This window comes from Streptomyces venetus (genome assembly GCF_039540295.1).
GTDB classification, from domain to species: Bacteria; Actinomycetota; Actinomycetes; order Streptomycetales; family Streptomycetaceae; genus Streptomyces; species Streptomyces venetus.
Map to the genome: position 1 here is coordinate 676872 of NZ_BAABET010000002.1, position 111475 is coordinate 788346.

Consider the following 111475-nt stretch of genomic DNA (forward strand, 5'->3'; position numbering starts at 1 on the left):
CTTCGCGCTGAACGACTTCGGCGGGAAGCGCTTGGGGTCGAGGTCCAGATCGCGGCAGACCAGGGCCATCAGGCGCTTGGAGTCGGCGGCGTCGTAGATCGAGAAGGAGGAGGTGAAGCCGAGCTTCTTGCTCTCCCGCCGCAGGATGCGCACGCACGCGCTGTGGAAGGTCATCACCCACATGGCGTTCGCGCGCGGGCCGACGAGCTGCTCGACGCGTTCCTTCATCTCGCCCGCGGCCTTGTTGGTGAAGGTGATCGCGAGGATCTGGCCCGGGTGGACGTCCCGCTCGGCGAGCAGGTGGGCGATGCGGTGCGTGAGCACGCGGGTCTTGCCGGAGCCGGCACCGGCCACGATGAGCAGCGGGGAGCCGGAGTGGACGACGGCGGCGCGCTGGTTGTCGTTCAGCCCCTCCAAGAGGGCGGCGGTGTCCACCACCGGGCGCGGGGCGCCGTCCCGGTAGTGGGTGTCCCGGTCCGGCGGCACGTCGAACTTCCCGCCGAACAGATCGTCCGGAACCTGCTCCGGTACGTGATCGTCCTCGGGCGGCGGCGGGGGCTCGTCCGCGGGGCCCCGCTGGGCCTGGAGGTCCGCCAGGAAGCTGTCGTCAAAGAGGCTGCTCATCGCTCTACGAGTCTAGGGCGCCCCACTGACAGCCCGCCGCCGCCCTGAGAACATCGCCGAAACGACCCCCTCGTCACCCTTCAGGGCCGGTCGATCACGGCCCGCGACGATCGACATAATTCCTGACGATTCACGATCAATCCCCACCAGTCGATCACTTTCAGCAACGCTCCGGGATAAGGTCACGAAAATGTATCGGGCATATCACCCATCAACCTTCACAAGGGCCACACGAGTTGGCTACCGTGCGGGCAGGCCGCACGACCCCCACCGGCGAACGTCGCCGGGCCGCGCGGCCTCCGCCGAGTCCGGTGTGCCGTAGCGGCAGCCGGAGCCGGGGACCCACCGAGACCTTGGGGTGAATCGGCCCGACTCCCTTCCCGGAGATGGCCGTAGGGCAACCCTTCCGAACCACCCGCCCGAACCCGACAGCTAACCCGGTAGGCGGAGCATGGAAGGAGTCGCCTCCCTTGGCGTCGCACCGCAAGTCGCGTCCCTCCGGTACGCGCGTAGCAGGCATACGGACCCCCGCCCTAGCGACGGCGGCCCTCACCTCCGTGGCCCTGCTGTCCCAGTCGGCCAACGCCGCCCCCACGGCCGACGACAAGCCCAGCCTGGAAGAAGTCGAGAAGAAGGTCGACGACCTGTACCGCCAGGCCGAGTCGGCGACCGACAAGTACAACGCGGCCAAGGAGAAGACCGCGAAGCAGCGCAAGCGCGTCGACAACCTCCTCGACGACGTCGCCCAGCGCACCCAGAAGCTCAACGAGGCCCGTGAGGAGCTGGGTTCCTTCGCCGCCGCCCAGTACCGCACCGGCGCCTCCGCCCCGGACACGGCGACGTTCCTGCTGGCGGACACGCCGCAGGACTACTTCGACCAGACCCAGCTGATGGACCGGATGACCGGCCGCCAGAAGGTGGCGGTCGACGACTTCGTCACCCAGCAGTCCGAGACGATGAAGAAGCGCCGGGAGGCCACCGAGAGCCTCGAGACGCTCACCGAGTCGCAGGGCGACCTGAAGACGGCCAAGTCCACCGTCCAGCGGAAGCTGGCCGACGCCCGCGAGCTGCTGTCGAAGCTGACGGCCGAGGAGAAGGCGCGGCTCGCGGCGATCGAGAAGAAGAAACAGGAAGAGGCCGCCCGCAAGGCCGAAGAACTGGCCCGGCAGCAGGCGGCGCAGCAGAAGGCGCGGGAGGAGGCCGCTGCCCAGCAGCAGGAGAGCGGTTCCTCGTCGTCCTCGGGCTCGTCCTCCTCCTCGGCCCCGGTGGACTCCTCGTACAGCTCCAAGGCCGACAAGGCGCTCGCCTTCGCCCGGGCCCAGATCGGCAAGCCGTACGTGTGGGGCGCCATCGGCCCCGACTCCTACGACTGCTCCGGCCTCACCCAGGCCGCCTGGAAGGCCGCGGGCGTCACCCTGCCGCGCACGACCTACGACCAGGTCAACGCCGGCACCACGGTCTCCCTCTCCCAGGCGCAACCCGGTGACCTGGTCTTCTTCTACGACGACGTCACCCACGTCGGCATCTACATCGGCAACGGCATGATGATCCACGCCCCGAAGCCCGGCGCCTACGTGCGCGAGGAGTCGATCTACTACGACGGCGAGTCGGCGATCCACAGCGTGGTGCGACCGGCCTGAGAGGCCCCCGCCCGAGGTCCTGGTCCGAGAGGTCTCCTACGTTTTTGAGGGGCACGCGCGCGTGCCCCTCTCATAACACGCGCGGCGCTCTCTAGCATCGGCGCTATGTCCGGCCCCTCCCCCTTCGCCACCTTGTGGGCGATGTATGCGCTGGCGACCGGCACGTTGTCGGTCGGTCTCGACTCGGCGGGGTACGAGGTCCTCTCCCGTATCACCCTTCTCCTGGCCTGCGGGGCCTGGCTGGTGTCGGTCGCGGATGTCCTCCGGCGGACGACCTGGCGGACGGAGACGCCCGCCGCGGTCACCACCCTGGCGGCGACCGCCGTCCTCGGCACCGGCTTCTCCGCGGCCGGCCGGCAGGCGCTCGCCGAAGCGCTGCTGGCGGTCAGCGCGCTCCTCTGGGCCACACTGCTCGTGGTGGAGGACAAGGAGCGGGGCGGGCCCGCGTTCCTGCGCTGTGTGGTCACCCAGGGGCTCGCCGTGCTCGCCGCCACGCTCGCCGCGGCCGTGTCGGCGGCCTGGCTCGCACAGGCGGCCCTGGTGGTCTTCTGGCTGGGGCTGCTGCTGTGCGGCCTCGCCCTGCCCCGTTCCGACCCCCGGCAGGTGGCCAGGGGGGCCGGGGACCATTGGCTGGCCTGCGGCGCGCTCGCCGTCTCGGCCCTCGCCGGGGCGAAACTCCTCAGCGCTGACAGCGCACGCCTGTATCTGTGGAACGACGAGAACCGGAGCGTCCTGCGCACGACGGCCGTCACGCTGCTCGTGCTCACACTGACCTGCTGCGTCGCCCTGCTCGTCGCCGAACTCGTGTGGCCCCGGCACCGCTACGACGTGCGGCGCTGGGCGACCGTGTTCGGCGCGGCCGCGTCGGCGACGGCCACCCTCGCCGTCGCCGCCGCCCTCGACGTCCCGTGGCTGGACGGCCTCGGGGAGGCACTGCTGTGGATCGCGGTGGCGGCGTGGCTCGGGTGCGCCGCCTGGACGGTCGCCTCGGCCCGGGCCGGCGAGGAGCCCGGCGGGGTCAGGTCCAGAGCACGGCGATGAAGACGTTCGCCGCCGTCAGAGCCCCGACCAGGCCGAACAGGCCCTTGTCCACCTTCTCGTCGTCCCGTTTCACGTAGACCAGACCGAGGATCACGATCAGCAGGGCCAGCTTCACGCCGATCTTCACATTGTTCACGGACTGGTCGTCGGCCTGGTTGAGGCCGACCAGGATCACCCCGGTGACCAGCATCGTCAGCGCGCCGTGCAGCATCGCGGGGGTGTAGCGGGCGGTGCCCTCGCCCATCGCCTTCATCTGGGTGAGGAAACCGCCCAGGAGCGACGCGATGCCGATGATGTGGAGGCCGACGACGAGGTGGATGAGTATGTCCATGAGGCCGGAGCCTAATGAGGGGCCCCGGAGCCGCCCGACACCGGCCCGTCTCCTGCATATATGCGCCCTATAGCACCCGGCCGCCGTCCTCCGCCCGCGTTTTCGGCGCATCGGTCATCACGCTGAGTTAATTCGACGGTGCCAGGGCGAGATCACGACCACATACGGTCACCGCCGGTCCTCTCGGGACACTTCCGCGCACCCGCCACCGGCCCGCAGCGGTGAGGTTTAGCGTCCTCCTCCAGGTGACCGGCTCCCCACCGCCGCCCGGGCCAGGGGCGGCAGTCGGGCACCACCGCCGAGAAGGTCCGGCGGCGGTCCGCTTCCCCTGTGCGGGCCGTCGCCGGACGCGCAGGCCGCCCGTCCGCTCCCCCAGGCGGCCGCACGCACCCACCGGCGGTCGAGGAAAGGACGTGGCCTCCAGGTGGCAGCGCACCGCAAGCCCCGCCAGCGCTCCGCGAGCGGCAACACGGCCCGTACGGCCGCCACGATCGCCCTCGCCGGCGCGGCGACCGCGACGGCCTTCGACGGCACCGGACACGCCGAACCGGAGCTCACCCCCGGTCAGGTCAAGTCCCGGGTGGACGGGCTGTACCGGGAGGCGGAGGTCGCCACCGAGAAGTACAACGGCGCGAAGGAGAGGGCCGAGGCGGCCGGGCAGCGGCTGCGGGACCTCCAGGACCGGGCGGCCCGCAAGGAGGACCGGCTCAACACGGCCCGCGAGGCCCTGGGTTCCGTCGCCGCCGCGCAGTACCGCGAAGGCGGCCTCGACCCCGCGCTGCGGCTCGCCCTGTCCGACGATCCCGACCGGTATCTCGAGAACGCCGAGTTCGTCGAGCGGACCGGCAACCGGCAGAAGGCCGCCGTCTCGCGCGTACGCCGGCAGCTCCGCGAGATCGAGCAGTTGCGCGGGGCCGCCCATATCGAGCTGACCTCGCTGAAGTCGCGGCAGCAGGAGCTGAAACGGCACAAGAAGACGATCAGCGCCAAGCTGGGCTCCGCACGGCAGCTGCTGTCCCGGCTCAGCGCGCAGGAACGTTCCAGGATCGGTGAGGCGCCGGGCACGGGCCGTGCCTCACGTGCGTCGACGGACCTCCGCGACATCCTCGCGGCCCCTGGCTCAGCCGCGTCCCAGGCGCCCAACTCCCGTGCTGCCGCCGCCGTGTCCTACGCCTACCAGAAGCTCGGCAGCCCCTACGTCTGGGGAGCGACCGGCCCGAACGCCTTCGACTGCTCAGGCCTCGTCCAGGCCGCCTACCGCTCCGCGGGCGTCTCGCTGCCCCGCACCACGTACTCCCAGATCGACGCCGGCCGCCGCGTCTCCCGCTCCGAACTGCTCCCCGGTGACCTGGTCTTCTACTACGCCGGCATCAGCCACGTCGGCATCTACGTGGGCAACGGCCGGATGATCCACGCCCCGAACCCCTCCGCCCCGGTACGGGTCGCGCCGCTCGACGAGATGCCGTTCGTGGGCGCCACCCGGGTGGTGTGACCGGGTCAGGTCACACCAGCCGTCGCGCCGTCGCCCACCTCGTCAGCTCGTGCCGGTTGGAGAGCTGAAGCTTGCGCAGGACCGCCGAGACATGCGACTCGACCGTCTTCACCGAGATGAACAGCTGCTTGGCGATCTCCTTGTACGCGTAGCCCCGGGCGATGAGCCGCAGCACCTCCCGCTCGCGCTGGGTGAGGCGGTCCAGGTCCTCGTCGACCGGCGGCGCGTCCGTGGAGGCGAAGGCGTCGAGGACGAACCCGGCCAGCCGCGGGGAGAAGACCGCGTCGCCCTCCTGCACCCGGAAGACGGAGTCGACGAGATCCGTCCCGGTGATCGTCTTGGTGACGTATCCGCGGGCCCCGCCGCGGATCACGCCGATCACGTCCTCCGCCGCGTCCGACACGGACAGGGCGAGAAAACGGACCGGCTGCTCGGTGTCGGCCATCAACGGGGCACAGCGGCGCAGCACTTCGACCCCGCCGCCACCGGGCAGGTGCACGTCGAGGAGGACCACCTCGGGCCGGGTCGCCGTGATGACCGTGACCGCCTGGTCGACGTCCGCGGCTTCGCCGACGACCTCGACTCCCGTCTGCTCGGTCTGCCCGATCTCGGCCTGGACGCCCGTACGGAACATCCGGTGGTCGTCCACGAGGACCACGCGCACGCGACGCCCGCCCGTGCCGCCGCCCGCGTCCGCGGGCCCGGCCGCCTCCGCCGGTCCCGCCGTACCGTTCGCCTCGGTCGGGTCGCTCATGACGTCTTCTCCGCCCTCTCCATCTCCAGCTCGACCTCCGTGCCGCCGTCCGGTACCGCGCGAAGCCGCGCCGTACCGCCGTTGCGCTCCATGCGGCCGATGATCGATTCTCTGACACCCATCCGGTCGGCGGGTATCGAGTCGAGGTCGAAGCCGGGGCCGCGATCCCGTACGGACACGAAGACCGTCCTCCCCTCGACCTCGGCGTAGACCTGTACGGCGCCGCCCTCGCCACCGTACTTGGCGGCGTTCACCATCGCTTCCCGCGCGGCCTGCATCTGTGCGCCGATCCCCTCGTCGAGCGGGCAGTCGCCCACGACCACGACCTCGATGGGCACGCCGTGCTTGTCCTCCACCTCGGCCGCGTTGCGCCGCACGGCGTCGGCGAGGGTGGTGGGCTCGTCGGCCTCGTCCTTGCCGGTGCCCTCGGGTTTGTAGAGCCAGGTGCGCAGATCGCGTTCCTGGGCGCGGGCGAGGCGGCGCACCTCGTTCGCGTTCTCCGCGTTGCGCTGGATCAGCGTGAGGGTGTGCAGCACGGAGTCGTGCACATGGGCGGCGACCTCCGCCCGCTCCTGGGCGCGGATACGCATCAGGCGCTCCTCGGAGAGGTCCTGCGTCATGCGCACCAGATACGGCCCGGCGAGGAGCGTTATCCCCACGAGGACCGCGAGCGCCGCCTGGAGGACGGAGCCGAGGTGCGCGGCGGAGCCCTGCAGGACGAAGATGCCGGAGACACCGGCCGTCACCAGCAGCACCCCGCCCACGGCGCGCAGCAGCGTGACCGTGCGACGGCGGCGGCCGACCTCGACCCAGCGGGCCCGGCGGGCGTTGTCCGCCTGCCGCCAGACCAGGGCGACGCCCGCGCCGACGAGCACGGCCGGCCAGAGGTAGGCCCGGGCCCCGCCGCTGAGATTGACGTTGCCCACGAAGACCATGGCCACGACGACCATGAGGAGCAGGGCCACCATCTGGCCCTTGTCCGGTCTGCGGGCGACGAGTCTGCGGCGGCCGTCCGGCGAGGTCTCCGTGGAGACCAGCGACGGCGGCTTCTGCGTCTCGACTCCGCCGACGCCGAGCGGGACGAAGAACCAGAAGGCGGCGTACAGCAGCGCACCGAGGCCGTCGGCCATGAAGAGGCCGACGAAGACGAGCCGAACCCAGATCACGGGCAGCCCGAGGTGCCCGGCGAGCCCCCGCGCCACACCACCGAGCCAGCGTCCGTCACTGCTGCGGTAGAGCTTGCGCGGCGGCCGCGGTTCGGCGAGTGGCGCTGCTGCGGCTTCCGACATGCCATTGATGGTCACACGGCCTGAAGACGGGAGCATCAGGGTCGGCCCCGGAGACTCCCCTGATCTCCGGAAACCGGCCCGTCGCACGCTTCCCGGTCCTTTCCTCAGGGCCGATATCAGGGTCCGGCCAGGGTCGTTCCGACTCCCGCCGCGCCACCGCGCCCGTCACCATGGACCCATGACCGATCACGAGCACGCCGCGACGGGTCCGGGACCCGGCTCCGGCCCGCGCCCCGCACCGGGCGCCGGGCCGCAGGATGCCGCGCCCGCCGCGGGCGCCGCGCCCACGGGCTCCCCCGCGCCCCCACGCGCACACGGGCGCGCGGACGCGGGAGAAGAGAGGGCAGCGCCCGGCGCGGCAGGCCCGGCCTGGGACGTCACCGCGTCCGGGCTGCCCCGGAACTTCCGGCGCGATCGCCGCCACAAGACCCTGGCCGGTGTCTGCGCCGGGCTCGGGCGGCAGTGCGACATGGACCCGGTGATCTTCCGGATCACCCTCGCGGTGCTCTCCGCCACCGGCGGCATAGGTCTCCTCTTCTACGGCTTCGCCTGGCTCTTCGTCCCGTACGGCGACGAGGAGGAGAACGAGGTGCGCAAGCTGCTGACGGGCCGCGTCGACGGCCAGGCCCTGACGGCCGTGCTCTTCGCGCTGGTCGGCTGCGGGGTGTTCCTGACCCTGCTGAACAACGGCGGGGTGCTGACCTTCGCCGTCGTCCTCTCCCTCCTCCTCGCCGGCGCGGGTTACTGGTCCCGTCGGCGCGACGCCCCCGGTCCTGACCCGCTGGCCGCCCAGGCGGCCGCCGACGCGCCCCCGGAGCCCAAGGCGCCGCCGGTGCCCGCCGCCTTCCCCTCCTGGTGGCGCGATCCCATCGTCAAGGACGGCAGGCACTTCGGCGGCACGGGCTACCTGTGGGGCCCCCGCGACTACCGCGACATCGACGTCGCCGCAGCCATCAACATCAGCCTCGGCCTCGTGCCCGGCACCCGCGAGGACATACCCGCCCCGCACACCCGGCCGCCCGAGCCTCGTGGCCCCCGCTGGATCGGCGGCTGGCTCTTCCTGCTGGCCCTGTTCGCGGGATCCATGGGCACGAGCCTCACCTGGGACGAGCACCCGCTCGGCACCAGCCTGCAGACCGGTCTGGCCTGCGCGCTCGCCGTCTTCGGCCTGGGTATCGCGGTCAGTGCCGTCCTGGGGCGGACAGGCGCGGGCTCGATACTCCTGGCGATCATCACGGCGGGTCTGCTCGCCGGTTCGGCGGCACTGCCCGAGGACATCGGCACCCAGTGGAACCGCACGACCTGGCAGCCCGCCACGGTGGCGGACGTACGGGACCGGTACGACCTGGGCACCGGCGTCGGCACCCTGGACCTGACCCGGCTGGACCTGACCGGACAACAGACCGTGACGACGGGGGCGGACGTGGGCGTGGGCCGGGTGAAGGTGCTCGTGCCCGAGGACGTGACCGTGCGGCTGAACGTCGACGTGGGGGTCGGAGACCTCCAGCTGCCGGGCGACGACCCGAAGGACGTGGACGTGAAACCGGGCCGGCACCAGGAGATGACCCTCTCCCCCGCGGAGAACGTCAAGAGAACCGGCACGATCGACCTGGACCTCCAGGTCGGCATGGGACAGGCGGAGGTGACCCGTGCTGCGTCATGAACTCCAGCCCGGAAAGCTGGTCGCCGGTGTGGTCCTCACCGTGGCGGGCGTCCTCTACGCCGGTGACGCGGGCGGCGCCTGGGAGATCCCCTGGTTCGCGGCGATCCCCCTCGTCACGGGCGGGCTGTTCCTGGCCGGCGCGGTGGCGTTCCTGACGGGCCGCATACGCCGGCGGCGCACGGCGGGCCGTACCGCCGGCGGGGAGTCGGGACCGGACGTCGCCACCTGACTCCACCTGACTCCACCTGACACCTCTTGACACCACCTGACGGCGAGCCACGTCCGACGGCTGCCGCCGGACCCTGTCAGTAGCCCGCCCTCTGCCGTCGTCGCGACCGTAGTGCGGCATCGAGGGAGAGCACGGGGGCGCCCGCCAGGACGAGGGGGATCCAGGCCATGAGGTAGGCGAGGTCGTTGCCGTAGTAGTACGGGTCGGAGGCCCAGCTCACGGTGAGCCACAGGCTGAGGGAGATCAGTGCGCCGCCGAGTGCGGCCAGTCGGGCGAGCAGTCCGAGCAGGGTGCCGATGCCGACGGCCAGTTCTCCGAAGGCGATGGCGTAGCCGAAACCGACAGGGTTCTTCAGGGAGAGGTCGACCAGGGCGGGGATGGCGGAGGAGTCGCGAACGGCCCGCATCATGTCGCCGATCGAACCGGCACCGGCGTCCTTCATGAAGGCGCTGTCGGTGAGTTTGTCCAGACCGGCGTAGATGAAGGTGACGCCGAGGAAGATGCGCAGAGGGAGGAGGGCGTAGCGGGCGGCGCCGGCACGCCAGCCCCCGTCGCCGGGATAGTAGGGGGAGTGCGTGTCCGTCCGCATACTGTGAGTCATCGCCGCTAGCCGCCTCTCGCCCGCCGATGCCGAGACCCCTCAGAGAACCATACGTATGACGAACCGGCCCCGCTCAATCCTGTTGCTGCGGCTTTTTCTGACTTGTCACTCCGTCACATCGACCGCGTAGCGATTGGTCTCGGCCCCGGCCGCCGTGACCACCTGCACCTCCACCCGCCCGGGCTCCACGTCCGCCGGCACCGGCACCGTCAGCAGCGTGTCCGTCGGATTGCTGAAACCGCCGGGGACGGGCACCAACGGCACGTGGACGTGGACCGTGCCGACCCGGACGACCATCCGGGCCAGCCGGTCGGCACCCTGCGCACCCGGCGGCACGAAGCCGGCGCCGCGGATCTCGATGTCGTCACCCGTGCGGATCGGCCCGTCCAGGTCGCCCGCCTCGCGTGACCGTACGACGGAGAGGATGACGGGCCTGCCGCCCTCCGCGTACTTGCCGGCCAGGTACGTCATGGCCGACACCAGGACCACCACCGCCAGTCCCCACGGCAGGTCCGGCAACTGGTCCGGCCGTCTGGCCAGCCGTACCGCCGCGAAGAGCAGGGCGACACCGCTGATGACGACGTACTGGATGTCGGCGAAGGTGCCGCGCCCCGCGTCGTCGGTCAGCAGGTCGGCCGCTCGCGGGCGGTCGGCGCGTACCTTCTGCAGCCGTTGTCCCAGCACCCGGAGTCCGACCACCCGCCGTACGAGGACGGCGATCCCGCACACCACGGCCAGCACGGTCACCAACCCGGCCCCGCGGACGAGTTCCAGCCCGGCGACGAGCGCGTCCCGTTCCTCGTGCCGGGAGGCGGCGGTCAGCCGTACCGCCAGGACGAGCACCGAGTAGGCCACGAGGAGCACCCATGCCGCGGCGACCGTACGGGAGGTGGACAGCCGGTGGTCGTCACCGATCACGGGTGCGAGCGCGCCGCCCTTCGCCCGGTGGAACCACGACGCCGCCGTCAGCACACCGGCGACGGCCAGCGCGGCGGCCAGCCCGGCCGTGCGGGCCGCCGTCCAGCCCGCGCCGACCGCGGTGAGGGACTGCCCCAGCAGCAACAGCACGACGGCCGCCCAGACCGCGGCCGTGGTGCGGCGCCACAGGCCCGCCAGCCAGGCCCGGCCCTCGGCGCGTCCGCGCTCGGCGACGAGTCCCGCGGACTCGGCCAGCTCCTCCGAGACCCACTGGCGGGAGGCCGAGGCGGAGTGGGCGACCGCGGCCGGCAGGCCCTGCCCGGCGGCGAACTCGTCGCGTCTGCGCAGGAACGCGGCGACGGCACGCCGATGTCCCTCACGCGCCCCGTGCGGGCAGTCACCGCAGGCGCACCCGCCGCCGTGCGCTCCGCCGGGGGCCCCGCCGGGCACATCGCCGTGCCCTCCCGGGTATCCGCTCACAGCGCCACCGGAGTACCCAACCCCGGACCCACCGGCGTACCCGCCCCCGGACCCACCGGCGTACCCACCGCCAGGGCCACCGGAGTAGCCACCGCCGGGGCCGCCGGCGTACCGGCCCGCATACGCGCCGACACCCGCCCCCGCGTCCGCGTACGCACCCGCATCTTCACCCGCATCCGCGCCGCCCTGTCCCGCCTCGCGCACCGCCACGCCCGACGCCCGCCTTCCCGCGACCCAACCACCGTCGGCCTTCCGGACCCCGGAAACACCGCTCTGCAACTCCCGTGCGACGAAAGCGAATTGTGCCCTATACCACCCGGTCCACGTCCGTCCCGAGTGGTCAACACGGGTGAACTTCGGCGCGCCGTGTTGACCTGGCTGCGGGAATTCCCCCGGAGCCGAGATCATCCAGCGAGACCACGACGTACGTCAGCGCCGCTGGCTCAGCAGGTCCGGCCTGGCTCAGCAGGCCCGGCCTGGCTCAGCAGGTCCGGCCTGGCTCAGCAGGCCCGGCCTAGCTCAGCAGGTCCGGTTCGCTTCGGCTGACCTCCTGCCACATCGGCTGGTAGTTGATCCACGCCACCAGGTCGCCGCCCAGTTGCTCCCGCGTCGCCACCGCCATCCGGTGGTCGATCCGGACCGGCCGCCCGGCGGCCCGGGCCGTCAGCTGCACCTGGCAGGAGCGTTCCATCGACACGAACCACCAGGCCGCCGCGTCCACCGAGTCGCCGACGGTCAGCAGCCCGTGGTTGCGCAGCACGAGCGCCTTGCGGGAGCCCAGTGCGGCCGCGATGCGCCGCCCTTCCTCGGCGTCGACGGTGACGCCGGTGTACGAGTCGTACAGGGTGTGGTCCTCGTAGAAGGCACAGCTCTCCTGTGTGATCGGTTCCAGGAGCTCGCCGAGGGTGGACAGCGCCCGGCCGTGCACCGAGTGGCAGTGGGCGACCGCGACGACGTCGGGACGGGCGGCGTGCACCTGGGCGTGCACGGTGAACGCCGCCTGGTTGACGTGGTAGGCGCCTTCGACGACCTGGCCGTCCTGGTTGGCGAGCACCAGGTCGCTCACGGTGACGTGCCGGAAGGGCATCCCGAAGGGGTTGACCCAGAAGCAGTCGGTGAACTCCGGGTCGCGGGCGGTGATGTGCCCGGACACACCGTCCTCGTAGCCGAGCCGCCCGAAGATCCTCAGGGCGCCCGCGAGCCGTTCCTTGCGGTGCCGGCGTTCGTCCTCGACCGACTCGTGCATCGGCGGCATCGCGAACCGCAGCCGGTCGGTGGGCAGGGGCAGGGGCGGGGTCGGCCCGTGCATAGGTCCTCCAGCGTCGTTCCGCGTACGGGGCGGAAATTACCGTCGGTGAGGCCGGGAAGAACAGAACCGTTGCGTAAAGATGGCCCCGAGCGCCTCCCTGTGCACCTCACGCATACTCGTGTGCCCCCGGGCTCCCGGACCCCACGAACAGCCGACAGAAGATGTCGGGTTTCGGCGCCAGACTCTCCCCATGACACCGAACTGGGCGACCTTCGTCACCGCCGAACCCGAGCTGGCCGGCATCGTCGAGAAGCGCTTCGGCGCCTACACGCACCACGTCCTCGCCACGCTCCGCAGGGACGGCTCGCCCCGCACCACCGGTCTGGAGGTGCGGTTCCTCGACGGCGAACTGTGGTTCGGCATGATGCCGGACTCGCTCAAGGCCGTCGACCTGCGCCGCGACCCGCGCTTCGCGCTCCAGGCGAACCCGGGCGAGGGCACCGGCATGGGCGGGGGCGACGTCCGCATCGGCGGCCGGGCGATCGAGGTCGACGACGCGCGGACGATGGCCCGATACGCCGAAGAGGTGGAACCGCCGGAGCCGTTCCACCTCTTCCGCACCGAGCTGACGGAGGTCGTCCGCACCTACGTCGAGGACGACACGTATCTGGTCGTCCAGGTCTGGAAGCCCGGCGCGCCCCTGCGCACGATCAAGCGCACCTAGGGGCCCTGGGGCCTACTCCCACTCGATCGTCCCCGGCGGCTTCGAGGTCACGTCGAGGACGACGCGGTTGACGTCACGCACCTCGTTGGTGATCCGGGTCGAGATCTTCGCGAGGACGTCGTAGGGCAGGCGCGACCAGTCGGCCGTCATGGCGTCCTCGGACGATACCGGGCGCAGGACGATCGGGTGGCCGTAGGTGCGGCCGTCGCCCTGGACGCCGACGCTGCGGACGTCGGCGAGCAGGACCACGGGGCACTGCCAGATGTCCCGGTCGAGACCGGCCGCGGTCAGCTCCTCGCGGGCGATGGCGTCCGCCTCGCGCAGCAGGTCCAGGCGCTCCTTGGTGACCTCGCCGACGATGCGGATGCCGAGGCCGGGGCCGGGGAACGGCTGGCGCTGGACGATCTCGTCCGGCAGGCCGAGCTCCTGGCCGACCATGCGGACCTCGTCCTTGAAGAGCTTGCGCAGCGGCTCGATCAGCTTGAACTCGAGGTCCTCGGGCAGCCCGCCCACGTTGTGGTGGGACTTGATGTTGGCGGTGCCGGTGCCGCCGCCGGACTCGACCACGTCCGGGTAGAGGGTGCCCTGGACGAGGAACTCCACCGCCGGGCCCTGGTCCGCGATGATCTCGGCCTGGGCCTGTTCGAAGACCCGGATGAACTCACGGCCGATGATCTTCCGCTTCTCCTCGGGGTCGGAGACCCCGGCGAGCGCCTTGAGGAACCGCTCCTCGGCGTCCACGACCTTCAGCTGCACGCCGGTCGCGGCCACGAAGTCCTTCTCGACCTGCTCGGTCTCGCCCTTGCGCATCAGGCCGTGGTCGACGTACACGCAGGTCAGCTGGGAGCCGATGGCCTTCTGGACGAGGGCCGCGGCGACGGCGGAGTCCACGCCGCCGGACAGGCCGCAGATGGCGCGCCGGTCGCCGACCTGCTCGCGGATCGCGGCGACCTGCTCCTCGATGACGCTGCCGGTCGTCCAGTTCGGCGTGAGACCCGCGCCCCGGTACAGGAAGTGCTCCAGCACCTGCTGTCCGTGCGTGGAGTGCATCACCTCGGGGTGGTACTGGACGCCGTAGAGCTTCTTCTCGTCGTTCTCGAAGGCGGCCACGGGCACGACGTCCGTGGAGGCCGTGACGGAGAAGCCCTCGGGGGCGGCGGAGCAGGCGTCGCCGTGCGACATCCAGACGGGCTGCTCGGCGGGGGTGCCCTCGAAGAGCGTGGAGGACACCTTGGAGACGTGCAGGTCGGTGCGGCCGTACTCGCGGGCGCCGGTGTTGTCGACGGTGCCGCCGAGGGCGCTCGCCATCAGCTGGAAGCCGTAGCACATGCCGAAGACGGGGACGCCGGCCTCGAAGATCTCGCGGTCCAGGCTGGGTGCGCCCTCCGCGTAGACCGACGAGGGGCCGCCGGAGAGGATGATCGCCGCGGGGTTCTTGGCGAGCATCTCCCGGACCGGCATGGTGCTCGGCACGATCTCGCTGTAGACCCGCGCCTCGCGGACGCGACGGGCGATGAGCTGGGCGTACTGCGCGCCGAAGTCGACGACCAGAACGGTGTCGGCGGCGCTGGCAGCGGGAGTCGCTGATGACACGGGGTGCCTTCCGGCGGTGGGGCGGGGGTCTTGTGCCACCCGATTCTACCGGGGTGCCACCGGGCGTTTTCCGGGCGTCGGGGAACGGGGCCGTCTCAGGATGCGAACCGTGTTGGACACTTCCGGGACGCGGGGCATACTTGCCCCATGCTCACGCACCAGACGTTCGTCTTTACCTATGGCACCCGGCCCGCCGGCTGCCATGGTCGTGCTGCTTGAGCATCTGACAAGCGACTTCCCAGGCGCCCCGGGCCGACAAGGCCCGGGGCGTCTGTCGTCGTCCGGGCCTTGCCGCTCCGGGGCACCCCCGACGACCAGGAGCCCCAATGAACGCCACCGACGTGACCCGCGCCCGCACACCCGAGGCCACCGACGTGACCGGCGCCCGCACACCCGAGGCCGCCGACGTGATCACCGGCGCGCGGGAGCGCATCGACGCGCTCGACGACCGGATCATCGGCCTGATCCAGGAACGGGCGGCGGTCTCCGCCGTCATCCAGGACGCCCGGATCTCCTCCGGCGGCCGACGCGTGAACCTCTCCCGCGAGATGGAGGTCCTCGGCCGCTACCGGGAGGCGCTGGGCAAGCCGGGCACGGCCCTCGCGATGACCATGCTGGAGCTGTGCCGGGGCAGGATCTGACGTCCGGGCGGGCCGACCGGCCGGGACGGAATCCGCGTTCCCGGGACAGACGTACGCACCCCTCTCACCCGTACGGCGCGTGACCGCCCCCGTGCCGCCTCGTTGGTTCGGGTGTCCGCGCCAGCCAGGCGCGGGGCCGAGAGAACCACGCGTGGCTCGCTGGAGTGATGAGACGTACGGATCGCTCCGTGCGTCGTGGGACCTCGCTCCAGGGAAGTGACCGGACGGCAGGGGACAGCAGCCCGGTCACCCGAGAGAACGGCCGGCTCCGGGGACGCCCGGGGCCGGCCGGCGGACCTTGCACGAACGCACCAGGCCGGGTCGGACTGCCAGAGATCGAGACCAGCGGCGCAACCCCCCGGCGCCGCTTCCCGGCACCGGCGCTGCCCTGACGTCGGTGCTGATCAGAAGAAGGGCCCCGCGGCTCCGTCCCGCGGGGCCCTTCGCTCTGCGCCGGCCGTCTCAGGTGTGCGACACCGCCCCGCAGGCGTCGCCGTCAGGTGCGCGACACCGTCCCGCAGGAGTTCCCGGTGTCAGGTGCGCGACACCGCCCCGCAGGCGTCGTCGTTGTCCAGGCTCCTGCTGCGGTCGTACGGGTCGGTCGTGGGGCCGGTGGGAGGGGCCCCCTCGTCCCGGCTCGACGGGAACGCCGGGTGCAGGTAGCCGTCGTGGACGTCGCAGGAGGAGTTGCCGATCTCCTCGTCGTACTTCAGCAGGATGAGCCGGCCCGCCGTGACGCGGTACCGCGCGGGATCGGGGAGCTCGACGTCGACGGCCCGGCGGACGATGGTGCGGGCGACCTCGGTGGAACCGTCCGCGCGCATCACCGGGTAGACGAAGGTGTAGTCGGCGTGCACGGCGACACCCCCGTGCGAGCCCTTCCCGAACGTCATGCGCCCCCGCGTCTTGATCACGTCGCCGACCAGCCGCACCTGGTCGGGGTCGAAGCGGCTGAACAGGGTCAGCGGGTCGTGCTCCTCGCTCGGTGAACGCAGGGCGGTTTCGAGGTCGTCGACTGTCCCGGGCTGCTGCGGTTCGAGTACCGAGAGCGCGGCCTCGGGGCGTGCCCCACGCACCGTCCCCGGGTCGAGATTGGCGCCCACCAGCAGCTTCTTCGTGAGCTTCAGGGCCTGTTCCACACGCCCCTCGGAGACCGCGCCGACGGCCTTCGCCTCGGGCAGGACGATGCCGGCCTCACCGTCGGCCCAGCGCAGGGCCGGGGAGCCGGCGAACGGCTCGTCCAGGGTGGGGGTTTCGGAGTCCGACGCTCCGGGCGCGGCGGTGGGCGCCGAGGTCTCGGCGGGCAGGGGCGAGATGTCGGCGGCCTGGGGCTCCCCCGTACCGAAGGGATCGCCGGGCAGCAGCGACGGCTTCAACGCCACCAACGCCAAGGCGATCGCGACGGGCACGCCGACGACGGCCCACACCTTGCGGCGCCGTGCGGTCCTGACGTTTCTCTCCTGCCGGGCAGAATCGGTTCGCCACCCCGGCGGCGTCTCGCCCCGGGCGTCCTGCTGCCGCAGCCGCTCCGTCACCATCCGGGCCCTGGCGGACGGCTCCTTCGGGGCGGAGGCACGGATGTCCCGCTCGGTGTCACGGGTGAACTGCTCCCAGACGTCGTCGGGGATCTCCGAGGCCGATGGTTGATCATCAGACGGCTTGTCAGACACGAAGCAAAGATCTAAGCGTGCGGTGAACGCCTGCACAAGAAGGTCATGTATGTGACTCAGCCCACATAAGAATCCTGTGAATGCCAGCACAACCATTCACAGGTTTCACGGATCAAACCTGCCGAACCAAGGGCCACTCCCGCGCCCCACACGCGGAGGCCTCCCCCAACGTTCGTACCGCAGCCCGTGGTACGCCCGGACTCTCCGAGGTCTTCATGAAGCTTCGCCGCGCCATGGCAGCAGCGGCCGCCACGGCGGTCATAGCCCCGGTGGCACTGCTCGCGGCACCGGCCGCGTACGCGACCGACGAAACGACGCCCACGCCGAGCGCGTCCGTGAGCGAGTCCGCTCCCGAGACGTCGCCCTCGCCGTCGGTGACCGAGTCCGCGCCGGCCGAGACGACGCCGGCTCCGACCGTGTCCGTGAGCGAGTCCGCTCCCCAGACGTCCAGCTCGCCGAGCACGTCCGCGAGCCCGTCCACCCCGGCGCCGAGCACCTCCGAGCCGGAGGAGTCGGAGTCCCCGGACCCCGAGCCGTCCGTGTGCAAGGACACCAAGGTCGACGTCAGCATCGGCGGCCTGCCCGGCAAGATCGCGGCGGGCAGCGGCTGGCACAAGTTCTCGCTGACGGTGCTCAACAACTCCGACTCCACGCTCAACGACCTCAACTTCTTCGCCGGGGCCTCCCCCGACAAGGACGGCGAAGAGCTGTTCTCCAGCAAGCAGGTCCAGCTCCAGGCCTGGGACCCCCAGGACAAGATCTGGGTGGACCTCAACGAGGGCGGCGAAGCGGTCGGTTACGTCGGCTACACCGACGAGCTGAAGCCCGACTACGAGGTCGACATCCCGCTGCGCCTCAACGTCACGAAGTCCGCCCCGGTCGGCGCCGGCTTCTCGCTCGGCGCGACGATCTACGGCGACAACGACGCCGAGTGCACCGGCTTCGGTCAGAACTCCTACAAGTTCCAGATCGTCTCCGCCGGTACGGACACCGACGGCACCAAGCCGCAGGAAGGCGGCAAGGCGCCCGTCACCGACAAGAAGCCGAGCGGCAACACGCCGGAGGTCACCGGCAGCCTCGCCGAGACCGGCTCCAGCTCCGCCCTGCCGATGATCAGCCTCGTCGGCGGTGCCGCGGTCGTCGCCGGTGCCGGCGCGATCTTCGTGGTGCGTCGCCGCAAGGCCGGTGTGGAGGCGTAAGCCATAGCGGCCGGTAGGCCGTAGCACCAAACGGGAGAGGGACCTGCGCTCGGAGGGGGGCGCAGGTCCCTCTTCTGTGTGCCGGGCCGGGTTACTTCTTCGTTTTCGTTCCGGGCCGGGTTACTTCTTCGGCGTTCCAGGCCGGGTTACTTCTTCGGCGGTACCGCCGGCATGCCCAGGAACGGCAGCCGCAGCGCGCCGAACGCGTCCGCCGGGACCGCCGGGGACTTCGGCTCGACCGGCTGGAGACGCTCGTAGGCCGTGCCCTGCCTCGGGCGCGGGTCGGGCTCGCCCTTGTTGGGCCAGTACGACATCGCCCGCTCGGCCTGGGCGGTGATGGTGAGGGACGGGTTCACGCCCAGGTTCGCGGAGACCGCGGCGCCGTCGACGACCGAGATGCCGGGGTGGCCGTACAGGCGGTGGTACGGGTCGATCACGCCGGTCTCGCGGGAGGCGCCGATCGGGCAGCCGCCCAGGAAGTGGGCGGTCAGCGGGGTGCCCATCAACTCGCCCACGTTGGAGCCCGCGAAGCCGTTGATCTCGGCGGCGAGTGCCGACGCGCTCTGCGTGGCGGCCTTGATCTGCTTGGGGTTGGGGGCGCCGTGCCCCTGGCGGGCGGTGAGCAGGCCCCGGCCGGCTCCCGACGGTTTCAGGTACGTCGTCAGGGAGTTGTCCAGCGACTGCATCACCAGGCCGATGATGGTCCGTTCCGACCAGCGGCGGTTGGACAGGGAGCGCAGTACCAGCAAGGGGTGTTTCGCCGCGTGGGCGAGGAAGCCCAGGACCCGTGAGGCGCCCGAGCCGCCGCCGGCGTAGGGGACCTGGAGGATGGACAGGCCGCCCATCGAGTTGGAGCCCTTGCCGTAGCGGACCGGCTCGATGTGGGTGTTCTCGTCGGGGTGGATCGAGGACGTGATGGCCACACCGCGGGTGAAGTCGGCCTTCGGAGCGCCGTGTGCCTTGCGGTAGCGCCGGTCGTCGGTCTGGGCGCCGACCAGGGCCTCGGAGTTGGTGCGGGTCAGCTCGCCCAGCTTGTCCGAGACGTACCGCAGCTGGCCGCCGGTCTTCATCCGGTGCAGCAGGGTCTGGGTGCCGTACGTGCCGGCGGCGAGGACGACCTGGCGGGCGGTGTAGGTCCGGCCCTTCGCCTTGCGGCGGTCGTCGGTGGGGAGGGTGGCGACCGCGTATCCGCCGCGCGAGTCGTCGGTGACCGAGACGACCGTCGTCAGCGGGTGGACGGCCGCGCCGGCCTTCTCGGCGAGGTACAGGTAGTTCTCGTTGAGGGTGTTCTTCGCGCCGTGGCGGCAGCCGGTCATGCACTCACCGCACTCCGCGCATGCCCTGCGGGAGGGCCCCGCCCCACCGAAGTACGGGTCGGGCACCTCCTGTCCGGGCTTCGCCTTCGCCGCCCCGTCGGCGTCCTCGCCGTCGCCGAAGAAGACACCGACGGGGGCGAGGTGGAAGGAGTCGCCGCAGCCCATCCGCTCCGCGGCGGCCTTCAGATGGACGTCGGACGGGGTCATGGTCGGGTTCAGCCGTACGCCCAGCATGCGCCGGGCCTGGTCGTAGTACGGCTTCAGCTCGTCCTGCCAGTCGGTGATGTCCCGCCACTGCGGGTCCTCGAAGAACGGCTTCGGCGGGACGTAGAGGGTGTTGGCGTAGTTGAGGGAGCCGCCGCCGACGCCGGCTCCCGCCAGGACCATGACGTTGCCCAGGAGGTGGATGCGCTGGATGCCGAACATGCCGAGCTTCGGGGCCCACAGGTAGTTCTTGAGGTCCCAGGAGTTCTTCGGGAGGGACTCGCGGGTGAAGCGGCGGCCTGCTTCCAGGACGCCGACCTTGTAGCCCTTCTCCGTGAGGCGCAGAGCGGTCACCGAGCCGCCGAAGCCGGAGCCGACGACGATGACGTCGTAGTCGTAAGCGTCCTGAGGCACGTGTTCTCCTTGTTGAGTTTCGCGTGCGGGCCGTCTGTGGCTGGTCGCGCCCACGCGGCGGAGCCGCACATCGATACAGCCCCGCGCCCCCTAGGGCATCACCGGAACCGGAATGCCTTCATGAGGCGGAGACTGCGGCTCATGAACTGGGCGTACTTCTCGTCGTCCATGCCCAGGGAGGGGGCCATCGGGAGGACGCGCTGGTGGGCGACCGTCTGGGCCTCGGTGTACTTGAGGATGCCCTCGGAGCCGTGGCGGCGGCCGAGGCCCGAGTCCTTCATGCCGCCCATGGGCGACTGGACGCTGCCGTAGGCGGGTGCGTAGCCGTCGTTGATGTTGACCGTCCCGGTGCGCAGGCGGGCGGCGACCTCCTGGCCGCGGCGGCCGTTCCTGGTCCACACCGAGGAGTTCAGTCCGTACGCCGTGGCGTTGGCGCGCTCGACGACCTCGTCCTCGTCCTTGAAGCGGTAGATCGAGACGACCGGGCCGAAGGTCTCCTCGGCGCAGACGGACATGTCCGTGCCGACCCCGTCGAGGATCGTGGGCTCGAAGAAGTACGGGCCGATGTCCGGGCGGGCCACGCCGCCCGCGACGACCTTCGCGCCCTTCGCCACCGCCTCCTCCACGTGCCGGGTGACGGTCTCCAGCTGGCGTTCGCCGACGAGGGAGCCCATCTCGGCGCCGTACGCAAGGGACTTGCCGAGGCGCATCGCCCGGGTGCGGGCGGCGAAGCGCTCCAGGAAGGCGTCCGCGATCGACTCGTGGACGTAGAGGCGCTCTATGGAGATGCAGAGCTGGCCGGCGGAGGAGAAGCAGGCGCGGACGGCCCCGGCGGCGGCCTTCTCGATGTCGGCGTCCTCCAGCACCAGCATGGCGTTCTTGCCGCCGAGTTCGAGGGAGACGCCGACCAGCCGGGCGGCGGCGCCCTGGGCGACCTCGCGGCCGGTGCGGGTGGAGCCGGTGAAGGAGACGTAGTCGGCGTGCCGGACGACCTCCGGGCCGACGACCGGGCCGTCGCCGAGGACGACCTGGAAGACGTCGGCGGGCAGGCCGGCCTCGATCAGCAGGTCACGCGCCCACAGGGCGGTGAGGCAGGTCTCCGTGTCCGGCTTCATGACGACCGCGTTGCCCGCGACGAAGGCGGGGAGCGCGTCGCCCACCGACAGCTCGAGGGGGTAGTTCCAGGGGGCGATCTGGCCGACGACCCCGCGCGGGTGGCGCAGTTCGGTGACCTTGGTGAGGGTCGGCATGGCACCGGCGTGCCGCTTGGGCTTGAGGTAGGCGGTGGCCCTGCGGCCGTAGTGCCGGGCGGCGACCGCGACGGCCTGGACCTCCTCGTGGGCGTGCAGGCGGGCCTTGCCGGTCTCCAGCTGGATCAGGTCGAGCACCTCGGCCTGGCGCTCCAGCACCAGGTCGTGGAAGCGGAGCAGGACGGCGGCGCGCTGCCGTACGGGGGTCTGCGCCCAGACGGCCTGGGCCGCACGGGCCAGCTCGAAGGCCCTCGCCACGTCCTCGGGAGTCGACTCGGGGAGGTCGGCCAGCTTCTCGCCCGTGAACGGCGAGTGGTTGGCGGTACGACCGGAGCCGGCCACGCCCTTGGTGAGCTGGGCGACCAGCTCGGGGGTCACCACGTCGGCGGCGGTGCGGGCTCCCTCCGGGGCGGGGGCGAGGGGGTTCGTGCCGGTCTGTGCCGTGCCGGTCTTCTCCGGGGCGTGCGCGTCCGTCATGAGGCGCAGGGTATGCCTCGGCGGAGCCTTTGGGTACCCGTCGGTAATACGGCTTCACCGAGTGCACACACGACGCCAGTGGCTGCTGGCAACGAACGCCCTGATCAGGGCGTTGTGCGGTGCGGGCCGGTGTGATCCGGCCTTTTACGATCCAGGACCGATGGCGAGCCGGTCGCGGGCGCCCTCGAAGACCGAGACGCCTTCCTTCTCCTCCGGCGTGCCCCTCGGCATGTCGACGCGCAGTTCGTACACGCGGTCGTCGTCGGTGCGGATCAGCGCCCGCACGACCCGCCTGGGGGTGTCCTTCAGGTGGTAGGTGGTGTCGGTGGTCCCGGTTGGGTCCTTCGGGGAGCCCGGCGCCTTGTCCCACTGGAGGAGGCGGACCTGGATCGTGCCGCCGCGTGTGTCGCCGTAGAGCGCCGTGCGGGGCTGGTCTCTCGCGCTGCCGGTCCGGTCGAGCAGGCGGTAGTGGGATGGGAGGCGGAGTACGGCCGCCATGTCCGGCTGGGGATGCGGGATCCAGGTGTCCGTCGTCCCGGCGGCCTGTTCGACGCTCTCCGCGCTGCTGGTGTCGGCGAGGTGGGTGGCGGTGCCTATGCCGCCGGCGAGCAGTGCGCTGAGGAGGGCCAGGGGGGCGGGACGGAGGAGACTGTGGCGCTTGGGTGTTGCCGGGTCGTCCCGTGTCGCCGGGGCGTGCCGTGCCGCCGAATCGGCCTCCGGCGGGTGCGTCTTCGCCGGGTCGGTCTCCGGCAGGGCGGTCTCCAGCAGGTCGGTCTCCGGCGCGGAGGCGGCCTCGTCGGGGTGCTCTGGACCGGTGTCCTGTGTGAACTCCCGTATCCGCTCGGCGCCCTGGTGGTCCTCGGCCGCCGACGGCCCCGCCACCGCTTGCAGTTCCTTCGCGACCTCCTCGGCGTCCGGCCGCCGCTCCGGGTCCCGCACCAGCAGCCGTGCGATCAGCGGCCCGAGTGGTCCGGCCTGCTTCGGATCGGGCGGCTCGGCGGCGAGGACGGCGGCGAGGGTCGCCTCCGGCGTGGACCGGCGGAAGGGGGACGAGCCCTCGACGGCGGCGTAGAGCAGGACGCCCAGGGACCACAGGTCGGAGGCGGGTCCGGCGATACGGCCGGACATCCGCTCGGGGGCGACGAACTCCAGCGAGTCGCCGAACCCCCCGCCGGAAACCGGGGTTTCCTCTCCAGGCGCATGGGCCATGCCGAAGTCGGTGAGGACGACGCGGCGGTGCGGGCCGAGCAGTACGTTGGCCGGTTTCACGTCCCGGTGCACGATGCCGACGCAGTGCGCGGCACGCAGCGCACCCACGACGGCGAGGCCGATCCGGGCGGCCTCGCGCGCCTCGACCGGCCCGCGCGCGAGCACCTCGTGCAGGGACTCGCCCGGCACCGACTCCATGACGATCCAGGGAAGCCGGTCGAGCGTGTCGACCGCTTCCAGGCCGTCGCGTGCGTCCGGCTGCTCCGCCTCGACGACCACGTCGTGGATGGTGACGGCGGCGGGGTGGTCGACACGGGCGGCGGCGCGGGCCTCGCGGTAGAGCAGGTGGGCGGCCCTCCGGTAGCTCTCGTCGTCCGGGTCGCCCGGCAACCGGGGTTGCCTGACGGCTACTTCGCGCTCCGCGCGCTCGTCGTGGGCCCGCCAGACGGTGCCCGTCCCGCCGGAGCCGATGCGCTCGATCAGCCGGTACCGCCCACCGACCAGCCGGCCCCGGGCGTCGCCCGCCCCGCCCCCGTCGTTGCTCATGCCCCATCAGTACCCCGTGGGGCGGCTCCTTGTCGACGCGGGCCGTTTTCGCCCGGGGGCCGGGTCGCGTCAGGTCCCTTCGATGGCCGGGTGCGCGATCGCCGCCTCCCCGAACTCGCCGTCGTCGTCGCCAAACGACTCACGCGCCCACTACGGCGGCTTCTCGGTGGCGAACCCGTGACGCGCGGCGGGGCTCGTCCCGGCGGAGCTGGTCCCGGCGGCGCTCGGAGTGCCGGCTCCGGTCGAGGTCGTGGGGCTCGGGGAGGGTGTGCCGGTGCGAGGTGTCTCCGGCGCCGAAGTCGTCGGCGCGGGCCCGCCGTCCCCGTCCCGGTTCATGAGCAGCGCCGCCGCGGACACCCCGGCTCCGGCCATCGCGGCGACCAGCAGCGCGGCCACGAGCATGCCCCGCGAGGACTGCCGGGCGGGTACCTCCGAGGCGGGCGGAGACGGAGGCTGCCGCGGTTGCCAGCCGGGGGCGGCCTGCCCGGCCGTCGACTGCCGGCCCACCGCGCCCCGTTGTTCCGCCGACGGGTACTCGGGCGGCGGCGACTGCGGCGTACGGCCCGTGTCGAGGAACGCCCGCAGCATCCGTTCCGCACGGTCCGCGTCCAGCCGCCGGTCGGGATCGCGTTCCAGCAGGCCCTGTACGACGGGCAGCAGCGGCCCGGCCTGTGCGGGTGGCTGGATGTCGCCGACGACGACCGCGTGCAGGATGCCGCCCAGCGAGTCGCGGTGGAACGGCGACTCGCCGCTGAGGGCCGCGCACATCAGCGCGCCCAGCGACCACAGGTCGGACTCGGGCCCGGTCCTGGCCCCGGACATCCGCTCCGGCGCGGTGTACTCGGGCGAGCCGACGAAGGAGCCGTTCTCGGTGAGCGTGGGGGCGCCGGCGACCTGGGCGATGCCGAAGTCGGTGAGGACGACCCGGTCGGTACCGGCCTCCAGCAGCACGTTCTCCGGCTTGAGGTCGCGGTGCAGGACCCCGGCCGCGTGCGCGGCGCGCAGTGCGCCGAGCAGGTCGATGGCGATGCGCGCGGCCTCGGCGGCGTCGACCGGGCCCTGGCCGGCGATACGGTCGGCGAGCGAGCCGCCCTCGATCAACTCCATGACGATGTAGGGGCGTTCATCGTCCTCGACGACGTCATGGACGACGATGATGTGCGGATGGCTCAGCTGGGCGACCGCCCGGGCCTCGCGCAGCGTACGGTCCCGCTGCCGGCGGGCGTCCGCCGCGGAGAGTGTCTCGTCGTACGGGAGTTCCTTGACCGCCACGCCCCGGCGGAGCAACTGGTCGGTCGCCCGCCAGACCACGCCCATGCCACCGCGCCCGAGCCGCGCCTCGAGCCGGTAACGGCCCGCGATGACACGCATGTTGTGCCCCTCGGTCACCATGCGGCAATCATGCCCCACCGGACGGATCGGCTCCGGGTCGGCGCTCGCCCGTGGCCGAAACAGACGGCCCGTGTCAGCAGGGCAGGGCGTCAGGAGGCGCCTGCGTCAGGAGGTCTTCTCCTGCCAGCCCTGGAGCAGCAGGGTGAACTGCTTGCGCGCCTTCGCCCAGTCCTTGGCGGGCGACGACATGTAGAGCGCGTACTCGGTGCCGTCGCGGGCTATGTACGTCTCCTCGATGGCCCGGCGCGGGCCGGGGAACTTGGTGTCCTTCGCCCGCGCGATCCAGGTGTACTCCCACAGGGCGCCGCCCCGGTCACGGTAGACGTTGCGCTCCAGGGCGACCCGCTTGTAGGCGGCGAGATCCTTCAGCTGCTGCTCCAGGTCGAGCTGGTGCGCGTACGGGTCGCCGAAGTCCGGGGAGATGTCGACGGCGATGCGCACGAAGTGCCGGCCGCCGTCGGGCGTGTAGTCGATCTGCTTGAGTTCGCCCTGCGGGCCGAAGGGCTTGCGCTTCCAGCCCTTGGGCAGGGAGAGGCTGAAACCCGCGGGGTCGTCGTGGCGGACCCAGTTCTCGGATCCCGAACCCCCGGGCTGTGCGCTCGTGGAATTCGGGGAGCCGGAGGCGCCGCCCGACGTCTGCCGGCCCTCGTTCCACTGCTGGAGCACCACGGCGGTGGTCCCGCCGATGATGGCCGCGAGCGCGACCACGAGGGCGACGGTACGCAGCCGACGGCGCCGGCCCGGCCGGGCCTGCTGCGGCCCGGACGGCTGCGGGCCCGTAGCCACCGGGCCGACCGTGGTGGGGCCGGTCGCCGGAGTGCCGGTGACGGGTGTCCCGCTGACGGGTGTCCCGGTGGCCGGGGTGCCGGCGAGCGGCGGGAGCGGCGTCCGGGTGTGCGATCCCGAGCCGGTGCCGACCGTGGCCGTAGCGCTGTGGACGTCCCGGTACGTGCCTCCGTACTGCGTCGGCACATACGCCTGCGCCCCGTTCGGGCGTCGACCCTCCGCCGCCTCGGCGAGCAGGTGCTCGGCTTCGGACGCGTCGGGCCGGGTGGCCGGATCCTTGCGCAGCAGGGCGCTGATGACGGGAGCGAGCGGACCGGCGTGCCGCGGCTCGGCGGCCTCCTCCTCGACCACGGCCTGCATGGTGGTCAGCGGTGTGGTGCGGCGGAACGGCGAGCGGCCCTCGACCGCCGTGTAGAGCGTCGCGCCGAGGGCCCACAGGTCCGAGGACGGGCCCGGGTCGTGGCCGCGCACCCGCTCGGGAGCCAGGTAGTCGACCGAGCCGACGACCTCTCCGGTGCGGGTGATGGTCGTGTCGCCCTCGATCTGGGCGATGCCGAAGTCGGTGAGCAGGACCCGTCCGTCCCGGCCGAGCAGGACGTTGCCCGGCTTGATGTCGCGGTGCAGGACCCCGGCGGTGTGCGCGGCGCGCAGGGCCCGCAGCACCCACAGGCCGATGCGTGCCGCCTCGCGCGGCTCGACACGCCCCTCCTCCTTGACCGCGTCCGCCAGGGAGCGTCCCTCGACCAGTTCCATGACGATCCACGGGCGGCCGTCGTGCTCCAGCACGTCGTGCACGGTGACGACCGCGGAGTGGTTGATCCGCGCGGCGGCCCGCGCCTCAGCCCGGGTGCGGGCCAGCAGGATCGCCTGCTCGCTCTCGGAGACGTAGAGGGCTGCCGTCAACTCCTTGATGGCGACGGACCGGTGCAGCACCTCGTCATGGGCGCGCCACACCCGGCCCATGCCGCCGCTGCCGATCGAGTCGGCGAGCCGGTAGCGGCCCGCGACGAGCTGGCCCTGCATCTGATTCACGTTGCCCCGCAATGGTCTTGACAGGGTCAGCGTAAGGACCCGCCCTTCCCCAGGGAACAAGCGGGGTACCACGGTGACCGCACTGTGACGGTTGTCGCCTGCCGGGACGGGAGGCAACCAGAGGCTGAACTACGCGTACAGTCGGCGCGCCGCGCCGGGTCTCAGCCCGTCGCCTTGTAGGTCGCCGCCGCCTGCTCGTACAGCCGCGTCACCTCGTCCCGTTCGGCCTCCGGACCGCGCACCTGCACCACGTGGTACCGCCCGCCGATGAGCATCGCGAGGTTGCGCACGTACAGCTCGCCCCCGTCCCCGCCGGTCCAGGTGAACTGCCCCTCGGCCATGGTCCGTCCGCCCACCTCTATGGTCTTCAGCCCGGTGGAGGTGGCCCAGCTGGAGTCGCGGTACGGCTGTAGCTCGCGCTCCTTCTCCCGCTGGTAGGCCATCGGGTCGCTGCCGTACCGCGACGCGCTGTCCCGGCCCGGTACGACGATGAGCTCGAAGTCGCCCTTCGCGTAGACGACCTGGCCGTTGCCGTTGCGCGGGGTGCGGTCCCAGCCCTTGGCGACGGCGACCTGGAAGCCCGCCGAGTCCTTGCGGAGGGTGAAGCCGCCGGCGACCTCGGGGCCGGTGGTCTGCGTCTCGGTGGAACCGGCCGACGAGGAGGGGCTCCGCTCCGGCTCGGGCGACGTCTGGTCCGGCCGTGGCTCGCTGCTGGCGTCGGGCTCGGGCGCCTGGCTGACCTCGCCGGCGACCCCGGTGCGGTCCGTGCCGTTCGCCCCGTCGGTCCCCGACTTGGGCATGAAGAGCATGGCGTAGGCGATCGCCGCGGCCATGGCGAGCAGGACGAACAGCAGCAGGGTGCGGCCGAGGCGGTGCGGCGACCGGGATTCCTTGGCGCGTTTGTGCCGCCCGTGGTGCGCGGGCAGCCCGGCCCGCCGCCTGCGCACGAGCTCGCCGCGGCGGCGTACGACGGGCAGCCGACTGGCGTCGGCGGGCGGTGCCGCGACCACGTGCACACCGGCCTCCGGCTCCGGCGCCGACCGTACGAGCGAGCGCAGCCAGCCGCGCAGTTCCTCGAAGTCGAGGCGCTCGGTGGGGTCCTGACGCAGCAGCGACTCCACGACCGGCCGGAGCGGCCCGCACTCCTCGGCGTACGCGGGCGGTTCGGCGCACACCATCTGCACCAGCTCGGCCGTCGACTCCTCCGGGTAGGGCGCGTGTCCCTGGACGGCCCGGAAGAGCAGCGCGCCGAGGGCCCACAGGTCGGTGGCGGGACCGATCGGCGCGGCCAGCTGCCAGTTCTCGTGCACGGGTCCGGCCTGCTCCGGCGCCCAGCGCTCCGTCACGGGCCCCACCACGGCCATGCGTGCCTGCCGGGCCCGCTCGGCGGCGAGTGCCGTGGCCGGGCCGCGCCGGGGGGCGGGGGTGTGGGCGACGAGGTCGTCCCACCGGGTGGGAGCACTCGGGTCGGCGGTGTCCGCGGGCGGCGGGAGGGCCGCCTGCTCCTGGCTCGGCGGTGTGGGTGCGCCGGGGCCGCTTCGGGGGGTGGCGCCGTGCCAGCCGGTCGTCCGGGGGGCGCCGCGCACGCCGTAGGGGTCGGCTATCTGCCCCGGCGGGACCGCGCCGGACCCCGTGCTCTGCCCGGGGACGTACGGCGACTGCGCCGAGCCGTTGCTGTGGGGCGCGGGCCCGCTGTCCGGGGCGGGCCGGGCACCGGGCAGCGCCGCCCGGCCGTTCTGCTGCGCCTCCTGCACCCGGGCGGCGGCCCGGGCGCCCGCCCGGTAGGCCGCGATGGCCCCGGCGCGCGCGGCGCGCGGGTCCGCGCCGTCCTCCGGACTCCTGCGGGCGGGCACGACCGAGCTCCCGCCCGTCGTACCGCCCCCGGACGCCGGCAGCCCCCTGGACTCCCGGGCCTCTATGGCGGCACGCCGCGCGGCCTCGGGGTCGCCCGCACCACCGGTGCCGCCCGAGGCGCCGACGCCGTGGGGCGGCCCGGAGGGGCCGGTCTCCTGCCCCGGGCCGGGGCCGGGCTCGTCGAAGGCGGGAGCCGGAACGGGGTCGTACCCGCACAGCGCTTCCTCCGCCGCGCCCACCGCCAGCCCGGTCAGCATGATCCGGCCGTCGTCGCAGACGAGGACCGTCCGCGGGGTGATGTTGCGGTGCACCCAGCCGTGGGCGTGCAGCACCCGCAGCGCCATGAGGACGTCGGAGGCCACCTCGGCCGCCCGGTAGGGCGTCAGGGGCTTCTCGGCGAGCAGCGCCGCCAGCGGACGGGCCGCCACCAACTCGCTGACGATCCACAGCGAACCGCCCTCGGCGAAGACGTCGAAGACCTGGTCGAGTCGGGGATGGTCGGGGATGGCCGCGGCGGCCTGGGCGGCCTCCACAGCGCGCCGTACCACCGGGTCGGTGGGCCGCCGGGGGCCCGGACGCCCGCCGGGCCGCCGGGCGCCGGCGTCACGCGCCGTGAAGCCGTCGGGCAGCCCCTCCGCGTCGAGGACCTCCGCCTCGACCACCTCGGGCAACGGCACCTGCCGGACCAGGACTTCCTGCCCGCTGTAGGTGTCGAAGGCCCGGCTCTCGGTGAGTTCGTACTCGTCGGACGGCGGCAGCGGCAGGCGGTAGCGGTCGGCGAGTACCCGTCCCGCATGGTCGTCCACGATGCCTCCCCCGCCAGCCTGGTCCGTCACATCCGTGCGCTCCACGGCCCGTTCCGGCTGCGCACGGTCCGCAAATATTTACGATACGTGCCGCGGGCAACCCGCATCGTGAGGATGCCAGATCTGCCTCCCCAAACCCGGTACCTCTCAAGCTCAGGACTTGGGTTCGAAGGTCTTCGTCAGCGTCCGCCACGTCTCCTTGCGCAGCTCACCGCTCCAGTCGGCCGCCTTCGCCGTGTACATCAGCGCGTAGCCCTGCCGGTCGTCGACGACGAATCCCCGGTCGATGGTCCGGTACCGGGTGCCGCCGTCGGCGTAGGTGAACTCCCAGTCGGCCGTGTTCCAGCCGCGGTAGTCCACCTTCTCTATACGGATCTTCCGGTACTGCGCGCGCTGCATGTAGCGCTCCTGGTTCTTCCAGTCCGCCACCGGGTCGCCCTTGGGCGTGGACGTCCAGGCGATGAGCAGCTTCTGCCCGTCGGGCCCGGTGAACCGGTCGCCGGCGGCACTTGCGGACTGGTACTTCCATCCCTTGGGCAGGCCGATCGAGTACCCCTGGTCGCCCTGGTGCGTCGACTCGGCCGCGGTGCCCTTCCGGGCGGACCCGCCCTCGGCCTCGCCCGAAGTCCCGCCCGTCGGCGTGCTGTCCGAGGAGGGGCCCGAGGCCGCGGGCGGCGACGCCGCGTTGTCGGTGCGCGTGCCGTCGCTCTCGTCGGCCTTGGTGTCGGCCCCGCTCGACGCGGTGGCGACGGTCTTGCCGCCGCTCTTCTCGCCGGCGGCACCCTTCGAGCCCGTGTCGTCCCCGCTGAGGGCGATGGCGAGCACGGTGCCGACCACGGCGAGCGCCACGACCACCGCGATGATCAACAGGGTGCGCCGCGGCACCACGTCGGTGAGCGGCGCCCTCGGCACGGGCCTCGGCGGCAGGTCCGGCGGCGGCACCACGGGCCAGCCGGAACTGCGGCCTCCGGAGGCCGTCTTCGCCTCCTGCGCACTCCGCTCACCGGCACCCGCACCGGCTGCCGAACCCGGCCCCGGCTTCGCCGCGGACGTGCCCGCGGTCCCGGCCCGGCCCGTCCCGCCGTCCGGCCCGGACGACGCCGTACCGCTCTCGGTCTCGGTACGGGCGGCGGCCGACGCCCCGGCCGTTCCCGCCGCGGCCTTGCGCACGGAACGCAACGCCCCGCGCAACCGCTCCCCGGCCTCTTCGCCCCGCTTGCTCCCGGCGCCCGCCGAACTCCCCTTGCGCGAGGAGCGGGCCGGCTGTGCCGGCAGCGGCACGACCTTCGTCGCGTCCAGCGGCTCCGGCTCGGCCCGCTCGGGCGCGTGCAGGACCGAGTTCAGCATCGCGCGGGCGCCCGCGTCGTCGAGCCGCTCTGCGGGGTCCTTGGTGAGCAGGCCGCGGATGACGTCCGCCAGCGGGCCCGCGTTCTTGGGCTCCTCCAGCGGCTCGGTCATCACGGCCGTCAGAGTCGCTATGGCCGACCCCTTGTCGTACGGCGGCGCGCCCTCCACCGCCGCGTACAGCAGCCCGCCGAGCGACCACAGGTCGGCCGCCGGGCCCGGCTTGTGCCCGCGCGCCCGCTCCGGGGAGATGTAGGAGGGCGCTCCGACGAGCATGCCGGTCGAGGTGATGGACGGGTCGCCCTCGACCTGGGCGATCCCGAAGTCGGTCAGCACGACCCGGCCGTCCTCGGCGATGAGCACGTTCGACGGCTTCACGTCGCGGTGCAGGATGCCCTCGCGATGCGCGGACCGCAGCACGTCCAGGACGGCCAGCCCGACCTCGGCGGCGCGCTTGGGCTCCAGGAGGCCGTCCTCCCGGATGACCTCGGCGAGCGACTTGCCCTCGACGAGTTCCATCACGATCCAGGGCCGGTCGTCCTCCTGGACGACGTCGAAGACCGTCACGGCGCTGTTGTTGCGGATCCGCGCGATCGCCTTGGCCTCGCGCAGCGTCCGCGTGATCAGCCGCCGCTTCTCCTCCTCGTCGATGTTCGACGGGAACCGCAGCTCCTTGACGGCGACCGTCCGCCCCAGGGTCTCGTCCTGGGCCCGCCACACGGTGCCCATGCCTCCCCGGCCGAGCACCTCGCCGAGCCGGTATCGCTCCGCGAGGAGACGATCCCTGTTGTCCTGACGAGTGTCCTGACGGGATGTGCCCGCCCGCTCCGCCTCCGACATGCGTCCCCTCATACAACCCGCCCTGACAGAGCCTCCATTGTCTCTCACCCGACAAGTGCCCAGCGCCCTGGGGCCCGCCCACCGGGATCCCGGGTGCGGCACGCCGGGCGCCGCCTTGCATGATGGGCCCGGACCAGGGAGGAGGCCGCATGCCGCCGTTTCGGACATTGCTGGCGCTGCCTGTGTCCCTCGCCCTCCTCGGCCTGCCCCGGGCCGACTCCTCGGCCCTCCCGGCCCGGCCCGCGGACGCGGTGCTCCCGCTGCTGGTGAGCCGGGGCGGAGCTCCCGCCGCGGCCCTGCTGGCCCGCGAGGGGAGCACCACCCGCTATGCCCACGCCGGGCGGGGAATCGCCCGGTCGGACCACTTCCGCGCCGGCAGCGTCACGAAGACGTTCATCGCGACGGTGGTGCTGCAACTGGCCGCCGAGCACCGGCTGTCGCTGTCCGACACCGTGGCGGAGCACCTGCCGGGCCTGGTGCGGGGAGCGGGCAACGACGGCCGCGCAGTGACCCTGCGTGCCCTGCTCACCCACACCAGCGGCCTGTACGACTTCACCGCGGACACCCGCGGAAGAGCACCCGTCACTCCCCGCGAGGCCGTACGGATCGCGGTCGCCCACCCACCGGGCCCGCCCGGCCGCTTCTCCTACTCGAACACCAACTACGTCCTGCTGGGCCTGGTCGTCCAGCAGGTCACCGGCCACTCGTACGCCACGGAGGCCGAGCGCCGCATCCTCACTCCGCTGCGTCTGACGGGCACCTCGTTCCCCGGCTCCCGCTCCTCACTGCCCTCCCCGCACGGCCGCGCCTACGACTCCGACGGAGACGACGTCACCGCGCTCGATCCGCGCGTGGCCGGGGCGGCGGGCGAGTTGGTGACCACGTTCGCCGATCTGGACCGCTTCTACGCGGCCCTGCTCGGCGGTCGGCTGCTGCCCCCGCACTGGCTGCGCGAGATGCGCGACACCCGTGCCGCACACGGCGCGTACGGCATGGGCCTGTTCCCCGAGAGACTGCCGTGCGGCACCGCGGTGTGGGGGCACAACGGCTACATATCCGGCAGTTATGTGCGCGTCGCGGGCACCGTCGACGGCCGCCGTGTCCTCGCCTTCCGCGTGAACACGGACGCGATCGCGGACCCCGAACTCGAATCCGAGTTGCTCGCGGCCGAGTTCTGTCCTCTCACTTCGTGACCGGGCAGGGTGCCTACAGCGGCACGATGTCCGGTGCTCCCAGCCGCGCCGCGTCCGCCGTGAGGTCGTCCGGCTGGCGCTGCGACTCCCGTTCGGCCTCCACCCGCTTCTCGTAGTGCTGGACCTCGCGCTCGATCTGGTCCTTGTCCCAGCCGAGGACCGGCGCCATCAGCTCGGCGGCGAGGCGGGCGCTGCGGGTGCCCCGGTCGAAGGTCTCGATCGAGATGCGGGTCCGCCGGGTCAGCACGTCGTCCAGATGCCGCGCCCCCTCGTGCGAGGCCGCGTACACGATCTCGGCGCGCAGGTAGTCGTCGGCCGCCGGCAGGGGCTCGCCCAGCGTCGGGTCGTCGGTGACCAGCTCGAGGAGCTCCTCGGCCATCGCCCCGTACCGGTTCAGCAGGTGTTCCACCCGCACCACGTGGATCCCGGTCCGGGCGGCGATCCTGGCCCGCGCGTTCCACAGCGCCGGATAGCCCTCGGCGCCCAGCAGCGGCACCTCCTCGGTGACGCACTCGGCGACCCGCATGTCGAGCCCGTGCACCGCCGCGTCCACCGCGTCCTTGGCCATGACCCGGTACGTCGTGTACTTGCCGCCCGCCACGACGACCAGCCCGGGCACCGGGTGCGCCACGGTGTGCTCGCGCGACAGCTTGCTGGTGGCATCCGACTCGCCCGCGAGCAGGGGGCGCAGCCCCGCGTAGACGCCCTGGACGTCGTCCCTGGTCAGGGGTACCGCGAGTACCGAGTTCACGTGTTCCAGCAGGTAGTCGATGTCCGCGCTGGACGCGGCCGGGTGCGCCTTGTCGAGGTCCCAGTCGGTGTCGGTCGTCCCGACGATCCAGTGCCGGCCCCAGGGGATGACGAACAGCACGGACTTCTCCGTGCGCAGGATGAGCCCGGTCGTGGAGTGGATACGGTCGCGCGGCACGACCAGGTGTATGCCCTTGGACGCCCGTACGTGGAACTGGCCGCGCTCCCCGACCATGGCCTGGGTGTCGTCCGTCCACACGCCGGTCGCGTTGACGACCTGCTTGGCGCGGACCTCGTACTCCCCGCCTCCCTCGACGTCCTGCACCCGCGCGCCGACGACCCGCTCGCCCTCGCGCAGGAAGCCGGTCACGCGCGCACGGTTGGCCGCCTGCGCGCCGTACGCCACCGCCGTGCGCACCAGGGTCGCCACATAGCGGGCGTCGTCCATCTGGGCGTCGTAGTACTGCAGTGCCCCGATGAGCGCGTCCTTCTTCAAGCAGGGCGCCACGCGCAGGGCGTGAGAGCGGGTCAGGTGGCGGTGCATCGGCAGGCCCCGGCCATGGCCGCGCGCCATGGACATGGCGTCGTACATCGCGACGCCCGCGCCGGCGTACAGGCGCTCCCAGCCCTTGTGCTGCAACGGGTACAGGAAGGGCACCGGCTTCACCAGGTGCGGGGCGAGCCGCTCCAGCAGCAGGCCGCGTTCCTTCAGAGCTTCTCGTACGAGCGCGAAGTCGAGCATCTCCAGGTAGCGCAGGCCGCCGTGGATCAGCTTGCTGGACCGGCTGGAGGTGCCCGAGGCCCAGTCACGCGCCTCGACCAGACCCGTGGAGAGGCCCCGGGTCGCGGCGTCGAGGGCGGTACCGGCACCGACCACGCCTGCGCCCACCACCAGCACGTCCAGTTCGCGCTCGGCCATAGATGCGAGTGACTCGGCGCGCTGCGCCGGCCCGAGTGTCGCTGTCCTCACCGCTGCCTCCCGCTCATCGGTCGCGCCGGCCGCACCCGTCGGGTGAGACCCCGTCCGTACCCCCCATGCCCAAATTCTGACCGGGTTGCCCGACTTCAGCCACCACGGGCCGTAAGCCTGTGGACAACGCGCACGGAACACTCACCGAAACTCGGCCGGGCAATCCCACATAACGGTCATATTTACTCCTAGTCTGACATTGCACTCGCCCGTCCTGTCCACAGGGCTTGCGCACCTGTCCCACTTCGGCTATCGGGAAGGACGGCCACGCCATGCCCGCAGATCTCGCCGTCATCGGACTCGGACCGTACGGCCTGCCCCTGGCCCAGGCCGCCGTGGCCGCCGGCATCCCCACCATCGGCTACCGGACCGGCCCGGAGAAGGGCTCCCTCAGCCCCGCCGAACAGCGCCGGATGCTCTCGGGGGGCTTCCGGCCCACGACGAACGCCGCCGAGCTCGGCCGGGTGCGCACCGCGGTCATCTGCGCACCGACCCCGCGAGCCGCGGACGGCGGGCTCGACCTCGCGCAGGTGGAGGCCGCCGCGCACACCCTGTCCGCTCACCTGCGCCCCCACACGACTGTGATCCTGGAGTCTCCTGTGTACCCGGGGACGACCGAGGGATTCCTGCGCACCCTCCTGGAAGAGGGATCGGGTCTGCTGGCCGGCCGCGACTTCCACCTCGCCTACTCCCCCAGCCGCGTCGACCCCGGCAACCGCGACTTCACCCCCGCCAACACACCCAAGGTCATCGGCGGCCTCACCCCGGCCTGCACCGAGTCGGCCGCCGCCTTCTACGGACGGCTGACCGACAAGGTGGTACGCGCGCGTGGACCCCGGGAAGCGGAGACCGTGCAGGTGCTGGAGGCCAACTACCGGCATGTGAACATCGCCCTCGTCAACGAGATGGCCGTCCTCTGCCACGACCTGGGCGTCGACCTGTGGGACGTCGTCCGCTGCGCGGAGACCAAGCCGTTCGGGTTCGAGGCCTTCCGTCCCGGCCCCGGCGTCGGCGGCCACACCGCCCCGCAGGACCTGACCGCGCACGGCGGCCGCACCCTGCGCATGGTGGAACTCGCCCAGCAGGTCAACAGCCGCATGCCCCGCTACGTCGTCCAGCGCGCCGCCGCGCTCCTCAACGAGCACGGCAAGTCGGCCCGGGGCGCGCGCGTGCTGCTCCTGGGCGTCACCTACAAGCCCGACCTCGCCGACCTGCACGACACGCCCGCCGAGGAGGTCGCGCTGCGCCTGATGGAACTGGGCGCCTCGGTCAGCTACCACGACCCGTACGTCCCCGAGTGGAGCGTCCTCGACCGCCCCGTCCCCCGCGCGGACTCCCTCTACGAGGCGGCCGCCGACGCGGACCTGACCATCCTGCTCCAGCAGCACCGCACCTACGACCTCCAGGGCCTGTCGGTGAAGGCGCAGCTCCTCCTGGACACGCGGGGGGCGACGCCTACGGGGGCGGCGCATCGCTTGTGAAGGGGGCGCGCGTCGGGTGAGTGAACCTCTGAGGGAGGTGGCATGCGGCGCGCGGCGCGGGTACCTTACGGAAACAGGTGGAGCCCACCGCAGTGGCCACTGCAGCGGGCTCCGGGCGATTCACGGAGTGTCCACCCCTAGTTCACGTAGGGGTGGCCGCTCATCGCCCGTAGATCCACAAGACACACCTCCTCCGGAACTTCACCAGCCGCAGCCAGTAGTGAGCCGGCCGAAGCCGAATGCGGTCCCAGCGGGTGGGCTTGCGGTGACGCCCCATGGACGCGCCCCCTTCCACGACGCCACCCATTGGCCCGGTAGGCGGCACGTCGGAATTCGGGCCGGGCCCCGAGGGCCGGGGTCCGGAACCGTGTCCTTGGAAGGGGGCGCCCAGAGAACCGGGTCGCCGATCACGGACGCTACCGCCCCACTACGCCCGTTCGGCCCACATTCGCCCCGAACGCAACCGCGCGCCCCTGACTCGCAACGCGCCCCGCCCAACGCACCCCCGGGCACGCAAAAGGGCCGGTCACCCCACCCGCAGGGGAGTGACCGGCCCTTTCCCGGACCTTGAGGCCTATCGCCGGTGCTGCGAGTCCGCCACCGTGACCTCGACCCGCTGGAACTCCTTGAGCTCGCTGTAGCCGGTCGTGGCCATCGCCCGGCGCAGGGCGCCGAAGAGGTTCATCGAGCCGTCGGGCGTGTGGGACGGGCCCGTGAGGATCTCCTCGAGGGTGCCGACCGTGCCGAGGGCGACCTTCTTGCCACGGGGCAGCTCCTCGTTCACGGCCTCCATGCCCCAGTGGTGGCCCTTGCCCGGGCCGTCGGTCGCGCGGGCGAGCGGGGAGCCCATCATGACCGAGTCGGCGCCGCAGGCGATCGCCTTCGGCAGGTCGCCGGACCAGCCGACGCCGCCGTCCGCGATCACGTGCACGTACCGGCCGCCGGACTCGTCCATGTAGTCACGGCGGGCCGCGGCCACGTCGGCGACCGCCGTCGCCATGGGGACCTGGATGCCCAGCACGTTGCGCGTGGTGTGCGCCGCGCCGCCGCCGAAGCCGACCAGCACACCGGCCGCGCCCGTGCGCATGAGGTGCAGGGCCGCCGTGTACGTGGCGCAGCCGCCGACGATCACCGGGACGTCCAGCTCGTAGATGAACTGCTTCAGGTTCAGCGGCTCGTGCGAACCGGAGACGTGCTCCGCGGAGACCGTCGTACCGCGGATGACGAAGATGTCCACGCCCGCGTCGACGACGGCCTTGGAGAACTGGGCGGTGCGCTGCGGGGAGAGCGCGGCGGCGGTGACGACGCCGGAGTCGCGCACCTCCTTGATGCGCTGCCCGATCAGCTCCTCCTTGATGGGGGCCGCGTAGATCTCCTGGAGGCGGCGGGTCGCGGTGTCCTCGTCCAGCCCGGTGATCTCGTCGAGCAGCGGCTGCGGGTCCTCGTGCCGCGTCCACAGGCCCTCGAGGTTCAGCACGCCGAGGCCGCCGAGCTCGCCGATGCGGATCGCGGTGGCCGGGGAGACGACCGAGTCCATGGGGGCGGCCAGGAAGGGCAGCTCGAAGCGGTAGGCGTCGATCTGCCAGGCGATCGAGACCTCCTTCGGGTCCCGCGTACGGCGGCTGGGGACGACCGCGATGTCGTCGAAGGCGTACGCCCGGCGGCCGCGCTTGCCGCGCCCGATCTCGATCTCAGTCACGTCTGTGGCCTTTCCCTGATGCGTTGCAGCGTCTTCCAGTATCGCCGACGGGCACGACGAGGGCGGCCCCGGATGCTCCGGGGCCGCCCCATGCGTCCCTGTGCCTACTGACGGCTGTAGTTCGGTGCCTCGACCGTCATCTGGATGTCGTGCGGGTGGCTCTCCTTCAGGCCCGCCGAGGTGATGCGGACGAAGCGGCCCTTGGACTCCATCTCCTCGATGGTGGCCGCGCCCACGTAGCCCATCGTCTGGCGCAGCCCGCCGACGAGCTGGTGCAGCACGTTGGCCAGGGGGCCGCGGTAGGGCACCTGGCCCTCGACGCCCTCGGGCACGAGCTTGTCGTCGGAGGCCACCTCGGCCTGGAAGTAGCGGTCCTTGGAGTACGACTTCGCCTGGCCGCGGGACTGCATGGCGCCGAGCGAGCCCATGCCGCGGTAGGACTTGAACTGCTTGCCGTTGATGAAGAGCAGCTCGCCGGGCGACTCCTCGCAGCCCGCGAGCAGGCTGCCCAGCATGACCGTGTCCGCACCGGCGGCGAGCGCCTTGCCGATGTCGCCCGAGTACTGCAGACCGCCGTCGCCGATCAGCGGGATGCCCGCGGGACGGGCGGCGAGGGAGGCCTCGTAGATGGCCGTGACCTGCGGGACGCCGATGCCGGCGACCACGCGCGTGGTGCAGATCGAGCCGGGGCCCACGCCCACCTTGATGCCGTCGACACCGGCGTCGATCAGGGCCTGCGCACCGTCGCGGGTGGCGACGTTGCCGCCGATCACGTCGACGGACACGCTCGACTTGATCTTCGACATCCAGCTGAGGGCGTTGCTGTTGTGGCCGTGCGAGGTGTCGACGACCAGGAAGTCCACCCCGGCCGCGGCGAGCGCCTGGGCGCGCTCCAGGGCCTCGGGGCTGGCGCCCACCGCGGCGCCGACGAGCAGCCGGCCCTCGGCGTCCTTGGCGGCGTTCGGGTACTTCTCGGCCTTGACGAAGTCCTTGACCGTGATCAGGCCCTTGAGGACGCCCGCGTCGTCGACGAGCGGCAGCTTCTCGATCTTGTGGCGGCGCAGCAGTTCCATCGCGTCCACGCCGGAGATGCCGACCTTGCCGGTGACCAGCGGCATCGGCGTCATGACGTCGCGCACCTGGCGGCTGCGGTCGGTCTCGAAGGCCATGTCGCGGTTGGTGACGATGCCGAGCAGCTTGCCGGCCGGGTCGGTGACGGGGACGCCGCTGATGCGGAACTTGGCGCACAGCGCGTCCGCCTCGGCGAGGGTCGCCTCCGGGTGCACCGTGATGGGGTCGGTCACCATGCCGGACTCGGACCGCTTCACCAGGTCGACCTGGTTGACCTGGTCCTCGACCGACAGGTTGCGGTGCAGGACGCCGACGCCGCCGAGGCGGGCCATCGCGATCGCCAGGCGGGACTCGGTCACCTTGTCCATCGCCGCCGACAGCAGCGGGATGTTGACCCGTACGTTGCGCGAGATCCGGGACGAGGTGTCGACCGCGCCCGGCAGCACCTCGGATGCGCCCGGCAGCAGCAGCACGTCGTCGTAGGTCAGCCCGAGTGTCGCGAATTTTCCGGGCACTCCGTCGACGTTTGCAGTCATGACACCTTCCCCAAATGGCCTTGATCGGTGCGGATGTCCATGCTAACGGGAAGCGTGGCTGTCTCATTCCACGGTTCCGGTCGACTCCCGGCTTCGTATGTTCGTACGGAAGCGGCGCACCGCCTGTTCAACCAAGGGCTGCGGCAGGCCTGCTGCTCGCGCTACTGCTCGGCCAGTGCCCGCAGCCTGCTCAGCGCCCTGTGCTGCGCCACCCGGACGGCACCGGGTGACATTCCCAACATCTGGCCCGTCTCCTCGGCCGTGAGGCCCACCGCGATCCGCAGCAGCAACAGCTCCCGCTGGTTCTCGGGGAGGTTGGCCAGGAGCTTCTTGGCCCACTCCGCGTCGCTGCTCAGCAGGGCGCGCTCCTCCGGACCCAGGGAGTCGTCGGGCCGTTCCGGCATCTCGTCGGAGGGCACGGCCGTCGAACCGGGGTGGCGCATCGCCGCGCGCTGCAGGTCGGCGACCTTGTGGGCGGCGATGGCGAAGACGAACGCCTCGAAGGGGCGGCCGGTGTCCCGGTAGCGGGGCAGTGCGAGGAGCACCGCGACGCAGACCTCCTGAGCCAGGTCCTCCACGAAGTGGCGGGCGTCGCCCGGGAGGCGGGACAGACGGGTGCGGCAGTAGCGCAGCGCCAAGGGGTGGACGCGGGCGAGCAGGTCGTGCGTGGCCTGCTCGTCTCCGTCGACGGCGCGGTGGACGAGCGCACCGATCGCCCCTTGGGCATGGACCGCCTCGTCGTCGCGCATCGGTCCATGGTGCCTTGCGGCCGTCGGGCCCGTGCCACCACGCCCGTTGTTGTGCACCGAAGCGTTATGAGCAAGTGCGCCGGAACTCATCTCCTGCGCCCTCCCCTTCCGCTCGACCGACTCGTCCCCGAGGAACTCCACACCCTCAAGGATGCGGCATCCGCCGCGAAACGAGCAGCGGGCACCGGGCGGACCCCCGGCCCACCCCCGCCCACCTGGCTTTCCGTGTCTCCGCCGCGATCCCCGCGACACAGGCGGTCGCCGCTGGAGCCTGCCGTTCGGATCGTCCCGGGAAGGCGGGCCCCCGCGTGCGCCGCCCCGGGCTCTCGACGTCGCCCGGACAGGGCGACACCACCTCCGGCGGCCGGCCCGCGCACAGATCTGCTCCGCTCACACGGGGGCATCCACATGCCCCCGCTCGACGATCCCGGCCCGACCCGAACGACAGGCCCTAGCGCACCAGACCCCACCGGAAGCCGAGCGCCACGGCGTGAGCGCGGTCCGAGGCGCCGAGCTTCTTGAACAGGCGCCGGGCGTGCGTCTTGACGGTGTCCTCGGAGAGGAACAACTCGCGGCCGATCTCCGCGTTGGAGCGGCCGTGACTCATCCCTTCGAGGACCTGGATCTCACGCGCCGTGAGCGTCGGCGCGGCGCCCATCTCGGCCGAGCGCAGCCGGCGCGGGGCGAGCCGCCAGGTCGGGTCGGCGAGGGCCTGCGTCACCGTCGCGCGGAGCTCCGCGCGGGAGGCGTCCTTGTGCAGATAGCCGCGGGCACCGGCGGCGACCGCGAGCGCGACGCCGTCCAGGTCCTCGGCGACGGTGAGCATGATGATGCGCGCACCGGGGTCGGCGGACAGCAGCCGCCGGACCGTCTCGACGCCGCCCAGGCCGGGCATGCGTACGTCCATCAGAATCAGGTCCGAGCGGTCGGCCCCCCAGCGGCGGAGGACTTCCTCGCCGTTGGCCGCCGTCGTCACGCGCTCTACGCCGGGCACGGTCGCCACCGCACGACGGAGCGCCTCTCGGGCAAGCGGGGAGTCGTCGCAGACGAGGACGGAAGTCATGGCCGCCCTCCGCAGCTGATGCGCGTCACCTTGAGCCTCCAGGCTGGTACGAAATCGTCACCTGTGCGGTCGACCGTCTCGGACGCCGGCCCGAGCACTTGTTCCTTCAACCGCCTCGCACTCTCAACGACGGTCACTCGAAAGAGTTACGGGGCCGTCCGCCATCTTCGGCACTCTACGTGAGGGGACGGACACGGTGCAGATATGCACAGCAGACCCTCGAACTTTCATCACAACCTATGCCCCATTCAGACCCTTTTCTTCCGCTTTGCCAGTGTCTGGAGCTAGATTCGCAATGAGTCATATTTTCATCTCCTTAGATCGTAGTTGTACGGTCGTGGACACCGGATCCGCCCAGAACGGCTACAAGGGGTCACGTAATGGCAGATTTCTCCCGCCTTCCCGGACCGAACGCGGACCTGTGGGACTGGCAGCTGCTGGCTGCCTGTCGCGGGGTGGACAGCTCGCTCTTCTTCCATCCGGAGGGCGAACGCGGTGCGGCTCGGAGTGCTCGCGAGAACTCGGCCAAAGAGGTCTGCATGAGGTGCCCGGTACGCGCCGAGTGCGCTGCCCACGCGCTGGCGGTGCGTGAGCCGTACGGCGTGTGGGGCGGGCTGACCGAGGACGAGCGCGAAGAGCTCATGGGGCGGGCGCGCAACCGGCTGGTGTCGGCGTCGACATCCAGCGGGCACGCCTCCTCGAACAACTGAAGGAACGTTTCTGCGCAGGGGGCAGGGAGGCACGCGTGTCCTCTGGTTCCCGGCAGCGGGTCCGCCGCCGTCAGCGGCTCGCTGCCCGTGCCAGCTGGTCGAGCGTCGCCGCCACCGCCGGGACCTGCGCGAGGTCGGGCAGGGTCAGCGCCACGATCTCCCGCCGCACCGCCGGCTCCAGCGTCACGGTCCGCACACCCCGCGGCCGTACGGACTCGACGGCCAGCTGGGGGAGGACGGCCACGCCCAGACCCGCTCCGACCAGGCCGGCGACCGCCGGGTAGTCGTCGGTCGCGAAGTCGATGCGCGGAGTGAAGCCGGCCGCCGCGCACACCTCGACCAGCTGACCGCGGCAGCGCGGGCAGCCGGCGATCCACGGCTCCCGCGCGAGTTCGCCGATGGCGACGGACCGCGCCTCCGCCAGCCGGTGCCGTTCCGGCACGAGGGCGACGAGCCGGTCCGCCAGCAGCGGCCGTACGACGAGGTCGTCCCACTCCTCGGCGCCCGCCGCCCCCTCGTAGCGGAAGGCCAGCGCCACGTCGCAGTCACCCTCGCGCAGCATCCCGACCGAGGCGGGCGGCTCGGCTTCCTCCAGGAAGACGCGGGTGCCGGGGTGGGCGTCGCGCAGGGCGGCGAGGGCCGTCGGTACGAGGGTGGAGCTGCCGCTGGGGAAGGAGACGAGCCGGACCCGTCCCGCGCGCAGCCCGGCGATGGCGGCGACCTCCTCCTCCGCGGCCGTGAGCCCGGCGAGGATCCCGGCGGCGTGCCGCACCAGGGCCTCACCGGCCTGGGTCAGGCGCATCTCGCGTCCCGTGCGGATCAGCAGAGGGGTGCCGACCGAGGCCTCCAGGGCCTTCATCTGCTGGCTGACGGCGGGCTGGGTGCAGCCCAGTTCACGCCCGGCGGCGGAGAAGGAGCCGGTGGCGGCGACGGCGCGCAGGACACGGAGATGACGAGCTTCGATCACCCTTCGAGGATAAGCGACCCTTTGACCCCTCTCCGGATAATGCGTCGACGCTTTGGGGGTCGCTCCCTTACCGTGCGGCCATGAGGCTTCTGTCAGTGAATCTGGGCCGTGCCAAGGCCGTGCCGTACACGGACAACCCGGCGGGCGTGACCGGGATCGACAAGCAGCCGGTGGACGGGCCGGTGCGGGTGGCGCCGCCCGGGCCCAAGGGCGTCGGGGGAAGCGGGCTGGCCGGGGACGCGGTGTGCAAGCTGGAGCACCACGGCGGCGACGACCAGGCGGTGTACGCGATGGCGCGCGAGGACCTGGACGAGTGGGAGCACGAGCTGGGCCGGTCGCTGGCGCACGGGGCGTTCGGCGAGAACCTCACGACCGAGGGCCTCGACGTGTCCGGCGCGCGGATCGGCGAGCGCTGGCGCGTCGGGCCGACGGTGCTGCTGGAGGTCACCAGCGGCCGGATCCCGTGCCGCACGTTCCAGGGCCACCTGGACGAGAAGGGCTGGGTGAAGCGGTTCACGCGGCGGGGCGCGCCGGGGGCGTATCTGCGGGTGATCGAGCCCGGGGAGATCCGGGCGGGCGACTTGGTCGAGATCGCCCACCGGCCGGACCACGACGTGACGGTGGCTCTCCAGTTCCGGGCGGTGACCGTCGAGCGGACGCTGCTGCCGCGCCTGCTGCCCGCGGGCGGCGCACTGCACCCGGAGGTGCTGCGGCAGGCACGGGAGTACGTGGCGAAGCACGGGGCCTGACAGCGGCTCACCGCGCCCGTCTCCACGGACCCTTCACCGTGGAAGCCCCTGATCGGAAGCGGACGCACCCGGTCCAGGTCACTAATCTTGCGCCATGACAACGGCTCTGATTACGGGATCGACGGCAGGCATCGGGGCCGCGTTCGCGCGGCGACTGGCGGCCGACGGGCACAACCTCGTCCTGGTGGCCCGCGACACCAAGCGGCTGCGGGAACAGGCGACCGAACTGCACGACCGGCACGGCATCGAGGCGGAGGTGCTGACGGCCGACCTGGCCGAGGACAAGGGCATCGAGGCGGTGGCCGACCGGCTCGGCGACCGCAGGAACCCCGTCGACCTCCTGGTCAACAACGCCGGCTTCGGCAACAAGGGCCGCTATCTCGACGTGTCCATGGCCGACGAGTTGCGGATGCTGAAGGTGCACTGCGAGGCGGTGCTGCGGCTGACCTCGGCGGCGACCGAGGCGATGCGCGAGCGCGGCCGGGGCGGGGTCGTCAACGTCGCCTCGGTGGCCGCGTTCGTCCCCCGCGGCACCTACGGCGCGTCCAAGGCCTGGGTCGTGCAGTTCACCCAGGGCGCCGCACGCGACCTGGCCGGCAGCGGGGTGCGGCTGATGGCGCTGTGCCCCGGCTTCGTGCGCACCGAGTTCCACGAGCGGGCCGGCATGGGCACGGACAACATCCCGGGCTGGATGTGGCTCGACGCGGACAAGCTGGTGACGGCCGCGCTGCACGACCTGGCCCGGGGCAAGACGCTGTCGATCCCGGACCCGCGGTACAAGGCGCTGATGGGGGCGACGAAGCTGGTGCCGCGGGGGATGCTCGGGGCCATCTCGTCGCGGACGGGGCGGAAGTACGGGCCGCAGTAGGGCTCTTGCGAAGGCCGTCGGGTCGGCGGGTTCCCGCCCGCTTGCCCGGCCGCCCGGAGCGTCCCGGCGCCGGAGGCCCGAGAGGCGACGAGCGGCCCCCGTTGGGACAATGGTGCTGTTCAGCCGGACCCAGGGGGGCCGGAGGCGAGGTCATGACCTTCGTACAGCTCATCGAATGCAGGACCAGTCGGCTCGACGAGATGAACCGGCTGATGGACAGGTGGGTCGAGCAGACCAAGGGCAAGCGGACCGCGATGCACAGCGTGGTGGCGAAGGACCGGGCGGACGCGTCGCACGTCGTGGAGATCGTGGAGTTCCCCTCGTACGAGGAGGCGATGCGCAACTCCGGGCTTCCCGAGACCGACCGGATCTTCCGGGAGATGGTGGCGCTCTGCGACGGCGAGCCGACCTTCACGGATCTGGACGTGGTGCGCGACGAGCAGCTGTACGCGGCCACCGCGCGCAGGTTCTTCGAGCTCGCGGCCGGGCAGGGCGACGCGCCCCCGTTCAACGACGTGTTCATCGAGGACTACCACGACCACGACCCCGCCAACCCGCAGGACGTCATCGGGCTGGACGCGCTGCGGCGCGAGGTGGAGGTGTGGCGGGGCGGGTTCGACTTCTCGTTCACGATCGAGGACCAGGTCGCCCAGGAGGACCGGGTGTGCACCCGCTGGTCCTGGAAGGGCCACCACAAGGGCGACTTCCTCGGGATTCCGCCGACCGGGAAGGACGTCACCATGACCGGGACGACGGTCCACCGGTGCACGCCGGACGGGAAGATCGCCGAGGGCTGGTGGGAGTACGACCGGCTGGGCCTGATGCAGCAGCTGGGGGCGCTGGACCCGCTGGAGCTGTGACCGCACGGCGTTCCTTCGCTCAGCCGCCCCGGGCCACGACGGTGCGGGCACACCGATGCCGCCGTGCGCCGCGGCTCATCGATGTCCCAGGAGGTGGTCGCGGAGCTCGTCGTTGCAGTCCTCCCCGGTGCCGCCCTGGACTCGGGAGAAGGCCAGCGCTTGGTCTCCCCCGCCTTCCTGCTCGGCCTCGGCCAGTTGCCTGTCGATGTTCGCGACGTACTCGGCGCACTCGGCGCTGACGGGCTTCTCGGGCTGCGGGTCCGGTGCGGAGGAGGCGTTCAGTCCGGCGGTCGCGGCGAGGCCGGCCGCGCACAGCACCACCCACGCGACAGCCCACGTGCGGCGGCTCGTCCGTGTCGGCTTGGGCATCCAGGCATCTTACGAGCGGCCGCAGTGGCTGTCGGCGGCCTGCCGGTACGGAATGTCCTCCCACACGGTGACGCCGTGCCGGGTGTCAGGACGCGGAGGCTCTACCGGTGCGGCTCGCAGCCGCCGGGCGAAGGTCTCAGGAGGCGCGAGCGGTGCGGCCGCCCGGCGACTAGCCGCCGAGCGGTGCGGCCGCTCGGCGGCTAGTCGCCACCGCCACCGCCACCTCCGTCGCCTCCGCCACCGCCGTCTCCGCCCCCGCCTCCGTCGCCGCCGTCCCCGCCGTCGCTGCCCCAGCCGTCGCCGCCGCCGGGTTCGTTGTCGTCGCGGTCCCTGCCGAGGTTGCTGAACCAGGGGCGGTCCCAGAGGTCGTCGCCCGAGTCCCGGCGGGAGTTCACGGCGCGGAACCTGGCCAGGCCCGTGGTGTCGCCGAGGCCGAAGGACACCGCGACCGCGTGGGCCATCACGGCGTCCAGGGGGTCGGGGCTCTCGTGGTGGACGTCGGCCAGCGGCAGCAGCACCGTGCCGGGCGGGGGGCCGGGCCACCGCGAGGGGCGGGTCAGCAGCGCGACCCGCCGGTCGTCGCGCAGCAGCCACGAGCTCTCCGCGTTCTCCCGGCCCAGTGTCCACCGCCGGTCGGGCAGGCGGATCTCGACCCTGCTCTTGGACTTGCGCATCTTCTTGCGGAGTTCGAGCCGTGCGGCGAGGTCACCGACGGTCATGACCAGGCCGCCCGTCCGGTCGCCGGTGTCGGGGCGGTAGCCGTACGGCGCCCGCAGCCGCACGGCGGGGGCGCCCGGGCCCCAGACGTCCACGCGGACCAGGCGCCGGTCCACGGCGACGGCGATCCGGCCCGCGGGCCCCGGCGCGTACCGCCGGGCGATCCACAGCGGCACGCCCTCCGCCTGCGCCCGTGCGGCGAGGGCGGCCACATGCTCGGGCCCGCCGCACCTGCGCACGGCCAGTTCGCCGAGCGCGTGGGCGAAGTCGGCGGTCCGGCGCACCTTCAGGGGCGTGGTCGTGCCGGTGACACGGGTGACCGGGACGACGCCCGGGCCCTGGGGCAGTGACTCCACGGGGCGTTCGGCGCCACCGCCGCCGAGCCAGCGTCCGCGCAGATACGCCTCGGCCATGGCGGCGAGGTTCAGCTCGTCCAGCGGTGTGGTCCGGCCGCCTCTGCGCAGCCGGTCCTCGGTGAGTTCCGCGGTGCGCGCCAGCGGATTCCTGGACCGTTCCTCGTAGTGCACCTGGCTCATCGCATCCCCCTTCTGCTCCGGTGCCTAGGAGGCCGCCGAACGCCGCCGCGGTTCCCTGCCCGGTGGAGGGAAACGGTGAGGGCCCGGCACCCCGTTTCCGGGGTGCCGGGCCCTCACTCAGGCTCTGGCGACCTTGGTCGTCAGTGGGCGTGGCCGTGGCCGTGGCCCGCGGCGGCCGGCTCCTCCTCTTCCTTCTTCTCGACGACCAGGGTCTCGGTCGTGAGGAGGAGGGAGGCGATGGAGGCGGCGTTCTCCAGGGCGGAGCGGGTGACCTTGACCGGGTCGATGACGCCGGCCTTGACCAGGTCGCCGTACTCGCCGGTGGCGGCGTTGAAGCCCTGGCCCTTCTCCAGCTCGGCGACCTTGGAGGTGATGACGTAACCCTCGAGGCCGGCGTTCTCGGCGATCCAGCGCAGCGGCTCGACGGCGGCGCGGCGGACGACCGCGACACCGGTGGCCTCGTCGCCGGTCTTGCCGAGGTTGCCCTCGAGGACCTTCACGGCGTGGACGAGCGCGGAGCCACCACCGGAGACGATGCCCTCCTCGACCGCGGCGCGGGTCGCGGAGATGGCGTCCTCCAGACGGTGCTTGCGCTCCTTGAGCTCGACCTCGGTGGCGGCACCCACGCGGATGACGCACACGCCGCCGGCCAGCTTCGCGAGGCGCTCCTGGAGCTTCTCGCGGTCCCAGTCGGAGTCGGTGGACTCGATCTCGGCCTTGATCTGGGCGACGCGGCCCTGCACGTCGTCCTTGTTGCCGGCGCCGTCGACGACCGTGGTGTCGTCCTTGGTGACGGTGACGCGGCGGGCGGAGCCGAGGACGTCCAGACCGACCTGGTCGAGCTTGAGGCCGACCTCCTCGGAGACGACCGTGGCGCCGGTGAGGACGGCCAGGTCCTGCAGCATCGCCTTGCGGCGGTCGCCGAAGCCGGGGGCCTTCACCGCGACGGCGTTGAAGGTGCCGCGGATCTTGTTCACCACGAGGGTGGACAGCGCCTCGCCGTCGACGTCCTCGGCGATGATCAGCAGCGGCTTGGAGGCGTTGGCCTGGATGACCTTCTCCAGCAGCGGCAGCAGGTCCGCGATGGCGGAGATCTTGCCCTGCGTGATGAGGATGTACGGGTCGTCCAGGACGGCTTCCATGCGCTCCTGGTCCGTCACGAAGTACGGCGACAGGTAGCCCTTGTCGAAGGCCATGCCCTCGGTGAAGTCCAGCTCCAGACCGAAGGTGTTGGACTCCTCGACGGTGATGACACCGTCCTTGCCGACCTTGTCCATCGCCTCGGCGATGAGCTCGCCGACCTGCTGGTCCTGGGCGGACAGCGCGGCGACGGCGGCGATGTCGGACTTCTCGTCGATCGGGCGGGCCGACGCGAGCAGGTCCTCGGAGACGGCGGCGACGGCGGCGTCGATGCCCTTCTTCAGGGCGGCCGGGGAGGCACCGGCGGCGACGTTCTTCAGGCCCTCGCGTACGAGCGCCTGGGCGAGCACGGTCGCGGTGGTCGTACCGTCACCCGCGATGTCGTTGGTCTTGGTCGCCACCTCCTTGACCAGCTGGGCACCGAGGTTCTCGTACGGGTCCTCGACCTCGACCTCGCGGGCGATGGTCACACCGTCGTTGGTGATGGTGGGAGCGCCGAACTTCTTGTCGATGACGACGTTGCGGCCCTTGGGGCCGATCGTCACCTTGACCGTGTCGGCAAGCTTGTTGACGCCGCGCTCGAGGGCGCGACGGGCGTCCTCGTCGAACTTCAGGATCTTCGCCATGGGAGCGTGAGCCCTCTTCCGGAATCTGGGTTAACGGCACTGCGCCCCTGGACGCCCGGCTTCTTGTCGATCGCGGGGGCCAGGGGCGCAGCTCAAAGCAATGTGCTTGGGTGAATTACTTCTCGACGATCGCGAGCACGTCGCGGGCCGAGAGGACGAGGTACTCCTCGCCGTTGTACTTCACCTCGGTGCCGCCGTACTTGCTGTAGAGCACGACATCGCCGACGGAGACGTCGAGCGGAAGACGGTTACCGTCCTCGAAGCGGCCCGGGCCCACGGCCAGGACGACGCCCTCCTGGGGCTTCTCCTTGGCGGTGTCCGGGATGACCAGGCCAGAGGCGGTGGTCTGCTCGGCGTCGAGCGGCTGGACCACGATGCGGTCCTCGAGCGGCTTGATGGCAACCTTGGAGCTGGTGGTCGTCACGATCCGACCTCCCCCTTCGGAGATCTCACGGGGTTAACTGTCTGAGGTGGCGACCAGGTGGATCCGTCGTCGCGGGTGCCGGACCTGCCCGTCGCTGTGTTGGCACTCTCCTAGGGGGAGTGCCAGAGCCGAGACTATGACCGTGATTAGCACTCGGTCAAGCGGACTGCTAATTACCGACGGCGCGTCGGCCAGGCGATCCTCCGGGAGGCGGCCCTTCGGGGTCTCCCAGGTAGTCCTCCAGTCGCCCCACCGCGTACCCGTCGGCCGTGACCCTGTTCAGGAAGCGGCGGATCATGTCCGGCATGGTGCCCTTCCACTGCTGGCGCCCCCGGAAGTGGGTGAGCACGATGTCGCCCGGGCGCAGTTTCCCGTCGCCCTCGCGGTACTCCCAGTGGTCGACGAAGACCTCTTCGGCCCACAGGGGCACGTACGCGATGCCGCAGGACTTGGCGGCGCGCAGGGTCGCCCTGTCGTAGTTGCCGTAGGGCGGACGGAAGAGGGTGGGGCGGGAGCCGTAGCGCAGCTCGAGGTACCGCTGCATGCTGCAGATCTCGCGCCGCTGCCCGCGGTACGTCAGGCCCGGCAGGTAGCGGTGCCGGACGGTGTGATTGTTCAGGGCCACCCCCCGGTTCTGCATCTTCTTGAAGTAGCGGTAGTCGTCCTTGACCAGCAAGCCGCTGAGGAAGGCGCTGTACGGGATCTTCAGGTCGTCCATCATCCGCAGGAACTCCGGGTCCTTCTCGACGCCGTCGTCGATGGTGAGGAAGACGACCTTGTCCCGGGTGGGGATGGTGGTGAAGACGGGCGGGAGGTTCAGCCTCCGGTGGCCTGTCACCTCGAAGCCCTTGCGGGTTTTGATCCTCGGCTTCTTCGCGGGGGCCGGCGGGGCGCTCAGCGGGACCTTCTTGAGGCCCCAGCGTCGCGCGGCTGCGACCCGGACGGCGTGCGCGGCGCGCAGCCTGGAGGCATAGGAATCGAGCGCCTGGGCGGCGGGCGCGTCGAGGGGCTGCTGGCCGCCGGCCGGAGTGATCCGCTCGCCCGCGTCCTGCGTGCAGCCCGAGGCGATGGCGGCGAGGGCGAGCACGGTGAGACCGATCCGCACACCGCCAAATGCCCGCCTTTTGTCATTTTGTACGACTGCTCGCATGGTGCCGGATCCTCGCAGCCGGCCGGCTCGGAGCTGCTCCGACACCGCGACCGGCGGCACACCTTCCACCGACTGGCCCACAGACTTCCCTCACGGCGCCGTGGCCGACAATGAACCGGTGAACGACCTCGCCCTCCTCCTCACCCCCGAAGGCCGTGCCCTCCTCGAGGAGGTGCGGGACACCGACCCGGCGCGGGAACTGGCCGTCGCGACCCGGTTGCGGCGGGAGCACCCCGCGGAGCTGGTGTCGGCGGCGCTCGGCCAGGCGCGGCTGCGGCAGCGGGCGGTGGTGAAGTTCGGGGCCGAGGACGCGGGGCGGATGTTCTTCACGCCGAACGGGGTGGAGCAGTCGACCCGGGCGAGTGTGGCGGCCTACCGGGCGCGGCGGTTCGCGGACCTGGGCGTGACCTCGGTCGCCGACCTGTGCTGCGGCATCGGGGGCGACGCGATCGCGCTGGCCCGGGCCGGGATCCGGGTGCTGGCCGTGGACCGGGACCCGCTGACGGCCGCGGCGGCGCGGGCGAACGCCGACGCGCTGGGGCTGGCCGGGCTGATCGAGGTGCGGGAGGCCGATGTCGCGGAGGTGGACACGGCCGGGTACGACGCCGTGTTCGTCGACCCCGCCAGGCGTGGCGGACGCGGCCGGATCTTCGACCCGGAGGCGTACTCGCCGCCGCTGTCCTGGGCGGTGTCCGCCGCGCGCCGCGCCCCCCGTGCCGCCGCGCTGAAGATCGCCCCCGGCATCCCGCACGAGGCGGTCCCCGAGGACGCCGGGGCCGAGTGGATCTCCGACGGCGGTGACGTGAAGGAGGCCGTGCTGTGGTTCGGCACCGAGCCGGGGGCGGTCCGGGCCACCCTGCTGCCGGGCCCGCGCACCCTGCTCTCCCGGGGCCTGCCCGACCCTGACGTCCGCCCGCCCGGCCGGTACCTCTACGAGCCCGACGGCGCCGTCATCCGCGCCCATCTGGTCGCCGAGGTCGCCGACGAGGTCGACGGCGGCCTGCTGGACGCGACCATCGCCTACGTCACCTCCGACGCCCTGCGCCCGACCCCGTACGCCACCGCTTACGAGATCACCGACCACCTCCCCTTCAACGTCAAGAAATTGAAGGCCCTGCTGCGGGAGCGTCAGGTCGGCAACCTCACCGTGAAGAAGCGGGGCTCGGCGGTCGAGCCGGAGGAACTCCGCAGGAAGGTCAAGCCGCAGGGCCCGCACGCGGCCACGGTGTTCCTCACCCGGGTCGCGGGAGCACCGGCCATGCTCGTCGGGCACCCCGCGCAGGTGTAGCCGAAAGCCCTGCTCTCCCGCCCTCCGCGTCAGCAACTCCCGCTCGCGTTCACTCCGGGCGAGGGACGCCCCTCACCCCAGTGTCACCACCGGCACCGGATTGCTCCCGCTCCACGAGCCGTTGAACCCGAACGTCACCGAACCGCCGTCCGGCGGCGCCAGTGCCTACGAAAGTTTCGGTTGTGCAACCGATTGACTTCGGAGGAGTGTGGAGACGCCCGTTCCACCCGTCAATACGTCAGCTTCCGGCCACCGGCCCCGCCGTACTGCTCCGCACCACCAGGCTCGTCGCCAGTTCCACCCGCGTGGCCGCCGGAGTGCCCTCCTCGCGGCCGAGATCCAGGACCAGCTTGGCCGCCGCCTCGGCCATCTCCGTCAGCGGCTGCCGTACGGTCGTCAGCGGCGGCCCGACCAGGGGCGCCACCGGCAGGTCGTCGAAGCCGACCACGCTCAGGTCCTCGGGGATGCGCAGCCCCAGCTCGCGGGCGGCCTCGTACAGCCCGAGCGCCTGGAGGTCGTTCCCGGCGAAGACGGCGGTCGGCCGGTCGGGGCGGCGCAGCAGCTCCAGGCCCAGCCGGTAGCCGGCCTCGTGGTGGAAGTCGCCGTTCGCGATCAGCGCGGGGTCCACCGGCAGCCCGGCCGTCTCCAGGGCGGCCCGGTAGCCGTCGACCCGGGCACGGCTGCACATCATCTGCGACGGCCCGCTGATCGCGCCGATCCGGCGGTGCCCCAGCTCGACCAGGTGCCGGGTGGCCGCGAGACCGCCCTGCCAGTTGGTCGCGCCGATCGACGGCACGTCGGCCCCCGGGTCACCGGCCGGGTCCATCACCACGAACGGGATGGAGCGGCTGGTCAGCAGCGCCCGCTGCGACTCGTCGAGGCCGGACAGCACCAGGATCACGCCGTGCGGGCGCCGCGCGGCGACCTGGTCGGCCCAGGTCCGGCCGGGGGTGAGCCGGCCCGCGCTCTCGGACAGCACCACGCTGAGCCCCGCGTCCCGGGCGACGTTCTCCACGCCCCGGATGACCTCCAGCGCCCAGGCGCTCTCCAGTTCGTGGAAGACCAGGTCGATCAGGGGCGAACGGGTCGCCTCGGCGCGACGGCGCCGGTAGCCGTGGGCGCGCAGCAGTTCCTCGACGCGGGCCCGGGTGGCGGGGGCGACGTCGGCCCGGCCGTTGAGGACCTTCGAAACAGTCGGCGCCGACACACCGGCCTCACGGGCGATCTCGGCGAGCGTCGCGGTCTGCGCTGTGCGCCCCTGCGTCCGGGTTTGCGTCCGGCTTTCAACGGGCTCCGGGGAAGTCATGGCGGCGATCGTATCCCTGCGGGCCCCCTTGACGAAGTCCTCGTGGCGCCATAGGTTCCCGGAACATTCGACGTGTATAACGAAACATTCGTGAAACAGGGCGCGGGAGACGATCGTCAGCACCGTTCACGCGCTCGTCAGCACCATCCGTCAGAGGGCCGTCCCGTCCACCCGACAGGAGCTTCATGACCACCGCGCCCTGGCGTGACCCCGCCCTGACCGCCGCCGCCCGCGTCGACGACCTGCTCTCCCGGATGACCCTGGAGGAGAAGACCGCCCAGCTGTACGGCGTGTGGGTGGGCGCCGCGACGGACGGCGACGGCGTCGCCCCGCACCAGCACGACATGACCGCCGACCACGACTGGGACGAGCTGATCACCCACGGCCTGGGGCAGCTCACGCGATCTTTCGGCACCGCCCCCGTGGACCCGGCGCTGGGCGCGCAGGCCCTTGCCCGCGCCCAGCGCCGTATCAGCGAGGCCGGCCGTTTCGGCATCCCGGCGATCGCGCACGAGGAGTGCCTGGCCGGCTTCACCGCCTGGCGGGCCACGGCCTACCCCGTCCCCCTGGCCTGGGGCGCCACCTGGGACCCTCCGCTGGTCGGGGAGATGGCCCGGCGCATCGGCGACGACCTGCGCTCGGCCGGTGTCCACCAGGGCCTCGCGCCCGTCCTGGACGTCGTCCGTGATCCGCGCTGGGGGCGGGTGGAGGAGACCATCGGCGAGGACCCGTACCTGGTCGGCACGATCGGCACGGCCTACGTGCGGGGCCTGGAGTCGGCCGGGGTCGTCGCCACGCTCAAGCACTTCGCCGGGTACGCCTCCTCGGCCGGGGCGCGCAACCTGGCACCGGTGCGGGCCGGTGTCCGCGAGTTCGCGGACGTCACCCTGCCGCCCTTCGAGATGGCGGTGCGCGAGGGCGGGCCCCGCTCGGTGATGGCCGCCTACACCGAGACCGACGGCGTCCCGGCCTCCGCGGACCCCGAGCTGCTGACCCGCCTGCTGCGCGAGGAGTGGGGGTTCACCGGCACGGTGGTCGCGGACTACTTCGGCATCGGCTTCCTCCAGACCCTGCACCGCGTCGCCGGCACCCCCGCCGAGGCGGCCCACGCGGCGCTCGCGGCCGGTATCGACGTCGAACTGCCCACGCTCAAGTGCTACGGGCAGCCGCTGCTGGACGCGGTCCGCTCGGGTCAGGTCCCCGAGGAGCTCGTGGACCGCGCGGCCCGCCGCGTCCTGCTCCAGAAGTGCGAACTGGGCCTGCTGGACGAGGACTGGACCCCCGAGCCCGCCACCGCGGTCGACCTCGACTCGACGGGCAACCGCGTCCTGGCCCGCCGCCTGGCCGAGGAGTCGGTCGTCCTGCTCGACAACCCCGACGGCCTGCTCCCGCTGGCCCCCGACACCCGCATCGCGGTGGTCGGCCCCCGGGCCGCCGACGCCCTGGCCATGCTGGGCTGCTACTCCTTCCCGTCCCACGTCCTGCCCCACCACCCCGACGTGCCGGTCGGCATCGAGATCCCGACCGTCCTGGACGCCCTGCGCACCGAACTCCCCGACGCCAAGGTGACGTTCGCGCAGGGCTGCGACGTCACGGACCCGGACACCGCGGGCTTCGAGGAGGCCGTCGCCCGTACGGCTGAGGCGGACGTGTGCGTGGCGGTCCTCGGTGACCGGGCGGGCCTGTTCGGCCGCGGCACCTCGGGCGAGGGCTGCGACGCGACGGACCTGAGGCTCCCGGGCGCCCAGGGCGAACTGCTGGACGCGCTGCTGGCCACGGGCGTCCCCGTGGTGCTGGTCCTGCTGACCGGCCGCCCCTACGCCCTGGGCCGGTGGCACGGCCGCCTGGGCGCGGTCGTACAGGCCTTCTTCCCCGGGGAGGAGGGCGGCCCGGCGGTCGCGGGAGTGCTGTCGGGCCGCGTGAACCCGTCGGGGCGCCTCCCGGTGAGCGTCCCGCAGGTCCCCGGCGGCCAGCCCTGGACGTACCTCCAGCCGCCCCTCGGCCTCGCGGGCGAGGTCAGCAACCTCGACCCGACGCCGCTGTACGCCTTCGGCCACGGCCGCTCGTACACGGCGTTCGCGTGGGAGGACGGCACGGGCGGCGAGGAGCCGGCGGAGCTCGGCACGGACGGGACGTACGACGTGTCGGTGACCGTCCGCAACACGGGCGACCGCGAGGGCGCGGAGGTCGTGCAGCTGTACCTGCACGACCCGGTGGCGTCGGTGACCCGCCCCGACATGCGGCTGATCGGCTACCAGCGGGTGACGGCGGACCCGGGCGAGGCGGTCCGGGTGACGTTCCGCTTCCATGCGGACCTGTCGTCCTTCACCGACCGCTCGGGCCGCCGGGTGGTCGAACCCGGCGCCCTGGAACTGAGGCTGGCGGCGTCCAGCGCGGACGTACGGCACACCGCGCGCCTCACCCTCACGGGTCCGCTCCGGGTGCTCGGCACCGACCGGCGGCTGCGGTGCGCGACGGAGGTCAGCGGCGTGGAGTGACCGGCCCGCTCAGCCCAGGCCCAGCGACTCGAACCGCCACCGGTGCACCGCCCTGGTGACCAGCTCTCCGTCCGGCTCCGGCAGCTCGGGCAGCTCGGCGTCGTACGGGGCGTCCCACCAGGTGATGACGAGGACCCTGTCCTGGGGAGCGCGCAGGGTCTCGCGGCGCTGGGGCTCACGGGGGAGCTCCTGGGCGCGGGCCCAGGCCAGCAGGTCCTCGCCGCGTCCGGCCACGGCCCGCGCTTCCCACATCAGGGCGACCGTCACGAGTAGAGGTTCTCCTTGCTGACCTCGTGCACATGGTCGTGGCCGTGGTGGTGGCCCGGCACATGAGGCTCCGTCACCGGAAGCGAGGAGTCCGCCGGCAGGTCCCAGCTCGACGCGGCCCGGTTGCGGGCCACCATCTCGGCGCCGAGCGCGGCGACCATCGCGCCGTTGTCCGTGCACAGCTTGGGCCGCGGCACGCGCAGCCGGATCCCGGCCGCCTCGCAGCGTTCCTGGGCCAGGGCCCGCAGCCGGGAGTTGGCGGCCACCCCGCCACCGATCATCAGGTGGTCGACGCCCTCGTCCTTGCAGGCCCGGACGGCCTTGCGGGTCAGCACGTCCACGACCGCCTCCTGGAAGGAGGCCGAGACGTCCCGCACCGGGACCTCCTCCCCCGCGGCCCGCTTGGCCTCGATCCAGCGCGCCACGGCCGTCTTCAGCCCCGAGAAGGAGAAGTCGTAGGCCGGGTCGCGCGGGCCGGTCAGTCCGCGCGGGAAGGCAATCGCGTTCGGGTCGCCCTCGCGCGCGTACCGGTCGATGACCGGCCCGCCCGGGAAGCCCAGGTTCAGCACCCGCGCGATCTTGTCGAAGGCCTCACCGGCCGCGTCGTCGATGGTCGCGCCCATCGGGCGGACGTCGGAGGTGATGTCGCTCGACAGCAGCAGCGAGGAGTGGCCGCCGGACACCAGCAGCGCCATGGTCGGCTCGGGCAGCGCGCCGTGCTCCAGCTGGTCGACGCAGATGTGGGAGGCGAGGTGGTTGACGCCGTAGAGGGGCTTGCCGAGGGCGTAGGCGTAGGCCTTCGCCGCGGAGACGCCGACCAGCAGGGCGCCGGCGAGCCCCGGGCCCGCGGTGACGGCGATACCGTCCAGGTCCCGCGCGCTCACCCCGGCCTCCTTCAGCGCGCGGTCGATGGTGGGCACCATCGCCTCCAGGTGCGCCCGGGAGGCGACCTCGGGCACGACACCGCCGAAGCGGGCGTGCTCGTCGACGCTGGAGGCGACGGCGTCGGCCAGCAGGGTGGTGCCGCGGACGATGCCGACGCCGGTCTCGTCGCAGGAGGTCTCGATGCCGAGGACGAGTGGTTCGTCAGCCATTGATCTCGGTTCCTTGTACGGAAGTTGAAGGGTCTGTCAGGCGCATCACCAGGGCGTCCACGTTCCCCGGCTGGTAGTAGCCGCGCCGGAAGCCGATGGCCTCGAAGCCGAACCGCTCGTAGAGCTTCTGCGCGCGGATGTTGTCCACGCGGCACTCCAGCATCACCTCGGCGCACTCGAAGGCGGTCGCGGCCCGCAGGAGTTCGGTGAGCAGGCGGCCGCCGAGCCCGGTCCCCCACTGGTCCCGGGTGACGGCGATGGTCTGGATGTCGGCCTGCTCGCCGGAGGAGGCGAGACCGGCGTACCCGACGATCCGGTCCCCCGCCTCGGCCACCAGGTACTTCCGCGTCGCCCCGGGCCCGCGCGCGTGGGCCAGCTCGGACCAGAACATGCCCCGCGACCAGGCGTCGTCGGGGAACAGCTTCCGCTCCAGCTCCAGCACGGGGTCGATGTCCCACCAGCGCATCTCGCGCAGCACACACGTCATGGGCTCGGTCACTTGGGGGTGACCACCTTGTAGTTCTTGGGGACCTGGGCGTCGGGCCGGCGCAGGTACAGCGGCCGGGGCTCGGGGAGGTCCCCGCCCGCGGCGAGCCGCTCGGCGGCCAGCCGGGCGAGGGCGGCGGCGGACACGTGCTCGGGCTCGTGCGCCTTGGGGAAGGTGTCCGGGTAGAGCAGCGCGCCCGCGCCGACCGCTGGCAGGCCCTCGACCTGCTCGGCGATGTCGGCGGGCCGGTCGACGGCCGGGTCGCCGACGCGGGTGCGGGAGTCGGTGTAGCGCGCCCAGTACACCTCCTTGCGGCGGGCGTCGGTCGCCACGACGAACGGGCCTTGCAGGTCGGCGGCGTAGGCGAGCGCGTCCAGTGTGCACACGCCGTGCACGGGGACGCCGAGCGCGAGGCCGAAGGTCTCGGCGGTCATCAGTCCGACGCGCAGCCCGGTGTACGGGCCCGGGCCGATGCCGACGGCGATCCCGGTGACGGCGTCGAGCTTCAGGCCGGCCTCGGCGAGCACCCGGTCGATCGCCGGCAGCAGCAGTTCCCCGTGCCGCCGCGCGTCCACCTGACTCGACGAGGCGATGACGTCGCGGCCGTCGTGCAGTGCGACGGTGACGGCGGGTGTGGCGGTATCCAGAGCGAGCAAGAGCACGCAAACAGCCTACGGCTCCCCGGGGCCCGTGTCGGACGTAACGTCGTCCGCCCGCAGGGCGGGGCCCCGCGGCGCACGGTGCGTGCGATCGCAAGGCGCCCCGGAGCGTCCTCGTGGTGGAGCGACGTGGGCGCTTCGGCAACGGGGCATGGGGGTGCCCCCTGCTCGGCGAAGCCGAGAGCCCCGGGGAGTGCGTGCCGTGCGCCGCGGGGCCGGCGGTACGTCCGACACGGGCCCCATGGCCCGGCACGGTCGCGCCTGCCGGGTCGTCACCTGCTGCTACCGTCACCTTCCGTCACGGCACGGCGGACACGGCGTGCACGGCAGGGTGGTACGACGCGGAGGTGGACGACGGTGGCAGTCAGCAGCTCGGGGATCGTGGCCGGGCTCACCGCCGCGGCCCTCGCCACGGTCGGCTACCTCGCCCATCAGGCGTCGCAGAGCGTCCCGGCCGGTCTGGGCAGGCCGCAGGCGGGCGCCTCACCGGCGGCCTCGAAGGCGCCCCAGGTCAGGAAGGACCCGTCCGCGCTGCCGGACGCTTCCGGCACCGGCGCACGGGTCGTGTACTCCCTGCGCGGCGACCGGGTGTGGCTGGTCGGCACCGACGAGGTGGTCACCCGTACGTTCGAGGTCGACCCCAGCCAGGTGGACCCGGTCCCGGGCACCTACACGGTCACGTCCCGCTCGAACACGATCACCGGCTCCGACGGCGTCCCCGTCGAGCACGTCGTGCGCTTCACCAGCGTGCAGGGCGTGGTCATCGGCTTCAGCGCGGCCGTGGGCGGCTCGGCAGCCGCGTCCCCACCCGCCGGTCAGGCACGCACGGGCGGTATCCGCGAGTCACGGGTGGACGGCGCGGCGATGTGGACGTTCGCGACGATCGGACGCAAGGTCGTGGTCGTCCGCTAGGGCCTGACCGACGAGCCCAGGCCTGTCCGTCGGGCCCCAGGCCTGTCCGACAGGCCCCAGGGCCTGCCCCGGCAGGCTCTAGGCGGCCTCGCGGTGGTCCTCGGCCGGCTCGGAGAGCTCCGGGTCGGGACCGCACGGGGGTGTGGAGACCAGCACCGCCGCCTCGCCCGCCGCCAGCAGATCGCGCATGGACACCCCGGCGACCGCGAACGGCAGCGGCTGGCCCTTGCTCTGTGTAGCCGACATGGACGCCTCCTGAAGGGCGGGGGCGGACGTAGTTAGGCACACCTAACTACGGACTGGATACCCCATGTGACCACGTACGAGACGCCGGACGCAACATCTTGCCGACACGTCGTCGGAACGTTCATCAAAACACCACGCGACCGGGGCTACGCCGCGAGCACGCTCAGGTCGGCCGACGCCCAGCGTTCCCCCAGACCGGTGACGGTCATCTGCCGGACCTCGTCCGTCGTGTCGCCCACCGCCCGGTGGATGACGACCTGGAGCCGGTCCTCGGTCAGTTCCTCGACCTTGCCCTCGCCCCACTCCACGACGACCACGGACTCGGGCAGCGAGACGTCGAGGTCGAGGTCCTCCATCTCGTCGAGACCGCCGGAGAGCCGGTACGCGTCGACGTGGACCAGCGGCGGCCCGTCGCCCAGCGACGGATGCACCCGGGCGATCACGAAGGTCGGCGAGGTGACGGCTCCGCGCACGCCGAGCCCCTCGCCCAGCCCACGGGTCAGCGTCGTCTTGCCCGCCCCCAGCTCCCCGCTGAGCATCACCAGGTCACCCGCGCGCAGCAGTTTCGCGAGCCGGCGGCCCAGCTCCCGCATCTGCTCGGGGGAGGTGACGACGATCTGGACGGATCCGGGCTCAGCCGGGTTGTGCGGTGCTGGTGCTTCCATAGCCCTTCACCGTAGCCCCTGCGGGCACGGCACCCGTGCGGGTGAGCAGGTCGGCGAGGCGGTCGGTGACCACTTCCGGGTGTTCCAGCATCACCAGGTGCCCCGCGTCCGGCACCAGCACCAGCTCGGCCTCCGGCAGCAGATCGGCGATGGCCTCACTGTGCTCACTGGGCGTGACCAGGTCCTGCACACCGGCCAGCACGAGGACCGGCAGGTCGGTGAAGTGGGCGAGCGCCTCGGTCTTGTCGTGGTCGTTGAACGCCGGGTAGTACTCGGCGACCACGTCGATGGGCGTGCTCTCGATCATCCGCTCGGCGAACCGGGCGATGGCCGGGTCGACGTCCCGGGACGCGAACGAGTACCGCTTGATGATCCCGGCGAACAGGTCAGCCGTGGCCCGGCGCCCCTTCTCCACCAGCTCGGCCTGCTGCCCCAGCGCCTTCAGCACCCCGGGCAGGACCCGCCGCACCGCGTTGACGCCCGCGACCGGAAGGCCGTAGTTCACCTCGCCGAGCCGTCCCGACGACGTCCCCACGAAGGCGACCCCGACGACCCGCTCCCGGATCAGCTCCGGGTACTGGTCGGCCAGCGCCATCACGGTCATGCCGCCCATCGAGTGCCCGATCAGCACGATGGGCCCGTCGGGCGCGGCCGCGTCGATGACGGCCTTCAGGTCGCGGCCCAGCTGCTCGATGGTGACCGCCTCGTTCCGCGCCTGGGCCACGCCACGGCCGGAGCGGCCATGGCTGCGCTGGTCCCAGTGCACGGTCCGTACGACGCCCCTGAGCGCCGCCCGCTGGAAGTGCCAGGAGTCCTGGTTCAGGCAGTAACCATGACTGAAAACGACCGTGACGGGGGCCGGGGACTTGCGTCCGAAGAGCCTCCGGCGGCGTGGGCCGGTGGCGGGGGCGGCCTCCGGGTCGACGTCGTCGACCTCGTAGTACAGCTCCGTGCCGTCGTCGGCGAACGCCTTGCCGGGCATGCCGCGCAGCGAGCCGTAGGGGCCCGCCGAGTCGAGCGCGAGCCGCGCCTTCTGGCGCATGCCGCGTCCGACGGTCATCCGTTCCAGGGCGACACCGGCGGCCGCGCCCGCGGCCACCACGCCTATCGCGACGCCCGCGATGCCGGTCGCCCGGCGCCAGCCTCCCGCCGCCCCCGCGGCGGAGGCCGCGACGGCCGCGGAGGCGGCGTGCGCGACGACCTCCGCACTGCTCTCGCTCACGTACCGCTCCTCTTCGCCGGGCTGCTCAACGCATTACCGCTGCTGCTGTCGGTCTTGCTGTCGGTCTTGATGCTGTTCGGTGCTGCTGTTGTATGCGTGGCTGCCGTGCTTCGGGTGACGAGTTCCCCTTCCGAGTCACCTGTCCCGTCGCTCATTCACACAGACGCAATCACGGAGACACATTCACGGAGACACATGCGCGGACCCCACACTCACGGAGACGCATTCACATAGACGCGGGGAACGCGCGTTCCGATCCGCGTCACGATCTCGTAGGCGATGGTTCCGGCCGCCTGGGCCCAGTCCTCGGCGGTGGGCTCGCCGCGGTCCCCGGGCCCGAAGAGCACCGCCTGAGCGCCCGCCGCGGGCTCGTCACCGCCCAGGTCGACCACGAACTGGTCCATGGCGACCCGCCCGGCGATCGTGCGCCACTTGCCCTCGACCAGGACCGGGCCCGCTGAGGAGGCGTGCCGCGGGATGCCGTCCGCGTAGCCCAGCGGCACCAGGCCGAGGGTCGTCTCGCCGGGCGTCACATACCGGTGGCCGTAGCTCACGCCGTGTCCGCCCGGGACGTGCTTGACCAGGGCGAGCGAGGCGGACAGCGTCATGACCGGCCGCAGCCCGAAGTCGGCCGGGGTGCCGAGTTCGGGGCTGGGCGAGATGCCGTAGAGGGCGATGCCGGTCCGGACGAGGTCGAAGTGGCTCTCGGGGACGGTGAGGGTGGCGGGCGAGTTGGCGATGTGCCGGACCTCGGGGCGGACCCCCTGCTCCTCGGCGTAGCCGACCATCTCCCGGAAGAGGCCGATCTGGGCCGCGATCGAGGGATGGCCGGGCTCGTCGGCACAGGCGAAGTGCGACCACAGTCCCGTGACGCGCAGCAACCCCTCGGCCTCGGCCCGCAGCGCCTCCCGGACCAGCTCGGCCCAGTCGTCACCGGGCTGGCAGCCGTTGCGCCCGAGCCCCGTGTCGGCCTTGAGCTGCACGCGGGCGGGCCGGCCGGCGAGCCGGGCGGCGGCGGTGACCTCACCGAGGGCCCACATCCCGCTCACGGACACGTCGAGGTCCGCCTCGATCGCCTCACGCCAGGGCCCGCCGGGCGTCCACAGCCAGCACATGATGCGGCCCGGCAGCCCGGCGGCCCGCAGGGCGAGGGCCTCCTCGGGCGTGGCCGTGCCCAGCCAGTCCGCCCCCGCGGCGACGGCCGCCCGGGCACACGGCACAGCCCCGTGGCCGTACGCCTCGGACTTCACCACGGCCATCAGGGCCGCGCCCCGCGCATGGGCACGCAGAGCACGCACATTGGCCCGCAGGGCGGCCAGATCGATCTCCGCACGCGCCCGCAGGGGCGCGGTGGACGGGACAGTTCTCTCGCTCATCGCGCCCAGTGTCTCAGAGCGCCCGAACGCCCCCTAGGCAGCGGCCCCGGTAGGCCGCCCACACACCCACCTCAGCCCCACCCAGCCCGTCCGACGCCTGAGGACGAAGCCCCCCAGACCGAACCGGGGCGTCCGACGCCTGAGGACGAGGCCCCCAGGCCGAAGCAGGGCGCCCGACCACGAAGACCCAGCCCACCCCCACCCAGCCCGTCCGGCGCTTGAGGACGAGGCCGTCCAGGCCGAAAGCGGGGGCCCGGGGGCGGCAGCCCCCGGACTCGGGACGGGAAGGGGCGGAGGGGGCGACCCACCCCCACAGCAACCCCCACCCACCCGCACACCCCCCACCCACACGCCCCGGCGAATCACTCACCCAAGAACATTCCGCCAGGCCTCCGGAACCCCCTCGGCCACATCATGCGCCCCCACAGGCGCCCCACCCGCCGCCAGCCGCCCGGCCAGCCCGTGCACGTACGCCCCCACACTCCCCGCATCCACCGCCGAAAGCCCCGCCGCCAGCAAGGACCCCGCCAGCCCCGACAACACGTCCCCACTCCCCGCCGTCGCCAGCCAGGACGTCCCCGTCGGATTCACCCGCACCGCCCCGCCCCCGGAGTCCGCCACCAACGTGGTCGACCCCTTCAGCAGCACGGTCGCCCCGTACCGCCCAGCCAGTTCCCGCACCGCCGCCAGCCGGGCCCCCTCGACCTCCCCCCGGTCGACCCCGAGCAGCGCCGCCGCCTCCCCGGCATGCGGCGTCATCAACGTCGGCGCCCGCCGGGCCCGTACGGCCGACGCGTCGGCCAGCCGCAACCCGTCCGCGTCGATCAGCACCGGCACCTCCGCCGCCAGCACCTCCGCCACCGTCGCCGCGTCGTCCCCGGCCCCGGGCCCGACCACCCACGCCTGCACCCGCCCGGCGTGCTTCGGCCCCTGGTCCGACACGAGCGTCTCGGGAAACCGTGCGATGACGGCGTCCCCGGCCGGCCCGACGTACCGCACGGCCCCGGCCCCGCCCCGCAGCGCGCCCGCGACGGCGAGCACGGCGGCGCCCGGGTAGCGCGCCGACCCGGCGGCGATCCCGACCACACCGCGCCGGTACTTGTCGCTCTCGGCCCGCGGCACCGGCAGCAGCCGCGCCACGTCCGTGTGCTGCAAGGCCTCCAGCTCCGGCTCGACCGGCAGCTCCAGCCCGATGTCCACCAGCCGCACGGACCCCGCGTACTCCCGTGCCGGGTCGATCAGCAGCCCCGGCTTGTGCGTCCCGAACGTCACGGTCAGATCCGCCCGTACGGCGGTCCCGCGCACCTCGCCGGTGTCGGCGTCGACCCCGCTCGGCAGATCGACGGCGACGACCGCGCCCCGCGACCGCTCGGCGGCGGCGGCCAGCGGCACCGCGTCCGGGCGCAGCCCGCCCTTCCCGCCGATCCCCACGATGCCGTCGACGACAAGATCCGCCCGCTCGACCAGCTCCTCGACGGCGCCACCTACGGCCCCACCACCCCCTACGGCCCCACCGGCTCCCGTTTCCCCACCGGCTCCCCCGGCTCCGCCAACCCCCACGGCCCGCCCCCCGGCCCGCCGCAGCGCCGCGAGCCCCCCGGCATGAGCCCGCTCCGGCGCGAGCAGCACCGCCGTGACCCCGGCCCCGCGCCGGGCCAGCCGGGCACCGGCGTACAGCGCGTCACCTCCGTTGTCGCCGCTGCCGACCAGCAGCACGACCCGGCTGCCGTACACCCGTCCCAGCAGGTCGGCACAGGCGGCGGCGAGTCCGGCGGCGGCGCGCTGCATCAGCGCCCCCTCCGGCAGCCGCGCCATCAGCTCCCGCTCGGCGGTCCTGACCGTCTCCACGCTGTACGCACTACGCATGCGGTCGAGTTTCCCGTAGGACCGCCGGGCCACTCCCGTGTATCGCGCGTGATCGGAAACCGTGTCGCAGCCCCGGCAACTCCCGGCCGCACCGGACCCATTGACGCTTTGCGAGCCCTTTGCCAGAATCCCGGCCGCACAGAAAGCGCTTGCCCACCCCACGTTCCACCCTCACCAGCCACCCCCACCCCCCACCCCCACCCCCCACGTCCGAAGAATCCGAGGCCCCCATGGGACGCAGAGCCGCATTACTCGCCGCCGCCGGCGCCACCGCCCTCCTGACGGCGGCAGGCACCCTGACCGCTCCCGCCACCGCCGTCCCCACCCGAGCGGCCGCCTGCGGTGACGGCTCCTACCAGGCGGAGGCCGTGCGGAGCGGCGGCACCTGGACCGCCCGGCGCGGCGGCAGCACCGTCTATACCGGCACCGACATGCGCGCGGCCGTCCAGGCGGCGGTCAACAGCCTCACCGCGGGGCGTACGTCGAAGGAGCGGGTCGTGGTCCGGGGCTCCGGCTCGATCTCGGCGGGCTCCCGCATCTCCCTCCCGAGCTACACCGTCCTCGACGTCTGCGGCACCATCGACGTCACGGGCAGCGGCTCGGGCGACCAGGCGCCGGTGTACTCCCGCGGCACCCGCGACATCGAGGTGCAGAACCTCAAGCTCACCGGCGCCCCGCTGTACGGCATCTTCCTGCGCAACGTCCAGAACGTGGTGCTCGGCCAGATCGACATGCGCCTCTCGCGCGGCCTGGGCGTCCGTATCGACAACCGCGGCGACACCAGCCAGTGGACGCGCAACGTCCGCATCGGCGACGTCTACGTCTCCGGCGCGTCCAGCCACGCGGTCGAGACCTACGGCGTCGACGGCCTCACCATCGGCACGGTCACCGCCCGCGACGTGGGCGAGTCGGGCCTCCTGCTCAACCAGACCGTCAACGCGAGCGTCACCAAGGTGGACGCGGAGAACGCGGGCACGGGCACCGGCTACGCGGCCTTCCGCATGGCCAACCGCAACGGCCGGATCGGCAGCGGCTACCCGACCAACATCCGGGTCGGCGAGGTCGTCGCCCGGGGCGGCGGACGCGGGGTGTTCTGCGTCTCGGAGAGCGGCGGTGCGACGATCGACAAGGTCACCCTCACCAACACCGGCAACAACTCGGTCCTGATCGAGAACTGCTACAACGTCAGTCTCGCGGCCCAGAGCGGCACGATCTCGGGCGGTGGCGAGCTGCGGCTGGCCGCCCGCTCGGAGTTCCCCAACAACAAGGACATCACCGTCCAGAACCTGACGGTCACCAACTCGGCCCTCAGGGAGAGCCCGTGCGGTGAGAACACCACGTTCCGCAACATCACGCGGGTGAACAGCAGCCAGTCGATCTGCTGAGGCCCGCCGTCCGAGCCCTCGCACTCACCCGGCGGGGGCTTCGTCACGCAGGCGGCTCAGCGCCCGCATGGCATCGCGTTCGACGCGCGCGATGTCGAAGAGGACGACGCCCGCCCGGACGAGGGCCTGTTCATCGCCCGGCTCACCGGCTTCGGTGATCAGAGCGGCGACATCGGACCACAGGCCGGCCGCCTCGGCGTACAGCCGGTGCCCGGTACGCAGAGGTCCGCTGTCGAGCAACTCGGCGGACTCGGCGAGGAAGTCGCGGTAGAGGTTGCGGAACAGGGCTCCGCCGGTGCCGGCCCGCTCCATCAGGAGGGCGGCTCGCGGCAGGTCCCGACCCGGGTCGTCGGTGCGCCCGAGCCAGGTGGGTACGAGCTTCCCGGCCTTCTCGATGCCCCGGTGGCCGAGGTTGGCGATGGGCGGGGCGAGGAAGGCGTCCGCGCAGGCGGTGACGGCGGGGACGATCCGGTCCCGCGGGGCGGGCGGCTTCTCCGGAACGGTGAGGGTGAAGGACCGGTGCCGGGCGGTCATCGGCCCGCGTGCGGCCCTGGCCCGGGCGAGACCGTCCAGACCGGTGGACACGGCGCCGCCCTGCTGCTCGGTGTCCACCAGGTAGGCGTCCCGCTCGTCGTAGCCGTACAGGGCGACGACATGGCCGCCGAAGTGCACCTTCTCACTGAAGTAGTCCAGGTGGTAGCTGTCGAGTTGGAGCCCGACGGGGCGCCCGGCGTCGATGGCCGCCGCCACGTTCTCCCACCCCTTGCGGGCGGACCCGGTCTCCCGCACCACGAGCTCCAGCCCGAGCCTGCCGGCCAGGTTCCTGGTGAGTTCGAAGGGCTTGACCCGTCCGCCGAGGAAAGGGAACTCCATGCTCTTGCTGTCCCAGTAGACGAAGGACAGACCGGCGCCGAGGCCGAAGAGCATGGGCTCGGACAGATCGAGCCCCTGGTGCCGCAGCAGCACTCCGAGAGTCGTGGTCTCGCAGTGCTGCCCGCCCCGAATGTCGACGCCTTGCACCGTGGACATGCCGTGCCCTCCCGGAAGTCGCTATGATCGACCATAAGATTTGAACTCGTTCAAAAAATTGGCTCGAGCAGGGGAGGCCAGACCATGGCCGGATCCACCACCTCCACGGCGACCGACTCACCCGCCACCGCCCTCGGCCCCACGGCACTCGTCCTCGGCGCCTTCTCGGCCGTGGGCACGTGGGCCTTCCTGATTCCCTGGACGGTGCTGGCCGGGGCGTTGGCCATCACGTTCGGCGTGATGGGCATGCACTACGCCCGCAAGGGCACGGGCCGGCTGTGGACGGCGGCGACGGGGACGGCGCTGGGCGCGGCGGGCTTCCTCGGCACGGTCATGCTCCTGTGGGCCATGTCCTGACCGTTCCGGCCCTCGGGTCACCCCTCCGCGACGACGACGGCCGACGCCACACCCGCGTCATGACTCAGCGACACGTGCCAGGACCGCACGCCGAGTTCGGCGGCCCGCGCGGCCACGGTCCCGGTCACCCGCAGCCGGGGCCGCCCACTGTCCTCGACGTAGACCTCCGCGTCGGTCCAGAGCAGTCCGGCCGGGGCGCCGAGCGCCTTGGCCAGGGCTTCCTTGGCGGCGAACCGGGCGGCGAGCGAGGCGACACCCCGGCGCTCCCCACTGGGCAGCGACAACTCCCGCTCCACGAACAGCCGCTCGGCCAGCGCGGGCGTACGCTCCAAAGACGCCGCGAACCGCTCGATCTCGGCGACGTCGATCCCGACCCCGATGATGCTCATGCGCAGCACCCTACGGTGGCGCCACGGCGTTTTCCTCGGGGTGACTAGCATGATCAGCATGGAATGGGACGGCCTCACCGACCGCGACCGCTACGGGGACTGGTACCTGAAGGGCCGGGACCGGTTCTCGGACCTGGCCCGGGACGCCGACTGGGACGGCGTGATCGGGGAGCTGGGAGAGAACCCCGGATGGGTCAACCTCCCCCGCCCCGGGTACCGCTCCGGCTTCGCCCCGCTGCACCAGGCCGCCTGGCACGGCGCGGGCATCGCCGTCGTCTCCCGGCTGATCGCGCACGGCGCCTGGCGCACGCAGCGCACCCGGGACGGACGGCGCCCCGTGGACATCGCCCGGGAGCGGGGCCACACGCACCTGCTGGAGCTCCTGGAGCCGGTCGCGGTGCGGCGGCTCCCCTCCCCCGCCGACGCGCTGGAGCACCACTTCCACGCCATGCTGCGGGAGCGCACCGGCAGCTGCTTCGACGAGATCGAGCACCTCCTGCCACCGCTGTCTCCCCTCACGGAGGGGCTGGACGTACGGATCTTCTTCCGGGTGGTCGGCATGATGGGTGGCTTCCACTACCGCCTCCACGCGGACGTCGTGCACGTGAACGGCAGCTCGCGGATGGACGGCGACAACGGCGACTTCTACCGCGTGACCCCGGAGGGCTGGACCAAGCTCCCGTACAGCCCCACCCCGCCGGCGCCCTGGACCTACCCGTACTGACACCCCTCACGCAGCGCCCGGCCGGGGACCCGAGCCACCCCTCGCCTTCCCGGCAGCAACCGTCACCCACCGCCTCTGAACTCCCCCTCCCCCTTGTACAGTTCGCGATGACCGCGATGAGCAAACGGCATCGCACCAAAGGCAAGCGGGGCGGCATCTGCAACGACGGCAAGGCCTACAAGGGCGGCTCGTGCACGGCCTGCGGCAAGAGCAGCAACATGTGGTACTACGGCGGCGACAAGGTGAACGGCTGGGTCCCGAAGACCTGCATCAACTGGTAGTCACCAGCCGCACGGGGGGGGCGATCGGCACTCGCCGTTCGCCCCTTCTCGTTGCCTACTCCACCGTCACCGACTTCGCCAGGTTCCGAGGTTGATCCACCTCGTTGCCCCGGGCCGTCGCCAACTCGCAGGCGAACACCTGGAGCGGCACGGTCGCCACCAGCGGCTGAAGCAGCGTCGGGGTGACCGGGATCCGGATCAGGTGGTCCGCGTACGGCACCACCGCCTCGTCCCCCTCCTCCGCGATCACGATCGTCCGCGCCCCCCGCGCCCGGATCTCCTGGATGTTGGACACGATCTTGTCGTGGAGCACGGACCGCCCCCGCGGCGACGGCACCACGACGACCACGGGCAGGTCCTCCTCGATCAGAGCGATCGGCCCGTGCTTCAACTCCCCCGCCGCGAACCCCTCGGCGTGCATGTAGGCCAGCTCCTTGAGCTTCAGCGCGCCCTCGAGCGCCACCGGATATCCCACATGCCGCCCGAGGAACAGCACCGTGTCCTTGGCGGCGAGCGAGCGGGCCAGCTCCCGCACCGGCTCCATCGTCCCGAGGACCTGCTCCACCGCCCCGGCGATCGACGACAGGTCGCGGATCACCGCCCGGATCTCGTCGCCCCACTTGGTGCCCCGCACCTGCCCCAGATACAGCGCGACCAGGTAACACGCCACGAGCTGCGTCAGGAACGCCTTGGTGGACGCGACGGCCACCTCCGGCCCGGCGTGCGTGTACAGCACCGCGTCCGACTCGCGCGGGATCGTCGAACCGTTGGTGTTGCAGATGGCCAGGACCTTGGAGCCCTGCTCCCGGGCGTGACGCAGCGCCATCAGCGTGTCCATGGTCTCGCCGGACTGCGAGATCGCGATGACCAGGGTCTGCGCGTCCAGGATCGGGTCCCGGTAGCGGAACTCACTGGCCAGTTCCACCTCGCACGGCAGGCGCGTCCAGTGCTCGATGGCGTACTTGGCGATCATCGCGGCGTGGAAGGCCGTACCGCAGGCGACGATGACGACCTTGTCGATCTCCCGGAGCACCCGCGGCGAAATCCGCACCTCGTCCAGGGTCAGCGAGCCGGAGCCGTCGATCCGGCCCAGCAGCGTGTCGGCGACGGCCTTGGGCTGCTCGGCGATCTCCTTGAGCATGAAGTAGTCGTAGCCGCCCTTCTCCGCGGCCGACGCGTCCCAGTCGACGTGGAACGAACGGACCTCGGCGGGGCGGCCGTCGAAGCCCGTCACCACCACGCCGTCCCGGCGCAGCTCCACCACCTGGTCCTGGCCCAGCTCGATCGCCGCGCGCGTGTGCTCGATGAACGCGGCGACGTCCGAGGCGAGGAAGGCCTCACCTTCCCCGACGCCCACCACCAGGGGTGAGTTCCGCCGGGCACCCACCACCACGTCCGGCTCGTCGGCGTGCACCGCCACCAGGGTGAACGCGCCTTCCAGCCGTCGGCACACCAGCCGCATCGACTCCGCGAGATCCGCGCAGGACGAGAACTCCTCGGCGAGCAGATGGGCGACGACCTCGGTGTCGGTCTCGGAGGCCAGCTCGTGCCCCCGCTCCTCCAACTCGGCCCTCAGCACGGCGAAGTTCTCGATGATGCCGTTGTGCACGACGGCGACCCGGCCCGCGTTGTCGAGGTGCGGGTGGGCGTTGAGGTCCGTCGGCCCGCCGTGTGTGGCCCACCGGGTGTGCCCGATGCCCGTCGCTCCGGTCGGCAGCGGCCGGCCGTCCAGTTCCTTCTCCAGGTTGAGGAGCTTCCCGGCCTTCTTCGCCGCCGCCAGCCCACCATCGGCCAGCACGGCGACACCCGCCGAGTCGTACCCCCGGTACTCCAGCCGCTTCAGCCCGGCCATCACGACCTCGAGCGCAGACTGCGGCCCCACGTATCCCACGATTCCGCACATGGGGCGCAGCCTACGGGCCGAACACCGCCCGGATCCGGCACTTCCTGCCCGAAATCGGAAATTCCCCGACGCGGAACGGGCTCTGCCTCCAGGGGTGACTTTCGGCCGTTCCTGAAGCTCGCGACCGACCGCCACAGACAGAACCCTTCACAGTAAGGGCACAGAAACTCCCACCTTGCGAGCGAATTCTGATCCCCCGTCGAGGGTTACCGGGCGGTAGGTGGATTCACGCCACCAGCCTCCGTAGCGCAGCCACCCTCTGCCCACAGCCGATCGCTTGTGGCTATCGTTACGCCGCGCCTGCCCGGATCTGACCCATTCGGATCAGCGCATGACCATCAGGCGACCGGGGGAACGATGTCGCCGCAACGGGGGACATCTCATGCCGCAGTGTCCGCGCTCCGTGTCCCTGCTTCCCGCGTCGGGCGGCTCAGGCCGCTTCTGACGCCGACGGCTGAATCCCGGTCCCGTCACCACCCGTCGAAGGGATGCACGCCTTGCGTTCCAGACCCCCGGGGCCTCTCAGCCCGCTCCGCAGACCAGCACGCAGACACACCACCCCTCTCCTCGGCCGGATCCTTCCGGTCTCCGTCGCCGCCGCGATCCTCGCCGGCCTGATGGCGACGCCCGATCCGCTCAACAAGGCGACCACGACGGACGCCGCCCCGGTGGGTGACTCGTACGACTGGAACGAGGACACCACCGCGGAACAACTGCGGCAGGACCAGTGCCTGATGGCCGACGTCCTGCGCCTCGGCGGCCCCTCCATGGCCACCGTCGCGCAGGACGGCCTCAACCAGCCCCCGGACAAGCTGCACACCCTGGCCGACCGGCAGCACTGGCAGCAGACCCCGCTCGCCGTGGCCTACGGGAAGGACCGGGACGCCGCCGACAAGGACCTGAACTCGATCCACGCCCTGCGGGACGGATGGCAGAAGCCGCTCGCGGGGCTGACCAACCCGGCCGGCTTCACCGCCACCGGCTTCGCGTGGCCGCCCGGCAGCAAGGACGGCGAAGACGACTTCTACGCCCAGACGGGCCTGACCAAGTGGATCGCCGACCGGTTCTGGAAAGACGACAGCGACTTCTACGAGGACTCCACGCCGAAGGCCGACGCCAAGACGGTCGAGGCCGTCAAGAAACTCGGCACGCCCCTGTACGGCAAGGACCCGGACCCGTCCCTCCCGACGGACGAGTGGAACCGGGCGCTGGCCGAGCGGGACGCATTCGAGCATCTGTCCGACTGGAGTCTGGAACCCACCGGTGCGGACAACGCCCGTATCTTCCTCGCGTCCGGAGGCTTCCCGCGCAGCGCCCCGCGGCCCGGCACGGCGGAGTACCGCATCGCGACCGAGGACCTGAAGTCCCGTTTCGCCGCGTGCGCCTGGCGTGACCCGATCGACCCGAACAAAGCACTGACCGAGGTCTCCGCCACCGCCGCCGCCGAGTGGCAGCAGGAGATCGCCTCCCAGGCCACGCAACGCAACACGATCCTGGGTGCCAACCAGAACGCCACCAAGGCCCTCGCCAACGGGTCGAAGGCCCTGGGCGAGATGCTCGGCCACTCCTGGATCGCCGACCGCCTCGCGCGCTGGCAGGACTACTGGGCCCCGGGCGGCGTCGGAGCGATCGGCGACAAGCCGGCCGTCATCGAGGTGCAGGCCGCCACGGGCAAGTGCCTCGACGTCGAGGGCGGCAAGAAGGACAACGGCACACCGGTCCAGATCTACACATGCAACGGCTCGGCGGCACAGAAGTGGGAGGTCTACGGCGACGACGCGGGTCTGCACCTGCGGAACGTCAACTCCCAGAAGTGCGTCGACGTGTCGGGCAACAACTCCACCGACGGCACGAAGATCCAGATCTGGACATGCAGCAGCTCCCCGGCACAGACCTGGGAGTACAACGTGCGCGCCACCACCAGTCTGAAGAACGTCGGCACCGGCAAGTGCCTGGACCTCAGCAAATTCGACAACAGCCAGAACGCACGGCTGTGGACGTGCGGCGGCACCGACGCGCAGAAGTTCGTCGTCAAGCCGTCCGGCAGCAACGGGACCGTGCCGCCGAAAGCCCAGTTCGACAAGGCGAAGAAGGGCGTCGTGGACGCCCAGGCGGGAGCGAAGAAGCAGCTCGCGGCCCTCAAGGCCGAGGCCGCCGCGGCGAAGAAGGCCGCGACCGCCAGCGACACCGCCGAGCAGGCCGCCTACGGCATCGCCGACACGAACGGTGCGCCCCGCGGCCGCGGTCTGCTGGTCGGCCAGCAGAAGGCCCAGGTCACCAAGGGAGCGGCAGCGGCACTTGAGGCGATGGTGAAGGCCGGCGAGACAGCCGAGGCCGCCACCCGCGCGTCCGCCGGCAACAGTGCGACCATCACGCAGCGCGCCCTGGCCCAAGCCGCCCAGGCAAAGGCGGAGTTCCGCAAGGAGGCGGCGCACGCCGCCGAGTTGCAGGCGAAGGCCGCGGCCGACGCCGCGAAGGTGCACCGCGACAACGCCAAGAAGGACAAGGAGACCGCCGAGGCCAAGCTCGCCGAGGCCCTGAAGGCCGAGGGCGAGGCCAAGGCGGCCGCCGCCGAGGCCAACGCCAAGCGCCTGGCCGCCGAGGCCGAGGAGAAGACGGCCGAGGCGGAGAAGAAGACGGCCGCGGCCAAGCAGGCCGAGGCCGCCCAGCACCGGAAGAACGCCGAAGGGGAGGCGACAAAGGCCAAGGACGCCAAGGACAAGGCCGAGGCGGCCGAAGGCACCGCGGTCGAGAAGAAGAACGCCGCGGTCACGGCCCGTGACAAGGCCCGCGACTTGCGGGACGACGCATGGGACGCGGAGCAGAAGGCCGACGCCGCCCGCGCCAAGGCCGACGCGAAGGAGGCCTACGCCCAGGCCCACGTGTCCGACAGCAACGCCCAGGAGGCCAGAGCGGCAGCGGACGCCGCGGCCGGCCACGCCGACGACGCCGAGGCAGCCGCCGCGAAGGCCCGCTCCGAGGCCGACGCCGCCACCCAGGCGGCAGCTGACGCGGACGCCGCGGCCACGCGTGCCGAGGCCGCGGCCAAGCGCGCCCGGGCCCACGCGGACGACGCCCAGGCCGCGAAGCTGAAGTCCGACGCCGCGGTGAAGACCGCGACGAGCGCCGCGGCCGACGCCATCAAGGCCGCCGAGCACGCCTCCTCCGAGGCCAAGACGGCGGTCGCACTGGCCGACGAGGCGGAGAAGCAGGCCAAGGCGGCCAAGTCCCACGCGGACGCGGCGTTCAAGGAGGCCGGCAAGGCACTGGCCGCCTCGGCGAAGGCCGCGGGCTTCGCCCATGTCACCGCACAAGCCGCCGTGGACGCAGGCAATGCCGCAGCCCAGGTCGCCAAGCCCGCCAACGACGCCATCCAGCTCGGCTCGCCCTACATCGACACCGACTCGGCCGCGAGCCTGGTCGTCCTCACCGGCCAGGCATCGAAGTCGATCGCCGACCAGCAGAAGTCCGTCGCCGAAGCCGCCGCCAAGAACGCGGAGGCGGAGGCAGCCGCGGCCAAGTCTCTTGCCGCCCAGGCGCAGGGCGACGCGAAGGCCGCCTACCAGCACGCGGCCAACGCAGCCGGCCACGCCTCGGCCGCCCGTACCTACGCCAAGGAGGCCCTCGGCTACGCCGCGGACGCCGCCGAGGCCGCGTCCAAGGCAACGGCGTCACTGGCCCGCACCGTCGAGTACAACCGCCAGGCGACCGAGGACGCCAACGCCGCCGACCAGGCAGCCGACCGAGCCGAAACCCACGCCAAGAACGCCCGCGACTCGGCCGACCAGGCGGCCCTCGACGCCGAAGCCGCCCGCACCGCCGCCTCGGAGGCCGAACAGGCCGCCAAGGACGCCCGGGCAGCGGCCAACCGCGCCGACACCGTGGCCACCGAGGCCGAGGAAGCAGCCAAGGACGCGGAGAAGTACGCCGAGGAAGCCCAGGAAGCCGCCGAGCGTGCCGAACGGGAGAAGGCCAACCAGCAGGTCTCCTCGGGTGCGGGGACCGGTATCGCCAACGTCTTCCACGTCATCGACGACATCAAGCAGATCGGTGACCCCAAGCAGCTCAACGACTGCGTCCTCACCCCCGGGTTCGAGGGGTGCACCGTCAACTTCGAGGTCAGTTTCAGCGTCTCCGTCGACTACTACGTCTGCACCGATCCGAACGTGCCGGCCACGCAGGCCGGTTGCCCGGGCGACAACACCATCTTCATCGGGTCGAAGACGTTCGACGACCTCAGCAAGGAGCTGAGCGCCTACTACTCCAAGTGGGACCTGCTCGAAGGGCTCACCATCGCCCGGTTCATCGCCAAGATCGCCTGGGAGCTGCTGGGCAAGGACCTGGCGTCCTGCATGCACGGCGATGCCGCGGGGTGCGCCTGGACCGCCTCCTGGCTCATACCGGGATGGGCGTTCGAGAAGGTCGCCGACGGCATCCGAGCCGTCGACGCCGCCATGCGCACGGGCATCGGTGTCGGCGACGCACTCAAGGCGCTGCGGGCCCTGGACCATATCGACCCCCGCACTCTCGCCGAGGTCGAGCAGATCGCGCGGGCGTCGGACGACCTCAAAGCGCTCTGCCGGCTCAACAGCTTCCCCGGTGGCACCGAGGTCCTGATGGCCGACGGATCTCGCCAACCGATCCGTGACGTGCGCCGCACCGACATGGTGCTGGCCACCGACCCCGGCACGGGTGAACTGCGGCCGGAGCAGGTCACGAGGACGTTCCGCCACGACACCGAGCGCCTGTTGGACATCACCGTCGCCGGTGGCGGGCGTATCTCCAGCACGGCGGGACATCGCTTCTTCGTCGTCGACCGCGGGTGGACCCTGGTGTCCGACCTGCGCGTGGGCGACCGGCTACGGACCCAGGACAAGTCGGTCCGCGCGGTGACGGCACTGCGGGACCGGCCCGGTATGGCGGCTCGGACGGTCTACGACCTCACCGTCTCCGATCTGCACACGTTCTTCGTGCTGGCGGGTGAGTCCCCGGTCCTCGTGCACAACTGCGACGGGGACATCCACTGGGTCACGGAAACCCTCAGCGCGGGCTCCGACGCCGCGAAGTACGATGCCGGAGCGATGGGGGCCCGCCAGGGCTTCGCGCCGGCGCTGCAGTACTTCAAGGCGGGTGCCACCAAACTCACCGCGATCAAGTTCGACGGCGTGGATGCCGCCAACAAGATCATGATCGATCGGAAATACAACGTCACCAGGTACCCCAAGACCTACCGTCAGGCGCAGAACCAGTCGCTGGCTCTGGAGCAGAACGGGATGACGGGAGTCTGGGAGGTGCCGAACGCCACGGTTGCGGCCGCGGCCCGCAAGATCCTGGCCAAGCAGCTCATCACCAACATCAGAGTGAGGATCGTCGCACCATGACCGCTCTCGACCGCGCACTGGCGAAAGCCGTGATGGACCTGGTCATCAGTATCGAGCTGACCGACGACGAGGACATCGACCCGGACGTGGCCACCCAGATCACGGAACCTGTCGGGGGTTTCCTCAGGGAGGCGCTCGACAACGCGTCCGAGGAGGACCGGCAGGCAGTGATCGGCCTCTTCCGGGAGATCGCCGCGGAAGAGGGCATCCCGGAGCGCAGGGAACTCGCCCTGCAGTTCCCCGAGGCGATGTGCCTCGTGCCGGAGGACTGATCCGGGCCCTGCCCTACAAGTGAGCTCAGTCCGGCGGCCCGTACCCCTGCCCGGGGTGCGGGCCGCCGTCCTGCACGGAGGCTGCGGTGCGGATGCGTTCCGGCACCCTCGCGCCCCCTCACACCTTCGCCCGATAAGCCCTCATGGCGAGGGGATAGAACACCACCGCGATCCCCGCGGCCCACACCAGCGACCACATCACCGGCTCCGCCACCGGACCGCCCAGCAGCAACCCGCGGAAGGCGTCGGACAGATGGGTGACCGGATTGACGTCGCTCCACGCCTGGAGCCAGCCCGGCATCGTGTCGACCACCACGAACGCGCTGCTCGTGAAAGTGATCGGGAAGATGATGGTGAAGGCGAACGCCTGCACCTTCTCCGCGTCACCGGCCAGCATCCCGATCAGCACCGCGCTCCACGACACGGCCGCGGCGAACACCACCACCAGCAGCGCGCCGAGCAGGAACCCCCCGAACCCGCCGGTGATGCGGAATCCGAGCGCCAGTCCGAGGCCGATCATCAGCAGCATCGCCCAGACGTGCTTCGCGAGGTCGGCGGTGATGCGCCCGATGAGCGGGGCGGAGCGCGCGATGGGCAGGCTGCGCAGCCGGTCGAAGACGCCCTTGGTGAGGTCGGTGTTGAGCGCCATCGCCGTGTACATCGTCATGAACAGCGTGTTCTGCACGATGATCCCGGGCAGCGCGTACTTCAGGTACGCCTCGGGCGATCCGGCCATCTGCCCGCCCAGTACATAGGTGAACAGGAACACGAACATGATCGGCGTGATGCTGTAGTCGACCAGTTCGAGCGGGTTGTGCTTGACGGCGACCAGGCTCCGCCAGGCCATCGTGAACGTCTGCCGCAGCCCCGCGAGGGGCGGCACCCGCCCCGACGCGCTGACCGGCGCGGTGATGGTGGTGGCGGCGGCGGTCATGACCGGCTCACCGCCCTCTCCAGCTCGTCGCCCTCCCGGACGGCCCCGTCACCGTCCTCCCCCGGCTCGCCCTCCTCGCCCGGCTCATCCGGTTCGGCACGGTGACCGGTCAGGGCGAGGAAGACCTCGTCCAGCGAGGAGCGGCGCAGGGCCAGCTCGCCCACCGCGATCCCCTCCCGGTCCAGCGCCCGCACGACGGCCGGCATCAGCTCGGGATCCTTCACGGGCGCCGTGATCATCTCGCCCTCGATCCGGGCCTCCGCACCGGCGGCCCCGGCCACCAGCGTGTGCGCCCGCGCGAGATCCTGCCCGAGGATCGGCCGGAGCTCCAGCACCTGGCCGCCGACCTGGGCCTTCAGCCGGTCGGGCGTGCCCTCGGCGATCACCCGCCCCTTGTCGATCACCACGATGTCGTCGGCGAGCACATCGGCCTCGTTCAGATACTGCGTGGTCAGCAGGGCGGTCGCACCGTCCGCGACCAGCCCGCGCAGCAGGTCCCACAGCTCACCGCGGCTGTTCGGATCGAGGCCGGTGGTCGGCTCGTCGAGGAAGAGGATGCTGGGCCGCCCCACCAGGCTGGCCGCGAGGTCCAAGCGCCGGCGCATCCCTCCCGAGAAGGTCTTCGCTGCCCGCCCGGCCGCGTCCGTGAGCTGGAACCGCTCCAGCAGCTCACCCGCCCGCGCCTTCGCCTCCCGCCTCGGCAGCCCCAGCAGCCGGCCGATGAGCAGCAGGTTCTCCGTGCCGGTCAGGTTCTCGTCGACCGCCGCGTACTGGCCGGTCAGCCCGACCATGGCCCGCACCACCCCCGCCTCCCGGACCACGTCGTGCCCGGCCACGTGGGCCCTGCCCCCGTCGGGCCGGAGCAGCGTCGCGAAGATCCGCACCGCGGTCGTCTTCCCCGCACCGTTGGGCCCCAGCAGCCCGAGCACCGTGCCCTTGCGGGCCGCCAGATCGACACCGGCCAGCGCCTCGGTCTCCTTGAACCGTTTGACCAGGCCTTCCGCCTCTATCGCATACGTCATGGGTCACCCCTCGGCGTCCGTGAACCCCGGCCTGGGCCCACCTCTCCCACAACTGTGACGCACACCACTGACATTCCTCCCCTTGGCCACTTATCTCCCAAATGAGAGGGGCCGGGGACCCTGCGTGACGGATCCCACCTCACGGTCCGTTCGTACGCCCGTAACAATGGACTGTGATCTCTCCGGTCTCCTCGATGCCCCGGAGCGCCCACCGGCAGCGGCCGGAGGCGACTCCCTACGTGGACCTCACCCGAGCCGAATGGAGTGCGCTGCGTGACAAGACGCCGCTGCCCCTGACGGCCGAGGAGGTCGAGAAGCTGCGCGGCCTCGGCGACGTCATCGACCTCGACGAGGTGCGCGACATCTACCTGCCGCTGTCCCGGCTCCTCAACCTCTACGTCGGTGCCACCGACGGCCTCAGAGGCGCGCTCAACACCTTCCTGGGCGAACAGGGCTCCCAGTCCGGCACCCCGTTCGTCATAGGGGTCGCCGGCTCGGTCGCGGTGGGCAAGTCGACGGTCGCCCGCCTCCTCCAGGCCCTCCTGTCGCGCTGGCCCGAGCACCCGCGCGTCGAGCTGGTCACCACCGACGGCTTCCTGCTCCCCACCAAGGAGCTCCAGGCCCGCGGCCTGATGTCCCGCAAGGGTTTCCCCGAGTCCTACGACCGCCGCGCGCTGACCCGCTTCGTCGCCGACATCAAGGCCGGCAAGGACGAGGTCACGGCGCCCGTCTACTCCCACCTGATCTACGACATCGTCCCCGACAAGCGGCTCACGGTCCGCCGCCCCGACATCCTGATCGTCGAGGGCCTGAACGTCCTCCAGCCCGCCCTGCCCGGCAAGGACGGCCGCACCAGGGTGGGCCTCGCCGACTACTTCGACTTCAGCGTGTACGTCGACGCCCGGGTCGAGGACGTCGAGCGCTGGTACCTCAACCGCTTCCGCAAGCTGCGCGCGACCGCCTTCCAGAACCCCTCCTCGTACTTCCGCAAGTACACCCAGGTCTCGGAGGAAGAAGCCCTCGACTACGCCCGCACCATGTGGCGCACGATCAACCGGCCCAACCTGGTCGAGAACATCGCCCCGACCCGCGGCCGCGCCACCCTTGTCCTGCGCAAGGGCCCGGACCACAAGGTGCAGCGGCTCAGCCTGCGCAAGCTGTGACGCCCTGGGAAAAGGCGGGTTAGATGGTCGCCATGCTCCATCTGCGTCTGATCACACCGTCCGAGAAGACGGACGAAGTGGTGCGGCTGATCGAGAAGACGGTCGGCGCCACCCACCTCGTCGTGCTGCCGGACTCCGCCCGCAACCCCGCCGGGGACGTCGTGATGTGCGACGTGGCACGGGAGGCGGGCGACGAGCTGCTCACCGGTCTGCGGGAGCTGGGCATCGACACCAGGGGCTCGATCGCCGTCGAGACCATCGACCTGTCGCTGTCCGAGCGGGCCGACCGGGCCGAGGCCGAGGCGCCCGGTGAGGGCGCGGACGCGGTCCTGTGGGAGCACCTGAGCGATGCGACGCACGAGGAGTCGACCCTCTCGGTCACCTACCTCGCGTTCCTCACGCTCGCCACGATGATCGCGGCGTGCGGTGTGGTCCTGGACAACGCGATCCTGATCGTGGGCGCCATGGCGGTGGGCCCGGAGTTCGGCCCACTCGCCGGCATCTGCACCGCCATCGTCCAGCGCCGCCCGCGACTGGCCCTGCGCTCGATGATCGCCCTGCTGGTCGGCTTCGCGGTGGCCATGACGCTGACCGTCGGCTTCAGCCTCTTCATGGACGCGGTCGACCTGTTCAGCGAGCGACAACTCAAGGCCGACCGCCCCAACACGGGTTTCATCTACGCCCCCGACTGGTTCTCCTTCGTCGTGGCGGTCCTGGCCGGAATCGCCGGCACGCTCTCCCTGACCTCGGCCAAGTCCGGCGCCCTGGTGGGAGTGGCCATCTCGGTCACCACGGTCCCGGCCGCCGCGAACGCCGCCGTAGCCCTCAGCTACGGCGACACCACCCAAACCTGGGGCTCCACGCAGCAACTCCTGCTGAACCTGCTGGGCATCATCATCGCCGGCACGGCAACACTGGTGACCCAGAAATACCTCTGGTCAAAGCAACGCAAGCAAGCAAGCACCGGGTAGGACAGCGCCCCTAAGGGGCGCGGGGCCCCACTGATATGCGGCTCCGCCGCGCGGGCGCGCCAAGCCACGCCCTTAGGGGCGCGGGGCCCCACTGATATGCGGCTCCGCCGCGCGGGCGCGCCAAGCCACGCCCTTAGGGGCGCGGGGAACTGCGCGACAAGCCACAAACCACCCGCAGCCCGCGAACAACAGAACCCCCACCCCGAACCCGGCCCCGCTCCCGCCGCCGCACAGGCACAGGCACAGGCACAGGCACAGGCACAGGCCAACTACCCCAACGCGGACTTCACGACATCAGCCAACCGCCCAGCCACAGACCGAGCCTGCTCGATATCAGCCGCCTCCACCATCACCCTCACCAACGGCTCGGTCCCGGAGGGCCGAAGCAGCACCCGCCCGGTAGCCCCGAGCTCCCGCTCCGCGTCAGCGACCGCGGACGCCAGCTCCGAGGACGTCCCCACCCGGGACCTGTCCACGTCCGGCACATTGATCAGCACCTGCGGCAGCCGCTCCATGACGGAGGCCAGCTCCCGCAGCGAACGCCCGGTCCCGGCGACCCGAGCCGCCAGCATCAGCCCCGTCAGCGTCCCGTCCCCGGTCGTCGCGTGGTCGAGGATGATCACGTGCCCGGACTGCTCGCCCCCGAGGGCGAACCCGTGCTCCTTCATCTCCTCCAGCACGTACCGGTCACCCACCGCCGTCTGCACGAGCCGGATCCCCTCGCGCTCCATGGCGAGCTTGAACCCGAGGTTGGACATCACGGTGGCCACGACCGTCTCGGACCGCAGCGCGGAGCGTTCCCGCATCGCCAGCGCGAGCACGGCGAGGATCTGGTCGCCGTCCACCTCCGCGCCGGTGTGGTCGACGGCGAGACACCGGTCGGCGTCACCGTCGTGCGCGATACCCAGGTCGGCGCCGTGCTCGGCGACGGCGGCCTTGATCTTGTCCAGGTGGGTCGAGCCGCAGCCGTCGTTGATGTTGAGCCCGTCCGGCTCGGCACCGATGGTGACGACCTCGGCCCCGGCCCGCTGGAACGCCTCCGGCGAGACCCGGGCGGCGGCGCCGTGCGCCTCGTCGAGGACGACCTTCAGCCCGTCGAGCCGGTTCGGCAGCACACCCAGCAGATGCTCGACGTAGCGGTCGAAGCCCTCGTCGTACTCCCGTACGCGGCCCACGCCGGCGCCGGTCGGCCGGTCCCACGGGGCACCGGTGCGGTGCTCCTCGTAGACGGACTCGATCCGGTCCTCCAGCTCGTCGGCGAGCTTGTGCCCGCCACGGGCGAAGAACTTGATGCCGTTGTCGGGCATGGCGTTGTGGCTCGCGGAGAGCATCACACCGAGGTCGGCTCCGAGCGAGCCGGTCAGGTACGCCACCGCGGGCGTCGGCAGCACGCCGACCCGCAGGACGTCCACACCGGCGCTGGCGAGGCCCGCGACCACGGCGGCCTCCAGGAACTCCCCGGACGCGCGCGGGTCACGCCCGACGACCGCGGTCGGCCGGTGCCCCTCGAAGGTGCCCGCCTCGGCCAGCACGTGCGCCGCGGCGACGGAGAGGCCCAGCGCCATCTCCGCCGTCAGGTCCGCGTTGGCCACACCGCGCACACCGTCCGTGCCGAAGAGTCGTCCCACTGTGGTCCTCCGAATTGCTGAAGAGAGTGCGGCTCACTCCCCAAGTACATCCCCTGAGACTGTCCGGGAACGGTAGGGGTTGTGTAAACGAACCGCCCCGGCGGCACGGTCCGTGCCGCCGGGGCGATCGTTGCGAAGCCAGTCGCAAGGACAGGCGACGCGATCAGCGCTTGCTGTACTGCGGGGCCTTGCGGGCCTTCTTCAGACCGGCCTTCTTGCGCTCGACCGCACGGTCGTCGCGCTTGAGGAAGCCGGCCTTCTTCAGCGGGCCGCGGTTGTTGTCGACGTCCGCCTCGTTCAGCGCACGGGCGACACCGAGACGGAGCGCACCGGCCTGACCGGAGACACCGCCACCGGCGATGCGGGCGACGACGTCGTAGCGGCCCTCGAGCTCGAGCACCTTGAAGGGCTCGTTGACTTCCTGCTGGTGCACCTTGTTCGGGAAGTAGTCCTCGAGGGTGCGACCGTTGATCTTCCACTTGCCGGTGCCCGGGACGATCCGGACACGGGCGATGGCGTTCTTGCGACGGCCCAGGCCGGCGGCCGGCTGGGGCTCGCCGAAGCGGGAGGCCATGGACTCGGAGGTGTACTCGCCCTCGACGGGGACGTCCGACTCCGTGGTGTAGCTGTCGATGTCAAGCTCTTCGAGCGGCTGCTCGGCAGTGGTCTCGGCCACGATTCTCCTCAGATTCTGTTCAGTCTTAGGGGGTGGCCGGACTTACTGCGCGACCTGGGTGATCTCGTACGGCTGCGGCTGCTGCGCGCCGTGCGGGTGCTGGTCACCCTTGTAGACCTTCAGCTTCGAGAGCATCTGACGGCCCAGGGAGTTCTTGGGGAGCATGCCCTTGACGGCCTTCTCGATGGCCTTCTCGGGGTTCTTGTCCAGCAGCTCGTCGTAACGGACGGAGCGCAGACCACCCGGGTAGCCGGAGTGGCGGTACGCCATCTTCTGGGTGCGCTTGTTGCCGGAGAGGTGCACCTTGTCCGCGTTGATGATGATGACGAAGTCACCAGCGTCGACGTGGGGGGCATAGATCGGCTTGTGCTTGCCCCGGAGAAGGGTCGCTGCGGTGGTGGCGAGACGACCCAGGACGACGTCCTGAGCGTCGATGACGTGCCACTGGCGCGTCACATCGCCGGGCTTGGGGCTGTACGTACGCACGGTTCGTAGCCTTCGCTTCGAGTGAATGGTCCATAACTGGTCACCGAAACGATCACGACAGCCTGGACCGCACTGCGGCGACGCATACCGCGTACGTGGGGTCGCTGGTCATCGGCCCGGTGGACCGGTGTAAGGGCCCGTCCCGTGAGAATGAGCAAGCCAATACACAACGAACAAGCAGAATACCGGGGCTCACCACAAGGGTCAAAACACGGGTCACCGCCGACGGCCGGCCACGGACACGCACAGGGCGGCGCAGAGCGTCATGGCCCTCCGCAGGGTCCGCCGCCGAACAGGCCGTACATACGGAAACACCGAGGAGAGCAGCACGTCGACGATCACCCCGGCGCACAAGCGCAGCACGGACCGGCCACCGCGCGGACGGCGGTGCGCCCGCAGCGCCCCGGCAGCGAGGGCGAAACCGACCGACGGCCATGACCACAGACACACCACCAGCCCCACGACCACCAGCGCCCGGGCCACCACGCACGCGACCGGCAGACACCGGCTCACGAGTCGCCCCAACCACCCGGAGATGTCGCCTTTGCCCGTCCGCATGGGAGGAACGCTAGGGGCTCCGGGGCCGATCCAGGCGGACCAGCACACCCCATGTCCCGTCTAAGATGCGCCCCATGAGCTTTGGGCAGGGGGGACCTGAGTCCCAGTGGGATCCCTGGAAACCGCAGTCGCAGCAGCCCTGGAACGGCGGGGGCGGTCAGTCCCCCGACTGGGCGGCGCTCGCCGAGGCGTCCGAGAGCCGCAACAAGCGACGGCGGCTGCTGCTGGTCGGCGGCGGCGCGCTCGCCACCGTCGCGATCGGCGCCGCGGTCGCGGTGGCCGTGGTCTCGGCCAACGGCGACAACCAGGCGAACAAACCGACCTCCCAGGTGCCCTCGGCCGACATCCCGAGCGAGTCCGCCTCGGCCCCCTCGTTCGCCCCGACCAGCGCCCCTCCCCCGCTGGACCCGAAGGACTTCATCGCCAGCGCGAAGAAGGACACGGCTCCGCTCAGCCCGGACACGCTCTTCCCCGGCACCCAGCTGACCATGGGCGAAACGGTGTACAAGAAGGGCCCGACCGCTGACACGAGGAACTGCGCCTCGGCGTCGGGAGGCACCCTCCCCAAGATCCTCACCGCGAACGACTGCACCCGTCTGATACGCGTCACCTACTCCAGGGACGGCATCGCGGTGACGGTCGGCGTGGCGGTCTTCGACACCCAGGCGCAGGCCGCCAAGGCCAAGAGCCAGACCACCAAGAAGAGCTTCGTGAAGTCGCTCTCCGGCGGCGGGGTGAAGGGCTTCTGCGAATCCGGATTCTGCCGCACGACCAGCAACTCCTACGGTCGCTACGCCTACTTCACCAACGCCGGCTTCACCAACGGCGAGGACGTGACGACGAAGGACACCGACGTGTTCGCCACCGGTGACAACCTTCAGCTGTTCACGTTCCGTCAGATCCACCGGCGCGGCGAGGCCCAGGCGTCGGCCGCCGCCGACGAGTAGGCCTCGGCGGCACCCGCTAGCAGCACCCCGCCGACGGCAGCGACCGCTTGTTCCGCGCCTCCTTGTTGCGCGCGGCGAGCAGCTCGTCGGCCGGGTAGCCGACCTCCTCCAGCGTCAGCCCGTGCGGCCGTACGACGTGCACGGCCGAGTCCCGTACGCCGGCCGCCAGCACCTTCCCGGGCCAGTCGGGCGGCCGGTGCCCGTCGCCCACGAACAGCAGCGCCCCGATCAGGGAGCGCACCATGTTGTGGCAGAAGGCGTCGGCCCGCACGGTCGCCGTGATGATCCCGTCCTCGTTCTTGACGAGGCTGAGCTCCTGCAGCGTACGGATCGTGGTCGCGCCCTCCCGCTTCTTGCAGTAGGCGGCGAAGTCGTGCTCACCGAGCAGCCGCCGGGCGGCCTCGTTCATGGCGTCGACGTCGAGCGGCCAGTCGTGCCACAGCACGTGGTTCCGCAGCAGCGGGTCGACGCCTCCGGGGTTGTCGGTGACCCGGTAGGCGTACCGCCGCCAGACGGCCGAGAACCGCGCGTTGAAGCCGCTGGGGGCCTCCCTGAGGGCCCAGACGCGGACGTCGCGGGGCAGCCGCCCGGCGAGCCGCTTGAGCAGCTTCTGGTGGTGCTCGGCCCAGACCTCCCGCGGCAGGTCGACATGCGCGACCTGCCCCCGCGCGTGCACACCGGCGTCGGTGCGTCCGGCCACGGTCAGCTCGTACGTCTCCTTCGACCGCGTCACGGTCCGCAGGGCGTCCTCGATCTCCCCCTGCACGGTCCGCCGTCCCCCGGCCTGCTTGGCCCACCCGGAGAACTCGCTCCCGTCGTACGACAGATCGAGCCGGACCCGGACGTGGCCAGGTGCTGCTTCATCACTCACGTACAGATCCTCTCAGAACACAAAAGCGGGCCCGTCCCTGAAAAGGAACGGACCCGCCAACGCCCTCGAGGGGCGCGGGGAACTGCGCGACAAGCCACCGCCAACCCGCAGCCGCAAGCGCACAGCCCCCGGCAGACGCTTACGCGTCCTTGGACTCCTCGGCGTCCTCGGCCTTGGTCGTGTCGACCTGAGCCTCAGCGGCCTCGGCGTCCTTGGCGGCACGCTTGGTCGCGGCCTCGGCCTCGCCGGTCGCCTCCTGCGCCACCGTCAGCGCCTCGACCAGCTCGATGACGGCCATGGGCGCGTTGTCGCCACGGCGGTTACCGATCTTGGTGATGCGGGTGTAGCCACCCGGACGGTTCTCGTAGCGCGGGCCGATCTCGGTGAAGAGCGTGTGGACGACGCTCTTGTCCGTGATGACCTGGAGCACCTGACGGCGGTTGTGAAGGTCGCCCTTCTTCGCCTTGGTGACCAGACGCTCGGCGTAGGGACGCAGGCGGCGGGCCTTCGCCTCGGTGGTGGTGATGCGGCCGTGCTCGAAGAGCGACTTCGCGAGGTTCGCGAGCATCAGCTTCTCGTGCGAGGCGCTGCCGCCCAGACGGGCACCCTTGGTGGGCTTCGGCATGGTGTTTCTCCTAGGTGTCTGCCCCGGCCGTATCAGGTACCGGGGTCAGTATCTGAGCAGACGGTTGTCTGTCAGAGATCCGGGCGTCCTTTCGGACGCCCGGAAGGATCCGCGCCCCGTAAGGAGCGCGGGAACTGCGCGATCAGCCACATCGATCCCGCAGCCAGGAACCGGCAGCCGGTCCCGAGCTCTTAGTACTGCTCGGTCTCGACGAACCCGGCGTCCGCGTCGTCGTCCGCGCCGAAGGCGTCCGCCGCGGCGGTCGGGTCGAACCCGGGAGGCGAGTCCTTGAGCGCCAGGCCCATACCCGCCAGCTTCGCCTTGACCTCGTCGATGGACTTCGCACCGAAGTTGCGAATGTCGAGGAGGTCGGCCTCGGAACGCGCGACGAGCTCACCCACGGAGTGGATGCCCTCACGCTTGAGGCAGTTGTACGACCGAACGGTGAGCTCGAGCTCCTCGATCGGCAGCGCCAGGTCGGCGGCGAGCGCGGCGTCCGTCGGGGACGGACCCATGTCGATGCCCTCGGCGTCGATGTTCAGCTCGCGGGCGAGACCGAACAGCTCGACCAGGGTCTTACCGGCGGAGGCCATGGCGTCACGCGGACGCATCGCCTGCTTGGTCTCGACGTCGACGATCAGCTTGTCGAAGTCGGTCCGCTGCTCGACACGCGTGGCCTCGACCTTGTACGTGACCTTGAGCACCGGCGAGTAGATCGAGTCGACCGGGATCCGGCCGATCTCCTGGCCGACCTGCTTGTTCTGCACGGCGGAGACGTAGCCACGGCCACGCTCGACCGTCAGCTCCATCTCCAGCTTGCCCTTGCCGTTGAGCGTGGCGAGGACGAGGTCGGGGTTGTGCACCTCGACACCGGCCGGCGGCGCGATGTCGGCGGCGGTGACCAGACCCGGGCCCTGCTTGCGCAGGTACATCACGACCGGCTCGTCGTGCTCCGAGGAGACGACCAGCTGCTTGATGTTGAGGATCAGGTCGGTGACGTCCTCCTTGACGCCCGGCACGGTGGTGAACTCGTGCAGGACACCGTCGATGCGGATGGACGTGACCGCCGCACCCGGGATCGAGGAGAGGAGGGTCCGGCGCAGGGAGTTGCCGAGGGTGTAACCGAAGCCCGGCTCCAGCGGCTCGATCACGAACCGGGAGCGGAACTCGTCGACGACCTCTTCGGTCAACGAGGGACGCTGAGCGATCAGCATGTGTGGATCAGATCCTTCAGTCGGGGGCGCCCGCTATTTGACGCCCGACTTGAACCGTCCCCGACAGAAAGGGACGGGTACTGCAAGGGTACGGGCGATACGACCTGAAGGAGTCGTACCGCCCGGCTGTCATACGTGGGGGGCGACCCCCACACCCCCGGCCGAAGAGACCGGAGGCACAGCGAGCCCCGAGAGCGCCTGCGTCAGACGCGGCGGCGCTTCGGCGGACGGCAGCCGTTGTGCGGGGTCGGGGTGACGTCCTGGATGGAGCCGACCTCGAGGCCCGTGGCCTGCAGGGAGCGGATCGCGGTCTCACGACCGGAGCCCGGGCCCTTGACGAACACGTCGACCTTGCGCATGCCGTGCTCCTGGGCGCGGCGGGCAGCCGACTCGGCGGCCATCTGCGCGGCGAACGGCGTGGACTTCCGGGAGCCCTTGAAGCCGACGTGGCCGGCGGAGGCCCAGGAGATCACGTTGCCGGACGGGTCCGTGATCGAGACGATCGTGTTGTTGAACGTGCTCTTGATGTGCGCGTGGCCGTGAGCGACGTTCTTCTTTTCCTTGCGGCGCACCTTCTTGGCAGCGCCCTGACGACCCTTGGGGGGCATCTATAACTCCTACGGGAGGTGGTCGGTCCTGCAGCGAAGACCGCTGACGAGCGTCCGCTGAGGACTACTTCTTGCCCGGCTTCTTCTTACCGGCGATGGCGCGACGCGGGCCCTTGCGGGTGCGGGCGTTGGTGCTGGTGCGCTGACCGCGGACGGGCAGACCGCGGCGGTGACGCAGACCCTGGTACGTACCGATCTCGACCTTGCGGCGGATGTCGGCCTGGATCTCGCGACGGAGGTCACCCTCGGTCTTGATGTTGTTGTCGACGAACTCGCGGATCGCGACCAGCTGCTCCTCGGAGAGGTCACGAACACGGGTGTTCGGGTCCACGCCGGTGGCGGCCAGCGTCTGCTGGGACAGAGTCCGGCCGATGCCGAACACGTAGGTGAGGGCGATCTCCACGCGCTTGTCGCGCGGGATGTCAACACCGGAAACGCGTGCCATTCAATGGCTCCAGTTACTTGTCGGAGGTCTTCCGCAGAACCGACCCCCAGCCGCCGTACGAGGTACGAACTGGGTCCCCGGCCTCCGAACCGGGGGTGTCAAGCCGTGCCGGCTTGGGTCCTGCGTATGAACATATTCAGCTCGCGTCGCGCGAATCTCTGCGAGAGGTGCAGAGGGATCGGTCGTGCGTCAGCCCTGGCGCTGCTTGTGGCGCGGGTTGTCGCAGATGACCATGACCCGACCGTGACGGCGGATCACCCTGCACTTGTCGCAGATCTTCTTGACGCTCGGCTTGACCTTCATTAGGTGAGGTTCTCCGGGTCAGTGCCACCACCCCGCCGGAAGCGGGATGCGGGCAAGATCTACTTGTAGCGGTAGACGATCCGGCCACGCGTGAGGTCGTACGGAGACAGCTCCACCACGACCCGGTCGTCAGGGAGGATGCGGATGTAGTGCATACGCATCTTGCCGCTGATGTGTGCCAGGACCTGGTGGCCGTTCTGGAGCTCGACCTTGAACATGGCGTTCGGCAGAGACTCGACGACAGTGCCCTCGATCTCGATGGCACCTTGCTTCTTGGCCACGCTTCGCCCTTCGAATCGACTACCTTGATCGACCCTCAGTGAGCGCATGGAGACATGCGGGTACACAAGAGCCGACGAGTCAGTCTACGTCAGGCCCCTCAGAAACACGAATCGAGGAAGCCTGCCCCGCCGGATACAGCTTTAAGCGCCCCGAAAGGGGCGCGGGGAACTGCGCGAACAACCCCCACCGGCTCGCAGCCGCGGACGGCGCTCAGCCCAGCGGATCCGGCGCGGCCACGATCCCCAGCTCGGCCAGCTTCGCCTTCCCCCCGTCGGGAGCCGTCAGCACGAGCGGCCCCTCCTCCGTCAAGGCGACGGAGTGCTCCCAGTGGGACGACCACGTACCGTCCGTCGTGATGACGGTCCAGTCGTCCTGGAGGACCTCCGTCTTCGGCGTCCCCAGGGACACCATCGGCTCGATCGCGAGGCAGAAGCCCGGCACCAGCTTCGGGCCCTTGCCGCGCCGCCGGTCGACGTAGTTCAGCAGGTGCGGGTCCATGTGCATCTCGGTGCCGATGCCGTGGCCGCCGTAGTCCTCGATGATCCCGTACTTGCCGCCGCCGGGCTTGGGCTGGCGGCGGATGTAGGTCTCGATGGCCCGGGAGACGTCGACCAGCCGGTTGCCCTGCTTCATGGCCGCGATGCCGGCCCACATCGATTCCTCGGTCACCCGGGAGAGCTCGACCAGCTCCGGGGCGTGACCGGAGCCCACGAAGGCCGTGAAGGCGGCGTCGCCGTGCCAGCCGTCGATGATCGCGCCGCAGTCGATGGAGATGATGTCCCCGTCCTTGAGGACCACCTCGTCGGAGGGGATGCCGTGGACGACGACCTCGTTCACGGACGTGCAGATCGTCGCGGGGAAGCCGCCGTACCCGAGGAAGTTCGGCTTGGCGTCGTGCTCCGCGAGCACCTTGCGGGCGACCTGGTCCAGATCCTTCGTCGTGGCCCCGGGGACGGCGGCCTCACGGGTCGCCGCGTGAATGGCGGCGACGACCAGCCCCGCCTCACGCATCTTGGCGATCTGCTCGGGGGTCTTGATCTGCACCATGGGGGCTACGGCCTTTCTGGACCTTCAGCGAACACGAACGCCTTCAACGATACGGGGCCTGCGCGACCGGCCCCGCCCACACAGCAGCCGCGGCCCCCGAGCGGGGAACCGCGGCCGTAGCTGAGCACGAACGACTACTTGTCGTCCTCGCCACGCTTGAGCGCCTCCATGGCGCGCGCCGTGACGTCCTCCACCTTGCCGAGCGCCGAGATCGTGACCACCAGGCCCTGCGCCTTGTAGTAGTCGATGATCGGCTCGGTCTGGGTGTGGTAGACCTCCAGCCGCGTCCGGACCGTCTCCTCGGAGTCGTCGTCCCGCTGGTACAGCTCACCGCCGCAGACGTCGCAGACGCCTTCCTTGGCGGGCTGCTTGTACGTCACGTGGAAGACGTGCGAGGAGTCGTTGCGGCAGATGCGCCGGCCGGCGATCCGCTTGACGACCTCTTCCTCCGGGACCTCCAGGTCCAGCACCGCGTCGAGCTGCATGTTCTCGGTCTCGAGCAGCTCGTCGAGCGCCTCGGCCTGGGAGACGTTGCGGGGGAAGCCGTCCAGCAGGAAACCGTTCTCGGCGTCCGGCTGCTCCATGCGGTCCTTCGCCATCGCGATGGTGACCTCGTCGGGCACGAGATTGCCCGCGTCCATGTAGGACTTCGCCAGTTTGCCGAGTTCCGTCTGCTGGCTGATGTTGGCCCTGAACAGGTCGCCCGTGGAGATGTGCGGGATCGACAGGTTCTTGGCCAGGAACGCGGCCTGCGTTCCCTTACCGGCACCCGGCGGCCCGACGAGGACGATACGCATCAGCGGAGGAACCCTTCGTAATTGCGCTGCTGGAGCTGGCTCTCGATCTGCTTCACGGTCTCGAGACCCACACCCACGATGATCAGGATGCTGGTCCCACCGAACGGGAAGTTCTGGTTTGCCCCGAAACCAACCAACGCCATCGTCGGTACGAGAGCGATCAGGCCCAGGTACAGCGAACCCGGCCAGGTGATCCGGTTGAGTACGTAGCTCAGGTACTCAGCGGTCGGTCGGCCAGCCCGGATGCCCGGGATGAAGCCACCATACTTCTTCATGTTGTCGGCGACTTCCTCGGGGTTGAAGGAGATCGCCACATAGAAGAACGCGAAGAAAACGATCAGCAGGAAGTACGAAGCGATGTAATACGGGTGGTCGCCCTTGACGAAGTGTTGCTCGATCCAGGTCTTCCAGCCCGAGTTGCCCCCGGCGAACTGCGCCACCAGGGCCGGGATGTAGAGCAGCGACGAGGCGAAGATGACGGGGATCACACCCGCCTGGTTCACCTTCAGCGGGATGTACGTGGACGTACCGCCGTAGGAGCGGCGGCCGATCATCCGCTTGGCGTACTGCACCGGGATGCGGCGCTGGGCCTGCTCGACGAAGACGACCAGGCCGACCATGACGAGGCCGACCAGGATGACGGTGCCGAACTCGATCCAGCCGCCGGCCAGCGAGCCCTGCTCCTTGATCGCCCACAGGGCGGACGGGAAGGTGGCGGCGATCGAGATGAACATCAGGATCGACATGCCGTTGCCGATGCCGCGGTCGGTGATGAGCTCGCCGAGCCACATCACGGCCGCCGTACCGGCGGTCATCGTGATGACCATGGTGATGGTGACGAAGATCGACTGGTCAGGAACGATCTGGCTGGCCACCGGGCAGCCCTGGAACAGAGCGCCGCTGCGGGCGGTGGCGACGAGGCCGGTGCCCTGGAGGATGGCGAGGGCGATCGTCAGGTAACGGGTGTACTGCGTGATCTTCGCCGTACCGGCCTGGCCCTCCTTCTTCAGGGCTTCCAGGCGCGGGATCACCACGGTCAGCAGCTGCAGAATGATGCTCGCCGTGATGTACGGCATGATGCCCAGCGCGAAGATCGTGATCTGCAGCAGCGCGCCGCCGCTGAACATGTTGACCAGACCGAACAGGCCCGTGTTGGCCTGGGCCGCGTCGATACAGGTCTGGACGTTCCGGTAGTCGACACCGGGGATCGGGATGTGCGTACCGACCCGGTAGACCACGATGATGCCGAGCGTGAAGAGCAGCTTCTTGCGCAGGTCGGGCGTCTTGAACGCCCGGGCGAACGCGGTGAGCACGGTGCCTCCTGCGACCCCCGCGCAACTGCGTCAAGGGTGACGGTCTTGAGGTTCGACGAATAGGTAACGGTCAACTGCCGCTCAGAGTGCCCGATGTGCAGCACCCTGTGAAAAGAGGGCAGTCCAAGCCACCTTACCGGCGAGACTGCCGCCCTAGGAACGACCAACCGGGGATACCCCAAATGTGGGGTATCCCCGGTCGGGATCGCTCAGGTCATCGAGACGCCTGTGGTGTTCAGACGAGCTCGGTGACGGAACCGCCGGCGGCGGTGATCTTCTCCTTGGCGGAGCCGGAGACGGCGTCGACCGTCACCTGCAGCGCCACGGAGACCTCGCCCTGGCCGAGGACCTTGACGAGCGCGTTCTTGCGAACGGCACCCTTGGCCACCAGACCCTCGACGGTGACCTCGCCACCCTCGGGGTAGAGCGCGGCCAGCTTGTCGAGGTTCACGACCTGGTACTCGGTCTTGAACGGGTTCTTGAAGCCCTTCAGCTTCGGGAGGCGCATGTGGAGGGGCATCTGGCCACCCTCGAAGCGCTCCGGAACCTGGTAGCGGGCCTTGGTGCCCTTCGTACCACGACCGGCCGTCTTACCCTTCGACGCCTCACCACGACCGACACGGGTCTTGGCGGTCTTGGCGCCCGGGGCGGGACGGAGGTTGTGGATCTTGAGCGGGTTCTGCTCCGCCATGATCAGTCGACCTCCTCGACCGTCACGAGGTGGCGGACGGTGTGCACCATGCCGCGGAACTCGGGGCGGTCCTCCTTGACGACCTGCGTGTTGATGCCCTTGAGACCAAGGGAACGCAGGGTGTCACGGTGGTTCTGCTTGCTGCCGATGTAGGACTTGACCTGCGTAATCTTGAGCTGCGCCATGATTACGCACCCGCCCCGGCACGCGCACGGAGAAGAGCCGCGGGGGCGACGTCCTCGAGGGGCAGACCACGGCGGGCCGCGATCTCCTCGGGACGCTGCAGGCCCTTCAGGGCCTCCACGGTCGCGTGCACGATGTTGATCGCGTTGTCGGAGCCGAGCGACTTCGACAGCACGTCGTGGATACCGGCGCACTCGAGCACGGCACGCACCGGACCACCGGCGATAACACCGGTACCGGGCGACGCGGGCTTCAGGAGCACGACGCCGGCAGCCTTCTCACCCTGGATGGGGTGCGGGATGGTGCCCTGGATGCGGGGGACCTTGAAGAAGTGCTTCTTGGCCTCCTCAACGCCCTTGGCGATGGCGGCCGGCACCTCCTTGGCCTTGCCGTATCCGACACCCACGGTGCCGTCACCGTCGCCCACCACGACCAGCGCGGTGAAGCTGAAGCGACGACCACCCTTCACAACCTTGGCGACGCGGTTGATCGCGACGACGCGCTCAACGTACGCGGTCTTCTCGGCGGCAGCAGCGCCGCCGTCACGGCCCTTCCGGTCCCGCCGCTCGCCGCCACCGGCACCGCCACCGCGGCGCTGGGGTCCAGCCATTGGAATTACCTCTCTCTGTTTCCGCTAGCTACGGAACCGACTCAGAACTTGAGTCCGGCCTCGCGGGCGGCGTCCGCCAGGGCGGCGATGCGCCCCGCGTACTGGTTACCACCACGGTCGAACACGACGGCCTCGACACCGGCGGCCTTGGCGCGCTCGGCGACCAGGGCGCCGACCTGCTTGGCCTGCGCGGACTTGTCGCCCTCGCCACCGCGGATCGAGCTGTCCAGGGTGGACGCCGACGCAAGGGTGTGACCCTTGATGTCGTCGATCACCTGGGCCACGATGTGGCGGTTCGAGCGGGTGACGACCAGGCGCGGACGCTCCGCCGTTCCGTTGATGTGCTTACGGATCCGGATGTGGCGGCGCTTGATCGCGGCGCGCTTGTAGGCATCGCCCTTAAGGATCTTCTGCCCGTATGCCATGGCTTACTTACCCGCCTTTCCGACCTTGCGGCGGATGACTTCGCCCTCGTACTTGACGCCCTTGGCCTTGTACGGGTCGGGCTTGCGCAGCTTGCGGATGTTGGCCGCAACCTCGCCGACCTTCTGCTTGTCGATGCCCTCGACCGAGAAGCGGGTCGGGGACTCCACCTTGAAGGTGATGCCCTCGGGGGCCTCGACCAGGATCGGGTGGCTGTAGCCGAGGGAGAACTCCAGGTTGGAGCCCTTCGCCACGACGCGGTAACCGACACCGCTGATTTCGAGCTTCTTGACGTATCCCTGGGTCACACCGGTGATCATGTTCGCCACCAGCGTGCGGGACAGGCCGTGCAGGGCCTTGCTCTGCCGCTCGTCGTTGGGCCGGAGCACCTGAAGGGTGCCGTCCTCGGCCTTGGCGATGTCGATCGGCGCGATGACGGTGTGGGTCAGTTCGCCCTTGGGGCCCTTGACCGCGACCGTACGGCCGTCGATGGTGACGTCCACGCCGGCGGGAACCGGGATGGGGAGCTTGCCGATACGCGACATTGCTGTCTCTCCTCCGTTCCCGAACTACCAGACGTAGGCGAGGACTTCCCCACCCACGCCCTTCTTCTGCGCCTGCTTGTCGGTCAGGAGACCGTGGGACGTGGAGATGATGGCCACGCCCAGGCCGCCGAGAACCTTCGGCAGGTTGGTGGACTTCGCGTACACCCGGAGACCGGGCTTGGAGATCCGCTTGATGCCCGCGATGGAGCGCTCACGGTTGGGGCCGAACTTCAGCTCCAGGACGAGGTTCTTGCCGACCTCGGCGTCCTCGACCTTCCAGCCCGTGATGAAGCCCTCCTGCTGGAGGATCTCCGCGATGTGCGACTTGATCTTCGAGTGCGGCATCGCCACGGAGTCGTGGTACGCCGAGTTCGCGTTCCGCAGACGCGTCAGCATGTCTGCGATCGGATCAGTCATGGTCATGAATTGGCCTTCGGCCTCTCTCGCCGGGGTTTCCTGGTGCGCCATCCCTCTCCCCGATCCGAGACGGGACGGGTGCGGCGCGGTGGACCTACGGCGTAGTAAGCATTCAATTAGCGGACAGCTGTCCGCGAGCGTAAGGGCGGCGGCAGACGCCCAACCCCACAAGCCTAAGCCATGTGAGCTGGGCGCCCTGCCACCCCTACTTGCTTACCGAGAGCCCTGCGAATCCCGAATAGGGGGATTACCAGGAGCTCTTGGTCACGCCCGGCAGCTCGCCACGGTGAGCCATCTCACGAAGGCACACGCGGCACAGGCCGAACTTGCGGTACACGGAGTGCGGGCGGCCGCAGCGCTGGCAGCGCGTGTAGCCACGCACACCGAACTTGGGCTTGCGAGCAGCCTTGGCAATCAGAGCCTTCTTCGCCATCTCGCTCACGCCTCCTTGAACGGGAAGCCGAGGTGACGAAGGAGCGCGCGGCCCTCAGCGTCGTTGGTCGCCGTGGTCACCACGGTGATGTCCATACCCCGGGTACGGTCGATCTTGTCCTGGTCGATCTCGTGGAACATGACCTGCTCCGTGAGACCGAAGGTGTAGTTGCCACGGCCGTCGAACTGCTTGGGGGACAGGCCGCGGAAGTCGCGGATGCGCGGCAGCGCGAGCGACAGGGTGCGGTCCAGGAACTCCCACATGCGGTCGCCACGGAGCGTGACGTGGGCACCGATCGGCTGGCCCTCACGCAGCTTGAACTGCGCGATGGACTTGCGGGCCTTGGTGACGGCCGGCTTCTGACCGGTGATCGTGGTGAGGTCCTTGATGGCACCCTCGATCAGCTTGGAGTCGCGGGCGGCGTCGCCCACACCCATGTTGACCACGATCTTGACGAGACCGGGGATCTGCATGACGTTCTCGTACTTGAACTCGTCACGCAGCTTGCCCGTGATCTCCTCACGGTACTTCTGCTTCAGGCGCGGGCTGGTGGTGGTCGTCATCAGATGTCCTCACCCGTCCGCTTGGCAACGCGGATCTTGTTGCCTTCGTCGTCGAAGCGGTATCCGACGCGGGTCACGACCTTGTTGCCGTCCTTCTCCACGACCAGCTGGACGTTGGAGACGTGGATCGGCGCCTCGGTGGTGACGATGCCGCCGGCCTGCGAACCGCGAGCCGTCGGACCTGCCTTGGTGTGCTTCTTGACCCGGTTGACACCCTCGACCAGGACACGCTCCTCGCGCGGGTAAGCGGCAATGACCTTGCCCTGCTTGCCCTTGTCCTTGCCGGTGATGACCTGGACCAGGTCGCCCTTCTTGATCTTCATGCTCACAGCACCTCCGGCGCGAGGGAGATGATCTTCATGAACTTCTTCTCGCGCAGCTCACGGCCGACCGGGCCGAAGATACGGGTGCCACGAGGGTCGCCGTCGTTCTTCAGAATGACAGCGGCGTTCTCGTCGAAGCGGATGTACGAGCCGTCCGGACGGCGGCGCTCCTTGACGGTGCGAACGATGACCGCCTTGACGACGTCACCCTTCTTCACGTTGCCACCGGGGATCGCGTCCTTGACGGTGGCGACGATGACGTCACCGATACCCGCGTAGCGACGACCGGAGCCGCCGAGCACACGGATGCAGAGGATCTCCTTCGCACCCGTGTTGTCGGCGACACGCAGTCGCGACTCCTGCTGGATCACGTCTATCTCCTGGTTGTCTGCCGGTTCCCGGGGCGGAGTCACACTTACACACGTGACCCCGCCCCGAGCCTGGCGGAACTATTCCTAGGGGGTCCCCCTAGGAGGGATTACTTGGCCTTCTCGAGGATCTCGACGACGCGCCAGCGCTTCGTCGCGGACAGCGGCCGGGTCTCCATGAGGAGGACACGGTCGCCGACACCCGCGGCGTTCTGCTCGTCGTGCGCCTTGAGCTTGTTGGTACGGCGGATGACCTTGCCGTACAGCGCGTGCTTGACGCGGTCCTCGACGGCGACGACGACGGTCTTGTCCATCTTGTCGCTGACGACGAGACCCTCACGGGTCTTGCGGAAGCCGCGGGCCTCTGCAGTCTGCTCAGTCACGTTGCTCTCACTCATCAGGCGCTCTCCACCGTCTCGATGCCCAGCTCGCGCTCACGCATCAGGGTGTAGATCCGCGCGATGTCCTTACGGACGGCTTTGAGCCGGCCGTGGTTCTCGAGCTGGCCAGTCGCCGCCTGGAAGCGGAGGTTGAACAGCTCTTCCTTGGCCTCGCGGAGCTTCGCGAGAAGCTCCTCGTTGCCCAGCTCGCGCAGCTCGGACGCCTTGGTACCGGCCGACATCACGCTTCACCTGCCTCGCGCTTGACGATCTTGCACTTCATCGGCAGCTTGTGAGCCGCACGGGTCAGGGCCTCGCGCGCGATCTTCTCGTTGGGGTACGACAGCTCGAACATCACGCGTCCGGGCTTGACGTTGGCGATCCACCACTCCGGAGAACCCTTACCGGAACCCATGCGGGTCTCGGCGGGCTTCTTCGTGAGGGGACGGTCCGGGTAGATGTTGATCCAGACCTTGCCGCCACGCTTGATGTGACGCGTCATGGCGATACGAGCTGCCTCGATCTGCCGGTTCGTCACGTAAGCCGGGGTCAGGGCCTGAATGCCGTACTCGCCGAACGCAACCTGCGTGCCACCCTTGGACATGCCGTTGCGCTTGGGGTGGTGCTGCTTGCGGTGCTTGACCCTACGGGGGATCAGCATGTCGGTCAGGCCTCCGTTCCGGTGCTCTCAGCCGGAGCGGCGGACGCGGGAGCCTCGGCCTTGGGGGCCTCGGAACCAGCGGCCTGCTGCGGCTTGCGACCGCGCCGCTCGCCACCGCGGCCACCACGGGCCGGGCGGTCTGCACCGCCGCGGGCCGGGCGGTTACCCGCACGGGCAGCGGCGTTCTCGGCGCGGACCTCGGCGATGTTCTTGACGTCGCCCTTGTAGATCCAGACCTTCACGCCGATGCGGCCGAAGGTCGTCTTGGCCTCGAAGAAGCCGTAGTCCACGTTCGCGCGGAGCGTGTGCAGGGGCACGCGGCCCTCGCGGTAGAACTCCGAGCGGGACATCTCGGCGCCACCGAGGCGGCCACCGCACTGGATCTTGATGCCCTTGGCGCCGGCCTTCATCGCCGACTGCATGCTCTTGCGCATGGCACGGCGGAAGGAGACGCGGGAGGAGAGCTGCTCGGCGACGGCCTGCGCGACCAGCTGAGCGTCGGTCTCGGGGTTCTTGACCTCGAGGATGTTCAGCTGGACCTGCTTGCCCGTGAGCTTCTCGAGGTCACCGCGGATGCGGTCGGCCTCGGCGCCACGGCGGCCGATGACGATGCCCGGACGAGCGGTGTGGATGTCCACACGCACGCGGTCACGGGTGCGCTCGATCTCGACCTTGGAGATGCCGGCGCGCTCCATGCCGGACGTCATCATCCGACGGATGGCGACGTCTTCCTTGACGTAGTCCTTGTACAGCTTGTCGGCGTACCAACGCGACTTGAAGTCGGTCGTGACACCGAGCCGGAACCCGTGCGGGTTTACCTTCTGGCCCATTACCGGGTTCCTTCCTTGCTGCTGACGACCACGGTGATGTGGCTGGTCCGCTTGCGGATCCGGTAGGCACGGCCCTGGGCACGCGGACGGAACCGCTTCAGGGTCGGGCCCTCGTCGACGTAGGCCTCGGAGATGTAGAGGCTGTCGACATCGGTGTGGTCGTAGTTGTGCGCGGCGTTGGCGATGGCGCTGTCCAGCACCTTGCCGACCGGCACGCTCGCGGCCTGCGGGGCGAAACGCAGGACCGCCTGAGCCTCCGTGGCGTTGAGGCCACGGATGAGGTCCACCACTCGGCGGGCCTTCATGGGCGTGACGCGGATGTACCGCGCCTGGGCCCTGGCGTCCATGGTTGTCCTTCCAGTGTCTGTCATGGTCATTCCACCCCGCTGCTAGCGGCGCTTCGACTTCCGGTCGTCCTTGACGTGACCCCGGAAGGTGCGCGTCGGCGAGAACTCGCCGAGCTTGTGGCCGACCATCGACTCGGTGACAAACACCGGAATGTGGGTCTTGCCGTTGTGCACCGCGAGCGTGTGGCCGAGCATGGCCGGCACGATCATGGAGCGACGGGACCAGGTCTTGATGACGTTCTTGGTGCCGGCTTCGTTCTGGGCGTCCACCTTCTTGATCAGGTGGTCGTCGACGAAGGGCCCCTTCTTCAAGCTACGAGGCATCTCAACCCGTCCTTAGCGCTTCTTGTTCGTCTTGCGGCGGCGGACGATGTACTTGTTCGACGCCTTCTTGGGCGAACGAGTACGGCCTTCCTTCTTGCCCCAGGGGGACACCGGGTGACGACCACCCGAGGTACGGCCTTCGCCACCACCGTGCGGGTGGTCCACCGGGTTCATGACCACACCACGCACGGTCGGGCGAACGCCCAGCCAGCGCTTACGGCCCGCCTTACCCCAGTTGATGTTGCTCTGCTCGGCGTTGCCGACCTCGCCGACGGTGGCGCGGCAGCGCACGTCGACCAGGCGGATCTCACCGGACGGCATGCGGAGGTGGGCCATCGAGCCCTCCTTCGCGAGCAGCTGCACCGAGGCGCCGGCGGAGCGGGCGAACTTCGCGCCGCCGCCCGGACGCAGCTCGATGGCGTGCAGCGTGGTACCGACCGGGATGTTGCGCAGGGCAAGGTTGTTGCCCGGCTTGATGTCGGCCCCGGGACCGTTCTCGACGCGGTCGCCCTGCGACAGGCCGCGCGGCGCGAGGATGTAGCGCTTCTCGCCGTCGGCGTAGTGCAGCAGCGCGATGCGCGCGGTGCGGTTGGGGTCGTACTCGATGTGCGCGACCTTCGCCGGCACGCCGTCCTTGTCGTGACGACGGAAGTCGATCACGCGGAAGGCGCGCTTGTGGCCACCGCCCTGGTGGCGGACGGTCACACGACCGGAGTTGTTACGGCCACCCTTGCTGTGCAGGGGGCGGACCAACGACTTCTCCGGCGTGGACCGCGTGACCTCGACGAAGTCGGCGACGCTGGAGCCACGGCGGCCCGGCGTAGTCGGCTTGTACTTGCGGATTCCCATTTCTCAGTCCTCGTCCGATATCGGACGATCCGACCCGCTTACGCGGTCGGACCGCCGAAGATGTCGATACGGTCGCCCTCGGCGAGGGTCACGATCGCGCGCTTGGTGGACGCGCGCTGGCCGAAGCCGGTGCGGGTCCGCTTGCGCTTGCCCTGGCGGTTGATCGTGTTGACCCCGGTGACCTTGACCGAGAAGACCGCCTGGACGGCCTGCTTGATCTGGGTCTTGTTGGCGCTCGGGTCCACGACGAACGTGTACTTGCCCTCGTCGAGGAGCGCGTAGCTCTTCTCGGAGACGACCGGCTTGAGCAGCACGTCACGGGGGTCCGTGAAGGACTTGCTCAGCGGGGTCTCGACGGTGTTCTTGCCCTCGGCGGCGTGGCGGCGCGCCTTGGCGACGCGCGCGGCCTTGGCCTTCTTCGCCGCCTTGGAGGCGATTGCGGGGTGACGGATAGCCATCAGGCCTCGCTCCCTTCGGTGTCATTGGCCTTCGGGCCGGACACGAAGGACTCGAAGGCGGCCTGGGTGAAGACCACGTCGTCCGAGACGAGAACGTCGTACGTGTTCAGCTGGCCCGGCTCCAGGATGTGGACCTGGGGCAGGTTGCGGGCGGACAGCCACGCGGCCTCGTCGGCGCGGTCGACGACCAGGAGCAGGTTCTTGCGCTCCGAGATCTTGCCGAACAGCGTCTTGGCGGACTTCGTCGACGGGTTCTCACCCTCGACGACGCCGGAGACGACGTGGATGCGGTTGTGGCGGGCCCGGTCGGTGAGGGCGTGACGCAGAGCGGCAGCCTTCATCTTCTTCGGGGTCCGCTGCGAGTAGTCGCGCGGCACGGGACCGTGCACGACGCCACCACCGGCGAACTGCGGCGCGCGGGTCGAACCCTGACGGGCGCGACCGGTGCCCTTCTGGCGGTACGGCTTCTTGCCACCGCCGCGGACCTCGCCACGGGTCTTGGTCTTGTGCGTGCCCTGACGGGCAGCGGCCAGCTGTGCGACGACGACCTGGTGGATCAGCGGAATGCTGACCTTTTCAACGTCGAAGATCTCCGCGGGGAGCTCGACGGAACCGGCCTTGTCGCCCGCCGGCGAAAGGATGTCAACAGTGCTCATCGGTTACCTCAGGCCCCCTTGGCCGCGGTGCGGACCAGGACGAGGCCGCCGTTCGGACCGGGAACCGCGCCCTTGATGAGCAGCAGACCCTTCTCCGCGTCAACGGCGTGGACGGTCAGGTTCTGGGTGGTGACCCGCTCGTTGCCCATGCGACCCGCCATGCGGAGGCCCTTGAACACACGGCCCGGGGTGGCGCAGCCACCGATGGAACCGGGAGAGCGGTGCTTGCGCTGGGTGCCGTGTCCGGCGCCGAGGCCACGGAAGTTGTGGCGCTTCATGACACCGGCGAAGCCCTTGCCCTTGCTCTTGCCGGTCACGTCGACCTTCACGCCGGCCTCGAACACCTCAGCGGTGATCTCCTGGCCCAGCGTGTACTCGGAGGCGTCCGCGGTGCGGATCTCGACGAGGTGACGACGGGGGGTGACGTCGGCCTTGGAGAAGTGGCCCTTGAGGGGCTTGTTCACCTTGCGCGGGTCGATCTCGCCGAAGGCGATCTGGACGGACTCGTAGCCGTCGACGTCGTTCGTGCGGACCTGGGTGACGACGTTGGGCCCGGCCTTGACGACGGTGACCGGAACAACACGGTTGTTCGCGTCCCACACCTGCGTCATACCGAGCTTCTCGCCCAGGATGCCCTTGATCTGCTTAGCCATCTCTCAGATCACCGGCCTCAGAGCTTGATCTCGATGTCGACACCGGCCGGGAGGTCGAGTCGCATCAGAGAGTCAACGGTCTTGGGGGTCGGGTCGAGGATGTCGATCAGGCGCTTGTGCGTGCGCATCTCGAAGTGCTCGCGCGAGTCCTTGTACTTGTGCGGCGACTTGATGACGCAGTACACGTTCTTCTCAGTGGGCAGCGGCACCGGGCCCGCGACCGACGCACCAGTGCGGGTCACCGTCTCGACGATCTTCTTCGCCGAGGAGTCGATGACCTCGTGGTCGTAGGCCTTGAGCCGGATGCGGATCTTCTGTCCCGCCATGGCTACTCAGTAGTCCTGTCTCTCTTACGCTCTGGAACCCGGCGGATTCCTTCTGCTGCTTCCTGTTCCTCCGACCCACGCGGTCGGGCGTGTCGCACTCTCGCTGACACGGATGTCCCTTGTTCGAACATCCCTGCGGGATTGCACACGGCCCTGCCGGAACCGCGAGCCGGGGGCGAAAGCCCACCGGGTGCCTGGCCGGTGCCGCGCTGACACTTCCCGGAAGATTCCCGTACGTCCGCCCCAGTGCTGCCGTGTGGCAGTTAGGGCGACGAGTACTGTGGGACTCGCTTCCGGTCCCCCCGGCGGGAGGCGCGCAGCATCAACACTCGACCGAGCAACTCGGACAGTCTGCCATAGGGGGCGGCGGCTACGCCAATCGAGCCGGAGAGAATACCCCCAGGGTGACGTAGGTCAAACCAGAGCGGCAGCGGGCCCGCCGAAGGACGCCACGAAGTCACGCACGACGCTCCTGGAGAACGGATCGCCGACCGGGTCCTCGGGGGTGACCACGCTGACAGCGTAGTACTCGGCCAGCAGGAGCCCCGCCCCTTCGACCGCCGCCCCTGCCGCGGGACAGGAGGCACGGACCCCGGAGACGGCCTTCGCCTGTATCGCCCGCGCATGATGGCGGTAGAAGACGGCGTACGGCCCCTGCCGCGAGGCGTCCAGGGCGTAGCCGTGCCCCTCCCAGAAGTCCTCCATCTCCTGGCCGGAGGAGAAGGTGACGACGCCCGACAGACCGGCGTTGTCCGGTTCGGGCAACCGCCAATCCGCCGGGACGCCGGGCGGAAGCGGCTCCCCGTACAGGAAGAGCCCTGGCCACCGCCGCCGTGTGGGGTCTCTGCGGCGTGTGCGACGTGTGCGCAGTCATCAGGCGCTACTGCGAGCCGCCGATCAGTAGGAGGCCGTCGGCCGGATCCTGCTGGTGAGCTTCCGCAAGGCCTCGTCGGGTGTGGGGGCCAGCAGCCAGACGCTGTCCATGCCGGCGTAGACCGAGCCGTCCTCCGCCATGGCCAGGTGCTGGTTCCCGCGGTCGCGCATGCCGATGGGGTACAGATCGACGCCCGCCTGCTCGGCGAGGTCGTCGATGATCTCCGCGTCCCAGAACGCGAGCAGCGGGTCCAGCGAGAACTCCGTCCACGGCATCGAGTCCCACGGCTCGCGGTAGGACACGCCCACGGCGCCGAACTCCGACAGGAAGCGCCGCGCCGCGTCATGGATCTCGAACTCGCCGGTCTGGAGAAGGATGCTTTCCCAGGTCTCCGTGGGAACCGACCGGCCCGGGAACCAGCCGCCCGCCCGCAGCACCCGGTCCGTCTCCTCAGACCAGCGCGGCCCGGCATCCGGCCCCGTCTCCACGGAGTGCAGGCGCCTCCAGAAGGGGCGCTCGAACGTCGGAACGCCGGGCGTCCAGAGGGCAGACCGGGCACCCTGCGCCTCGACCAGGCGATCCAGTGCCAGGTCGGTGGTCGCGCCCAGCAGTTCCACGGGGTCCCTCATGAGGTGGAGAGCCCCGTCTTCGGTGATGCCCAGGAAGCCGGCGCCCTCGTCCGCCGTGCCGACGGGGTAGAGGACGGCCCCGGCTTCCCGGCTTGCCCTCGCGAACCGCTCGTCCTGCCATTCGCTCTTCAGGGGGTCGAACCGGATTGCCGACGCTGTGGTGATCGAATCGCCGGGCCAGCCGTACGTCACCAGTCCCCCGAACTCGGAGAGGAACCGGCGTGCGGCGTCGTGGGCCACGAAAGACCCACGCTCACGCAGGATCGACTCCCAGGCGCCCGTCGGCACCGAACGGCCTGGGCGCCAGCCGGCGCGGCGCAGCACTTCTTCGGTCCGCGGGGACCAGCCCCGTGTGTGTCCGCGGCTCGCTGCGGATCTTCCGTAGGACGCCAGGGGGTGCGTCAGAGCCACTCCCCCTCGTCGTCCTGCCCGCCTGCGCCGTACTCGCGCACCACGACCACCAGCTGAACGGGCGCCTCGGTGTCGTCATGCTTGATGCCGGCCAGGAGGACCTTGTCCGAAATCCGCCACGCGGTGTGGGCGATGTAGTCCACCCCGTTCGTCAAGTCCTCGCCGGAGACCTCGAGTCGCGCCCCGAGCGCTCCCGATTCCAACTGGGCAACGACGCGGGGGAGTTCGGCGGAAGCGGCTTCGTACAGGTCGTCGATGTAGGTGTCCGGGTCCGGCCACTCGTCCTCGACCTCCCGGTACCAGAGCGTGAACTCCACCTCCACCGGGCCGTCGCCCTGGATCCACGCGAGCGCGTCATCGCGGCGCCACGTCGTAGCCCATTCCTTCGCCGGATTCCTGCGCTCGCCTTCCCAGCCCGAGGCATCGAGAACGGTGGCCGCCGCCGGGCCGGTGAGTTCGTCGAGTTCGGACAGCTGACCCAATTCCGCACTTACGTCAACCATTTACTCATTCCGCTCATACCATTGCCGGGCACATGAAACACCGACAGCGTACCATTTGCCATTGCTTCCGGAAAATGAGTGCCCAGCACTTCTCGGAAATGGGCCGCACCGGCCTCATTCGAGATGGCATACCGCACACCCTTTCCACCCAGCTCCTCATTCATTTGCAGAAGCTTGGCGGCCTGGTCGGTGATTTTCTTCTCGTTGTAGATAGAGCTCTCGGGGTTGTAGGTGGACTTGGCCCACTCGCTCTCTCGTCCTCCGGTGAATTTGGCTTCCATGATCCAGCCATTCGTGGGGCCGCCGTCCATGTGCACCGCCCGGCCGTCGGAGAGCTTCCAGATCTGTTCGTAGTCCACGCCGGACACGACGCGCTGGTACCGGAACGAGGGGCGCTCCAGCATCTTTTCGGTCAGCCAGGCGAGCCCTTTGAACGTGGGGCAGGACTGGAGCCCCAAGGGGTCGGACCAGACCAGAGGGTTGAGCACGTACGCGTAGTGGTCGGGGCCGGCCGTGAGCCCGAGCGGGTCGGGCGAGATGTATCGGGCCGAGCGCGGATCGTAATAGCGGAAGCAGTTGTAGTGGAGTTCGCTCTCGGCATCGAAATACTGGCCGGGGAATCGAAGGCGGCAGTCTTCTTCCGGTGTCCGCGCGCCCCTCTGCGCGCCCCAAAACTCAGACCTGTTCTTCCAGGTGGCCCCACCGTCCGGCGAGAGCATTTCCAGTGGACTTCCCACGAGATCGCTCACTATGAGCCGGAATCTCCGGTCGACCTCCTCCTGCGGCGCATCGCGCAGCCACTCACGACGACTCTGGACTATCGCGCGGTGGCTGTCAGGCGAATACTCCCAGGTGATGGCGGTGCGGTTCCCGGACTCGGATTCACGTATCTCCTCCGCCAGCCGAGTGCCGTCCCAGACGAAGAACACGGCCTCGGCGACTTCTCCGGACGAGTCCAAGCGCTCCTTGGATATTCGACGCCCGAGGGGGTCGTAGGTGTAGCGCCAGCTCGTTCCGTCCGGGGTGACGAGGCCGGTCAGCCGGTCGTCGGCGTTCCAGATGTAGGTCCAGGTCTTCCGGAGGCCCGAAAGGGTCCTGCGCGTCCGCTGGACCACCCGGCCCTGGGCGTCGTACACGTAGCTGGTGCGGTCGGCCCTCGTCAGACGGTTTCCGGAGTACTCGTATCGCCGGTGGGACTCGCTCTCGGGACGTTCCCCGTGCTCCCGGTGGGAGGAGACCAGCCGCCCGCCGGAGTCGTACGCGTAGCTCTCGGTCCACGACTCCGCGCGGACACCGGTGGCCCGGCCCTTGGCGTCCAGCTCGTAGAGCTTCCTGCCCTCTTCGGCGTCGATCGTCTCGACGGGACCGGCAGCGCTGTGTACGTACCGGCGGTCCACGGAAGGCGGCCCTGGGACAGCATGGTCGGCCGTGCCGAGAGGGTGGACCGTCTGCCTCCGCATCCGGTGCATCGGGTCCCACGCCTGCCGCACCGACAGCCCCTCGTCCAGTCGGACCTCCGTCTCCCTGCCCGCGGCGTCGTGCGCGAAGCGCACGGAGTGGTTGAAGGCGGCCAACTCCCGGGGCAGCCCGTCCGGCGCGTAGGACCAGCTGCTCAGCGCTCCGGACGGAGTGAGGCGCGTCGTGCGGCGACCGGCAAGGTCGTAACGGAAGGTGCTGGTACGCCCGTTGACGGTTTCCGCCGTGACACGGCCGTACTCGTCATGCTCGTAGGCGAGGTGGGCGTCAGGCGACAGCGCTTCCTTCAGCAGCCCGGCATCGTCGTAGCGGAACACTGTGGTCGAGTCACCGACTCGCTTCTCGACGACGTTGCCGATGACGTCACGCACGTATTCGACTGTCTCTCCGGCACCGTTGACCTGCCGGACCAGACGGCCCACCTCGTCGTGGGCATAGATGAGCGACCGCCCGTCGAAGTCTCGCTCGGTGACGAGCTGCCCCGCCGCGTCATAGGCGTAGCTCCAGGTCAGTCCGTAGGTGTTGGTGACCGCGGTGAGCTGCAGCTCGGTGTCGTGGTCGAAGCGGAGAGTCGCCCCCAGAGGATCGGTTCTGCTCACCAGGAGGTCGAAGTGCGTGTACGCCGACCTGGTGGTCGCCCCGGCGGTGTCGGTGTGTACGAGGAGGTTTCCCTCCGCGTCCCAGGTCCAGGACTCCACACTTCCGTCGGCGGCGACCCGCTCCCTCCTCCTGCCCTCCGGAGTCCAGGAGATGCGGGTGACGCCGGCCAGCGGGTCCGTCACCGTGCCGATGCGGCCGAACGCGTCCCGGGAGTACTCGACGACCGCACCGCTGGCGCTCGTGACGCGTACCGGAAGCCCAGCGGCGTCCGTGACCATGGACATGGTCGCGCCCAGGGGATCGGTGATTGCGTTGAGGGCGCCGCCAGGTCCATAGCTGAAACGGGTCTCGGCGCCCTGCGGCTCCACCACGGACGTACGATTCCCACGCTCGTCATAGCTGTAGGTGCGCACGGCTCCGTCGCCACCGACGGTCACGACGGGGAGGTGCCACTGGTTGTACTCGGCGGTGGCCCGGCGACCGTCGGGACCGATGATCGAGGTGACGTTGCCGGCGTCGTCGTAGGTGTACGCCGTCTCGCGCCCCACCGGGTCGATCTGCTTGAGCAGCCGACCGTGACGGTCCCATTCGAGCGACTCCTGCCGCTCCAGGGGATCAGTCACTCGGACGAGTTGCAGGAGCTCGTTGTACTCGTACCGAAAGGCGTGCCCGAGGGAGTTCGTGTACGTCGTGCGGCGCTGCCCTGGGTCGTACGCGATCACGCAGTTCAGGAACCCGCCGGCGCCTTGACCCGCCACGCAACGGTCCTCGCTGTCGTACGTGAACCGGTACCAGCTCCCGTTGCGGTCGGTCCAGGAGACAATGCGCGCATGGTCGTCGTACTCGAGCCGGAAGGGCAGTCCGGAGGAGTTGTAGATCTCGGTGAGGTTCCGGTCGGGTGAGTACGCGTAGCGCAGCAAAGTCGTAGCGCCCCCATCAGCCGCGTTGTCCCGAAGCCGCAGACACGTCACCAGGCCATCCGTCGTCTCGACCGCGATGTGGTACCCGCCCGAGTGCCTGATCGCGGTGGGGGCGCCGTCGGCACTCCGGTCTATGTCGATCCTGTTGTCGTTACGATCCGTGATCGCGCAGAGCGCCAGGGTGTACGGCATGTCCGGCAACGGTTCGCCGACCGCGGCAAAGTGACGTGTGACGCCGAGGGCCGGGTCGTGGAGGCGCAGTGTGCCGTGTTGCGGTCCATCCCACTCGAGGGGCCATCTCGGGCCTTCCAGGGGCATGGTCGGCTCACCGGGGTGAGGCACGGGATACGCGAGGATCATGCCGTCCTCGGCGGCGAACAGCACTCCTTGGCCGTCGAGTTCGACCCGTTCGTCCAGCGTGGACGCCCAGGACCTGCCGAACCACCGCCCTTCCCGGTACGTGGAGATGTGGGTGCGCTTCAGCACCAGGGACAGGATTCCGGGAAGTGCGACGTCCGTGTCGTACATCAGCATTTCACCGGTGACCATGTCGATGGGGTCACCGCCAGGGCATCGTCCGGCCAGCGCTTTGGCCCGCTTGACGAGGTCGCCCGCCCCTCCTCTCAGGGACCTGCCCAGCCCCTTGACGCCCTGGGCCATGCCCTTGAGGCCGACCTTCCCGAAAGCCTTCATCCCCTTCGCGAGCCCGCCGAGCGTGGTCAGGCCCTTCATGCCTGGGATGCAGTCCAGCGCCGCCAACCCCACGTCCCAGAGCGATGCTTGGCCCTTGGAGTACTTATAGAGCGTGTCGGCCAGCACCACGAGCGCCGCGATCAGCACGATCGCGCCCAGGATCGGACCGCCGATGATCATCGCGACGATGCCGACCACTGCCACCACGACCTTGCAGACCGCGACGATGGTGTCCCAGTTGTCGGTGAACCAGTCCCCGACCTCCTCCCACCACGACCGGTTCTGGATACCCGCGTCCGAAGCCTCGTCGATCTTCGACTTCGCCTCCCGGGCGGCCTCGTCGCGCATCTTGCGCGCGTCCTCGGCCATCTTCTTCGCCGCGGCGAGGGCGTCCTGCGCGTCGGAGACGTCCGACTGCGCCTTGGACTGGGCCGACTTGGCGTGCTGGACGTCCCGGGTCGCGGCACGGACCTTGGCCTCGTCCGGCTTGTCCCCGTCCGACTTGCTGCCGGTCGGGTCGTCCTTGTACTTGTCCGCCTCCTTGCCGGCGCGGGTGACCCAGGAGTCGGCCGAGGTCAGCTTGGACTGGGCGGAGGAGAGGTTCTCACGGGCCTCCCGGCCCTTGATCAGCGCCTTGTCCGCCAGCGACTGGGCCCGCTCCAGCTTCGGCCAGAAGTCCGCCAGCGCGTTCCCGCACATCTCGTAGGACTTCTTCAGCTTCTTGAGGTTCTTCGGGACATCCGCGAAGTCCTCCTTGAAGACATCCGCCGACTTGCCCGCCCACTCGAGAAGCGTGCCCTCGCCCGCCATGCCCTTGACCAGACGCAACCCCTCGGACACGTCGTCGGCGAAGTCGTGCAAATGCTTCGCAAGCGTGCGCACCCGCTGCGGGTCACCAGGGGTCGGATCCTTGTCCAAGTCCAGGACATGCCAGTCCGTCGGCCTGTGCCCCGCCATACCGCAACCCCCGTCACGCGCACATCAACGTCAACAACCGTATGCACACGTGAACTTACAAGGAACAGCCGTTCGTTGAAAGGCGATCCGGCGGCAGTCAGTGGCCAGCCCTCGCATCATCAACGCCGACCACGCAGGGCTCGCAAACCATCGCTGACCGCGTAGGCGCACTCCAGCCGCCAAGTTCCCAACTTGTCATGCACCTTTGACACGACCTTCCACCACTTGAGCCACCGCGGCAGCTGCCGGAACGGCACGTAGTCAAGGGTGTCGTCGACGGCGTTCTGGGCGATGCTCTTGCGGCCGGGGCCTGCTGCCCGCAGCGCGGCGTACAGCTCCGGCGTCAGCGCGCCGTTGAGCCGGGCGGCAGTGCCCGCAGCGGTGAATGCGAACCCGCGCTGGGCAGCATCCGGCAGCTGCGTCGCCCGGAGGATCCGAGGCGAGGCATCCTCCAACGAACAGTTGAAGGCCAAGCCGATCGCAGCTGTTCCGAGATGGCTCTCGCCACGCTCGAACGCGGCGTCCCACTCCTCGGGGTCATCAAGCCCGAGCAGGCCCTCACCGCTCCCCCAGTCCCACTCCGGGCTGCCTGTGGAGAAACTGCCTGAGTTCATCGACGGTCGTCTGCCACTCGGAGATCTCATTCCCGTCTTCGTCAACCTTGGATCGTGGTCCCACGGAGCGCCAGGGCTCGTCGGGGACGAACGCCTCGTCCAGCTCTTCGAGGAAGATGAGCGAGCTCTGGACGTAGACCACCTCCCCGGACCTGTAGAGAGGCCAGCAGAAGACGAAGTTGCTGGTCGCAGGGTTCTTGATGGAGGAGACGAGGCACGAGGTGGCGTTATCTCCGCGTTCGAGACGCTTCAGGGCCCGGATCCAACTGCCCTGGTATTCCTCCACACCCCGATACGTCAGGTCCATCGGGAAGCTCTCCTCGAAGTCCCCCACGGTGATACGGCCAACAGCATCACCGCCGGCCTCGGCTTCGGATTCTGCCGGCGACGGTGCGGAGACCACCCGGATGTCGATCAATCCGTGAACCGGAACGTCGAAGTGATCGCGTCGAAGATGTCGAAGAACGAGTCCGCGAGGTCGAGCACCTGGCTGCTCCCCGCCACCAGAGCCACCTTGCCCTCCTGGCCCGGCACCGGGATGTACGTCTGCATCAGCACGGCCCGGATCGTGCGGTTGAGCGCGTCGCCGGGTACGGCGATGTCCTCGATGCCCTGCGTGCGTGCGGCCGGGCCGACCCCCGGGATGTCGACCGTCGTCACCTTGCGCCAGGAGTCGCCCTCCCGCTTGGCCTCCTTCACCGCGAGCTGGCTCGCGATGACAGAGGGGTCGTTCGACAACGGCTCGCCCCGCTCGTCGCGGCCGCCGACCAGGGAGACGGTCACCGAGCCGGTGATCGGCGTATCGCCGCCGAAGTTCTCCGCCATGCAACCGCAGTACAGCGCGCCCGACTTCCAGGCATCGGCGGCGGCCTTCTGGAGGAAGTCGACGTAGGTGCCGCGGTACTGCTCCAACTCCGGGCGCTGCTGCACCCGTTCGTTCACCATCCGGCGAATCGAGTCGTCCCGCGACTCCGGCCGTACGTCGAACTCCCACCACGTCTCCGGCACCTTGATCCGGAAACCGCCCCGCTCGACGGTCAGTGTCTCCTTGTAGCGGGCCATGACGCCGGCCTCCCCGTTCGCACGATCACTCGGGCATTCGTTCCCGTGCGCACATCGTGCCACTACTCCTCCAGCGTCCAGAACGGCGAGTCCTTCGGCGGTGCGGGGCGTACGGGGTGTGTGCTGAAGTCGATGTCCGCGTCCGCGGTCGGGTCTCCGACCGGAAGGCGGTTTCGGTGATCCTGGATGTAGTACGTCCCGTATGCCCAGTACTCCGGCAGCTCGTGACCCATGATGTCCACGCCCCATGCGGCCATCTCGCCCGCCCCGTAAGTCGCGTTGATCCTCGCCACCGCCTCCGCGCGAGAGATGCCAGTGCGTTCCACCAGTACGTCCGCCATCTCGCGGAAGTACGCGAGCATCTCGTCATCCAGCGGCAGCACGAACTCGGTGCCCGTTGTGCCGGCCGTGTGGCACGCCCCGTAATCCAGGAGCCAGCGCAGGCGCCTGACCTCCGCCACAAGTCGCGGTACCGCCTCTCTGGCCATGGCGACGAACGCGGGGTCCGGGGTCGTGGCCGAGCACAGCTCCTCGATCGCGTCCAGGTTGAGCTCTTCGTGTGCCGGTTCTGAAGTCACGCTCCAGTGTTTCTGCCCAGTGCGGGGGCCGTCGAGCCGGCCGGGGCCCCCACCCCGTCCACCAGCCCGCCGGCATGACCGCGGTCCTCCCGAACGAGGAGTTCCTGAACCGCTCCGGCCAGAGTTGGCATTGTTCACGAGTTCGGACGGCAGTTGTTCACCGCCTCGGGAGGCGGTTGGATCGGGGCGGGGTCGATGTTCACGAGAACGGGAGGCACCTGATCCGGAGCCTGTTCCGGGTGCCGGTTCGAGAGTGCCGAGGGGGATGTCGTGGAGTGGTCGACGGGGCTACTCGGGTTCACCGCAGGGCTACTGATATCGGTCGCCACCGCGCCCGTGGGCGTCTCCGGAGCGGTCTTCCTGCTGCCCGTTCAGGTCAGTGTGC

The 111475-nt window shown here is 70.6% G+C and carries 112 protein-coding genes and 1 riboswitch (2 of these 113 only partly in view); of the genes, 27 read left to right on the forward strand and 85 right to left on the reverse strand.

Annotated features, from left to right (window positions below):
* Positions 1 to 624, reverse strand: partial view of a DNA helicase PcrA gene (gene pcrA / locus ABEA82_RS07955; protein ID WP_345660672.1) — the start only. It extends 1854 nt beyond the left edge of the window; 624 of the gene's 2478 nt are visible here — the first part of the coding sequence; it begins with the start codon at positions 622 to 624; its stop codon lies beyond the left edge, outside the window.
* A 290-nt stretch (positions 625 to 914) separates the two neighbouring features.
* Positions 915 to 1086: riboswitch (cyclic di-AMP (ydaO/yuaA leader) on the forward strand.
* Positions 1087 to 1094: 8 nt separating this feature from the next.
* Here pcrA and ABEA82_RS07960 point away from each other — a divergent pair.
* Complete coding sequence (locus ABEA82_RS07960) at positions 1095 to 2264, forward strand: C40 family peptidase (RefSeq protein WP_345660673.1); 1170 nt, start codon at positions 1095 to 1097, stop codon at positions 2262 to 2264.
* Positions 2265 to 2369: 105 nt separating this feature from the next.
* Positions 2370 to 3305 (forward strand): SLAC1 family transporter, encoded by a 936-nt coding sequence (locus ABEA82_RS07965; protein WP_345660674.1) that lies wholly within the window; start codon positions 2370 to 2372, stop codon positions 3303 to 3305.
* Here the strand turns inward: ABEA82_RS07965 and ABEA82_RS07970 are convergent.
* Positions 3283 to 3636: a hypothetical protein gene (locus ABEA82_RS07970; protein WP_003992444.1), complete on the reverse strand. Its 354-nt coding sequence runs from the start codon at positions 3634 to 3636 to the stop codon at positions 3283 to 3285. The genes ABEA82_RS07965 and ABEA82_RS07970 overlap by 23 nt on opposite strands.
* Positions 3637 to 4060: 424 nt before the next feature.
* On the opposite strand from ABEA82_RS07970, the gene ABEA82_RS07975 reads away from it, so the two are divergent.
* Positions 4061 to 5128 (forward strand): C40 family peptidase, encoded by a 1068-nt coding sequence (locus ABEA82_RS07975; RefSeq protein ID WP_345660675.1) that lies wholly within the window; start codon positions 4061 to 4063, stop codon positions 5126 to 5128.
* A 10-nt stretch (positions 5129 to 5138) separates the two neighbouring features.
* On the opposite strand, the gene ABEA82_RS07980 is transcribed toward ABEA82_RS07975, so the two are convergent.
* A complete protein-coding gene (locus ABEA82_RS07980; protein WP_345660676.1) occupies positions 5139 to 5882 on the reverse strand; it encodes a LuxR C-terminal-related transcriptional regulator in 744 nt (247 codons plus the stop codon).
* Entirely contained in the window at positions 5879 to 7171 is a 1293-nt protein-coding gene (locus tag ABEA82_RS07985; RefSeq protein ID WP_345660677.1) for an ATP-binding protein, read from the reverse strand. Before ABEA82_RS07985 ends, ABEA82_RS07980 begins: the two co-directional genes overlap by 4 nt.
* Positions 7172 to 7349: 178 nt before the next feature.
* Here ABEA82_RS07985 and ABEA82_RS07990 point away from each other — a divergent pair, with 178 nt between their 5' ends.
* Both ABEA82_RS07990 and ABEA82_RS07995 read left to right on the forward strand, forming a co-directional pair.
* Entirely contained in the window at positions 7350 to 8834 is a 1485-nt protein-coding gene (locus ABEA82_RS07990; protein ID WP_345660678.1) for a PspC domain-containing protein, read from the forward strand.
* Positions 8821 to 9063, forward strand: coding sequence for a hypothetical protein (locus ABEA82_RS07995; protein ID WP_345660679.1), 243 nt, complete (start codon positions 8821 to 8823; stop codon positions 9061 to 9063). The genes ABEA82_RS07990 and ABEA82_RS07995 overlap by 14 nt, the downstream gene beginning before the upstream one ends.
* Before the next feature lie 76 nt (positions 9064 to 9139).
* Here ABEA82_RS07995 and ABEA82_RS08000 read toward each other — a convergent pair whose 3' ends face one another.
* The 3 genes from ABEA82_RS08000 to ABEA82_RS08010 all read right to left on the reverse strand — a co-directional run bounded on the left by ABEA82_RS08000 (position 9140) and on the right by ABEA82_RS08010 (position 12371).
* Positions 9140 to 9664, reverse strand: a complete 525-nt coding sequence (locus ABEA82_RS08000; protein WP_345660680.1) for a DoxX family membrane protein — start codon at positions 9662 to 9664, stop codon at positions 9140 to 9142.
* A gap of 105 nt (positions 9665 to 9769) precedes the next feature.
* The gene (locus tag ABEA82_RS08005; RefSeq protein ID WP_425588494.1) at positions 9770 to 11062 is read right to left on the reverse strand and encodes a hypothetical protein; all 1293 of its coding nucleotides are present in this window, start codon (positions 11060 to 11062) and stop codon (positions 9770 to 9772) included.
* A 514-nt stretch (positions 11063 to 11576) separates the two neighbouring features.
* Positions 11577 to 12371 (reverse strand): class II aldolase/adducin family protein, encoded by a 795-nt coding sequence (locus ABEA82_RS08010; protein ID WP_345660681.1) that lies wholly within the window; start codon positions 12369 to 12371, stop codon positions 11577 to 11579.
* A 190-nt stretch (positions 12372 to 12561) separates the two neighbouring features.
* Here ABEA82_RS08010 and ABEA82_RS08015 point away from each other — a divergent pair, with 190 nt between their 5' ends.
* On the forward strand, positions 12562 to 13035 hold the full coding sequence (locus ABEA82_RS08015; RefSeq protein ID WP_345660682.1) for a pyridoxamine 5'-phosphate oxidase family protein: 474 nt from the start codon (positions 12562 to 12564) through the stop codon (positions 13033 to 13035).
* A gap of 12 nt (positions 13036 to 13047) precedes the next feature.
* On the opposite strand, the gene guaA is transcribed toward ABEA82_RS08015, so the two are convergent.
* Positions 13048 to 14628, reverse strand: a complete 1581-nt coding sequence (gene guaA / locus ABEA82_RS08020) for a glutamine-hydrolyzing GMP synthase (protein ID WP_345660683.1) — start codon at positions 14626 to 14628, stop codon at positions 13048 to 13050.
* Between the two features lie 326 nt (positions 14629 to 14954).
* On the opposite strand from guaA, the gene ABEA82_RS08025 reads away from it, so the two are divergent.
* Positions 14955 to 15269 (forward strand): chorismate mutase, encoded by a 315-nt coding sequence (locus ABEA82_RS08025; RefSeq protein WP_345660684.1) that lies wholly within the window; start codon positions 14955 to 14957, stop codon positions 15267 to 15269.
* Between the two features lie 533 nt (positions 15270 to 15802).
* On the opposite strand, the gene ABEA82_RS08030 is transcribed toward ABEA82_RS08025, so the two are convergent.
* Positions 15803 to 16939: a hypothetical protein gene (locus ABEA82_RS08030; RefSeq protein ID WP_345660685.1), complete on the reverse strand. Its 1137-nt coding sequence runs from the start codon at positions 16937 to 16939 to the stop codon at positions 15803 to 15805.
* Between the two features lie 215 nt (positions 16940 to 17154).
* Here ABEA82_RS08030 and ABEA82_RS08035 point away from each other — a divergent pair, with 215 nt between their 5' ends.
* Complete coding sequence (locus tag ABEA82_RS08035) at positions 17155 to 18138, forward strand: LAETG motif-containing sortase-dependent surface protein (protein ID WP_345660686.1); 984 nt, start codon at positions 17155 to 17157, stop codon at positions 18136 to 18138.
* A 146-nt stretch (positions 18139 to 18284) separates the two neighbouring features.
* On the opposite strand, the gene ABEA82_RS08040 is transcribed toward ABEA82_RS08035, so the two are convergent.
* From ABEA82_RS08040 to ABEA82_RS08070, 7 genes are all read right to left on the reverse strand, one after another.
* Positions 18285 to 20072: a GMC family oxidoreductase N-terminal domain-containing protein gene (locus ABEA82_RS08040; protein ID WP_345660687.1), complete on the reverse strand. Its 1788-nt coding sequence runs from the start codon at positions 20070 to 20072 to the stop codon at positions 18285 to 18287.
* Between the two features lie 98 nt (positions 20073 to 20170).
* A complete protein-coding gene (locus tag ABEA82_RS08045; RefSeq protein WP_345660688.1) occupies positions 20171 to 21799 on the reverse strand; it encodes a succinic semialdehyde dehydrogenase in 1629 nt (542 codons plus the stop codon).
* Positions 21800 to 21943: 144 nt separating this feature from the next.
* A complete protein-coding gene (locus ABEA82_RS08050; protein ID WP_345660689.1) occupies positions 21944 to 23554 on the reverse strand; it encodes a serine/threonine-protein kinase in 1611 nt (536 codons plus the stop codon).
* A 150-nt stretch (positions 23555 to 23704) separates the two neighbouring features.
* Complete coding sequence (locus tag ABEA82_RS08055; RefSeq protein WP_345660690.1) at positions 23705 to 24946, reverse strand: serine/threonine-protein kinase; 1242 nt, start codon at positions 24944 to 24946, stop codon at positions 23705 to 23707.
* 105 nt (positions 24947 to 25051) lie between these two features.
* The gene (locus tag ABEA82_RS08060) at positions 25052 to 26755 is read right to left on the reverse strand and encodes a serine/threonine-protein kinase (RefSeq protein ID WP_345660691.1); all 1704 of its coding nucleotides are present in this window, start codon (positions 26753 to 26755) and stop codon (positions 25052 to 25054) included.
* Positions 26756 to 26925: 170 nt separating this feature from the next.
* Complete coding sequence (locus ABEA82_RS08065) at positions 26926 to 29424, reverse strand: protein kinase domain-containing protein (RefSeq protein WP_345660692.1); 2499 nt, start codon at positions 29422 to 29424, stop codon at positions 26926 to 26928.
* Between the two features lie 153 nt (positions 29425 to 29577).
* Complete coding sequence (locus ABEA82_RS08070) at positions 29578 to 31608, reverse strand: serine/threonine-protein kinase (RefSeq protein WP_345660693.1); 2031 nt, start codon at positions 31606 to 31608, stop codon at positions 29578 to 29580.
* A 149-nt stretch (positions 31609 to 31757) separates the two neighbouring features.
* On the opposite strand from ABEA82_RS08070, the gene ABEA82_RS08075 reads away from it, so the two are divergent.
* Entirely contained in the window at positions 31758 to 32801 is a 1044-nt protein-coding gene (locus ABEA82_RS08075) for a serine hydrolase domain-containing protein (RefSeq protein WP_345660694.1), read from the forward strand.
* Positions 32802 to 32814: 13 nt separating this feature from the next.
* Here ABEA82_RS08075 and ABEA82_RS08080 read toward each other — a convergent pair whose 3' ends face one another.
* Complete coding sequence (locus ABEA82_RS08080) at positions 32815 to 34521, reverse strand: glycerol-3-phosphate dehydrogenase/oxidase (protein ID WP_345660695.1); 1707 nt, start codon at positions 34519 to 34521, stop codon at positions 32815 to 32817.
* A 272-nt stretch (positions 34522 to 34793) separates the two neighbouring features.
* Here ABEA82_RS08080 and ABEA82_RS08085 point away from each other — a divergent pair, with 272 nt between their 5' ends.
* Positions 34794 to 36002 carry a nucleotide sugar dehydrogenase gene (locus ABEA82_RS08085; protein WP_345660696.1) on the forward strand — a complete coding sequence of 403 codons (1209 nt, stop codon included), beginning with the start codon at positions 34794 to 34796 and terminating at the stop codon, positions 36000 to 36002.
* Positions 36003 to 36576: 574 nt separating this feature from the next.
* On the opposite strand, the gene ABEA82_RS08090 is transcribed toward ABEA82_RS08085, so the two are convergent.
* The 4 genes from ABEA82_RS08090 to ABEA82_RS08105 all read right to left on the reverse strand — a co-directional run bounded on the left by ABEA82_RS08090 (position 36577) and on the right by ABEA82_RS08105 (position 41120).
* Positions 36577 to 37701, reverse strand: coding sequence for a GuaB3 family IMP dehydrogenase-related protein (locus ABEA82_RS08090; protein WP_345660697.1), 1125 nt, complete (start codon positions 37699 to 37701; stop codon positions 36577 to 36579).
* 104 nt (positions 37702 to 37805) lie between these two features.
* Complete coding sequence (guaB, locus tag ABEA82_RS08095) at positions 37806 to 39308, reverse strand: IMP dehydrogenase (RefSeq protein ID WP_345660698.1); 1503 nt, start codon at positions 39306 to 39308, stop codon at positions 37806 to 37808.
* A gap of 161 nt (positions 39309 to 39469) precedes the next feature.
* Positions 39470 to 40057 carry a sigma-70 family RNA polymerase sigma factor gene (locus ABEA82_RS08100; protein ID WP_190195893.1) on the reverse strand — a complete coding sequence of 196 codons (588 nt, stop codon included), beginning with the start codon at positions 40055 to 40057 and terminating at the stop codon, positions 39470 to 39472.
* A 451-nt stretch (positions 40058 to 40508) separates the two neighbouring features.
* Positions 40509 to 41120 (reverse strand): response regulator transcription factor, encoded by a 612-nt coding sequence (locus ABEA82_RS08105; protein WP_003948568.1) that lies wholly within the window; start codon positions 41118 to 41120, stop codon positions 40509 to 40511.
* Positions 41121 to 41500: 380 nt separating this feature from the next.
* Here ABEA82_RS08105 and ABEA82_RS08110 point away from each other — a divergent pair, with 380 nt between their 5' ends.
* Positions 41501 to 41830, forward strand: a complete 330-nt coding sequence (locus tag ABEA82_RS08110; protein ID WP_345660699.1) for a WhiB family transcriptional regulator — start codon at positions 41501 to 41503, stop codon at positions 41828 to 41830.
* Between the two features lie 70 nt (positions 41831 to 41900).
* Here ABEA82_RS08110 and ABEA82_RS08115 read toward each other — a convergent pair whose 3' ends face one another.
* Entirely contained in the window at positions 41901 to 42797 is an 897-nt protein-coding gene (locus ABEA82_RS08115; protein ID WP_345660700.1) for a LysR family transcriptional regulator, read from the reverse strand.
* A gap of 80 nt (positions 42798 to 42877) precedes the next feature.
* Here ABEA82_RS08115 and ABEA82_RS08120 point away from each other — a divergent pair, with 80 nt between their 5' ends.
* The 3 genes from ABEA82_RS08120 to ABEA82_RS08130 all read left to right on the forward strand — a co-directional run bounded on the left by ABEA82_RS08120 (position 42878) and on the right by ABEA82_RS08130 (position 45274).
* Positions 42878 to 43546 (forward strand): MOSC domain-containing protein, encoded by a 669-nt coding sequence (locus tag ABEA82_RS08120; RefSeq protein ID WP_345660701.1) that lies wholly within the window; start codon positions 42878 to 42880, stop codon positions 43544 to 43546.
* Between the two features lie 94 nt (positions 43547 to 43640).
* On the forward strand, positions 43641 to 44414 hold the full coding sequence (locus ABEA82_RS08125) for an SDR family NAD(P)-dependent oxidoreductase (protein WP_345660702.1): 774 nt from the start codon (positions 43641 to 43643) through the stop codon (positions 44412 to 44414).
* A 152-nt stretch (positions 44415 to 44566) separates the two neighbouring features.
* Positions 44567 to 45274 carry an ester cyclase gene (locus ABEA82_RS08130; RefSeq protein WP_345660703.1) on the forward strand — a complete coding sequence of 236 codons (708 nt, stop codon included), beginning with the start codon at positions 44567 to 44569 and terminating at the stop codon, positions 45272 to 45274.
* Positions 45275 to 45349: 75 nt separating this feature from the next.
* On the opposite strand, the gene ABEA82_RS08135 is transcribed toward ABEA82_RS08130, so the two are convergent.
* The 5 genes from ABEA82_RS08135 to ABEA82_RS08155 all read right to left on the reverse strand — a co-directional run bounded on the left by ABEA82_RS08135 (position 45350) and on the right by ABEA82_RS08155 (position 50191).
* Positions 45350 to 45643 (reverse strand): hypothetical protein, encoded by a 294-nt coding sequence (locus ABEA82_RS08135; protein ID WP_345660704.1) that lies wholly within the window; start codon positions 45641 to 45643, stop codon positions 45350 to 45352.
* Between the two features lie 200 nt (positions 45644 to 45843).
* A complete protein-coding gene (locus ABEA82_RS08140) occupies positions 45844 to 46896 on the reverse strand; it encodes a hypothetical protein (protein ID WP_345660705.1) in 1053 nt (350 codons plus the stop codon).
* 140 nt (positions 46897 to 47036) lie between these two features.
* Complete coding sequence (groL, locus tag ABEA82_RS08145) at positions 47037 to 48662, reverse strand: chaperonin GroEL (protein WP_345660706.1); 1626 nt, start codon at positions 48660 to 48662, stop codon at positions 47037 to 47039.
* Positions 48663 to 48777: 115 nt separating this feature from the next.
* Entirely contained in the window at positions 48778 to 49086 is a 309-nt protein-coding gene (groES, locus tag ABEA82_RS08150) for a co-chaperone GroES (protein WP_003974211.1), read from the reverse strand.
* A gap of 169 nt (positions 49087 to 49255) precedes the next feature.
* Positions 49256 to 50191, reverse strand: coding sequence for a polysaccharide deacetylase family protein (locus ABEA82_RS08155; protein WP_345660707.1), 936 nt, complete (start codon positions 50189 to 50191; stop codon positions 49256 to 49258).
* A gap of 163 nt (positions 50192 to 50354) precedes the next feature.
* Here ABEA82_RS08155 and ABEA82_RS08160 point away from each other — a divergent pair, with 163 nt between their 5' ends.
* The gene (locus tag ABEA82_RS08160) at positions 50355 to 51524 is read left to right on the forward strand and encodes a THUMP-like domain-containing protein (RefSeq protein ID WP_345660708.1); all 1170 of its coding nucleotides are present in this window, start codon (positions 50355 to 50357) and stop codon (positions 51522 to 51524) included.
* A gap of 238 nt (positions 51525 to 51762) precedes the next feature.
* On the opposite strand, the gene ABEA82_RS08165 is transcribed toward ABEA82_RS08160, so the two are convergent.
* On the reverse strand, positions 51763 to 52830 hold the full coding sequence (locus ABEA82_RS08165) for a LacI family DNA-binding transcriptional regulator (RefSeq protein WP_003992406.1): 1068 nt from the start codon (positions 52828 to 52830) through the stop codon (positions 51763 to 51765).
* Positions 52831 to 53015: 185 nt separating this feature from the next.
* On the opposite strand from ABEA82_RS08165, the gene ABEA82_RS08170 reads away from it, so the two are divergent.
* Positions 53016 to 55328 (forward strand): beta-xylosidase/alpha-l-arabinosidase, encoded by a 2313-nt coding sequence (locus ABEA82_RS08170; RefSeq protein WP_345660709.1) that lies wholly within the window; start codon positions 53016 to 53018, stop codon positions 55326 to 55328.
* Positions 55329 to 55337: 9 nt separating this feature from the next.
* Here ABEA82_RS08170 and ABEA82_RS08175 read toward each other — a convergent pair whose 3' ends face one another.
* From ABEA82_RS08175 to tsaB, 4 genes are read right to left on the reverse strand one after another with little or no spacing between them, the layout of a single operon-like run.
* A complete protein-coding gene (locus tag ABEA82_RS08175) occupies positions 55338 to 55595 on the reverse strand; it encodes a hypothetical protein (protein WP_345660710.1) in 258 nt (85 codons plus the stop codon).
* A complete protein-coding gene (gene tsaD / locus ABEA82_RS08180) occupies positions 55592 to 56689 on the reverse strand; it encodes a tRNA (adenosine(37)-N6)-threonylcarbamoyltransferase complex transferase subunit TsaD (protein ID WP_003992403.1) in 1098 nt (365 codons plus the stop codon). The genes ABEA82_RS08175 and tsaD overlap by 4 nt, the downstream gene beginning before the upstream one ends.
* The gene (gene rimI / locus ABEA82_RS08185; RefSeq protein ID WP_425588502.1) at positions 56682 to 57176 is read right to left on the reverse strand and encodes a ribosomal protein S18-alanine N-acetyltransferase; all 495 of its coding nucleotides are present in this window, start codon (positions 57174 to 57176) and stop codon (positions 56682 to 56684) included. The genes tsaD and rimI overlap by 8 nt, the downstream gene beginning before the upstream one ends.
* Positions 57177 to 57184: 8 nt before the next feature.
* Positions 57185 to 57838 (reverse strand): tRNA (adenosine(37)-N6)-threonylcarbamoyltransferase complex dimerization subunit type 1 TsaB, encoded by a 654-nt coding sequence (gene tsaB, locus ABEA82_RS08190; RefSeq protein ID WP_345660713.1) that lies wholly within the window; start codon positions 57836 to 57838, stop codon positions 57185 to 57187.
* A gap of 354 nt (positions 57839 to 58192) precedes the next feature.
* On the opposite strand from tsaB, the gene ABEA82_RS08195 reads away from it, so the two are divergent.
* Positions 58193 to 58747 (forward strand): hypothetical protein, encoded by a 555-nt coding sequence (locus tag ABEA82_RS08195; protein WP_345660714.1) that lies wholly within the window; start codon positions 58193 to 58195, stop codon positions 58745 to 58747.
* A gap of 78 nt (positions 58748 to 58825) precedes the next feature.
* On the opposite strand, the gene ABEA82_RS08200 is transcribed toward ABEA82_RS08195, so the two are convergent.
* The 5 genes from ABEA82_RS08200 to ABEA82_RS08220 all read right to left on the reverse strand — a co-directional run bounded on the left by ABEA82_RS08200 (position 58826) and on the right by ABEA82_RS08220 (position 64122).
* The gene (locus ABEA82_RS08200; protein WP_345660715.1) at positions 58826 to 58993 is read right to left on the reverse strand and encodes a hypothetical protein; all 168 of its coding nucleotides are present in this window, start codon (positions 58991 to 58993) and stop codon (positions 58826 to 58828) included.
* 146 nt (positions 58994 to 59139) lie between these two features.
* A complete protein-coding gene (gene tsaE / locus ABEA82_RS08205) occupies positions 59140 to 59658 on the reverse strand; it encodes a tRNA (adenosine(37)-N6)-threonylcarbamoyltransferase complex ATPase subunit type 1 TsaE (RefSeq protein ID WP_345660716.1) in 519 nt (172 codons plus the stop codon).
* Entirely contained in the window at positions 59627 to 60880 is a 1254-nt protein-coding gene (locus tag ABEA82_RS08210) for an alpha/beta fold hydrolase (protein WP_345660717.1), read from the reverse strand. The genes tsaE and ABEA82_RS08210 overlap by 32 nt, the downstream gene beginning before the upstream one ends.
* A 212-nt stretch (positions 60881 to 61092) precedes the next feature.
* Complete coding sequence (alr, locus tag ABEA82_RS08215; protein WP_345660718.1) at positions 61093 to 62256, reverse strand: alanine racemase; 1164 nt, start codon at positions 62254 to 62256, stop codon at positions 61093 to 61095.
* 366 nt (positions 62257 to 62622) lie between these two features.
* A complete protein-coding gene (locus ABEA82_RS08220) occupies positions 62623 to 64122 on the reverse strand; it encodes an NAD(P)H-hydrate dehydratase (RefSeq protein ID WP_345660719.1) in 1500 nt (499 codons plus the stop codon).
* A 230-nt stretch (positions 64123 to 64352) separates the two neighbouring features.
* Here ABEA82_RS08220 and ABEA82_RS08225 point away from each other — a divergent pair, with 230 nt between their 5' ends.
* Positions 64353 to 65507: a hypothetical protein gene (locus ABEA82_RS08225; protein WP_345660720.1), complete on the forward strand. Its 1155-nt coding sequence runs from the start codon at positions 64353 to 64355 to the stop codon at positions 65505 to 65507.
* Between the two features lie 24 nt (positions 65508 to 65531).
* On the opposite strand, the gene ABEA82_RS08230 is transcribed toward ABEA82_RS08225, so the two are convergent.
* Complete coding sequence (locus tag ABEA82_RS08230) at positions 65532 to 66536, reverse strand: BtrH N-terminal domain-containing protein (RefSeq protein ID WP_345660721.1); 1005 nt, start codon at positions 66534 to 66536, stop codon at positions 65532 to 65534.
* An 84-nt stretch (positions 66537 to 66620) separates the two neighbouring features.
* On the opposite strand from ABEA82_RS08230, the gene ABEA82_RS08235 reads away from it, so the two are divergent.
* Positions 66621 to 66893, forward strand: a complete 273-nt coding sequence (locus ABEA82_RS08235) for a hypothetical protein (RefSeq protein ID WP_345660722.1) — start codon at positions 66621 to 66623, stop codon at positions 66891 to 66893.
* 17 nt (positions 66894 to 66910) lie between these two features.
* Here ABEA82_RS08235 and ABEA82_RS08240 read toward each other — a convergent pair whose 3' ends face one another.
* Complete coding sequence (locus ABEA82_RS08240) at positions 66911 to 67282, reverse strand: holo-ACP synthase (RefSeq protein WP_345660723.1); 372 nt, start codon at positions 67280 to 67282, stop codon at positions 66911 to 66913.
* 49 nt (positions 67283 to 67331) lie between these two features.
* Here ABEA82_RS08240 and ABEA82_RS08245 point away from each other — a divergent pair, with 49 nt between their 5' ends.
* Together ABEA82_RS08245 and ABEA82_RS08250 are read left to right on the forward strand one after the other, a co-directional pair.
* Entirely contained in the window at positions 67332 to 68006 is a 675-nt protein-coding gene (locus tag ABEA82_RS08245) for an ankyrin repeat domain-containing protein (RefSeq protein ID WP_345660724.1), read from the forward strand.
* A 116-nt stretch (positions 68007 to 68122) separates the two neighbouring features.
* The gene (locus ABEA82_RS08250) at positions 68123 to 68287 is read left to right on the forward strand and encodes a hypothetical protein (RefSeq protein ID WP_345660725.1); all 165 of its coding nucleotides are present in this window, start codon (positions 68123 to 68125) and stop codon (positions 68285 to 68287) included.
* A 55-nt stretch (positions 68288 to 68342) separates the two neighbouring features.
* On the opposite strand, the gene glmS is transcribed toward ABEA82_RS08250, so the two are convergent.
* On the reverse strand, positions 68343 to 70190 hold the full coding sequence (gene glmS / locus ABEA82_RS08255; protein ID WP_345660726.1) for a glutamine--fructose-6-phosphate transaminase (isomerizing): 1848 nt from the start codon (positions 70188 to 70190) through the stop codon (positions 68343 to 68345).
* A 617-nt stretch (positions 70191 to 70807) separates the two neighbouring features.
* Here glmS and ABEA82_RS08260 point away from each other — a divergent pair.
* A complete protein-coding gene (locus tag ABEA82_RS08260; protein WP_345661002.1) occupies positions 70808 to 75571 on the forward strand; it encodes a ricin-type beta-trefoil lectin domain protein in 4764 nt (1587 codons plus the stop codon).
* The gene (locus ABEA82_RS08265; protein ID WP_345660727.1) at positions 75568 to 75843 is read left to right on the forward strand and encodes a hypothetical protein; all 276 of its coding nucleotides are present in this window, start codon (positions 75568 to 75570) and stop codon (positions 75841 to 75843) included. Before ABEA82_RS08260 ends, ABEA82_RS08265 begins: the two co-directional genes overlap by 4 nt.
* A gap of 118 nt (positions 75844 to 75961) precedes the next feature.
* Here ABEA82_RS08265 and ABEA82_RS08270 read toward each other — a convergent pair whose 3' ends face one another.
* Positions 75962 to 76777 (reverse strand): ABC transporter permease, encoded by an 816-nt coding sequence (locus tag ABEA82_RS08270; RefSeq protein ID WP_345660728.1) that lies wholly within the window; start codon positions 76775 to 76777, stop codon positions 75962 to 75964.
* Positions 76774 to 77799: an ATP-binding cassette domain-containing protein gene (locus ABEA82_RS08275; protein WP_345660729.1), complete on the reverse strand. Its 1026-nt coding sequence runs from the start codon at positions 77797 to 77799 to the stop codon at positions 76774 to 76776. The genes ABEA82_RS08270 and ABEA82_RS08275 overlap by 4 nt, the downstream gene beginning before the upstream one ends.
* Positions 77800 to 77993: 194 nt before the next feature.
* Between ABEA82_RS08275 and coaA the strand changes: the two genes are divergently transcribed.
* Together coaA and ABEA82_RS08285 are read left to right on the forward strand one after the other, a co-directional pair.
* Positions 77994 to 78962, forward strand: coding sequence for a type I pantothenate kinase (gene coaA, locus ABEA82_RS08280; RefSeq protein WP_345660730.1), 969 nt, complete (start codon positions 77994 to 77996; stop codon positions 78960 to 78962).
* Positions 78963 to 78994: 32 nt separating this feature from the next.
* Positions 78995 to 79933 (forward strand): DUF389 domain-containing protein, encoded by a 939-nt coding sequence (locus tag ABEA82_RS08285; RefSeq protein WP_345660731.1) that lies wholly within the window; start codon positions 78995 to 78997, stop codon positions 79931 to 79933.
* Positions 79934 to 80202: 269 nt separating this feature from the next.
* On the opposite strand, the gene glmM is transcribed toward ABEA82_RS08285, so the two are convergent.
* The 4 genes from glmM to ABEA82_RS08305 all read right to left on the reverse strand — a co-directional run bounded on the left by glmM (position 80203) and on the right by ABEA82_RS08305 (position 83281).
* Positions 80203 to 81561, reverse strand: coding sequence for a phosphoglucosamine mutase (gene glmM, locus ABEA82_RS08290; protein ID WP_345660732.1), 1359 nt, complete (start codon positions 81559 to 81561; stop codon positions 80203 to 80205).
* 163 nt (positions 81562 to 81724) lie between these two features.
* On the reverse strand, positions 81725 to 82237 hold the full coding sequence (gene rpsI / locus ABEA82_RS08295; RefSeq protein WP_345660733.1) for a 30S ribosomal protein S9: 513 nt from the start codon (positions 82235 to 82237) through the stop codon (positions 81725 to 81727).
* Between the two features lie 42 nt (positions 82238 to 82279).
* Positions 82280 to 82723: a 50S ribosomal protein L13 gene (rplM, locus tag ABEA82_RS08300; RefSeq protein ID WP_003998796.1), complete on the reverse strand. Its 444-nt coding sequence runs from the start codon at positions 82721 to 82723 to the stop codon at positions 82280 to 82282.
* A gap of 216 nt (positions 82724 to 82939) precedes the next feature.
* Positions 82940 to 83281, reverse strand: coding sequence for a hypothetical protein (locus ABEA82_RS08305; RefSeq protein ID WP_345660734.1), 342 nt, complete (start codon positions 83279 to 83281; stop codon positions 82940 to 82942).
* A gap of 74 nt (positions 83282 to 83355) precedes the next feature.
* On the opposite strand from ABEA82_RS08305, the gene ABEA82_RS08310 reads away from it, so the two are divergent.
* A complete protein-coding gene (locus ABEA82_RS08310) occupies positions 83356 to 84228 on the forward strand; it encodes a hypothetical protein (RefSeq protein WP_345660735.1) in 873 nt (290 codons plus the stop codon).
* A gap of 16 nt (positions 84229 to 84244) precedes the next feature.
* On the opposite strand, the gene truA is transcribed toward ABEA82_RS08310, so the two are convergent.
* From truA to ABEA82_RS08505, 39 genes are all read right to left on the reverse strand, one after another.
* Positions 84245 to 85099, reverse strand: a complete 855-nt coding sequence (truA, locus tag ABEA82_RS08315; protein WP_345660736.1) for a tRNA pseudouridine(38-40) synthase TruA — start codon at positions 85097 to 85099, stop codon at positions 84245 to 84247.
* Between the two features lie 139 nt (positions 85100 to 85238).
* Positions 85239 to 85724 (reverse strand): 50S ribosomal protein L17, encoded by a 486-nt coding sequence (rplQ, locus tag ABEA82_RS08320; protein ID WP_345660737.1) that lies wholly within the window; start codon positions 85722 to 85724, stop codon positions 85239 to 85241.
* 191 nt (positions 85725 to 85915) lie between these two features.
* On the reverse strand, positions 85916 to 86938 hold the full coding sequence (locus tag ABEA82_RS08325) for a DNA-directed RNA polymerase subunit alpha (RefSeq protein ID WP_003966937.1): 1023 nt from the start codon (positions 86936 to 86938) through the stop codon (positions 85916 to 85918).
* A 203-nt stretch (positions 86939 to 87141) separates the two neighbouring features.
* A complete protein-coding gene (gene rpsK / locus ABEA82_RS08330) occupies positions 87142 to 87546 on the reverse strand; it encodes a 30S ribosomal protein S11 (protein ID WP_003956432.1) in 405 nt (134 codons plus the stop codon).
* 64 nt (positions 87547 to 87610) lie between these two features.
* Positions 87611 to 87991 (reverse strand): 30S ribosomal protein S13, encoded by a 381-nt coding sequence (gene rpsM, locus ABEA82_RS08335; RefSeq protein ID WP_003992375.1) that lies wholly within the window; start codon positions 87989 to 87991, stop codon positions 87611 to 87613.
* Between the two features lie 189 nt (positions 87992 to 88180).
* Positions 88181 to 88294: a 50S ribosomal protein L36 gene (gene rpmJ, locus ABEA82_RS08340; protein ID WP_003974245.1), complete on the reverse strand. Its 114-nt coding sequence runs from the start codon at positions 88292 to 88294 to the stop codon at positions 88181 to 88183.
* A 59-nt stretch (positions 88295 to 88353) separates the two neighbouring features.
* Positions 88354 to 88575 carry a translation initiation factor IF-1 gene (gene infA, locus ABEA82_RS08345; protein WP_003948620.1) on the reverse strand — a complete coding sequence of 74 codons (222 nt, stop codon included), beginning with the start codon at positions 88573 to 88575 and terminating at the stop codon, positions 88354 to 88356.
* Positions 88576 to 88786: 211 nt separating this feature from the next.
* Positions 88787 to 89623, reverse strand: coding sequence for a type I methionyl aminopeptidase (map, locus tag ABEA82_RS08350; protein WP_345660738.1), 837 nt, complete (start codon positions 89621 to 89623; stop codon positions 88787 to 88789).
* 134 nt (positions 89624 to 89757) lie between these two features.
* A complete protein-coding gene (locus tag ABEA82_RS08355) occupies positions 89758 to 90420 on the reverse strand; it encodes an adenylate kinase (RefSeq protein WP_345660739.1) in 663 nt (220 codons plus the stop codon).
* Complete coding sequence (gene secY, locus ABEA82_RS08360) at positions 90420 to 91733, reverse strand: preprotein translocase subunit SecY (protein ID WP_003992372.1); 1314 nt, start codon at positions 91731 to 91733, stop codon at positions 90420 to 90422. Before secY ends, ABEA82_RS08355 begins: the two co-directional genes overlap by 1 nt.
* Positions 91734 to 91968: 235 nt before the next feature.
* Positions 91969 to 92424, reverse strand: coding sequence for a 50S ribosomal protein L15 (gene rplO / locus ABEA82_RS08365; RefSeq protein WP_003992371.1), 456 nt, complete (start codon positions 92422 to 92424; stop codon positions 91969 to 91971).
* Positions 92425 to 92426: 2 nt separating this feature from the next.
* Complete coding sequence (gene rpmD / locus ABEA82_RS08370; RefSeq protein ID WP_003974250.1) at positions 92427 to 92609, reverse strand: 50S ribosomal protein L30; 183 nt, start codon at positions 92607 to 92609, stop codon at positions 92427 to 92429.
* A gap of 2 nt (positions 92610 to 92611) precedes the next feature.
* Positions 92612 to 93217 (reverse strand): 30S ribosomal protein S5, encoded by a 606-nt coding sequence (gene rpsE / locus ABEA82_RS08375; RefSeq protein WP_009190144.1) that lies wholly within the window; start codon positions 93215 to 93217, stop codon positions 92612 to 92614.
* A gap of 41 nt (positions 93218 to 93258) precedes the next feature.
* Positions 93259 to 93642, reverse strand: coding sequence for a 50S ribosomal protein L18 (gene rplR / locus ABEA82_RS08380; protein ID WP_003992369.1), 384 nt, complete (start codon positions 93640 to 93642; stop codon positions 93259 to 93261).
* Between the two features lie 3 nt (positions 93643 to 93645).
* Positions 93646 to 94185, reverse strand: coding sequence for a 50S ribosomal protein L6 (gene rplF / locus ABEA82_RS08385; protein ID WP_003992368.1), 540 nt, complete (start codon positions 94183 to 94185; stop codon positions 93646 to 93648).
* A 24-nt stretch (positions 94186 to 94209) separates the two neighbouring features.
* Entirely contained in the window at positions 94210 to 94608 is a 399-nt protein-coding gene (rpsH, locus tag ABEA82_RS08390; RefSeq protein WP_003992367.1) for a 30S ribosomal protein S8, read from the reverse strand.
* Positions 94609 to 94849: 241 nt separating this feature from the next.
* Entirely contained in the window at positions 94850 to 95035 is a 186-nt protein-coding gene (locus ABEA82_RS08395) for a type Z 30S ribosomal protein S14 (RefSeq protein ID WP_003948630.1), read from the reverse strand.
* A gap of 5 nt (positions 95036 to 95040) precedes the next feature.
* The gene (gene rplE, locus ABEA82_RS08400; protein WP_003992366.1) at positions 95041 to 95598 is read right to left on the reverse strand and encodes a 50S ribosomal protein L5; all 558 of its coding nucleotides are present in this window, start codon (positions 95596 to 95598) and stop codon (positions 95041 to 95043) included.
* Positions 95598 to 95921 (reverse strand): 50S ribosomal protein L24, encoded by a 324-nt coding sequence (gene rplX / locus ABEA82_RS08405; protein ID WP_031477830.1) that lies wholly within the window; start codon positions 95919 to 95921, stop codon positions 95598 to 95600. The genes rplE and rplX overlap by 1 nt, the downstream gene beginning before the upstream one ends.
* A gap of 2 nt (positions 95922 to 95923) precedes the next feature.
* Complete coding sequence (gene rplN, locus ABEA82_RS08410) at positions 95924 to 96292, reverse strand: 50S ribosomal protein L14 (protein ID WP_003998823.1); 369 nt, start codon at positions 96290 to 96292, stop codon at positions 95924 to 95926.
* Between the two features lie 107 nt (positions 96293 to 96399).
* Positions 96400 to 96687 (reverse strand): 30S ribosomal protein S17, encoded by a 288-nt coding sequence (gene rpsQ / locus ABEA82_RS08415; RefSeq protein ID WP_003992363.1) that lies wholly within the window; start codon positions 96685 to 96687, stop codon positions 96400 to 96402.
* Entirely contained in the window at positions 96687 to 96911 is a 225-nt protein-coding gene (gene rpmC / locus ABEA82_RS08420; RefSeq protein ID WP_003974259.1) for a 50S ribosomal protein L29, read from the reverse strand. Before rpmC ends, rpsQ begins: the two co-directional genes overlap by 1 nt.
* Positions 96911 to 97330 carry a 50S ribosomal protein L16 gene (gene rplP, locus ABEA82_RS08425; RefSeq protein WP_003992362.1) on the reverse strand — a complete coding sequence of 140 codons (420 nt, stop codon included), beginning with the start codon at positions 97328 to 97330 and terminating at the stop codon, positions 96911 to 96913. The genes rpmC and rplP overlap by 1 nt, the downstream gene beginning before the upstream one ends.
* A gap of 5 nt (positions 97331 to 97335) precedes the next feature.
* Complete coding sequence (rpsC, locus tag ABEA82_RS08430) at positions 97336 to 98160, reverse strand: 30S ribosomal protein S3 (RefSeq protein ID WP_030233882.1); 825 nt, start codon at positions 98158 to 98160, stop codon at positions 97336 to 97338.
* Positions 98160 to 98507, reverse strand: coding sequence for a 50S ribosomal protein L22 (gene rplV / locus ABEA82_RS08435; RefSeq protein WP_345660740.1), 348 nt, complete (start codon positions 98505 to 98507; stop codon positions 98160 to 98162). The genes rpsC and rplV overlap by 1 nt, the downstream gene beginning before the upstream one ends.
* Before the next feature lie 42 nt (positions 98508 to 98549).
* Positions 98550 to 98831, reverse strand: coding sequence for a 30S ribosomal protein S19 (gene rpsS, locus ABEA82_RS08440; RefSeq protein ID WP_003992359.1), 282 nt, complete (start codon positions 98829 to 98831; stop codon positions 98550 to 98552).
* 12 nt (positions 98832 to 98843) lie between these two features.
* On the reverse strand, positions 98844 to 99680 hold the full coding sequence (gene rplB / locus ABEA82_RS08445) for a 50S ribosomal protein L2 (protein WP_345660741.1): 837 nt from the start codon (positions 99678 to 99680) through the stop codon (positions 98844 to 98846).
* Between the two features lie 38 nt (positions 99681 to 99718).
* The gene (gene rplW, locus ABEA82_RS08450; protein ID WP_031105224.1) at positions 99719 to 100138 is read right to left on the reverse strand and encodes a 50S ribosomal protein L23; all 420 of its coding nucleotides are present in this window, start codon (positions 100136 to 100138) and stop codon (positions 99719 to 99721) included.
* Complete coding sequence (gene rplD, locus ABEA82_RS08455; RefSeq protein WP_003992356.1) at positions 100138 to 100794, reverse strand: 50S ribosomal protein L4; 657 nt, start codon at positions 100792 to 100794, stop codon at positions 100138 to 100140. Before rplD ends, rplW begins: the two co-directional genes overlap by 1 nt.
* An 8-nt stretch (positions 100795 to 100802) precedes the next feature.
* The gene (gene rplC, locus ABEA82_RS08460) at positions 100803 to 101447 is read right to left on the reverse strand and encodes a 50S ribosomal protein L3 (RefSeq protein WP_003992355.1); all 645 of its coding nucleotides are present in this window, start codon (positions 101445 to 101447) and stop codon (positions 100803 to 100805) included.
* A gap of 17 nt (positions 101448 to 101464) precedes the next feature.
* The gene (gene rpsJ / locus ABEA82_RS08465; protein ID WP_003948644.1) at positions 101465 to 101773 is read right to left on the reverse strand and encodes a 30S ribosomal protein S10; all 309 of its coding nucleotides are present in this window, start codon (positions 101771 to 101773) and stop codon (positions 101465 to 101467) included.
* A 414-nt stretch (positions 101774 to 102187) separates the two neighbouring features.
* The gene (locus tag ABEA82_RS08470; protein WP_345660742.1) at positions 102188 to 102538 is read right to left on the reverse strand and encodes a hypothetical protein; all 351 of its coding nucleotides are present in this window, start codon (positions 102536 to 102538) and stop codon (positions 102188 to 102190) included.
* A 132-nt stretch (positions 102539 to 102670) separates the two neighbouring features.
* Positions 102671 to 103687 (reverse strand): SUKH-3 domain-containing protein, encoded by a 1017-nt coding sequence (locus tag ABEA82_RS08475; protein ID WP_345660743.1) that lies wholly within the window; start codon positions 103685 to 103687, stop codon positions 102671 to 102673.
* Positions 103678 to 104190, reverse strand: coding sequence for a hypothetical protein (locus ABEA82_RS08480; RefSeq protein ID WP_345660744.1), 513 nt, complete (start codon positions 104188 to 104190; stop codon positions 103678 to 103680). The genes ABEA82_RS08475 and ABEA82_RS08480 overlap by 10 nt, the downstream gene beginning before the upstream one ends.
* Complete coding sequence (locus tag ABEA82_RS08485; RefSeq protein ID WP_345660745.1) at positions 104178 to 108836, reverse strand: RHS repeat-associated core domain-containing protein; 4659 nt, start codon at positions 108834 to 108836, stop codon at positions 104178 to 104180. Before ABEA82_RS08485 ends, ABEA82_RS08480 begins: the two co-directional genes overlap by 13 nt.
* Before the next feature lie 119 nt (positions 108837 to 108955).
* A complete protein-coding gene (locus tag ABEA82_RS08490; protein WP_345660746.1) occupies positions 108956 to 109450 on the reverse strand; it encodes a hypothetical protein in 495 nt (164 codons plus the stop codon).
* The gene (locus ABEA82_RS08495; RefSeq protein WP_345660747.1) at positions 109395 to 109868 is read right to left on the reverse strand and encodes a hypothetical protein; all 474 of its coding nucleotides are present in this window, start codon (positions 109866 to 109868) and stop codon (positions 109395 to 109397) included. The genes ABEA82_RS08490 and ABEA82_RS08495 overlap by 56 nt, the downstream gene beginning before the upstream one ends.
* Positions 109865 to 110512, reverse strand: a complete 648-nt coding sequence (locus ABEA82_RS08500; protein WP_345660748.1) for a hypothetical protein — start codon at positions 110510 to 110512, stop codon at positions 109865 to 109867. The genes ABEA82_RS08495 and ABEA82_RS08500 overlap by 4 nt, the downstream gene beginning before the upstream one ends.
* A 62-nt stretch (positions 110513 to 110574) precedes the next feature.
* The gene (locus ABEA82_RS08505) at positions 110575 to 111090 is read right to left on the reverse strand and encodes a hypothetical protein (RefSeq protein ID WP_345660749.1); all 516 of its coding nucleotides are present in this window, start codon (positions 111088 to 111090) and stop codon (positions 110575 to 110577) included.
* A 270-nt stretch (positions 111091 to 111360) separates the two neighbouring features.
* Here ABEA82_RS08505 and ABEA82_RS08510 point away from each other — a divergent pair, with 270 nt between their 5' ends.
* Positions 111361 to 111475 carry the beginning of a TSUP family transporter gene (locus ABEA82_RS08510; RefSeq protein WP_345660750.1) on the forward strand. 668 nt of this gene lie beyond the right edge of the window, so only the first 115 of its 783 coding nucleotides appear in the window; it begins with the start codon at positions 111361 to 111363; its stop codon lies off the right edge, out of view.

Bases quoted from the DNA above. Each gene is read 5' to 3' on its own strand.
- ABEA82_RS08130 (WP_345660703.1), top strand. From the start codon at position 44,567: ATGACCTTCGTACAGCTCATCGAATGCAGGACCAGTCGGCTCGACGAG.
- ABEA82_RS08325 (WP_003966937.1), bottom strand. From the start codon at position 86,938: ATGCTGATCGCTCAGCGTCCCTCGTTGACCGAAGAGGTCGTCGACGAG.
- ABEA82_RS08070 (WP_345660693.1), bottom strand. From the start codon at position 31,608: ATGTCGGAGGCGGAGCGGGCGGGCACATCCCGTCAGGACACTCGTCAG.
- ABEA82_RS08135 (WP_345660704.1), bottom strand. From the start codon at position 45,643: ATGCCCAAGCCGACACGGACGAGCCGCCGCACGTGGGCTGTCGCGTGG.
- ABEA82_RS08120 (WP_345660701.1), top strand. From the start codon at position 42,878: ATGAGGCTTCTGTCAGTGAATCTGGGCCGTGCCAAGGCCGTGCCGTAC.
- groL (WP_345660706.1), bottom strand. From the start codon at position 48,662: ATGGCGAAGATCCTGAAGTTCGACGAGGACGCCCGTCGCGCCCTCGAG.
- rpmD (WP_003974250.1), bottom strand. From the start codon at position 92,609: ATGGCGCAGCTCAAGATTACGCAGGTCAAGTCCTACATCGGCAGCAAG.
- rplB (WP_345660741.1), bottom strand. From the start codon at position 99,680: ATGGGAATCCGCAAGTACAAGCCGACTACGCCGGGCCGCCGTGGCTCC.
- glmS (WP_345660726.1), bottom strand. From the start codon at position 70,190: ATGTGCGGAATCGTGGGATACGTGGGGCCGCAGTCTGCGCTCGAGGTC.
- rpmC (WP_003974259.1), bottom strand. From the start codon at position 96,911: ATGTCGGCCGGTACCAAGGCGTCCGAGCTGCGCGAGCTGGGCAACGAG.
- alr (WP_345660718.1), bottom strand. From the start codon at position 62,256: ATGAGCGAGAGAACTGTCCCGTCCACCGCGCCCCTGCGGGCGCGTGCG.
- ABEA82_RS07980 (WP_345660676.1), bottom strand. From the start codon at position 5,882: ATGAGCGACCCGACCGAGGCGAACGGTACGGCGGGACCGGCGGAGGCG.
- ABEA82_RS08000 (WP_345660680.1), bottom strand. From the start codon at position 9,664: ATGACTCACAGTATGCGGACGGACACGCACTCCCCCTACTATCCCGGC.
- ABEA82_RS07965 (WP_345660674.1), top strand. From the start codon at position 2,370: ATGTCCGGCCCCTCCCCCTTCGCCACCTTGTGGGCGATGTATGCGCTG.
- ABEA82_RS08270 (WP_345660728.1), bottom strand. From the start codon at position 76,777: ATGACCGCCGCCGCCACCACCATCACCGCGCCGGTCAGCGCGTCGGGG.
- ABEA82_RS08395 (WP_003948630.1), bottom strand. From the start codon at position 95,035: ATGGCGAAGAAGGCTCTGATTGCCAAGGCTGCTCGCAAGCCCAAGTTC.
- ABEA82_RS08010 (WP_345660681.1), bottom strand. From the start codon at position 12,371: ATGCACGGGCCGACCCCGCCCCTGCCCCTGCCCACCGACCGGCTGCGG.
- ABEA82_RS08265 (WP_345660727.1), top strand. From the start codon at position 75,568: ATGACCGCTCTCGACCGCGCACTGGCGAAAGCCGTGATGGACCTGGTC.
- ABEA82_RS07985 (WP_345660677.1), bottom strand. From the start codon at position 7,171: ATGTCGGAAGCCGCAGCAGCGCCACTCGCCGAACCGCGGCCGCCGCGC.
- ABEA82_RS08275 (WP_345660729.1), bottom strand. From the start codon at position 77,799: ATGACGTATGCGATAGAGGCGGAAGGCCTGGTCAAACGGTTCAAGGAG.
- ABEA82_RS08140 (WP_345660705.1), bottom strand. From the start codon at position 46,896: ATGAGCCAGGTGCACTACGAGGAACGGTCCAGGAATCCGCTGGCGCGC.
- ABEA82_RS08075 (WP_345660694.1), top strand. From the start codon at position 31,758: ATGCCGCCGTTTCGGACATTGCTGGCGCTGCCTGTGTCCCTCGCCCTC.
- ABEA82_RS08200 (WP_345660715.1), bottom strand. From the start codon at position 58,993: ATGTCGGCTACACAGAGCAAGGGCCAGCCGCTGCCGTTCGCGGTCGCC.
- ABEA82_RS08485 (WP_345660745.1), bottom strand. From the start codon at position 108,836: ATGGCGGGGCACAGGCCGACGGACTGGCATGTCCTGGACTTGGACAAG.
- ABEA82_RS08060 (WP_345660691.1), bottom strand. From the start codon at position 26,755: ATGCAGGGCCAGCTCGTCGCGGGCCGCTACCGGCTCGCCGACTCGATC.
- ABEA82_RS08260 (WP_345661002.1), top strand. From the start codon at position 70,808: ATGGCGACGCCCGATCCGCTCAACAAGGCGACCACGACGGACGCCGCC.
- tsaD (WP_003992403.1), bottom strand. From the start codon at position 56,689: ATGGCTGACGAACCACTCGTCCTCGGCATCGAGACCTCCTGCGACGAG.
- rpsH (WP_003992367.1), bottom strand. From the start codon at position 94,608: ATGACCATGACTGATCCGATCGCAGACATGCTGACGCGTCTGCGGAAC.
- ABEA82_RS08125 (WP_345660702.1), top strand. From the start codon at position 43,641: ATGACAACGGCTCTGATTACGGGATCGACGGCAGGCATCGGGGCCGCG.
- ABEA82_RS08105 (WP_003948568.1), bottom strand. From the start codon at position 41,120: ATGACTTCCGTCCTCGTCTGCGACGACTCCCCGCTTGCCCGAGAGGCG.
- rplC (WP_003992355.1), bottom strand. From the start codon at position 101,447: ATGGCTAAGCAGATCAAGGGCATCCTGGGCGAGAAGCTCGGTATGACG.
- rplF (WP_003992368.1), bottom strand. From the start codon at position 94,185: ATGTCGCGTATCGGCAAGCTCCCCATCCCGGTTCCCGCCGGCGTGGAC.
- rpsM (WP_003992375.1), bottom strand. From the start codon at position 87,991: ATGGCACGCGTTTCCGGTGTTGACATCCCGCGCGACAAGCGCGTGGAG.
- ABEA82_RS08055 (WP_345660690.1), bottom strand. From the start codon at position 24,946: ATGGTGACCGAGGGGCACAACATGCGTGTCATCGCGGGCCGTTACCGG.
- coaA (WP_345660730.1), top strand. From the start codon at position 77,994: ATGCCCCGGAGCGCCCACCGGCAGCGGCCGGAGGCGACTCCCTACGTG.
- rplQ (WP_345660737.1), bottom strand. From the start codon at position 85,724: ATGCCGAAGCCCACCAAGGGTGCCCGTCTGGGCGGCAGCGCCTCGCAC.
- ABEA82_RS08490 (WP_345660746.1), bottom strand. From the start codon at position 109,450: ATGAACTCAGGCAGTTTCTCCACAGGCAGCCCGGAGTGGGACTGGGGG.
- ABEA82_RS08225 (WP_345660720.1), top strand. From the start codon at position 64,353: ATGGGACGCAGAGCCGCATTACTCGCCGCCGCCGGCGCCACCGCCCTC.
- ABEA82_RS08100 (WP_190195893.1), bottom strand. From the start codon at position 40,057: ATGCGCGACGACGAGGCGGTCCATGCCCAAGGGGCGATCGGTGCGCTC.
- ABEA82_RS08085 (WP_345660696.1), top strand. From the start codon at position 34,794: ATGCCCGCAGATCTCGCCGTCATCGGACTCGGACCGTACGGCCTGCCC.
- map (WP_345660738.1), bottom strand. From the start codon at position 89,623: ATGGTGCAGATCAAGACCCCCGAGCAGATCGCCAAGATGCGTGAGGCG.
- ABEA82_RS08015 (WP_345660682.1), top strand. From the start codon at position 12,562: ATGACACCGAACTGGGCGACCTTCGTCACCGCCGAACCCGAGCTGGCC.
- ABEA82_RS08355 (WP_345660739.1), bottom strand. From the start codon at position 90,420: ATGCGTATCGTCCTCGTCGGGCCGCCGGGTGCCGGTAAGGGAACGCAG.
- ABEA82_RS08165 (WP_003992406.1), bottom strand. From the start codon at position 52,830: ATGACTTCCCCGGAGCCCGTTGAAAGCCGGACGCAAACCCGGACGCAG.
- ABEA82_RS08230 (WP_345660721.1), bottom strand. From the start codon at position 66,536: ATGTCCACGGTGCAAGGCGTCGACATTCGGGGCGGGCAGCACTGCGAG.
- ABEA82_RS08110 (WP_345660699.1), top strand. From the start codon at position 41,501: ATGGCAGATTTCTCCCGCCTTCCCGGACCGAACGCGGACCTGTGGGAC.
- rplX (WP_031477830.1), bottom strand. From the start codon at position 95,921: ATGAAGATCAAGAAGGGCGACCTGGTCCAGGTCATCACCGGCAAGGAC.
- ABEA82_RS08250 (WP_345660725.1), top strand. From the start codon at position 68,123: ATGAGCAAACGGCATCGCACCAAAGGCAAGCGGGGCGGCATCTGCAAC.
- ABEA82_RS08245 (WP_345660724.1), top strand. From the start codon at position 67,332: ATGATCAGCATGGAATGGGACGGCCTCACCGACCGCGACCGCTACGGG.
- guaB (WP_345660698.1), bottom strand. From the start codon at position 39,308: ATGACTGCAAACGTCGACGGAGTGCCCGGAAAATTCGCGACACTCGGG.
- ABEA82_RS08305 (WP_345660734.1), bottom strand. From the start codon at position 83,281: ATGCGGACGGGCAAAGGCGACATCTCCGGGTGGTTGGGGCGACTCGTG.
- ABEA82_RS08045 (WP_345660688.1), bottom strand. From the start codon at position 21,799: ATGACGGACGCGCACGCCCCGGAGAAGACCGGCACGGCACAGACCGGC.
- ABEA82_RS08220 (WP_345660719.1), bottom strand. From the start codon at position 64,122: ATGCGTAGTGCGTACAGCGTGGAGACGGTCAGGACCGCCGAGCGGGAG.
- ABEA82_RS08480 (WP_345660744.1), bottom strand. From the start codon at position 104,190: ATGGTTGACGTAAGTGCGGAATTGGGTCAGCTGTCCGAACTCGACGAA.
- rplP (WP_003992362.1), bottom strand. From the start codon at position 97,330: ATGCTGATCCCCCGTAGGGTCAAGCACCGCAAGCAGCACCACCCCAAG.
- ABEA82_RS07970 (WP_003992444.1), bottom strand. From the start codon at position 3,636: ATGGACATACTCATCCACCTCGTCGTCGGCCTCCACATCATCGGCATC.
- rpsS (WP_003992359.1), bottom strand. From the start codon at position 98,831: ATGCCTCGTAGCTTGAAGAAGGGGCCCTTCGTCGACGACCACCTGATC.
- rplV (WP_345660740.1), bottom strand. From the start codon at position 98,507: ATGGACGCCAGGGCCCAGGCGCGGTACATCCGCGTCACGCCCATGAAG.
- rplW (WP_031105224.1), bottom strand. From the start codon at position 100,138: ATGGCTATCCGTCACCCCGCAATCGCCTCCAAGGCGGCGAAGAAGGCC.
- ABEA82_RS08240 (WP_345660723.1), bottom strand. From the start codon at position 67,282: ATGAGCATCATCGGGGTCGGGATCGACGTCGCCGAGATCGAGCGGTTC.
- ABEA82_RS08050 (WP_345660689.1), bottom strand. From the start codon at position 23,554: ATGAGCAACGACGGGGGCGGGGCGGGCGACGCCCGGGGCCGGCTGGTC.
- rpsC (WP_030233882.1), bottom strand. From the start codon at position 98,160: ATGGGCCAGAAGGTAAACCCGCACGGGTTCCGGCTCGGTGTCACGACC.
- rpsJ (WP_003948644.1), bottom strand. From the start codon at position 101,773: ATGGCGGGACAGAAGATCCGCATCCGGCTCAAGGCCTACGACCACGAG.
- ABEA82_RS08310 (WP_345660735.1), top strand. From the start codon at position 83,356: ATGAGCTTTGGGCAGGGGGGACCTGAGTCCCAGTGGGATCCCTGGAAA.
- ABEA82_RS08285 (WP_345660731.1), top strand. From the start codon at position 78,995: ATGCTCCATCTGCGTCTGATCACACCGTCCGAGAAGACGGACGAAGTG.
- ABEA82_RS07990 (WP_345660678.1), top strand. From the start codon at position 7,350: ATGACCGATCACGAGCACGCCGCGACGGGTCCGGGACCCGGCTCCGGC.
- rpmJ (WP_003974245.1), bottom strand. From the start codon at position 88,294: ATGAAGGTCAAGCCGAGCGTCAAGAAGATCTGCGACAAGTGCAGGGTG.
- rpsQ (WP_003992363.1), bottom strand. From the start codon at position 96,687: ATGAGTGAGAGCAACGTGACTGAGCAGACTGCAGAGGCCCGCGGCTTC.
- ABEA82_RS08170 (WP_345660709.1), top strand. From the start codon at position 53,016: ATGACCACCGCGCCCTGGCGTGACCCCGCCCTGACCGCCGCCGCCCGC.
- rpsK (WP_003956432.1), bottom strand. From the start codon at position 87,546: ATGCCCCCCAAGGGTCGTCAGGGCGCTGCCAAGAAGGTGCGCCGCAAG.
- rplO (WP_003992371.1), bottom strand. From the start codon at position 92,424: ATGGCGGAGCAGAACCCGCTCAAGATCCACAACCTCCGTCCCGCCCCG.
- ABEA82_RS08035 (WP_345660686.1), top strand. From the start codon at position 17,155: ATGAAGCTTCGCCGCGCCATGGCAGCAGCGGCCGCCACGGCGGTCATA.
- ABEA82_RS08235 (WP_345660722.1), top strand. From the start codon at position 66,621: ATGGCCGGATCCACCACCTCCACGGCGACCGACTCACCCGCCACCGCC.
- tsaE (WP_345660716.1), bottom strand. From the start codon at position 59,658: ATGGAAGCACCAGCACCGCACAACCCGGCTGAGCCCGGATCCGTCCAG.
- ABEA82_RS08500 (WP_345660748.1), bottom strand. From the start codon at position 110,512: ATGGCCCGCTACAAGGAGACACTGACCGTCGAGCGGGGCGGTTTCCGG.
- rplE (WP_003992366.1), bottom strand. From the start codon at position 95,598: ATGACGACCACCACCAGCCCGCGCCTGAAGCAGAAGTACCGTGAGGAG.
- rplD (WP_003992356.1), bottom strand. From the start codon at position 100,794: ATGAGCACTGTTGACATCCTTTCGCCGGCGGGCGACAAGGCCGGTTCC.
- ABEA82_RS08025 (WP_345660684.1), top strand. From the start codon at position 14,955: ATGAACGCCACCGACGTGACCCGCGCCCGCACACCCGAGGCCACCGAC.
- rpsE (WP_009190144.1), bottom strand. From the start codon at position 93,217: ATGGCTGGACCCCAGCGCCGCGGTGGCGGTGCCGGTGGCGGCGAGCGG.
- rplR (WP_003992369.1), bottom strand. From the start codon at position 93,642: ATGGCATACGGGCAGAAGATCCTTAAGGGCGATGCCTACAAGCGCGCC.
- rimI (WP_425588502.1), bottom strand. From the start codon at position 57,176: ATGACGTGTGTGCTGCGCGAGATGCGCTGGTGGGACATCGACCCCGTG.